At 72.1% G+C, this 111171-nt stretch carries 113 protein-coding genes, 1 tRNA gene and 3 pseudogenes (1 of these 117 only partly in view); 70 read left to right on the top strand and 47 right to left on the bottom strand.

Annotated features, from left to right (window positions below):
- A partial coding sequence (locus G567_RS26685) for an STAS domain-containing protein (RefSeq protein WP_037055843.1) occupies positions 1 to 276 on the top strand: 276 nt, incomplete at its 5' end.
- Between the two features lie 549 nt (positions 277 to 825).
- On the opposite strand, the gene G567_RS0104015 is transcribed toward G567_RS26685, so the two are convergent.
- Positions 826 to 2610: an acyl-CoA dehydrogenase family protein gene (locus G567_RS0104015; RefSeq protein WP_245585532.1), complete on the bottom strand. Its 1785-nt coding sequence runs from the start codon at positions 2608 to 2610 to the stop codon at positions 826 to 828.
- A 108-nt stretch (positions 2611 to 2718) separates the two neighbouring features.
- Between G567_RS0104015 and G567_RS0104020 the strand changes: the two genes are divergently transcribed.
- The 4 genes from G567_RS0104020 to G567_RS0104035 all read left to right on the top strand — a co-directional run bounded on the left by G567_RS0104020 (position 2719) and on the right by G567_RS0104035 (position 6109).
- Entirely contained in the window at positions 2719 to 3669 is a 951-nt protein-coding gene (locus tag G567_RS0104020; protein ID WP_028928955.1) for a Ppx/GppA phosphatase family protein, read from the top strand.
- 2 nt (positions 3670 to 3671) lie between these two features.
- A complete protein-coding gene (locus tag G567_RS0104025) occupies positions 3672 to 4403 on the top strand; it encodes a uracil-DNA glycosylase (protein ID WP_028928956.1) in 732 nt (243 codons plus the stop codon).
- Between the two features lie 208 nt (positions 4404 to 4611).
- Entirely contained in the window at positions 4612 to 5991 is a 1380-nt protein-coding gene (locus G567_RS26690; protein WP_051232259.1) for an NAD(P)/FAD-dependent oxidoreductase, read from the top strand.
- 44 nt (positions 5992 to 6035) lie between these two features.
- Positions 6036 to 6109, top strand: a tRNA-Leu gene (locus G567_RS0104035).
- A gap of 44 nt (positions 6110 to 6153) precedes the next feature.
- Here the strand turns inward: G567_RS0104035 and G567_RS36805 are convergent.
- Both G567_RS36805 and G567_RS0104045 read right to left on the bottom strand, forming a co-directional pair.
- Positions 6154 to 7017, bottom strand: coding sequence for a tyrosine-type recombinase/integrase (locus G567_RS36805; RefSeq protein WP_342662901.1), 864 nt, complete (start codon positions 7015 to 7017; stop codon positions 6154 to 6156).
- 260 nt (positions 7018 to 7277) lie between these two features.
- Positions 7278 to 7940, bottom strand: a complete 663-nt coding sequence (locus G567_RS0104045) for a TetR/AcrR family transcriptional regulator (RefSeq protein WP_028928958.1) — start codon at positions 7938 to 7940, stop codon at positions 7278 to 7280.
- A gap of 60 nt (positions 7941 to 8000) precedes the next feature.
- On the opposite strand from G567_RS0104045, the gene G567_RS26700 reads away from it, so the two are divergent.
- Positions 8001 to 8855 (top strand): alpha/beta fold hydrolase, encoded by an 855-nt coding sequence (locus tag G567_RS26700; RefSeq protein ID WP_084795852.1) that lies wholly within the window; start codon positions 8001 to 8003, stop codon positions 8853 to 8855.
- Positions 8856 to 9245: 390 nt separating this feature from the next.
- Here G567_RS26700 and G567_RS37025 read toward each other — a convergent pair.
- The 6 genes and pseudogenes from G567_RS37025 to G567_RS0104075 form a co-directional block, all read right to left on the bottom strand.
- Positions 9246 to 9434, bottom strand: a pseudogene (locus G567_RS37025) (DUF5615 family PIN-like protein); the annotation flags it as partial.
- Positions 9431 to 9661, bottom strand: coding sequence for a DUF433 domain-containing protein (locus G567_RS0104060; RefSeq protein ID WP_028928960.1), 231 nt, complete (start codon positions 9659 to 9661; stop codon positions 9431 to 9433). The gene G567_RS0104060 and the pseudogene G567_RS37025, both read right to left, overlap by 4 nt.
- Before the next feature lie 378 nt (positions 9662 to 10039).
- On the bottom strand, positions 10040 to 10267 hold the full coding sequence (locus G567_RS35940) for a hypothetical protein (protein WP_028928961.1): 228 nt from the start codon (positions 10265 to 10267) through the stop codon (positions 10040 to 10042).
- 175 nt (positions 10268 to 10442) lie between these two features.
- Positions 10443 to 10607, bottom strand: a pseudogene (locus tag G567_RS37030) (hypothetical protein); the annotation flags it as partial.
- Between the two features lie 106 nt (positions 10608 to 10713).
- A complete protein-coding gene (locus G567_RS37035; RefSeq protein ID WP_037055846.1) occupies positions 10714 to 11178 on the bottom strand; it encodes an AAA family ATPase in 465 nt (154 codons plus the stop codon).
- Between the two features lie 575 nt (positions 11179 to 11753).
- The gene (locus G567_RS0104075; protein WP_028928963.1) at positions 11754 to 12683 is read right to left on the bottom strand and encodes a helix-turn-helix transcriptional regulator; all 930 of its coding nucleotides are present in this window, start codon (positions 12681 to 12683) and stop codon (positions 11754 to 11756) included.
- A gap of 50 nt (positions 12684 to 12733) precedes the next feature.
- Between G567_RS0104075 and G567_RS0104080 the strand changes: the two genes are divergently transcribed.
- From G567_RS0104080 to G567_RS0104100, 5 genes are read left to right on the top strand one after another with little or no spacing between them, the layout of a single operon-like run.
- Positions 12734 to 13588 (top strand): ABC transporter substrate-binding protein, encoded by an 855-nt coding sequence (locus tag G567_RS0104080; protein ID WP_028928964.1) that lies wholly within the window; start codon positions 12734 to 12736, stop codon positions 13586 to 13588.
- Positions 13589 to 13598: 10 nt separating this feature from the next.
- Positions 13599 to 14300 (top strand): ABC transporter permease, encoded by a 702-nt coding sequence (locus G567_RS0104085; protein ID WP_028928965.1) that lies wholly within the window; start codon positions 13599 to 13601, stop codon positions 14298 to 14300.
- Entirely contained in the window at positions 14297 to 15478 is a 1182-nt protein-coding gene (locus G567_RS35365) for an ABC transporter ATP-binding protein (RefSeq protein WP_051232261.1), read from the top strand. The genes G567_RS0104085 and G567_RS35365 overlap by 4 nt, the downstream gene beginning before the upstream one ends.
- 30 nt (positions 15479 to 15508) lie before the next feature.
- Entirely contained in the window at positions 15509 to 16867 is a 1359-nt protein-coding gene (locus tag G567_RS0104095; protein WP_028928966.1) for a TrkH family potassium uptake protein, read from the top strand.
- Positions 16860 to 17534, top strand: coding sequence for a potassium channel family protein (locus G567_RS0104100; RefSeq protein WP_051232263.1), 675 nt, complete (start codon positions 16860 to 16862; stop codon positions 17532 to 17534). The genes G567_RS0104095 and G567_RS0104100 overlap by 8 nt, the downstream gene beginning before the upstream one ends.
- Positions 17535 to 17822: 288 nt before the next feature.
- On the opposite strand, the gene G567_RS0104105 is transcribed toward G567_RS0104100, so the two are convergent.
- Positions 17823 to 18374 (bottom strand): formylglycine-generating enzyme family protein, encoded by a 552-nt coding sequence (locus G567_RS0104105; protein WP_084795894.1) that lies wholly within the window; start codon positions 18372 to 18374, stop codon positions 17823 to 17825.
- Between the two features lie 56 nt (positions 18375 to 18430).
- A complete protein-coding gene (locus G567_RS0104110; RefSeq protein ID WP_028928969.1) occupies positions 18431 to 18721 on the bottom strand; it encodes a hypothetical protein in 291 nt (96 codons plus the stop codon).
- Positions 18722 to 19128: 407 nt separating this feature from the next.
- Here G567_RS0104110 and G567_RS0104115 point away from each other — a divergent pair, with 407 nt between their 5' ends.
- On the top strand, positions 19129 to 19452 hold the full coding sequence (locus tag G567_RS0104115) for a DMT family transporter (RefSeq protein WP_028928970.1): 324 nt from the start codon (positions 19129 to 19131) through the stop codon (positions 19450 to 19452).
- Positions 19453 to 19572: 120 nt separating this feature from the next.
- Here G567_RS0104115 and G567_RS26715 read toward each other — a convergent pair whose 3' ends face one another.
- Positions 19573 to 20046: an OsmC family protein gene (locus tag G567_RS26715; RefSeq protein ID WP_211223845.1), complete on the bottom strand. Its 474-nt coding sequence runs from the start codon at positions 20044 to 20046 to the stop codon at positions 19573 to 19575.
- A gap of 76 nt (positions 20047 to 20122) precedes the next feature.
- On the opposite strand from G567_RS26715, the gene G567_RS0104125 reads away from it, so the two are divergent.
- Both G567_RS0104125 and G567_RS0104130 read left to right on the top strand, forming a co-directional pair.
- Positions 20123 to 20542, top strand: coding sequence for a hypothetical protein (locus G567_RS0104125; RefSeq protein WP_037055850.1), 420 nt, complete (start codon positions 20123 to 20125; stop codon positions 20540 to 20542).
- Positions 20543 to 20675: 133 nt separating this feature from the next.
- Positions 20676 to 21485, top strand: coding sequence for a Bax inhibitor-1/YccA family protein (locus G567_RS0104130; protein WP_028928972.1), 810 nt, complete (start codon positions 20676 to 20678; stop codon positions 21483 to 21485).
- A gap of 96 nt (positions 21486 to 21581) precedes the next feature.
- On the opposite strand, the gene G567_RS0104135 is transcribed toward G567_RS0104130, so the two are convergent.
- Positions 21582 to 22811, bottom strand: coding sequence for an acetyl-CoA C-acetyltransferase (locus tag G567_RS0104135; protein ID WP_028928973.1), 1230 nt, complete (start codon positions 22809 to 22811; stop codon positions 21582 to 21584).
- A 106-nt stretch (positions 22812 to 22917) separates the two neighbouring features.
- On the opposite strand from G567_RS0104135, the gene G567_RS0104140 reads away from it, so the two are divergent.
- A complete protein-coding gene (locus tag G567_RS0104140) occupies positions 22918 to 23373 on the top strand; it encodes a pyridoxamine 5'-phosphate oxidase family protein (protein ID WP_028928974.1) in 456 nt (151 codons plus the stop codon).
- 28 nt (positions 23374 to 23401) lie between these two features.
- On the opposite strand, the gene shbA is transcribed toward G567_RS0104140, so the two are convergent.
- Positions 23402 to 23992 (bottom strand): RNA polymerase sigma factor ShbA, encoded by a 591-nt coding sequence (shbA, locus tag G567_RS0104145; RefSeq protein ID WP_084795854.1) that lies wholly within the window; start codon positions 23990 to 23992, stop codon positions 23402 to 23404.
- Positions 23993 to 24440: 448 nt separating this feature from the next.
- On the opposite strand from shbA, the gene G567_RS0104150 reads away from it, so the two are divergent.
- Together G567_RS0104150 and G567_RS0104155 are read left to right on the top strand one after the other, a co-directional pair.
- Positions 24441 to 25823: a cystathionine beta-synthase gene (locus tag G567_RS0104150; protein WP_028928976.1), complete on the top strand. Its 1383-nt coding sequence runs from the start codon at positions 24441 to 24443 to the stop codon at positions 25821 to 25823.
- 59 nt (positions 25824 to 25882) lie between these two features.
- Entirely contained in the window at positions 25883 to 27031 is a 1149-nt protein-coding gene (locus tag G567_RS0104155) for a cystathionine gamma-synthase (RefSeq protein ID WP_028928977.1), read from the top strand.
- A gap of 2 nt (positions 27032 to 27033) precedes the next feature.
- Here G567_RS0104155 and G567_RS35085 read toward each other — a convergent pair whose 3' ends face one another.
- The gene (locus G567_RS35085) at positions 27034 to 27267 is read right to left on the bottom strand and encodes a hypothetical protein (protein WP_028928978.1); all 234 of its coding nucleotides are present in this window, start codon (positions 27265 to 27267) and stop codon (positions 27034 to 27036) included.
- Positions 27268 to 27324: 57 nt separating this feature from the next.
- On the opposite strand from G567_RS35085, the gene ilvA reads away from it, so the two are divergent.
- Positions 27325 to 28578: a threonine ammonia-lyase gene (gene ilvA / locus G567_RS0104165; protein WP_051232265.1), complete on the top strand. Its 1254-nt coding sequence runs from the start codon at positions 27325 to 27327 to the stop codon at positions 28576 to 28578.
- 10 nt (positions 28579 to 28588) lie between these two features.
- Here ilvA and greA read toward each other — a convergent pair whose 3' ends face one another.
- Positions 28589 to 29074, bottom strand: a complete 486-nt coding sequence (greA, locus tag G567_RS0104170; protein WP_028928980.1) for a transcription elongation factor GreA — start codon at positions 29072 to 29074, stop codon at positions 28589 to 28591.
- Positions 29075 to 29530: 456 nt separating this feature from the next.
- On the opposite strand from greA, the gene mca reads away from it, so the two are divergent.
- The 4 genes from mca to G567_RS0104190 all read left to right on the top strand — a co-directional run bounded on the left by mca (position 29531) and on the right by G567_RS0104190 (position 33615).
- Entirely contained in the window at positions 29531 to 30457 is a 927-nt protein-coding gene (mca, locus tag G567_RS0104175) for a mycothiol conjugate amidase Mca (protein ID WP_051232267.1), read from the top strand.
- Positions 30458 to 30541: 84 nt separating this feature from the next.
- Positions 30542 to 30850 (top strand): hypothetical protein, encoded by a 309-nt coding sequence (locus G567_RS26720; protein ID WP_211223846.1) that lies wholly within the window; start codon positions 30542 to 30544, stop codon positions 30848 to 30850.
- A gap of 34 nt (positions 30851 to 30884) precedes the next feature.
- Positions 30885 to 32906: a thioredoxin domain-containing protein gene (locus tag G567_RS0104185; protein ID WP_028928982.1), complete on the top strand. Its 2022-nt coding sequence runs from the start codon at positions 30885 to 30887 to the stop codon at positions 32904 to 32906.
- 91 nt (positions 32907 to 32997) lie between these two features.
- Positions 32998 to 33615 (top strand): hypothetical protein, encoded by a 618-nt coding sequence (locus tag G567_RS0104190; protein WP_161631666.1) that lies wholly within the window; start codon positions 32998 to 33000, stop codon positions 33613 to 33615.
- Positions 33616 to 33647: 32 nt separating this feature from the next.
- Here G567_RS0104190 and trhA read toward each other — a convergent pair whose 3' ends face one another.
- Positions 33648 to 34313 (bottom strand): PAQR family membrane homeostasis protein TrhA, encoded by a 666-nt coding sequence (gene trhA / locus G567_RS0104195; RefSeq protein WP_028928984.1) that lies wholly within the window; start codon positions 34311 to 34313, stop codon positions 33648 to 33650.
- A gap of 117 nt (positions 34314 to 34430) precedes the next feature.
- Here trhA and G567_RS0104200 point away from each other — a divergent pair, with 117 nt between their 5' ends.
- Positions 34431 to 35192 carry an isoprenyl transferase gene (locus G567_RS0104200; protein WP_028928985.1) on the top strand — a complete coding sequence of 254 codons (762 nt, stop codon included), beginning with the start codon at positions 34431 to 34433 and terminating at the stop codon, positions 35190 to 35192.
- Between the two features lie 106 nt (positions 35193 to 35298).
- Here G567_RS0104200 and G567_RS31765 read toward each other — a convergent pair whose 3' ends face one another.
- Positions 35299 to 35676 (bottom strand): hypothetical protein, encoded by a 378-nt coding sequence (locus tag G567_RS31765; RefSeq protein WP_084795856.1) that lies wholly within the window; start codon positions 35674 to 35676, stop codon positions 35299 to 35301.
- Positions 35677 to 35990: 314 nt separating this feature from the next.
- On the opposite strand from G567_RS31765, the gene G567_RS26730 reads away from it, so the two are divergent.
- Positions 35991 to 37262 carry a DUF885 domain-containing protein gene (locus G567_RS26730; protein WP_211223847.1) on the top strand — a complete coding sequence of 424 codons (1272 nt, stop codon included), beginning with the start codon at positions 35991 to 35993 and terminating at the stop codon, positions 37260 to 37262.
- Between the two features lie 479 nt (positions 37263 to 37741).
- Positions 37742 to 39025, top strand: a complete 1284-nt coding sequence (gene phoH2, locus G567_RS0104215; RefSeq protein WP_028928986.1) for an RNA 5'-3' helicase PhoH2 — start codon at positions 37742 to 37744, stop codon at positions 39023 to 39025.
- A 41-nt stretch (positions 39026 to 39066) separates the two neighbouring features.
- Here the strand turns inward: phoH2 and G567_RS0104220 are convergent, their stop codons facing one another.
- From G567_RS0104220 to G567_RS0104230, 3 genes are read right to left on the bottom strand one after another with little or no spacing between them, the layout of a single operon-like run.
- Complete coding sequence (locus G567_RS0104220) at positions 39067 to 40509, bottom strand: GuaB1 family IMP dehydrogenase-related protein (protein WP_028928987.1); 1443 nt, start codon at positions 40507 to 40509, stop codon at positions 39067 to 39069.
- Positions 40510 to 40521: 12 nt separating this feature from the next.
- A complete protein-coding gene (locus G567_RS0104225; RefSeq protein ID WP_445009115.1) occupies positions 40522 to 42060 on the bottom strand; it encodes an ATP-dependent DNA ligase in 1539 nt (512 codons plus the stop codon).
- A 37-nt stretch (positions 42061 to 42097) separates the two neighbouring features.
- A complete protein-coding gene (locus G567_RS0104230) occupies positions 42098 to 42625 on the bottom strand; it encodes a DinB family protein (RefSeq protein ID WP_028928989.1) in 528 nt (175 codons plus the stop codon).
- A gap of 92 nt (positions 42626 to 42717) precedes the next feature.
- Between G567_RS0104230 and G567_RS0104235 the strand changes: the two genes are divergently transcribed.
- Complete coding sequence (locus G567_RS0104235) at positions 42718 to 43692, top strand: helix-turn-helix transcriptional regulator (RefSeq protein WP_028928990.1); 975 nt, start codon at positions 42718 to 42720, stop codon at positions 43690 to 43692.
- Positions 43693 to 43741: 49 nt separating this feature from the next.
- Here the strand turns inward: G567_RS0104235 and G567_RS0104240 are convergent, their stop codons facing one another.
- From G567_RS0104240 to glpX, 4 genes are all read right to left on the bottom strand, one after another.
- Positions 43742 to 44929, bottom strand: a complete 1188-nt coding sequence (locus tag G567_RS0104240; RefSeq protein WP_028928991.1) for an EAL domain-containing protein — start codon at positions 44927 to 44929, stop codon at positions 43742 to 43744.
- Between the two features lie 134 nt (positions 44930 to 45063).
- A complete protein-coding gene (locus tag G567_RS0104245; protein ID WP_028928992.1) occupies positions 45064 to 46479 on the bottom strand; it encodes a class II fumarate hydratase in 1416 nt (471 codons plus the stop codon).
- 411 nt (positions 46480 to 46890) lie between these two features.
- Positions 46891 to 47607 carry a L,D-transpeptidase gene (locus G567_RS0104250; RefSeq protein ID WP_245585533.1) on the bottom strand — a complete coding sequence of 239 codons (717 nt, stop codon included), beginning with the start codon at positions 47605 to 47607 and terminating at the stop codon, positions 46891 to 46893.
- A gap of 95 nt (positions 47608 to 47702) precedes the next feature.
- Positions 47703 to 48761 carry a class II fructose-bisphosphatase gene (gene glpX / locus G567_RS0104255; protein ID WP_028928994.1) on the bottom strand — a complete coding sequence of 353 codons (1059 nt, stop codon included), beginning with the start codon at positions 48759 to 48761 and terminating at the stop codon, positions 47703 to 47705.
- A gap of 171 nt (positions 48762 to 48932) precedes the next feature.
- Between glpX and G567_RS26735 the strand changes: the two genes are divergently transcribed.
- The gene (locus tag G567_RS26735; protein ID WP_161631667.1) at positions 48933 to 49556 is read left to right on the top strand and encodes a DUF4245 domain-containing protein; all 624 of its coding nucleotides are present in this window, start codon (positions 48933 to 48935) and stop codon (positions 49554 to 49556) included.
- A gap of 199 nt (positions 49557 to 49755) precedes the next feature.
- Here the strand turns inward: G567_RS26735 and G567_RS0104265 are convergent, their stop codons facing one another.
- Genes G567_RS0104265 through G567_RS0104275 form a run of 3 tightly spaced genes read right to left on the bottom strand, consistent with a single transcriptional unit; the run spans position 49756 to position 51907 of the window.
- Positions 49756 to 49983, bottom strand: a complete 228-nt coding sequence (locus G567_RS0104265; RefSeq protein WP_028928995.1) for an exodeoxyribonuclease VII small subunit — start codon at positions 49981 to 49983, stop codon at positions 49756 to 49758.
- Complete coding sequence (gene xseA / locus G567_RS0104270) at positions 49980 to 51242, bottom strand: exodeoxyribonuclease VII large subunit (RefSeq protein WP_028928996.1); 1263 nt, start codon at positions 51240 to 51242, stop codon at positions 49980 to 49982. The genes G567_RS0104265 and xseA overlap by 4 nt, the downstream gene beginning before the upstream one ends.
- On the bottom strand, positions 51239 to 51907 hold the full coding sequence (locus G567_RS0104275) for a lipid droplet-associated protein (RefSeq protein ID WP_028928997.1): 669 nt from the start codon (positions 51905 to 51907) through the stop codon (positions 51239 to 51241). The genes xseA and G567_RS0104275 overlap by 4 nt, the downstream gene beginning before the upstream one ends.
- A 121-nt stretch (positions 51908 to 52028) precedes the next feature.
- Here G567_RS0104275 and G567_RS0104280 point away from each other — a divergent pair, with 121 nt between their 5' ends.
- Positions 52029 to 52988, top strand: coding sequence for a 4-hydroxy-3-methylbut-2-enyl diphosphate reductase (locus tag G567_RS0104280; protein WP_028928998.1), 960 nt, complete (start codon positions 52029 to 52031; stop codon positions 52986 to 52988).
- On the opposite strand, the gene G567_RS31770 is transcribed toward G567_RS0104280, so the two are convergent.
- From G567_RS31770 to G567_RS0104305, 5 genes are all read right to left on the bottom strand, one after another.
- A complete protein-coding gene (locus G567_RS31770; RefSeq protein ID WP_147201081.1) occupies positions 52918 to 53661 on the bottom strand; it encodes a DUF6542 domain-containing protein in 744 nt (247 codons plus the stop codon). The genes G567_RS0104280 and G567_RS31770 overlap by 71 nt on opposite strands.
- On the bottom strand, positions 53658 to 55178 hold the full coding sequence (locus G567_RS0104290; RefSeq protein WP_245585534.1) for a DNA recombination protein RmuC: 1521 nt from the start codon (positions 55176 to 55178) through the stop codon (positions 53658 to 53660). Before G567_RS0104290 ends, G567_RS31770 begins: the two co-directional genes overlap by 4 nt.
- A gap of 163 nt (positions 55179 to 55341) precedes the next feature.
- Entirely contained in the window at positions 55342 to 55842 is a 501-nt protein-coding gene (locus G567_RS0104295) for a methylated-DNA--[protein]-cysteine S-methyltransferase (RefSeq protein WP_028929000.1), read from the bottom strand.
- Positions 55839 to 57389 (bottom strand): AlkA N-terminal domain-containing protein, encoded by a 1551-nt coding sequence (locus tag G567_RS26745; protein ID WP_051232280.1) that lies wholly within the window; start codon positions 57387 to 57389, stop codon positions 55839 to 55841. Before G567_RS26745 ends, G567_RS0104295 begins: the two co-directional genes overlap by 4 nt.
- A gap of 68 nt (positions 57390 to 57457) precedes the next feature.
- Positions 57458 to 57868 (bottom strand): hypothetical protein, encoded by a 411-nt coding sequence (locus G567_RS0104305; RefSeq protein ID WP_028929001.1) that lies wholly within the window; start codon positions 57866 to 57868, stop codon positions 57458 to 57460.
- A gap of 169 nt (positions 57869 to 58037) precedes the next feature.
- Here G567_RS0104305 and ychF point away from each other — a divergent pair, with 169 nt between their 5' ends.
- From ychF to G567_RS0104320, 3 genes are all read left to right on the top strand, one after another.
- Positions 58038 to 59111: a redox-regulated ATPase YchF gene (gene ychF, locus G567_RS0104310; RefSeq protein WP_028929002.1), complete on the top strand. Its 1074-nt coding sequence runs from the start codon at positions 58038 to 58040 to the stop codon at positions 59109 to 59111.
- A complete protein-coding gene (locus tag G567_RS0104315; RefSeq protein ID WP_211223848.1) occupies positions 59111 to 59995 on the top strand; it encodes a putative RNA methyltransferase in 885 nt (294 codons plus the stop codon). The genes ychF and G567_RS0104315 overlap by 1 nt, the downstream gene beginning before the upstream one ends.
- A 159-nt stretch (positions 59996 to 60154) precedes the next feature.
- A complete protein-coding gene (locus tag G567_RS0104320) occupies positions 60155 to 60514 on the top strand; it encodes a VanZ family protein (RefSeq protein ID WP_245585535.1) in 360 nt (119 codons plus the stop codon).
- Positions 60515 to 60550: 36 nt separating this feature from the next.
- Here G567_RS0104320 and G567_RS0104325 read toward each other — a convergent pair whose 3' ends face one another.
- The gene (locus tag G567_RS0104325) at positions 60551 to 61612 is read right to left on the bottom strand and encodes a 3-deoxy-7-phosphoheptulonate synthase (protein WP_028929005.1); all 1062 of its coding nucleotides are present in this window, start codon (positions 61610 to 61612) and stop codon (positions 60551 to 60553) included.
- A gap of 183 nt (positions 61613 to 61795) precedes the next feature.
- Between G567_RS0104325 and G567_RS0104330 the strand changes: the two genes are divergently transcribed.
- Positions 61796 to 62584, top strand: coding sequence for a carbon-nitrogen hydrolase family protein (locus G567_RS0104330; protein ID WP_028929006.1), 789 nt, complete (start codon positions 61796 to 61798; stop codon positions 62582 to 62584).
- 158 nt (positions 62585 to 62742) lie between these two features.
- Here G567_RS0104330 and G567_RS0104335 read toward each other — a convergent pair whose 3' ends face one another.
- The 4 genes from G567_RS0104335 to G567_RS0104350 are packed head-to-tail and all read right to left on the bottom strand — an operon-like array spanning position 62743 to position 65925.
- On the bottom strand, positions 62743 to 63039 hold the full coding sequence (locus G567_RS0104335; protein WP_028929007.1) for a 4a-hydroxytetrahydrobiopterin dehydratase: 297 nt from the start codon (positions 63037 to 63039) through the stop codon (positions 62743 to 62745).
- Between the two features lie 38 nt (positions 63040 to 63077).
- Complete coding sequence (locus tag G567_RS0104340; RefSeq protein ID WP_028929008.1) at positions 63078 to 63926, bottom strand: ABC transporter permease; 849 nt, start codon at positions 63924 to 63926, stop codon at positions 63078 to 63080.
- The gene (locus tag G567_RS0104345; RefSeq protein ID WP_028929009.1) at positions 63923 to 64894 is read right to left on the bottom strand and encodes an ABC transporter ATP-binding protein; all 972 of its coding nucleotides are present in this window, start codon (positions 64892 to 64894) and stop codon (positions 63923 to 63925) included. Before G567_RS0104345 ends, G567_RS0104340 begins: the two co-directional genes overlap by 4 nt.
- Positions 64895 to 64923: 29 nt before the next feature.
- Complete coding sequence (locus G567_RS0104350; RefSeq protein WP_051232282.1) at positions 64924 to 65925, bottom strand: LolA family protein; 1002 nt, start codon at positions 65923 to 65925, stop codon at positions 64924 to 64926.
- Between the two features lie 93 nt (positions 65926 to 66018).
- Between G567_RS0104350 and G567_RS0104355 the strand changes: the two genes are divergently transcribed.
- The 4 genes from G567_RS0104355 to G567_RS26755 all read left to right on the top strand — a co-directional run bounded on the left by G567_RS0104355 (position 66019) and on the right by G567_RS26755 (position 69981).
- Positions 66019 to 66702 (top strand): response regulator transcription factor, encoded by a 684-nt coding sequence (locus G567_RS0104355; protein ID WP_037055857.1) that lies wholly within the window; start codon positions 66019 to 66021, stop codon positions 66700 to 66702.
- A 10-nt stretch (positions 66703 to 66712) separates the two neighbouring features.
- The gene (locus G567_RS0104360; RefSeq protein ID WP_028929012.1) at positions 66713 to 68035 is read left to right on the top strand and encodes a sensor histidine kinase; all 1323 of its coding nucleotides are present in this window, start codon (positions 66713 to 66715) and stop codon (positions 68033 to 68035) included.
- Between the two features lie 82 nt (positions 68036 to 68117).
- Positions 68118 to 68960 (top strand): NUDIX domain-containing protein, encoded by an 843-nt coding sequence (locus tag G567_RS36810; RefSeq protein WP_307724142.1) that lies wholly within the window; start codon positions 68118 to 68120, stop codon positions 68958 to 68960.
- Between the two features lie 118 nt (positions 68961 to 69078).
- Complete coding sequence (locus G567_RS26755; RefSeq protein ID WP_037055858.1) at positions 69079 to 69981, top strand: DUF559 domain-containing protein; 903 nt, start codon at positions 69079 to 69081, stop codon at positions 69979 to 69981.
- 80 nt (positions 69982 to 70061) lie between these two features.
- Here G567_RS26755 and G567_RS36580 read toward each other — a convergent pair whose 3' ends face one another.
- Entirely contained in the window at positions 70062 to 70196 is a 135-nt protein-coding gene (locus G567_RS36580) for a hypothetical protein (protein WP_261763846.1), read from the bottom strand.
- Between the two features lie 128 nt (positions 70197 to 70324).
- Between G567_RS36580 and typA the strand changes: the two genes are divergently transcribed.
- The 11 genes from typA (at position 70325) to G567_RS0104430 (ending at position 83488) form a co-directional block, all read left to right on the top strand.
- A complete protein-coding gene (gene typA, locus G567_RS0104380; protein WP_051232351.1) occupies positions 70325 to 72184 on the top strand; it encodes a translational GTPase TypA in 1860 nt (619 codons plus the stop codon).
- 53 nt (positions 72185 to 72237) lie between these two features.
- Positions 72238 to 74031 (top strand): ABC transporter family substrate-binding protein, encoded by a 1794-nt coding sequence (locus G567_RS26760; protein WP_245585536.1) that lies wholly within the window; start codon positions 72238 to 72240, stop codon positions 74029 to 74031.
- A 214-nt stretch (positions 74032 to 74245) separates the two neighbouring features.
- The gene (locus G567_RS0104390; protein ID WP_028929015.1) at positions 74246 to 76003 is read left to right on the top strand and encodes an ABC transporter family substrate-binding protein; all 1758 of its coding nucleotides are present in this window, start codon (positions 74246 to 74248) and stop codon (positions 76001 to 76003) included.
- Positions 76004 to 76120: 117 nt separating this feature from the next.
- Entirely contained in the window at positions 76121 to 77101 is a 981-nt protein-coding gene (locus tag G567_RS0104395) for an ABC transporter permease (RefSeq protein WP_028929016.1), read from the top strand.
- Positions 77094 to 78023, top strand: a complete 930-nt coding sequence (locus G567_RS0104400; RefSeq protein ID WP_028929017.1) for an ABC transporter permease — start codon at positions 77094 to 77096, stop codon at positions 78021 to 78023. The genes G567_RS0104395 and G567_RS0104400 overlap by 8 nt, the downstream gene beginning before the upstream one ends.
- On the top strand, positions 78020 to 79135 hold the full coding sequence (locus G567_RS26765) for an ABC transporter ATP-binding protein (protein ID WP_051232284.1): 1116 nt from the start codon (positions 78020 to 78022) through the stop codon (positions 79133 to 79135). The genes G567_RS0104400 and G567_RS26765 overlap by 4 nt, the downstream gene beginning before the upstream one ends.
- Entirely contained in the window at positions 79132 to 80160 is a 1029-nt protein-coding gene (locus tag G567_RS0104410; RefSeq protein ID WP_028929018.1) for an ABC transporter ATP-binding protein, read from the top strand. The genes G567_RS26765 and G567_RS0104410 overlap by 4 nt, the downstream gene beginning before the upstream one ends.
- A gap of 239 nt (positions 80161 to 80399) precedes the next feature.
- Positions 80400 to 81413 carry an RNA-guided endonuclease InsQ/TnpB family protein gene (locus G567_RS0104415; RefSeq protein ID WP_028929019.1) on the top strand — a complete coding sequence of 338 codons (1014 nt, stop codon included), beginning with the start codon at positions 80400 to 80402 and terminating at the stop codon, positions 81411 to 81413.
- A complete protein-coding gene (gene mshB, locus G567_RS0104420) occupies positions 81410 to 82327 on the top strand; it encodes an N-acetyl-1-D-myo-inositol-2-amino-2-deoxy-alpha-D-glucopyranoside deacetylase (protein WP_084795860.1) in 918 nt (305 codons plus the stop codon). Before G567_RS0104415 ends, mshB begins: the two co-directional genes overlap by 4 nt.
- Positions 82324 to 82719, top strand: coding sequence for a hypothetical protein (locus G567_RS26770; RefSeq protein ID WP_037055861.1), 396 nt, complete (start codon positions 82324 to 82326; stop codon positions 82717 to 82719). Before mshB ends, G567_RS26770 begins: the two co-directional genes overlap by 4 nt.
- Positions 82712 to 83488 carry a hypothetical protein gene (locus G567_RS0104430; protein ID WP_028929021.1) on the top strand — a complete coding sequence of 259 codons (777 nt, stop codon included), beginning with the start codon at positions 82712 to 82714 and terminating at the stop codon, positions 83486 to 83488. Before G567_RS26770 ends, G567_RS0104430 begins: the two co-directional genes overlap by 8 nt.
- Here the strand turns inward: G567_RS0104430 and G567_RS0104435 are convergent.
- On the bottom strand, positions 83424 to 84464 hold the full coding sequence (locus tag G567_RS0104435) for a GNAT family N-acetyltransferase (protein WP_051232286.1): 1041 nt from the start codon (positions 84462 to 84464) through the stop codon (positions 83424 to 83426). The genes G567_RS0104430 and G567_RS0104435 overlap by 65 nt on opposite strands.
- A gap of 139 nt (positions 84465 to 84603) precedes the next feature.
- Here G567_RS0104435 and fdxA point away from each other — a divergent pair, with 139 nt between their 5' ends.
- From fdxA to G567_RS26775, 3 genes are read left to right on the top strand one after another with little or no spacing between them, the layout of a single operon-like run.
- Positions 84604 to 84930, top strand: a complete 327-nt coding sequence (fdxA, locus tag G567_RS0104440; protein ID WP_028929023.1) for a ferredoxin — start codon at positions 84604 to 84606, stop codon at positions 84928 to 84930.
- Positions 84927 to 86027: a succinyldiaminopimelate transaminase gene (gene dapC, locus G567_RS0104445; protein WP_028929024.1), complete on the top strand. Its 1101-nt coding sequence runs from the start codon at positions 84927 to 84929 to the stop codon at positions 86025 to 86027. The genes fdxA and dapC overlap by 4 nt, the downstream gene beginning before the upstream one ends.
- Positions 86024 to 87259 (top strand): MFS transporter, encoded by a 1236-nt coding sequence (locus G567_RS26775; protein WP_051232288.1) that lies wholly within the window; start codon positions 86024 to 86026, stop codon positions 87257 to 87259. Before dapC ends, G567_RS26775 begins: the two co-directional genes overlap by 4 nt.
- Here the strand turns inward: G567_RS26775 and G567_RS0104455 are convergent.
- Both G567_RS0104455 and dapD read right to left on the bottom strand, forming a co-directional pair.
- Entirely contained in the window at positions 87234 to 88184 is a 951-nt protein-coding gene (locus G567_RS0104455; RefSeq protein WP_028929025.1) for a CHAD domain-containing protein, read from the bottom strand. The genes G567_RS26775 and G567_RS0104455 overlap by 26 nt on opposite strands.
- 46 nt (positions 88185 to 88230) lie before the next feature.
- Positions 88231 to 89181 (bottom strand): 2,3,4,5-tetrahydropyridine-2,6-dicarboxylate N-succinyltransferase, encoded by a 951-nt coding sequence (dapD, locus tag G567_RS0104460; RefSeq protein ID WP_222595669.1) that lies wholly within the window; start codon positions 89179 to 89181, stop codon positions 88231 to 88233.
- A gap of 224 nt (positions 89182 to 89405) precedes the next feature.
- Between dapD and dapE the strand changes: the two genes are divergently transcribed.
- The 8 genes from dapE to G567_RS26780 all read left to right on the top strand — a co-directional run bounded on the left by dapE (position 89406) and on the right by G567_RS26780 (position 95703).
- A complete protein-coding gene (dapE, locus tag G567_RS0104465) occupies positions 89406 to 90479 on the top strand; it encodes a succinyl-diaminopimelate desuccinylase (RefSeq protein WP_028929027.1) in 1074 nt (357 codons plus the stop codon).
- Between the two features lie 25 nt (positions 90480 to 90504).
- Positions 90505 to 91272, top strand: coding sequence for an LOG family protein (locus G567_RS0104470; RefSeq protein ID WP_028929028.1), 768 nt, complete (start codon positions 90505 to 90507; stop codon positions 91270 to 91272).
- Positions 91272 to 91838 carry an LOG family protein gene (locus tag G567_RS0104475; RefSeq protein ID WP_037055863.1) on the top strand — a complete coding sequence of 189 codons (567 nt, stop codon included), beginning with the start codon at positions 91272 to 91274 and terminating at the stop codon, positions 91836 to 91838. Before G567_RS0104470 ends, G567_RS0104475 begins: the two co-directional genes overlap by 1 nt.
- 90 nt (positions 91839 to 91928) lie before the next feature.
- Positions 91929 to 93071 (top strand): RNA-guided endonuclease InsQ/TnpB family protein, encoded by a 1143-nt coding sequence (locus G567_RS0104480; RefSeq protein WP_028929030.1) that lies wholly within the window; start codon positions 91929 to 91931, stop codon positions 93069 to 93071.
- Positions 93072 to 93222: 151 nt separating this feature from the next.
- Entirely contained in the window at positions 93223 to 94038 is an 816-nt protein-coding gene (gene folP / locus G567_RS0104485; protein WP_245585553.1) for a dihydropteroate synthase, read from the top strand.
- A 9-nt stretch (positions 94039 to 94047) separates the two neighbouring features.
- Positions 94048 to 95004: a glucosyl-3-phosphoglycerate synthase gene (locus tag G567_RS0104490; protein WP_028929032.1), complete on the top strand. Its 957-nt coding sequence runs from the start codon at positions 94048 to 94050 to the stop codon at positions 95002 to 95004.
- Positions 95005 to 95014: 10 nt separating this feature from the next.
- A complete protein-coding gene (locus G567_RS0104495) occupies positions 95015 to 95365 on the top strand; it encodes a DivIVA domain-containing protein (RefSeq protein ID WP_028929033.1) in 351 nt (116 codons plus the stop codon).
- A 170-nt stretch (positions 95366 to 95535) separates the two neighbouring features.
- Positions 95536 to 95703, top strand: a complete 168-nt coding sequence (locus G567_RS26780) for a DUF3117 domain-containing protein (RefSeq protein ID WP_084795897.1) — start codon at positions 95536 to 95538, stop codon at positions 95701 to 95703.
- A gap of 66 nt (positions 95704 to 95769) precedes the next feature.
- On the opposite strand, the gene G567_RS26785 is transcribed toward G567_RS26780, so the two are convergent.
- Positions 95770 to 95979, bottom strand: coding sequence for a hypothetical protein (locus G567_RS26785; protein ID WP_037055869.1), 210 nt, complete (start codon positions 95977 to 95979; stop codon positions 95770 to 95772).
- Positions 95980 to 96088: 109 nt separating this feature from the next.
- Here G567_RS26785 and G567_RS31780 point away from each other — a divergent pair, with 109 nt between their 5' ends.
- Positions 96089 to 96655 (top strand): CGNR zinc finger domain-containing protein, encoded by a 567-nt coding sequence (locus tag G567_RS31780; protein WP_161631668.1) that lies wholly within the window; start codon positions 96089 to 96091, stop codon positions 96653 to 96655.
- Here the strand turns inward: G567_RS31780 and glgA are convergent.
- Entirely contained in the window at positions 96640 to 97830 is a 1191-nt protein-coding gene (glgA, locus tag G567_RS0104515; RefSeq protein ID WP_028929034.1) for a glycogen synthase, read from the bottom strand. The two genes, G567_RS31780 and glgA, sit on opposite strands and share 16 nt — an antisense overlap.
- Before the next feature lie 142 nt (positions 97831 to 97972).
- On the opposite strand from glgA, the gene glgC reads away from it, so the two are divergent.
- The 5 genes and pseudogenes from glgC to tatB form a co-directional block, all read left to right on the top strand.
- Complete coding sequence (glgC, locus tag G567_RS0104520) at positions 97973 to 99238, top strand: glucose-1-phosphate adenylyltransferase (protein ID WP_245585537.1); 1266 nt, start codon at positions 97973 to 97975, stop codon at positions 99236 to 99238.
- Between the two features lie 208 nt (positions 99239 to 99446).
- A complete protein-coding gene (sigE, locus tag G567_RS26795) occupies positions 99447 to 100112 on the top strand; it encodes an RNA polymerase sigma factor SigE (RefSeq protein ID WP_084795862.1) in 666 nt (221 codons plus the stop codon).
- Positions 100109 to 100774, top strand: a complete 666-nt coding sequence (locus tag G567_RS26800) for a hypothetical protein (protein WP_051232292.1) — start codon at positions 100109 to 100111, stop codon at positions 100772 to 100774. Before sigE ends, G567_RS26800 begins: the two co-directional genes overlap by 4 nt.
- Before the next feature lie 74 nt (positions 100775 to 100848).
- Complete coding sequence (locus tag G567_RS0104535) at positions 100849 to 102387, top strand: S1C family serine protease (RefSeq protein ID WP_037055876.1); 1539 nt, start codon at positions 100849 to 100851, stop codon at positions 102385 to 102387.
- A gap of 58 nt (positions 102388 to 102445) precedes the next feature.
- Positions 102446 to 102847 (top strand): annotated as a pseudogene (tatB, locus tag G567_RS32790) (Sec-independent protein translocase protein TatB); the annotation flags it as partial.
- A 132-nt stretch (positions 102848 to 102979) separates the two neighbouring features.
- Here tatB and G567_RS0104545 read toward each other — a convergent pair.
- Both G567_RS0104545 and G567_RS0104550 read right to left on the bottom strand, forming a co-directional pair.
- Positions 102980 to 104407: an amidase gene (locus G567_RS0104545; RefSeq protein ID WP_037055879.1), complete on the bottom strand. Its 1428-nt coding sequence runs from the start codon at positions 104405 to 104407 to the stop codon at positions 102980 to 102982.
- Positions 104404 to 105393 (bottom strand): D-2-hydroxyacid dehydrogenase, encoded by a 990-nt coding sequence (locus G567_RS0104550; protein WP_051232294.1) that lies wholly within the window; start codon positions 105391 to 105393, stop codon positions 104404 to 104406. The genes G567_RS0104545 and G567_RS0104550 overlap by 4 nt, the downstream gene beginning before the upstream one ends.
- Positions 105394 to 105537: 144 nt before the next feature.
- Between G567_RS0104550 and G567_RS0104555 the strand changes: the two genes are divergently transcribed.
- The 5 genes from G567_RS0104555 (at position 105538) to G567_RS0104575 (ending at position 109673) form a co-directional block, all read left to right on the top strand.
- Entirely contained in the window at positions 105538 to 106029 is a 492-nt protein-coding gene (locus tag G567_RS0104555; RefSeq protein WP_028929040.1) for a DUF3830 family protein, read from the top strand.
- Positions 106030 to 106044: 15 nt separating this feature from the next.
- Positions 106045 to 106809 (top strand): maleate cis-trans isomerase family protein, encoded by a 765-nt coding sequence (locus G567_RS0104560; protein ID WP_028929041.1) that lies wholly within the window; start codon positions 106045 to 106047, stop codon positions 106807 to 106809.
- A 21-nt stretch (positions 106810 to 106830) separates the two neighbouring features.
- Positions 106831 to 107583: a maleate cis-trans isomerase family protein gene (locus tag G567_RS0104565; RefSeq protein ID WP_037055881.1), complete on the top strand. Its 753-nt coding sequence runs from the start codon at positions 106831 to 106833 to the stop codon at positions 107581 to 107583.
- Between the two features lie 12 nt (positions 107584 to 107595).
- A complete protein-coding gene (locus tag G567_RS26805; RefSeq protein WP_084795864.1) occupies positions 107596 to 108309 on the top strand; it encodes a GntR family transcriptional regulator in 714 nt (237 codons plus the stop codon).
- Between the two features lie 107 nt (positions 108310 to 108416).
- Positions 108417 to 109673, top strand: a complete 1257-nt coding sequence (locus tag G567_RS0104575) for an aspartate aminotransferase family protein (protein ID WP_028929043.1) — start codon at positions 108417 to 108419, stop codon at positions 109671 to 109673.
- Positions 109674 to 109709: 36 nt separating this feature from the next.
- Here G567_RS0104575 and G567_RS0104580 read toward each other — a convergent pair whose 3' ends face one another.
- Positions 109710 to 110867 carry an Mrp/NBP35 family ATP-binding protein gene (locus G567_RS0104580; RefSeq protein ID WP_051232296.1) on the bottom strand — a complete coding sequence of 386 codons (1158 nt, stop codon included), beginning with the start codon at positions 110865 to 110867 and terminating at the stop codon, positions 109710 to 109712.
- Positions 110868 to 110984: 117 nt separating this feature from the next.
- On the opposite strand from G567_RS0104580, the gene G567_RS0104585 reads away from it, so the two are divergent.
- Positions 110985 to 111171, top strand: the 5' end (the start) of a protein-coding gene (locus G567_RS0104585; protein ID WP_028929045.1) for a MarR family winged helix-turn-helix transcriptional regulator. The gene runs 308 nt beyond the window's last position; 187 of the gene's 495 nt are visible here — the first part of the coding sequence; its start codon is at positions 110985 to 110987; its stop codon lies beyond the right edge, outside the window.

Below are 111171 nucleotides of genomic sequence, written 5' to 3' on the forward strand. Positions count from 1 at the left end.
ACGGGCCAGCAGTTCCACCGCGCGCCGCATGTGATCCTCGACCTGTCGGGGGTCGACCACCTGGACACGGACGCCCTGGACGTTCTGGGCGGCCTGCCCGAGCGCGCCCGCGTCGCGGCGACACGGCTGCACATTGCCGGGGTCGAGCACGAGGCGCTGGCCGCGCGCCTGCGCCGTGTCGGGTTCGGCGAGCACCTCACCCCGGCCCCGGCGGCCGCGGTCCTTGCCGGCCTCGACCGGCCGGGGCGGCGCCGGGGGCGGGAGGTGCGGGGATGAGCAGCGGCCGGTCGCGGGTCGGGCCGGCTAACCACTCGAGCGACCACCCGCGGTCGTGGCCCGCTGCCGCGCCGGGGGTGGATCCGTCTCCTCGGATCGGATCCGGGCGACGCACACCTGCGGTTCGACGAACGGCGCCAGGCCGCTCGCGGCGGCCGGCACTCTCCACCTCGCCACCGCGTTATCCCCCACACGCGGTCGGGTCGCGCCTCGTAGTCGGGGCCCACGGCGCCGGGCGAACAGTCGACCGCCCCGCCGCGATGGGCGAGGACTGTGATCACCGACATCACGTAGGTCGCCGACATCATCAGCGCACGCCAGACATAGCGGAAAGGGATAGGGATATAGCCCTCCTGCATGGCGGCCAGCCACCCTGGGATGAACGTCGCGTAGGAATTCTGGGCCTCGTGGTCATCGATCAGCCCGCCGCTCTCGGCGAGCCTCGATCCGCAGACCCCCTCCGGAATCCGCACGAAGACCCCGGACCACCCGGCTCGCTCACGGAAATACCGCCGACTCGCGCTCGGGACTACCGCGACTCGCGGGGGATCAGGTGGGAGTGATGCGCTGCAGGAGGGCTCGGGCGTGCGCCTCCGCGGGCAGCGTGCCTGCGGTCCGCCATGGCCCGTCGGGCAGGAACCGCGACGACACGAACGCCGAGGCCACCTCCTCGGGCGCACGCCGCAGCAGCAGCGAGCCCTGCAGGCACAACGCCAGCATCTCGGCCAGTCGCCGGGCGCGGCGCTCCTCGCGGGAACGCAGCTCGGTCCGCAGCTCCCGCACCCCGCGGTCGAACCATTCGTCGGTCCCGGTGGCCGCGTCGATCTCGGCGAGCACGGCGTCGACCGAGTCGGGCTCGCGGATCACGGCGCGCAGCACGTCCAGGGCGGTGACGTTGCCCGATCCCTCCCAGATCGAGTTCAGCGGGGCCTCGCGGTAGAGCCGGGGCAGCCCGGAGTCCTCGACGTACCCGTTGCCGCCCAGGCATTCCAGCGCCTCGGCGACAACCGCGGGCGTCCGCTTGCACACCAGGTACTTCGAGGCGGGCAGCGCGAGCCGCAGCAGCTCGCGCTCTCCGCGGTCGGTCGCCCCGGCCAGCCGCAGCGCCAGCGAGGTCGCCGCCTCGGACTCCAGGGCGAGGTCGGCGATCACGGTTTGCATGAGGGGTGTGTCGGCGAGCCGCAAGCCGAACGCGCTGCGATGCGCCACATGGTGCGCGGCCTCGGTCAGCGCGGCCCGCATGATCGCGGCCGAGCCCAGCACGCAGTCCAACCGGGTCATCGAGACCATCTCGATGATCGTCGCCACCCCGCGGCCCTCGTCGCCGAGCCGCCAGCCGATCGCGCCGTCGTACTCCAGCTCCGCCGAGGCGTTGGACCGGTTGCCCAGCTTGTCCTTGAGCCGTTGCAGCCGGATCGGGTTGCGGCTGCCGTCGGGCAGCACCCGGGGCAGTACGAAACAGGTCAGCCCGCCGGGCGCCTGCGCAAGTGTCAGGAACAGGTCGTTCATCGGCGCCGAGGTGAACCACTTGTGACCGATGAGCTCGTAGGTGCCGTCGGACCGCGCCGCCGCAACGGTCGTTCCCGCCCGCACGTCGGAGCCGCCCTGTTTCTCGGTCATCGACATCCCGGCGAGCAGGCCGGACTTGGTGTCGGGACGGGCGAGGCCGGGCTGGTATTCGCGGGCCATGAGGCCGGGCTCGAACCGCGCCGCCAGATCGGGGTCGTGGCGCAGCGCCGGGATCGCCGCGTAGGTCATCGAGATCGGGCAGCAGTGGCCTTGCTCGAGCTGGTTCACCAGGTAGAAGCCGGCGGCGCGGGCGACGTGCGCCCCCGACCCCGGCTCTGCCTGCCACGGGGCGCCGTGCAGCCCCCAGCCGACCGAGAGCGCCATCAGCCGGTGCCAGGACGGATGGAACTCGACCTCGTCGATACGGTGCCCGTAGCGGTCGTGGGTGCGCAGCACGGGAGAGTTCTCGTTGGCCAGCCGGGCGTCCTCACGCGCCTGCTCGGTGGTGAGGGTCCGGCCGAGCACGGCCAGGTCGTCCAGCGCGTCCGCGGCGCCCTCCTGGCGCACGGCATCGACCAGCGCGGGGTCGCAGGCCAGCGGGTCGTACCCGGCGAGCGGCGGGACCTGGTTGAGCACCTCGTGGGTGCCGAGGTCGACCCCGACCGGCGCCGCGACCGGCCATGGACGGGCCTGCGGCGCGCTCGTCGCCTTCGTGGGGGACGACGGGCGCGCCGCTGCCCCGTCCGACTCCGCTCCGTTGCTCCTCGGCACCGGGACCTGAGCAGTCACGGTCTGTTCGGCGCCTCGCATCCGTCCATCCGCCACGCGCCCGAGAGTAGCCGCGCGCAACCCGATCAGGGCACGTCGACGCGGGGCCGAGTGGGGCCGCGCGTACCGTGACGGCAGATTTCGACACCTGATGAGGGGGAGCGCATGCCGCGGGTGGCTGCCATCGACTGCGGGACCAATTCGATCCGGCTGCTCGTCGCGGACGTCACCACGAACGCGGGGACGGTCGAGTTGCGTGACGTGCACCGCGAGATGCGCATCGTGCGGCTCGGCCAGGACGTGGACGCGACCGGTGTGCTGGCGCCCGCGGCGCTGGAGCGCACCCGCGCCGCCCTCGTCGACTATGTCGGCACGCTGGGCGCCGCGGGCGCCGAACGCACCCGAATGGTCGCGACCTCGGCGACCCGCGACGCGTCCAATCGCGACGACTTCTTCGGCATGGTCCGCGACGTGCTCGGCACCGAGGCCGAGGTGATCTCCGGCGACGAGGAGGCGCGGCTGTCGTTCGTCGGCGCGGTCGGTGACCTCGATCCGGGCGACGGACCGTTCGTCGTCGTCGACGTGGGCGGCGGCTCGACCGAACTCGTCGTCGGCTCGCTGGACGACGGGAAGGCGACCGTGCACGCGGCCCGCTCGGTGGATATCGGCAGCGTCCGGCTGACCGAGCGCTGCCTGGCCGCCGACCCACCGAGCGCCGATGACATCGAGAAGGCCCGCGGGGTCGCCACCAAGATCCTCGACGAGGCGTTCGCCGCGGTCCCGGTCGAGGGCGTGCGGACCTGGGTCGGGGTCGCCGGAACCATCACCACACTGTCGGCCGTCGCACAGGATCTGCCCAGCTACGACCCCGACGCCGTGCACCTGTCCCGGCTCTCCCGCGACGAGTTGCACCGCGTCGCCCAGCGACTGCTGCGCGCGCCGCGCTCGGAGCGCGCGAAGCTGGGCGCGCTGCACCCCGGACGCGTCGACGTCATCGGCGCCGGCGCACTCATCGTGGACGTGCTGGCCGACGAGCTGCACGCCCGCGCGGGCATCCCCGGGCTCGTCATCAGCGAGCACGACATTCTCGACGGCATCGCCCGCTCGATCGCCTGACCATGCCCCGCAACACCAGCGCCGTTCCGACGAGCATCGAGGCGCTCGACGAGTCCATCGTCGACTGCCGGGCCTGCCCGCGGTTGGTGGAGTGGCGGGAGGAGGTGGCGGTGGAGAAACGTGCCGCGTTCCGCGATCAGGAGTACTGGGGACGTCCGGTACCCGGTTTCGGTCCGCCGGACGCGGCGCTGCTGATCGTCGGCCTCGCGCCCGCGGCTCACGGTGGTAACCGGACCGGCCGGATGTTCACCGGGGACCGCTCCGGCGACGTGCTGTATGCGGCGCTGCACGCCGTCGGCCTGGCCAACCAGGCCACCGCCGTCCACCTCGACGACGGACTCGCGCTGCGCGGCACCCGGGTCACCGCGCCGGTGCACTGTGCCCCGCCGGAGAACAAGCCGACCCCGGCCGAGCGCGAGACCTGCCGTTTCTGGCTCGACGCCGAGCTCACCCTGCTCGCGCCGACGCTGCGCGCGATCGTGGTGCTGGGTGGGTTCGGATGGCAGGCGCTGCTGCCGGTGCTGGCGACCTCGGGCTGGACGGTGCCGAGGCCGCGGCCCCGGTTCGGGCACGGCGCCCACGCCGAGTTCGCCCCGGCCGCGCCGGGACGGGCACCGCTGCAGCTGTTCGGCTGCTACCACGTGAGCCAGCAGAACACCTTCACCGGACGACTCACCCCCCGGATGCTGGAGGACGTGCTGGGCGCCGCGGGCTGCGCGGCGGGAGCCATCTAACGCGACCGGCACAGGACAGATCCGGCTCCTCGCCGCGGCGGCCTCGGTGTGCGAGCACCACGACCCGCTCATATACCGGGTTCTCTTATCCACTTACCGTGCGCTGGCTCACCCCAAAGGCCGGTTTGACCTTGTTGGCGGTGTGACGTAATGCCGCATTGGCCGTCGGCGTTATGGAGGGACGGCCTCGGATGCGACCATAAGACCCATGGCGCGCGATACGCGGATCGTGGTAGTGGGCGGCGGGTATGTCGGGATGTACACTGCCTTGCGACTGCAGAAGAAGCTGCGCCGCGGAGAGGCATCGGTCACGGTGATCGATCCGCAGTCCCACATGACCTACCAGCCGTTCCTGCCCGAGGCGGCGGCCGGCTCGATCGAGCCGCGGCATGTCGTGGTGCCATTGCGCAAGGTCCTGCGCAAATGCCGGCACCTCACCGGGCGCGTCACCAGAATCGACCATTCGGCTCGGCAGGTAACGGCGGAATTGGCGGCCGGGCGGGTCGCCACGATCGAGTACGACATTCTGGTTGTCGCGCCTGGTTCGGTCGCCCGAGTGCTGCCGATCCCGGGTCTCGCCGAACACGGCATCGCCTTCAAGAACGTCGGCGAGGCCATCTTCCTGCGTAACCACGTACTGTCGCGGCTCGATGAGGCGGCCGCGACGTCGGACCCGAAGTTGCGGCGCACGCTGCTGACCTTCGTGGTGGTCGGCGGTGGTTACGCCGGGATCGAGGCGCTCGCCGAGCTGGCCGACATGGCCCGCTACGCCAGCCGCTACTACGACAACATCAACCGCGAGGACATCCGCTGGGTGCTCGTCGAGGCGGCCAACCGGATCATGCCGGAGGTCGGTGCGAAGATGGGCCGCTACACCGTCGAGCGCCTGCTCGACGCGGACATCGAGGTCAACCTCGACACCCGGGTCACGAGCATGGTGGACGGTCACGTCGAGCTCGACGACGGCCAGTCCTTCGACGCGGACACGATCATCTGGACGGCCGGTGTCAGGCCGAACCCGATGCTGGAGAACACCGATCTGCCGCGCGACGCCCGCGGCCGCGTCGAATGCACGGCGGAGCTGCAGGTCGTCGGGATGCCGGAGGTGTTCAGCGCCGGTGACTGCGCGGCGGTCCCCGATCTGTCCAAGGACGACCCGGACGCGAGGACCAGTCCCTCGGCGCAGCACGCGGTGCGCCAGGCGAAGGTGTTGGCCGACAACGTGATCGCGCACATCCGGGGCCGGAGGCTCACCCAGTACAGGCACTCCCACGCCGGTTCGGTGGCGAGCCTCGGTCTGTACAAGGGCGTCGCGGAGATCTACGGGATCAAGCTGCGCGGCGTCGTCGCGTGGTTCATGCACCGCGCCTACCACGTGAGCCGGATGCCCACCTGGAACCGGCGGATCCGGATCGTCTTCGACTGGACGGGCGCGCTGGTGCTGGGCCGCGAGGCCGTTGCGCTGGGCCAGATCCACGCCCCGCGCGCGGAGTTCAGCCGCGTCGTCGGCAGTCCCGCCCCGGCGGCGTCGCCCAATGGTCGGGCGCGCCCGCCGGTGGACGTGGCCGGCGAGCGCGTCGGAGTCTGAGCGGGTCCGGGGCGCCGGGCCGCCGCCCGTAGGCTGTGGCCCGCGCCCCCGTAGCCCAATCGGCAGAGGCAGGCCCCTTAAAAGGGTCACAGTGTGGGTTCGAGTCCCACCGGGGGCACCGTCGCTCACCAGCCCGATCACGGCCCTGAGCTGCGGATTCCCTCACCCTTCGTCCCCGGTGCTGTCCGGCTGTGTCCGGCCCGTATCGGTGTTCTCCGGCTGATCACGCCCAATACGCGCCAAAGTTTCGTCCCCGAGGGCGGCCGCGATGCGGCGGCGGGCGGCGTCCTCCTGACCGGCCATGCACTTCGCGTAGATCTGGAGCAGGACGGCGACGCTGTGTCCGGCCCACTCGGCGACCTGCGTGGCGGGGATCCCGGCGTTGAGCCACGTGGACACCGCAGCGTGGCGGAGGTCGTGCGGCCACCGGGCGAGCGGGGAGGCGACCTCAGCCGGGTCGAGGGCGGCGGCGCGTGCCTTCCGCCAGACGCGGCAGTAGGTGCTCTCCGCCAACTCCCCGCCCCGCACACCGCCGAACAGCAGCCCGTCGGGCCCGGTGCCGAACGAGTCCAGATGCGCATGCAGCAAGGCCGTCAGCGCCGGCGGCGAGGGCACGACGCGCGTCTCCCCGCGGGCCCGGTGCTTCAGCTGCCGCTCCTCCCGTCGGTGATCGCTGTCGGTCCACGACGCGCCGGCTGCCGGCGTTGACGCCTCCAGCACGAGTTCCCCCAGCTTCGGCCGGTAGTGCCAGGTTCGACTTGCGCAGCGTGCTCGCCTCGGCCGGCCGCAGGGCGGCGTAGTACATCGCGCCGAAGAACGCGACCAGCCGCGCACCGCTCGGCTTCTGCTTCGCCACGGCGTCGAGCAACGCCCGAGCCTGCCCGGGTTGACGACCACCCGGCGATCTACCGTCTGCACCGTGCGCGGTGCCTTCCACGCCAGCGCGGTGATCGGGTTCCGTGCCAGTAGGCGGCGCTCGACCGCGTACTCGGCAGCGTTGACCAGGACCCCGCGCTGTCGCTGCACCGTGCCCGGCGGCCGGGCTCCGCCCGGATCCCGACGCCGCTTCGGAGATCAGGGGAGGGGCTGCGGGACGGCGGCGACCTCCTCACGGCGCGCCCGAGGGCTGCCAGACCGCCGGCCCGACCCGCAAGCCGGAACCGCTGGCTTGCCGTCGGACCACCGGCCCGGCAGGGAGAACCCGTGCCGCGAGGAGATCACCACCGAGGGCACTGGCAAAGCGGAGCGGGACCATCGGCGTCGGACGCTCCGTGTCGTTCGCCCCGTCACGGGGGGCCGAGCAACTCGGCGACAATAAGTTGGCAAAGCCACTCTCGGTGCTGCTCAGGAGTCCACCCGAGTCCGACCGTGAGCAGGTGGTGCATCTCTGGGCTCATCAGGGCGCACGCCCGCTCGCCGGCCTGTTCGACACTCAGTCCTGCCCGAAGGGACCCTGCGGCATACCGGCGCATTGATTCCGTGATGTCGGCGAGGCGCTCGCAGAGGAGGCGTTCGAGCAGTTCGACCGCGAAGGGTTCGCTGTCCGCCGCTCCGCGGATCAGCGCGTGGATCGGGCTGGTGTGGGCCAGGACCTCGCAGGCGAACTCAGCCCAGGCGCGCAGCCGCTCCTGTGCGGTGGCCAGTCGGTCGATCTTGGCCCGGCGACCCGACGGCTCGTGCTCGGCATCCAGGAGTGGGCCCCGGTACGCGACGATCGTCGTGTCGATGACGCCCTCTAGCAGTCCGCGTTTACCACCCAGCGTTCCGTAGATCGTCTCGGGTACGACTCCGGCTTCGGCGGCGACCGCGCTGACCGTCGTGCCTGCATAGCCGTTGGCAACGAAGAGCCGGGTCGCGGCTTCCAAGATCCGACGGCGGGTGTCCTGGGCTTGCTCGGCACGTAGCTGAGATCGGTATCGGCGGGTGGAGGGGTTGACGGCGCGGGCCATTTCGCTACCCTATCACTTAATCCAATTAAGTATCGGTGGCATCAATCGAGGAGGGACACGATGACCGACGGCAGCGCTGGCAGGCATCGGCTGGGTGTAGGAGAGGAGACGGTCGAGTTCACCGATCGAGGGAGTGGCGAGGCGGTCCTGCTTGTCCATGCCGGCGTGTTCGCGGCGTGGTTTCCCACCGTCGCGGATGATCCCGCGCTGAGCGGGTTCCGCCTCGTCGTGCCGGTGCGCGCCGGATACAACTCGGCGGCCCCGGCTCCGAGACGCCACCTGACGCTTGGCGACCACGCCCAACACTGCGCCGCCGTGCTCGACAGCGTGGGCATCGGGCAGGCGCATGTCCTCGCGCACTCCTCCGGCTCCCTGATCGGGCTTCAGCTCGCCGCCGACCGCCCGGATCTCGTCCGAAGCCTCGTCCTCGTCGAACCTGCGGCAGCGCCGTCCCTCCTCCCGCCCGAGGTGGCGGCGGGCTTCGGGCAGGTCCTCGAACCCGTGATGGCCGCGGCTGCTGCGGGCGATCTGGGCGCCGCCTTCGACACGTTCATGCGAATGGTCTGCGCGGAGGACTACCGGACCGTGCTTCTCACGGCCCTCGGTCCCGAGGGCCTGCAACGCGCGGAACGTGACTGCGGGTTCTTCTTCCGCGACGAGGTCCCCGCCGTCGGCGAATGGAGCCTCCCCGCATCCGAGGCGTCTCGGATCGCCCAGCCGGTGCTGCTGGTTCAAGGGGATGCGAGCTCGCCGGTCGTCCACGGGATCGTGTCGATGCTCGCGGCGATGCTGCCGAACGCAGAGACGATGAGCGTCGACGGCGCTGACCATCTCCTGCCGCTGCGCGACCCGGTGACTCTTGCCGGCATCGCCGCCGTCTTCGCTACAAAGCACCGCATCCCGGCAAACGTCTGAGCAAGTTTCCCCGCGACTATGACCGGGCTCAGACCCATCGACTGAATCCGCATCCACGCCGGGCCGGGCCGGTGCAAGTGACCGGGGGAGACGCAAGACGGCCGAGCCACGGACTATGTACGGACGCTGACACGCGTTGGCTGCGTCGCCGCTGGTCACAGGCATCGCGCCAGTCCACTGTAAATCCGGCGCCCTGCCACGACGGGAAATCATCCGATGGGGAGACGCCGGACTCGGAGGAAGTCGTCGCCAATGACGACGATGCTGCCGAGTCGGAGGTCTTCCTCGACCTGGGGAAGGTTCGCGATCAGGGAGGATGGCGAGTTCGTCGACCCGGCGTCCGATCACGCGGCGCACAAGCACGACGGATGGGTCGGGCTCGTGCGAGGCGGCGAGCAGCGCGCCGAAGTCGGTGTCGGCGCCGACGAGGATGCGGTCGTCGTCGCGGGCGGTGCGCAGGACAACGTGGTCGCTCGCGGCCTGGAGTCCGAGTGAACGGACGTGGACCACGTCCCACCCCTCCTTGGCCAGCACCTCGCCGAGCCGTGGAGACAGGTTGTTGTCGAGTAGCAGCCTCATGCAGACGGGCGAAGCGGTAGCTGGCGCTCGCGGACGCTCTCGGCGGCGTAGCGCAGTGCCTCGGCCACGTCCTCGGGCGTGAGGTCGGGGAGATCCTCGCAGATCTCGTCGACCGTCATGCCGTCGGCGACCATGGAGACGACGGTGGCGACCGGGATGCGCATACCGCGGATCGTCGGGACGCCACCCATCAGGTCGGGATCCACTGTGATCCGGTCGAAGGTCATGTGCCGATGGTACGGCGGTTCGCGGGCCCGGCCCAAAATCGAAGCGTGCGCCGAATACGTGCCGAGGTTGCGCGCCCCGAGCGTGCACGGTCCAATCGCCGCAGGTCAGGCCATGCGCAAGAACGGAACCGAGGCTCCCTCAAAAGGGTCACAGTGTGGGTTCGAGTCCCACCGGGGCACCCTTTCCCAGCAGCCTGATCATGGCTCTGAGCAGCGGAAATGGTCACTGTTCTTCTCCAGCGCAGTCCGGCTGTCCCCGGTTGAGATCTGTGATCTCCGGGTGGCCGTGCCGAATACGTGCCGAGGTTTCGGCACCCAGGGCGGCGATCCGCTGGCGGGGCGGTCTCCGGCGAGGCCGCCCGCTCGGTCCCGGCGAGGTCAGGGCGTCGGCGAGGTTGCCCGCTGGACCCGGCCGCCCTGGTCGATGAGCTGGTGCACGGCGTAGACGTGGGGGACCGGGGCGATCCCCGCCTGCTGGCTGGCCGGGCCGAGGACCTCGCCGAAGGCCGCGAACGCCTCCTCGGCCCGGTTCAGGTCGCTGACCCGAGCGCAGCGTCCGACCACTTCCAACGCCTCGCAGGCCACCTCGTGGGAGCCCGGCCGCATGCGCGAGATCGGCGGCCCGGCGCGCCAGGCGTTCCGCGCGGGACAGACGGTCGGTCGAGACGGCGGCCAGAGCGACGTGCGCCTCCAGAGCTGCCGTCCGTGCCGCCAGCCGGGGATCGTCACCGGAGCGGATGCGGTCGAGATGGGACTGCGCGTGCTCGGGATGGCCCGCTGCCAGCGCGGCACGGACCAGCAGGAGGCGGACCTCGCCGTCTCGGTCGCCGGTCTCCACGAGCATCCGCTCGCCGAGCCGGATCGCCTCGTCGGCCTGTCCGGCGCCGGCGAGCGTCTCGAGCAGCGCCCGACCGAGATCGGCGCGCAACGGACGGGACCGGCACATGTCGTGCCTCGCCGCAGCTGCGCCGCGCCGGGTGGATCGGGGACAGAAGGTGACGAGGACGGCCACCGCATGTCCCGCGATGTTGTCGGCCAAGTACTCCAAGACCTCAAGGGTCTCCGGGTCGGCCCAGGGCAGGTCCTCGAGAACCAGGAACACGCCGTCGGCTGAGAGGACGAGCAGTCGCAGCACGGCTCGGCGAGCTCCACCAGTGACGCGTCCCGACGCGCGGTTCCCCAGGCCGGAACCACCCGGGCGAGGACGTCGCCGTACGGCAGGTCCGCGGGAGTCGCCGGGTGCGCTCCAGCCCAAGCAGGGCCTCAGCGACCGCACGGAACGGAACGGAGGGCCCCGGTGTCGCGCGGCCGAGAGCAACCGCGACGCCGCGGGCGCGGGCGGCAGCCACCGCGGCGCGGGCCAGACAACTCTTGCCGATGCCCGCCTCGCCCTCCACGGCCAGCATCCCGCCGTCACCGGCCGCCATCGCGCCCAGCAGCTCGCTGATCGCCGCTCGCTCATCGTCACGCCTCACGATTCGGCGGGCGACCACCGGTCGCATCGCGGTGCTGCCCATGAGCGCACCCCCGAGTCGGCTCCCGACACAGTATCGATGACCGGCCCGGCCCCGTCACTTCTGCTCCACGGTGAGCGGGTCATGATCGGGCGAGCTGTCGCCCGATCGCGTGGCGACCCGGGGGACGTGCGAGGAGATCACCGCCGGGGTACGAGGGAAGAACGACCCGCGCGGACCATGCACGGACGCGGAGCAGGGGACACGGTTTCCTCGCAGGTCAGACGCGGTATGACAGTCCACTGTAAAGCTGTTGGCTCACACGTTTGGGGCCGGCGGCCGATCGGTTCGGCGAACGAGTCCGCCAAGATCCTCGATGTGATCGTCGATCTCTGCGATCGAGTCGAGAAGGGCCCAGCGTCAGCTCCACGGTTCCGGATGCGGGCCGTTCCGATCCCACCGGGGCACCCGCTCCAACCAGCAGAATCGCGCCAGTACGTGGAGAACCAGCGACGGCCCGGTTGACCGGCATAGATCGCGCCTACGGAGGGATCGGTTATCCCGGCCCTGAACGGGCGGGCTTGCGCCGATAACTCCCGGGTCAGAAGCGCTGATCGTCGGCCCCGAGCCGGAGCTCCTCATGGCGACGACTCGGGATCCAGGCCGGTCAACCGCCCCGCGTTGGCGGGGTCGTATCCCCCGAGGCGGGCGATCTCGGCCCGCACGTCGTCGCGGCGCAGGGTTGTGACCAGCATGGCGGCGGCGTCGAGCGCGGCCGCGCTGAGCACGATCTCGTAGTCCTCCCAGGTCAACGGCACGAAGGTCAGGTCGAGGTCGCGGGCCGCCGCACGTACCCCGAGCCCGGTGTCCACGACGCCGGCGGCGACGGCGAGTGCCACCTCCAGGTGTGACCCCACCTCCGGCCCGCGCACGGCGTCGGGGTCGGCGCCGGCGTCGCGGAGCAACCGGTCGAGCAGCAATCGGGTCCCGGTGCCGTGGGTCCGCTTGGCCACCCGCACCCGGGTGAGGTCGGTCGGCCCGGCCAGGTCACGGGGATTGCCCGGGGGGAGGAGCAGCCCCTGCTCGCGCCGCCACAGGTGCAGGAGGTGCGGGCGCAGCCCGCGCAGGAGACCGCGGGCGAACGGAGCGTTGTAGCCGCCGTCGCGGTGCAGCAGGTGCACGGCGGCGGCGTCGGCCCGACCCTGTCGGACGGCCATCAACCCGGCGGAGCTGCCGCCCGCGGCGACCGTGACCACGCGGCCGCCGAGGTGACGCAGAACCAGGTCGAGGGCGGGGTCGTCACTTCCGGCGAGCCGCAGCACCAGGTCGCCGTGCAGAAATCGGCGGGCAGCGAGAGCGCCATCGCGCGTGACGCGTGCTCGACGTCGATCGGCGAGCGCGATCATCCCGGCCTGTGCCAGCGTCCGCTCCGCCCGGCTGACCGTGGACGCGGTGGTGGCCCAGCGCACGGCCAGCTCGCGCACTCCCGGGAGCTCCGTCCCCGGGGTCAGCTCGCCAGAGCTGATTCGCTCGGCCAAGTCTGTGCAGATCTCGCGATACCGGGCCATGCCTTAACAACCTATGGTGGTCGGTCTGAACTAGTGCAGAAGGAGCCAGTGTGGGTGTGCCGTCCCGGGTCGCCGCTGTCCTCGCCGGCCTCCTCCTCCTTGTCGGGTGCGGCGCGCCGCCCGCGGCGGGGCCGTCGGCGGAACGGTCGCTCATCCTGGCCACGACCACAAGCACCCAGGACTCCGGGCTGCTCGACGTGCTGCTGCCGGCGATGACCGAGGACACCGGCTGGGCGGTTAAGCCCATCGCGGTCGGCAGCGGGGCGGCCATCGAGATGGGGCGGCGCGGCGAGGCCGACGTGCTGCTGGTCCATTCGCCCGCTGCGGAGGAGGAGCTGGTCGCGACAGGAGTGACGGGCCGGCGGCTGCTGGTCATGCACAATGATTTCGTCCTGGTCGGGCCGGCCACCGACCCGGCCGGAATCCGGGAGCTGCCGGTCGCCGAGGCGATGGCGACCATCGCCCGCTCGGGCTCGGCGTTCGTCTCCCGCGGCGACGAGTCCGGGACCCACGCTCGCGAGAAGCAGCTGTGGGAGGCCGCGGGCGTCGATCCCGACGGCGTGTGGTACCGCAGCACCGGCCAGGGCATGGGCGCCACATTGCGGGTCGCGGACGAGGCCGGGGCCTACACCCTCAGCGACCGCGCCACCTTCCTCGCACAGCGCGACGGCCTCCGGCTGCAGATCGTGAACTCCGGTGATGCTCGGCTGCTGAACATCTACCACGTCATTGAGATCACTCCCGCCGCTGGCGAGCGCGTGCAGCCCGAGGGCGCAGCCGCATTCGTCGACTGGATCGTCGGGCCGCGAGCACAGCAGATGATCGGCGAGTTCGGGACGACCGAGTTCGGCGAGCCGCTGTTCACTCCGGATGCAGGCAAGACCGCCGAACAGCTCGGCGGCTAGCGGGTTCGTGATGGATGTCCTGCTCGACGGGTTCGCCGAGGCGCTGCGCCTGCTGCTCACCGGCGACGAGGACACGTGGACGATCACTGCGCTGACTTTGCAGGTCTCGCTCACCGCGAGCCTGCTCGCGCTGCTGATCGGGATACCGTTCGGCACGGCGGCGGCGCTCGTCCGCTTCCCGGGCCGCCGGGTGCTGCTCGCCGTGGCGAACACCGGCATGGGGCTGCCCCCGGTGGTCGTCGGGTTGTTCGTCACGGTGCTGCTATGGCGCAGCGGCCCGCTCGGCGGGCTCGGCCTGCTCTACACCCCGGCCGCGATGGTGATCGCCCAGGCCGCGATCGCCACACCGATCGTCATTGCGCTGACTGCTGCCGCGCTGCAGCAGATCGACCCGGAGTTCCTGGTGCAGATGCAGGCGCTCGGCGCCACCCGAGCACGTGCGCTGCTGGCGTTGCTCGACGAGGCACGCCTCCCGCTGCTCGCGGTCGGGATGGCGGCGTTCGGCGCGGTGGTGAGCGAGGTCGGCGCGGCGCAGATGGTCGGCGGCAACCTGGCCGGGGAGACCCGCGTGCTGACCACCGCCGCGGTACTGGCCACCAGCCGCGGGCAGTTCGCCCTAGCGATCGCCTTCGGCCTGGTCCTGCTCACCCTCGCGTTTGCGGTCAACCTCTCGATCACGCTGGCCCAGCAGCAGCGCGCACCCGTCCGATGAGTCCCGAATCCAGCGGCGAACCGCCGCGGTTGGGCTGCCGCGACCTGCGCGTGCGTGTCGGCGGGCGCGAACTGCTCGCGGTCGATACCCTCGACGTCGCCGCGGGGCAGACGCTCGCTGTCCTCGGGCCGAACGGCGCCGGGAAATCGACGCTGCTGCGCGCGCTCGGCATGCTCGGCCGGTACCGCCGCAGCGGCACCGTCCTGCTCGACGGCGTTCCCGCCGAACCGGCAACCATGCGCGTGGCTGTTGCGGGTGTGCTGCAACGACCGATCCTGCGCCGCGGCAGCGTCGCCGAGAACGCCGCGGCGGGGTTGAGCCTGCGCGGGGTCGGCCGGCGTGAGGCGCTCCGGCGATCCGAGCCGTGGCTTGACGCCCTCGGCATCGCCCATCTCGCCCATCGCGACACGCGAACTCTGTCCGGTGGCGAGGCGCAACGCACCAGCATCGCTCGCGCCCTGGCCGTCGAGCCACGGGTACTGCTACTCGACGAACCGTTTGCCGGCCTCGACGCGACCACCCGCGCGGACCTGCTCGCGGACCTGCGCGTGGTGCTCGACGGCCTGCACGCCGCGACATTGCTCGTCACCCACGATCCCGGCGAGGCCCGCGCGCTGGCCGAACACACGATGTTGCTGATCGACGGGCGCATCCGTCAGCTCGGGCCGACGGCGAGCGTGCTGGACCACCCCGTCGACGCGCCGTGCGCGCGGCTGCTCGGATTCGGGCTGCTGCCGCCGGAGCTCACCGGACGGGGGTTGCTCGCTGCTCGCCCGGAACACTGCCGGGCGGCGCCCGGCGAGGTCGCAGCGCCACCCGACGGGCTCGCCGTGCCCGGAACGCTGCGGCGGCAGGTCCCGCTGGGCGGCGTTACCCGAGTCGACGTCGACCTTGGCGCGCCTGGCGGGTCGACCGGGAGCGGAGGACAGCTCATGTGCGTGTCCTCCACACCACCGAACGCGCCACCCGGCACCCGGGTGACGGTCACCGTGGCGGCCGCGCACCTGCGCCGGCTCGACACTGACCGCACGATCAATAGCAGGTTGAGCAGCCGCATACGGCGCGTTGGCCGAGCGCGGAGGACATGGGCCTCCTCAGGGGGAATGGGCGTTCCTCAGCCTGTTCGGCAAGCAGGGCGAACGCGCCCATCTCCGCGCCCGCCCCACGACCTCCGGTGACAGCCCATAGCCTGGCAAGCCGTGACCAACATGGTGTCGGGCCGGGGAACGCTGCTCGATGGTCTTCTCCGCCGGCCGGCGGCCGCGGTGGTCGTCGGCTTCGCGGTGGCGGTCGCGGCCGGGACCGTGCTGCTGATGCTGCCGGTGTCCGCGGAGTCCGGAGCGATGACCCCGTTCGTGCCGGCGATCTTCACCGCGGTGTCGGCGGTGTGCGTGACCGGGCTGATCGTGGTGGACACGCCGACGTACTGGTCGATGTTCGGCGAATTGGTGATTCTCGGGCTGATCCAGATCGGCGGTATCGGGATCATGACCCTTGCGACACTGCTCGGGTTGCTGATCGCGCGACGGATCGGGCTGCGGCTGCAGCTCACCGCGCAGGCCGAGACCAAGAGTCTCGGTCTTGGCGAAGTCCGCCAGGTCGTCGCTGGTGTCCTGGCGATCAGCCTCGCGGTCGAGCTGGTGATCGCCGTTCCCCTGGTGGTTCGCTTCGCCGCCTTCTACGAGGAGCCGATCGGGCGCGCCTCGTACCTCGGTGCGTTCCACGCGGTGTCCTCTTTCAACAACGCCGGCTTCGCCCTGTTCACCGACAACATCATCCCATTCGCCACGGACCCGTGGATCTGCATGCCGCTCGCCGTGGCCACTGTCATCGGCGGGATCGGGTTCCCCGTCCTGTTCGCCCTCGGCCGCCGGCTGCGCGGCGAGCTGGCCCGTTGGTCACTGCACGTGCGCATCACCGTCGGCACCTACGCGATCCTCGTCATCGTCGGGATCGTCGGGTTCCTGGCGTTCGAGTGGACCAACCCGGGCACGATCGGAGGCAAAGACCTCGGCGGGAAGCTCGTCATCGGCGTCTTCCACGGCATCATGCCGCGCACCGCCGGCTTCAACAGCATTGACGTCGGTCAGCTCGACCCCGCCACACTGCTGATCACCGACGTCCTGATGTTCATCGGCGGCGGCAGCGCCGGCACCGCCGGCGGCATCAAGGTGACCACCTTCGCGCTGCTGGCGTTCGTGATGCTGGCCGAGGTCCGCGGCGAACCCACCGTACACGTCCTCGGCCGCCGGCTGCCCACGCCGATCCAGCGGCAAGCCCTCACCGTCGCCCTCGCCGGCGTCGGCCTGGTCATGGTCTCCACCGTCACCCTGCTCGCCATCACCCCGATCGGGCTCGACGCGATCCTGTTCGAGGCCGTGTCGGCGTTCGCCACCGTCGGGTTGTCCACCGGCATCACCGACGACCTGTCCCCGGCCGGGCAACTCGTGCTGACCGCCCTGATGTTCCTCGGCCGGCTCGGACCGATCACACTGGCCTCCGCCCTCGCCCTGCGCGAGCGCAGCCGCCGCTTCGAACTGCCCGAGGAACGGACCATCGTTGGCTAGAGAAGACCGCACCTCGCGACCCAGCCGTGTCGTCGTCCTGGGCCTCGGCCGCTTCGGCGCCTCCCTTGCCCAGGAACTCGTGCGCCGCGGCTCCGAGGTCCTCGCTGTCGACAGCAACCCCGTCCTGGTGCAGAAGTACGCCGACGAGCTCACCCACGCCGCCGTCGCGGACACCACCGATGAGGAAGCCCTTCGCCAGCTCGACGTCCCCGACTACAAGCGCGCCGTGGTCGGCATCGGCACCGACCTCGAAGCCAGTATCCTGACCACTGCCGTGCTGGTCGATCTCGGCGTCCCCCAGATCTGGGCCAAGGCCACGAGCCGCCAACACGGCCGCATCCTCGAACGCGTCGGCGCCCACCACGTCGTGCTGCCCGAACACGAGATGGGCGAACGCGTCGCGCACCTCGTCACCGGCCGCATGATCGACTACATCAAGTTCGAAGATGACTTCGCCATGGTCAAGACCGCCGCGCCCCGCGAGATCGTCGGGCGGACACTGGCCGACAGCGGCGTGCGCAGCCGCCACGGGATCACCGTCGTCGGCATCAAGCGCCTCGGGCAACCCTTCACCTACGCCACCGAGGAGACCGTCATCCAGCCCGGTGACCTCCTTATCGTCTCCGGCCGCATCCATCAGGTCGAGGCCTTCGCCGACCGCGTCTGACGCGAGCCTGGAAGCCGCGCGTCGCTCACCGTTGACGGACGTCCGGATTGTCAGGAGACGTACGCTCCCGAACAGCAGCCCGTCCGGCCCGTTCGCGGCCGCCTGGCCGGATCTTCGAGAGGTGGGACTCAGAGGAGCAGCTCGCCGCATGGCGCGCTGTATCACCGGCCCCGGCGGGTGCGATTCCAGGCATCGTTCGTGATGAGGTTCAGAAGCACCAGATCAGCTCGTCCGGCCCGCCGTTCTGACACCAACGTCGCCGTCGCCCGCGGGTGGGGCGCAGGGCCGTCACCCGCGGGCGATGCGGAACCCCACGTCGTCGACGCGGAATGTCGGGTGGCTGCGCCGGCGCACGGAGGCGCGGCAGCTCCAGTGCTCGTCGAACCAGCCGCCGCCGCGCAGAACGCGGTAGGTGCCGTAGACCTCGGGGTCGTAGAGGTCCCAGCACCATTCCCAGACGTTGCCCAGCGTGTCGTGCAGCCCCCAGGCGTTGGGCTGCTTGGTGCCCACCTCGCGAATCCGCTCGTCGGAGTTGCCGCGGTGCCAGGCGACCTCGTCGAGCGGCCCGTAGCGCGGGCCGGTCATCCCGGCACGGCAGGCGTACTCCCATTCGGCCTCGGTGGGCAGCCGGTACCCATCGGCGGTGGTGTCCCATTCGATCTCGTCACCGCGCACGTGGTAGGCCGGGGTGCGGCCGGTGCGCTCGGACAGGACGTTGCAGTACCGGATCGCATCCCACCACGACACGCCCTCGACGGGCAGTCGCGTTCCATGCGCCGCGCCGGGCCATTCGCCGGTGATCTCGGCGTACTCGTCCTGGGTGACGGGGTGGACTGCCATGTGGTATGCGGCGAGATCGACCTGCCAGCTCCGGCGGGTTCTGCGGTCCGACAGGATCACCCGGCCGGCACGGCGATCGTCTCGGGTGCAGCGCTCGTTCCCATGGCCCGGCCGACACTACCCAGCCGTGGCCGAGCCGGCGGTTCCCTCGGTAGCAACCCGCGGCGGTCAGCGCTGGCAGAACACGGCTTTCGCGATCTGGTGGCGAGGACGAGGCGGCGGCGGTCGACCGCGTCGATGAGGGTCCCGCCGAGCAGTCCCACCGCGATCGCCGGGACCGCCATCGCGAGGCCGATCCCGCCCACCGCCAGCGACGACCCGGTGAGGGTGTAGATCTGCAGGGCCACGGCGAAAGTACGTCATCTGCCCGCCGATCGCGGACAGCCCGGTACCGGCCCACAGCCGGCGGAAGCCCGGCGAGACCCGCAGCGGGCGGATATCCATCAGGAGGCGTCTGCCGCCCACGTCATCCCCCCTGAGCCAACGCGGCGCGGAATGGAGCAACGGCGGGGTCATCGGACATCGCGGCCGTGTCGGCTATCCGTTGACGGAACGCCCGGCGCGTCAGCGCGTCGTCCAGAGCCTCCACAAGGCGGCTGAGCGGGAACGGCAGCTCAGCATCGAGCGCGGTGGCGGCCGCTGCGGATCGCGGCGACCGGTGCCGCGGAGCCGTTGGTCGACCCGGATAGGGTTTGGATACGGCGCTGATCGGGGCGCGGAGGCGTCGGTTGGTCCCCGCTGTCCAGGGAGGGACATGGTCTGGGTATTCCTGGCCGGCGCGATTGCGTCGGAGGTTTGCGCGACGATCAGCCTCAAGCTGTCCGAGGGCTTCACCAAGCTGGTTCCGTCGATCATCGTGATCGTCGGTTATGTGCTGGCGTTCCTCCTGCTGGCCCAGGTGCTGAAGCTCGGGCTTGCCGTCGGCGTGGCCTATGCGATCTGGGCGGCGGTCGGGGTGACGCTCGTCGCCCTGGTCGGCGCCCTGTTCCTCGGTGAGCGGCTGACCTGGGTGCAGGTCGGCGGGCTCGCGGCCGTCGTCATCGGCGTGGTGATGCTCGAGGCCGGCGGGGCGAGATAGCGCGTCTCGCGGATCATCCCGTCCACGACGGGGAACCCGTCCACAAACGGGATTGTGGTGATCTACAGAGCGTTTCGATCACCACAGGTTCGTTCTCGACGATCTACGGCACGAAGGTGATCACCGGCTCCACCCGGACGGGGGTCGCGAGGCTGTTGGCGATGAAGCACTCCGGTGCGCGACCTCGACGAGATGGCGCACCCGGTCCTCGGTCGGCCCTTCGGCGACGAAGATGTGCGGACGCAGAACGATCTCGGCGAGCCGGATCGGCTTCTCGCTCTCCGGCATCGACGCCTCCGCCTCGTCGCGGTAGTCGCGGACGTCCAGCCGGGCGCGGGCGGCGACCGCGAGGAACGACAGCAGCTGACACGACGAGGCCGCGAGCAGGACGAGCTGCTCGGGGTTGAGCAGCCCGGCGTCGCCGCCGAACGCGGGGTCGGCGCTCAGCCGCAGGTCGGCCTCGGCCGGTGGCGCCGCCCCGCTGTGCGCCCGGTCGTAGGTCCGATGGCCCCCGGCGGTCGACCCCGACCAGGTGGAGGTCGCGCGGTAGCGGTGCACGAGCGGGTCGATCCCAGTGACGTCGTTGTCGCTCATGGCCGCGACGCTAACGTCGAACGGGATCCCGGGGACGCCCTCGGTCGGCGTCGCCCGTCGGCGGTACCCTTCCGTTGTGACGGGCGACCGTCCGCTGTGGTTGGGTGTGCTGGTCTACGTCTCGATCACAGTGGTGCCGACGATTCTGTTCTGGGCGGCCCTGCGCGTGCCGTCCGTCGTCGCTGCGTGGCGGCTCCGGCGCGCTCCCGCCCCGGCCGGACCGCCCCTGGAATCGCTCGTCGCCGATCTGCGCAGGCTGCGGCGGGAGCTGCGTGGCTCGCGGCAGCGCACCCGGTTGCGCCGGATCGCCCTGCGGTCCGCCTACGACGATGTGCTCGCCGACGTCTGCCAGGCGGTCGGCGTCGATGCCGGCCCGCTGGCCGCGACGGCCGAGACGAGCAGCGAGCGGGCGTTCGCGCGGCTGCTGGCGGAGGCCGGGGTCGAGGCCGCCGGGATCGCGCTCGACCCACCGGGGAGCGGCCGTGCGGTCGCGTGAGACCGTGCGGCGCCGGGCCGCTCTGCCGAGCCGGACGGTGAGGGTAAAGTCTGCTTTACCCTCGCGGGAACCTTCCGCGCCATCCCCGCGTTGAACAGCATGGACGCCCACCCGCGCTCTCAGGAGGATCCAGGTGCGAACCAGTAGCAACCCGGCGTTCCGCAACCTGCCCGGCGGGCAGGGCGGATACGCCACATTCGGCCGCCAGGGCGGCATGATGGGTGGGGCCACCGCCTATGCCGATGCCCACGCCTCGCAGGTCGAATACGGGCGCGCCGGCACTGGCGAGCGTCCGCTGACCATCGACGACGTCGTCACCAAGACCGCGATCAGCGCCGGCGTCGCGATCGTGGCCGGGGCTCTGACCGCACTCGCCGGGCCCGCACTCGCATGGATCGCGCTGCCTGCGTTCATCGTCGGCTTCGTCATCTCGCTGATCGTCATCTTCAAGCAGAGCAGCAACCCCGCGCTCGTACTGACCTACTCCGCCGCGATGGGCGTCGCGCTCGGCGGGATCGCCGGGGTGCTCAACGGTTACTTCCCCGGCATCGCCTTCCAGGCCCTGATCGGCACGGCCGGGGTGTTCGTCGGCATGCTCGTCGTATACAAGACGGGCGCCGTCCGCGTCACGCCGCGGTTCACCAAGTGGCTGATGGGCGCCATGATCGGCGTCGTCGTGCTGATGGTGGCGAACCTGATCGGCAACCTGTTCGGCGCCGACCTCGGGCTCCGCAGCGGCGGTCCGTTGGCGATCATCTTCAGCCTGGTCGTCATCGGGGTGGCCGCGTTCAGCCTGCTGCTCGACTTCGACATGGCCGACAAGGCGATCCGCGCCGGTGCCCCGGCGAAGTTCGCCTGGTACATCGCCTTCGGCCTGATGACCACCCTGGTCTGGCTGTACATCGAGATCCTGCGCCTGTTGTCCTACCTGCGGCAGGATTAGCACGGGCACGGCCGGGTGATCCCCCCTCCCCGGCCGTCGGCGCCGCGGACGCCGCTCTCCCGAGCGGACGTCCGCGGCGTTCGTTGTTTTCTGGGGTCAGCTGAGCCGTTCGATGACCATGGCCATGCCCTGCCCGCCGCCGACGCACATCGTCTCCAGACCGATCTGCTTGTCGTGGGTGCGCAGGCCGTTGATCAACGTGGTGGTGATCCGGGCACCGGTCATCCCGAACGGGTGGCCCAGCGCGATCGCCCCACCGTTGACGTTGAGCGTGCCGGGGTCGAACGGGTCGATGCCCAGCTCGCGGGCCGAGGGCAGGACCTGCGCGGCGAACGCCTCGTTGATCTCGACGAGGTCGATGTCGTCAATGGTCATCCCGGCCCGGGCCAGCGCCTGCCGCGAGGCCGCCACCGGGCCGAGGCCCATGATCTCCGGGGAGAGCGCGGAGACACCGGTCGACACCACCCTGGCGAGCGGGGTGATACCCAGCTCGCGCGCCTTGGTGTCGGACATGACCACGAGGGCGGCGGCGCCGTCGTTGAGCGGGCAGCAGTTGCCCGCGGTGACCCGGCCGTCCGGGCGGAACACCGGTTTGAGCCGGCTGACCGCCTCATAGGTCACGCCGGCCCGGGGGCCGTCGTCGCGCGAGACGACCGTCCCGTCCGGGAGGGTGACCGGGGTGATCTCGCGGGCGAAGAACCCGTCGGCGATGGCCTTCTCGGCGAGGTTCTGCGAACGGACGCCGAACTGGTCCATGTCCTCCCGGGTGACGCCCTTGAGCAGCGCGAGGTTCTCCGCGGTCTGGCCCATGGCGATGTAGATATCGGGCAGCTGCCCGCCGGTGCGCGGGTCGGCCCAGTTCCCCGCCCCGCCCGCGGCGGTCTCGGCGGTGCGGGCCTCGGCGTCGGCGAAGAGCGGGTTGTGGGTGTCGGGCAGGGAGTCGGAACTGCCCTTGGTGAACCGGGACACGGTCTCCACGCCCGCGGAGACGAACACGTCACCCTCGCCGGCCTTGATCGCATGCAACGCCATCCGGGTGGTCTGCAGCGACGAGGAGCAGTAGCGGGTGATGGTGGTGCCGGGCAGGGCGTCGTAGCCGAGCAGCACGGCGACCACACGGGCCATGTTGAACCCCTGCTCGCCGCCGGGTAGCCCACAGCCGAGCATCAGGTCGTCGATGTCGCCGGCGTCGAGCTGCGGAACCTGGTCGAGCGCGGCGCGGACGATCTGCACGGCCAGGTCGTCGGGGCGGATGCTGGTCAGCGAGCCCTTGAATGCGCGGCCAATCGGGGATCGGGCCGCAGCGACGATCACGGCTTCGGGCATGAGCCTTCTCCTCCAAGCACAACAGACGTCGTCATGGTGACCCTACGTCCGGGGCGCGGCCTCCCGGGACGGCCTTCTGTCGGTGCCCTGGTCCAGGGTGAGCCGCATGGCCACCTGGAAGGACGTCCACGAGGCAGCACCCGGGTTCGCGGCCCGGGTCCGGAAGATCTTCGACGCGCACAAGCACAAGACGATCGCCACGCTGCGGGCCGACGGTTCGCCCCGGATCAGCGGGATCGAGGCGGAGTTCGCCGACGGGGAGCTCACATTCGGCTCGATGCCCGGTGCCCGCAAGGGCGCCGACCTGCGCCGCGACCCCCGGTTCGCGTTGCACAGCGCATCGGTCGACCCGCCACAGGACGATCCGGCGGGCTGGCCGGGCGACGCCAAGATCTCCGGGCGGGCGGTCGGCACCGGGGAACTGTCCGGGGAGACGCCGGGTGACGCCTTCCGCGCCGAGATCGAGGAGGTCGTCTGCACCGGCCTGAACGAGGCGGGCGACCGCCTCGTCATCGAGTTCTGGCGGCCAGGAGCCGGGCTCCGCCGAGTCGAGCGCACATAGGTCCGCGCCGCGCCCGCATGCCGCCACGTCACCGCTCGCCGATCCACTGCCTCAGCTTGGTCAGCGCGCGGTGCTGCGCCACCCGGACCGCCCCCGGGCTCATCCCCACCACCTGCGCGGTCTCCTCCGCCGACAGTTGCAGCGCCAGGCGCAGCATGAGGATCTCCCGATGCGCCTCGGGCAGCCGGTCGAGCAGATGCGAGATGTGCCGAACGCCGTCCCCGTCCAAGGCCAGCGCCTCCGGGCCGGATCGATCGTCGATGCTCTCGGGCAGCTCATCGGCCGGCGTGCTCAGATCGCGGCGCGCCGCGCGGAACGCGTCGGAGACCTTGTTCGAGGCGATCGCGTAGACGAACGCCATGAACGGCGTCGTGCCGAACCGGAACCGGGGTAGCGCCGCGCAGAGGGCCAGGCATACCTCCTGGGCGACGTCCTCCGGACCCTGCAGCCCGGCCCGGTAGCCGCCGAGGCGGGCCCGGCAGTAGCGCATCACCAGCGGATTCACGGCTGCGAGCAGCCGAGTGAGCGCGTCCTCGTCGCCCGTGACGGCGGCGCGGGCCAGCTGGTTGATCTCGGACCCGGGCTCGGCTGGCTGCGGCGCCGCCTGCCAGGGTGGCACTGCAGGTTCCGGATCCGCTGAGCTCCAACGGGCCTGGCCTGACCACCTGGGCGGACCCGATCCGGATTCGTCGCTCTCCCCGATCGGCTGCACAGGCGGTTCCCCCCTCTCTGAACCTCAGGCAGCACGCACATCCATCGGGCTGGGCCGGACGTCCCCGCCCATCGACCCCTCTGCTGTATCGGCCGGGTGTCGCGAAGTGCGGATCTGGTTGGAGAGGCGGCAGGTGAGCGGGCGGGTGCACGGCCGTCCGCCGCGACGGTGTGATCTCCCCCGCCGGTGTCCCGCCGACCGGGCGCCGCCTTGGACGGGTCGAACTCTAGCCCCTGCCCGACCCCGTCCAGCAACCCCAGGACGCGAGAACGGCCGGAAGTCGTACGGATTCACATCGGATGTCCACCTGGTGCCGCCCTGCCGGTGTCCGCCGGCCGGGTGCGACGATTGCGCCATGCGCTACGTCGAGCACATCGCCGACCTGGTCGGGAACACCCCGCTCGTCCGGCTCGGGTCGGTCGCGGCGGGGATCTCCGCGACGGTGCTGGCGAAGGTTGAGTACCTCAACCCGGGCGGCAGCGTCAAGGACCGCATCGCGGCCCGCATGATCGAGGCCGCGGAGGCGTCCGGCGAGCTGAAGCCCGGTGGCACGATCGTCGAGCCGACGTCCGGCAACACCGGCGTCGGCCTCGCCATGCTCGCGCAACGCAAGGGCTACCGCTGTGTCTTCGTGTGTCCGGACAAGGTCGGCGAGGACAAGCGCAACGTGCTCAAGGCCTACGGCGCCGAGGTCGTCGTCTGCCCGACCGCGGTCGACCCCGACCATCCCGACTCCTACTACAAGACCTCCGACCGGCTGGTCACCGAGATCGACGGGGCGTGGAAACCGAACCAGTACGCCAACCCGGAGAACCCGGCGTCGCACTACGCCGCGACCGGCCCCGAGCTGTGGGAGCAGACCGAGGGACGGATCACACATTACGTGGCTGGGATCGGAACCGGCGGGACGATCAGCGGGACCGGCCGGTATCTCAAGGACGTCTCCGGTGGCCGGGTCAAGGTGATCGGCGCCGATCCGGAGGGCTCGGTGTACAGCGGCGGCAGCGGGCGGCCCTACCTGGTGGAGGGCGTCGGCGAGGACTTCTGGCCGAGCACCTACGACAAGGAGATCTGCGACGAGATCATCGCCGTCTCCGACGCCGACTCGTTCGAGATGACCCGGCGGCTGGCCCGGGAGGAGGCGTTGCTGGTCGGCGGTTCGTGCGGGATGGCGGTGGTGGCCGCGCTGCGTGTGGCGGCGGCGGTCCCCGCCGAGCGTGCGGCGGACAGCGTCGTCGTGGTGCTGCTGCCCGACGGCGGGCGCGGCTACCTCGGCAAGGTCTTCAACGACCGCTGGATGGCCCGCTACGGCTTCCTGCCGCCCACCGAGGGCGCCACCGTGGATGATGTGCTGCGCCGCAAGGACGGCTCGATCCCCGATCTGGTGCACGTGCACCCGAACGAGACCGTCGCCGACGCGGTGCGTTACCTGCGGGAGTTCCACGTCTCGCAGATGCCGGTCGTGCGGGCCGAGCCGCCGGTGATGGCCGCGGAGGTGGCGGGCGCGGTGATCGAGCGCGATCTGCTCGACGCGTTGTTCACCGGGCGCGCCCAGCTCGCCGACCGGCTGGAGAAGCACATGTCCCCGAAGCTGCCGACGCTGGGTGCGGGGGAGTCGCTGGCCAGCGCGATGAGCGCGTTCGCTGCGGCCGACGCCGCCCTGGTGCTCGTGGACGGCAAACCGGCGGGTGTGGTCACCCGGTCGGATGTGCTGGCTTTTCTTGGCTCCGCCCCGTGAGCGTTGGGTAGCGCTGGAGCGTTACCCAACGCTCACGAGCGACGCGCTAGCGTCACAGCATGCGCGGCTTCTCGACCAGGGCCATCCACACCGGCCAGGACCCAGACCCGACCACCGGAGCGGTGATCGTCCCGATCCACGCCACCTCGACGTTCGCCCAGGACGGCGTCGGCGGGATGCGTGGCGGCTACGAGTACTCGCGCAGCGCGAACCCCACGCGCACGGCGCTGCAGGAATGCCTCGCCGCGCTGGAGGGCGGTCGGCACGCGTACGCGTTCGGCTCCGGCATGGGCGCCTCCGACACGCTGCTGCGGGTGCTGCTGCGCCCCGGTGACCACATGGTCATTCCGCACGACGCCTACGGCGGCACGTTCCGGCTCGTCGACAAGGTGCTGGCGCTGTGGGGCATCGAGTACACCCCCGTCGACCTCTCCGATATCGACGCGCTGCGCGCCGCGCTGCGGCCGGCCACGAAGGCGGTCTGGTGCGAGACGCCGACCAATCCGCTGCTGGGTATCGCCGACATCGCGGCGGTGGCCGATGTCACGCGCTCGGCAGGGGTCCGCCTCGTCGTCGACAACACCTTCGCCTCGCCCTATCTGCAGAACCCGCTCGCGCTCGGCGCCGACGTCGTGGTGCACTCCACCACCAAATACGTCGGCGGCCACTCCGACGTCGTCGGTGGGGTGGTGGTGACCAGCGACGACGCGATCGCGGAGCAGTTGCGGTTCATCCAGAACGCGGTCGGCTCGGTGCCCGGGCCGTTCGACGCATGGCTGACCCTGCGCGGGGCGAAGACGCTCGCGGTGCGTATGGAACGGCACAGCGACAACGCCGAGGTGGTCGCCGAGGCGCTGGCGGCCCATCCGGCGGTGGAGCGCGTGCTCTACCCGGGACTGCCCGAGCATCCCGGTCATGTGGTCGCCGCCAAGCAGATGCGCCGCTTCGGCGGGATGGTCTCGTTCCTGGTCGCGGGCGGTAGCGAGGCGGCGCTGCGGGTGTGCGCGGCCACCGAGATCTTCACCCTGGCCGAGTCGCTGGGCGGGATCGAGTCGCTCATCGAGTTCCCGGCACAGATGACCCACGCGTCGGTCGCCGGGTCGGCGCTGGAGGTGCCGGACTCGCTGATCCGGCTGTCGGTCGGCATCGAGGACGCCGAGGACCTGGTGGCGGATCTGCGCCAGGCGCTGGACGCCGCGACGGGCTGAGCTCAGCTGCGCGCGGGCCAGCCGCTCGGCGGAGCGATCTCCGGTGGCGGCGTCACCGGCTGTCCGGGTAGGACGAGGTCGCTCGGCGCGATGCACCCGCCGACCAGTTCGTAGCCGCCGCCCCTGAACTCGTAGTGCCCCGGATCCGCACAGCCTGCGCTACGCACCGTCAGCACCGCGAGCACCGCGAGCACCCCGGCACACAGCAGCGGGACGACGGCCCGCAGCCATGTCATGCGACCTCCCCCGTACCGTCACCGCGAGGCTACCGCCGCGGGTGAGAGGATGCCGCGATGGCGGCTGAACCGGTCCCGGCCCCTGACGTTCCCGTCGGCCCCGACGACATTCGGGCCGCACAGCGGCTACTCGCCGGCGTCATCCGCGCCACCCCGGTCACGGCGTCGCGGGCGCTGAGCGACCTCGCCGCCGGCCCGGTGTGGTTGAAATGCGAGAACCTCCAGCACACCGGGTCCTTCAAGATCCGCGGGGCCTACACCCGCATCGCCCGGCTCGACGCCGTCGAGCGGGCGCACGGCGTCGTCGCGGCCAGCGCCGGAAACCACGCGCAGGGCGTCGCGCTGGCCGCCCGGTGGCTGGGTACCGACGCCACCGTGTTCATGCCCGAACGGGCGGCGCTCCCGAAGATCGAGGCCACCCGCGGCTACGGGGCCGCCGTGCACCTGGTGGGGGATACGGTTGAGCGCAGCATCGCCGTGGCGACCCAGTTCGCCGCCTGCACCGGCGCGGTGCTGGTGCACCCGTTCGACCACCCCGACGTCATCGCCGGGCAGGGCACCGTCGGATACGAGATTCTCGAGCAGGTCCCTGACCTGCGCACCGTGCTCGTCGCGACGGGCGGTGGCGGGCTGATCGGCGGGATCGCCGCGGCGGTCAAGGCGGAGCGGCCGGACGTCCGCGTCGTCGGCGTGCAGGCGGCCGGGGCCGCTGCGTGGCCCGCCTCCCTCGCGGCCGGGCGGCCCGTCGCCCTGGAGCACGCCCACACGATCGCCGACGGCATCGCGGTCGGCTGTCCCGGCGCCGTCACCTATCCACAGGTGGCGAACCTCGTCGACGAGTTCGTGACCGTCGACGAGGACGCGTTGTCCCGGGCACTGCTGCACTGTCTGGAGCGGGCGAAACTGGTGGTCGAGCCCGCCGGCGTGGCCGGGGTGGCGGCCCTGCTCGAGGAGCCTCGCCGGTTCGCCACCCCCGTGGTGGCGGTGCTGTCCGGGGGCAACGTCGATCCGCTGGTGCTGTTGCACGTCATCCAGCACGGCATGGCCGCGGCCGCGCGCTACCTGTCGCTACGGGTGCGGGTGGACGACCGCCCCGGCGCGCTCGCCGAGCTGCTCGCGCTGATCGGGGCGCACGGGGCCAATATCGTCGACATCGAGCACACCCGGATCTCCGGCACGCTCTCGCTCGGCGACGTGGACGTCGCGGTGAGCATGGAAACGCGTGGGCCGGACCACTGCAGGGCTCTGGTCGCGGCGTTGCGGGAGGCCGGTCACCCCGTGTCCGAGGTGCCCGCCACCCCCAGGGTCTGAGCCCGGCCGGTCAGCCGCCGAAGGGCTCCACCGCGGTGAGCGTGACCTTCATCTGGCCCCCGTCGGGCAGCTGATACTCGCGGGTCTCGCCGACGCGGGCGCCCAGCAGCGCCGCGCCGAGGGGAGAGTTGGGCGAAATGACCTGCAGCTCGCCGTGGCTGCCCTCCTCGTGGGAGCCCAGCAGAACCTGTTCGGTGTCGTCATCGTCATAGCGGATCGTCAGCACCGTGCCGGGAGCGGCGACATCGGAGTCGACAGGGGCGGTTCCGACCTGGGCGGTCCGCAGCAACTCCTGGAGCTGCCGAATCCGTGCCTCCTGCTGGCCCTGCTCCTCCCGCGCGGCGTGGTAACCGCCGTTCTCCTTGAGGTCGCCCTCCTCGCGACGGGCGTTGATCTCGGCAGCGATGACTGGGCGGTTGGCGATCAGCTCGTCGAGCTCGTTCTTGAGCCGCTCGAAGGCCTCCTGGGTCAACCAGGTCACCTGGGTGTCCGTCACAGTCATCACTCCTCCAGCCGTCCAGGTTCGCGCTCCACGAACCGTGGTTACTCGCAGCGCAGTGCGCGACGGACGGCATAGCCCCGAGTAAGGAAAAACACGACCCGCCTGGGGGCCGTGTGTTCTTCACCGTAACACGGTGCCTGTCGTTCGCCGCCGTCTTTCGATGAACGGTCGTGTCGTTCGGAAGGTTCCCGATCACCTGAAATACCCAGGTGGAAACGGTTCAGGGCCCGATCGAAGGGCGGCGGTGACGACGCGCCGAAGGTCCGCGGGACGGCCGGCTCGTTCGGCCATCCGGCCGAGATGCCGGCACACCCGGGAAGAGCCGGGGACGACGCGGTGTTGGCAATCGATGGCGGGCCGACCGTCAGGATGATCTGTCACGATCACCGCACGGCCGCCACCACGGCTGAGGAGCTCACGAGACTGAACCGGAAGGACCGCGGTCGACCTATGATCCCTTTCGAGCCGACGCACCCGGACCCGGCGAGCGAGCCGCTCCGGCTGATGACCGTCCACGCCCATCCCGACGACGAGTCGAGCAAGGGGGCGGCCACCACTGCGCGTTACGTCGCAGAGGGTCACGAGGTCATGGTCGTGACATGCACCGGTGGTGAGCGCGGCAGCATCCTCAACCCGGCGATGGATCGGCCGGAGATCGTGGCGAACCTCCCCGAGGTGCGGCGTGCGGAGATGGCCCGCGCCGCGGAGATCCTCGGTGTGCAGCACCGCTGGCTGGGCTTCGTCGATTCCGGGCTTCCCGAGGGGGATCCGAAACCGCCGCTGCCCGAAGGCTGTTTCGCGCTGCTCGACCTGGAGGAGGCGACCGAGCCGCTGGTTGCGGCGATGCGTGAGTTCCGCCCGCACGTCGTGGTGACCTACGACGAGACCGGTGGCTACCCGCATCCCGACCACATCCACTGCCACGAGATCTCGGTCGCGGCCTTCGACGCGGTCGGTGATCCGGACCGGTTCCCGGGTGCCGGCGATCCGTGGCAGCCGCTCAAGCTCTACTACTCGCACGGGTTCTCCAAGGCCAGGTTGCTCGCCTTCCACGAGGCGATGACGGCCCGGGGTCTGGAGTCGCCCTATACGGACTGGCTGGCGAACTGGCCGGACGAGCGTCCCGACCCTGGCCTGCGTGTCACCACCAGGGTCCGCTGCGACGAGTGGTTCTCGGTCCGGGACGAGGCGCTCAGAGCGCACGCCACCCAGATCGACCCGACGAGCAGATGGTTCCTCGTGCCGCTGGAACTCCAGCGTGCGGTCTGGCCCACCGAGGACTACGAGCTCGTGCGGACTCTCGTCGACAGCCCCGTCCCGGAGGACGACCTGTTCGCCGGTCTGGTCGAGCGGGTCGACGCGCTGCGGGCGAGCTGAACCCCCAGGTCACCGCATCCGGCCCGGTGCGTAGGTTATCCGGTGACCCGAGCGGTCGGGGATTGTGGACGTCGGAGGTGAGCGGTGCTGGTCGATCTGGGCGTAGTTCCTGTGGGCGAAATCACGGCAGCGCTGGTCGTGCCGGCGCAGAACCCCTCCCCGCCGCCCGGCCGTGGCGAGGAGTTCGGGAAGGCGTCGCCGATCGCGCTGGTTGTGATCATCCTGTTGGCGCTGGCGACGGTCCTGTTGATCCGGTCGATGAGCAAGCGAATCCGCAAGCTGCCCGCGTCCTTCGGCAGCGAGCGTGCCGGGAGACGCACGTCGGCCGAAGAGCCCGTCCGGGACGAGACCGGGGGCGACGCCGAGTCCGGGGATGATCCGGGCCGGACCTGACGACGGCCGAGCCCGGTTCTGAGAGGCTGGGCACATGCCGAACCGCCTCGCTGCGGCGACCAGTCCCTACCTCCTTCAGCACGCCGACAACCCCATCGACTGGTGGGAGTGGTCCGGCGAGGCCTTCGCCGAGGCCCAGCGGCGGGATGTCCCCGTCCTGCTGTCGGTCGGCTACGCGGCCTGCCACTGGTGTCACGTCATGGCGCACGAGTCGTTCGAGGACCCGGCCACGGCCGAGCAGGTCAACGCGGAGTTCGTCGCGATCAAGGTCGACCGCGAGGAGCGTCCTGATATCGATGCGGTCTACATGGCTGCGACGCAGGCCATGACCGGCCAGGGCGGCTGGCCGATGACGTGCTTCCTCACCCCGGTCGGCGAGCCGTTCCACTGCGGCACCTACTACCCACCGAATCCGCGGCCGGGGATGCCGTCGTTCCGGCACCTGCTCGACGCGGTCACCAAGGCCTGGCAGGAGGACGGCGAGCGGGTTCGCACCGCGGCCGGACAGATCGCGGCCCGCCTGAGCGACAATGCCGTCGCGACCCTGCCGCCGTCCGGTGTGGACGCGACCGCGCTCGACAACGCCGCCGGTGTCCTGGCCCAGAACTTCGACTCCCGGTTCGGCGGGTTCGGCGGGGCGCCGAAGTTCCCGCCGTCGATGGCGCTCGAGTTCCTGCTCCGCCACCACGAGCGCACCGGCGCCCGCCGGGCCCTCGAGCTTGTCGAGCTGACCTGCGAGCGGATGGCTCGCGGCGGCATCCACGACCAGCTCGGTGGCGGCTTCGCCCGCTACAGCGTCGACGCGCAGTGGGTCGTCCCCCATTTCGAGAAGATGCTCTACGACAACGCGCTCCTGCTGCGGGTGTACGCCCATCTGGCGCGTCGCACCGGATCGGCGCTCGCGCGGCGGGTGGCCACGGAGACCGCCGCGTTCCTGCTGCGCGATTTGCGCACACCCGAGGGCGGGTTCGCCTCTGCCCTGGACGCCGACACCGAGGGCGTCGAGGGGCTCACCTACGCCTGGACCCGGGAACAGCTGCGCGAGGTTCTCGGCGATTCGGACGGGGTGTGGGCGGCGTCGCTGCTGACGGTCACCGATGCAGGGACGTTCGAGCACGGCACCTCGACGCTGCAGCTGTTGGCCGATCCCGACGATCCGCAGCGCTGGGAGCGAGTGCGCGCCGCGCTGCTTGCCGCGCGCAACCAGCGGCCGCAGCCCGCGCGCGACGACAAGGTCATCACGGAGTGGAACGGGATGGTGATCGTGGCCCTCGCCGAGGCGGGCGCAGCGCTCGGCCACCCGGAATGGGTGGCCGCCGCGGCCGAGGCGGCCGACCTGCTGTTGCGGCTGCACATCGTCGACGGGCGGGTGCGGCGCTCGTCGCGCAGCGGGACGGTCGGCGCGGCGTCCGGCGTGCTCTCCGACCACGCGTATCTCGCCGACGGGCTGCTCGCGCTGCATCAGGCGACCGGGGAGCCGCGCTGGCTGCCCGCCGCGACGGGGCTGCTCGACCTCGCCCTGGCGCGCTTCGCCGACCCCGAGGAGCCCGGCGCGTTCTTCGATACCGCCGACGACGCCGAGGAGTTGCTGCACCGGCCCCGTGAGCTGACCGACGACGCGACGCCTGCCGGGTCGTCCGCGCTCGCCAGTGCGCTGGTGACGGCGTCGGTACTGGTGACGGGGGAGGCGGTCGGCCGGTATCGGGACGTCGCGGAGGCCGCGGTGCGTCAGGTCGGATCGCTGGCCACGAAACACCCGCGTTTCGCCGGACACTGGCTGACCGCGGCCGAGGCGCTGGTGGGCGGACCGCTGCAGGTGGCGGTCGTCGGGCCGGACGATGCGAGCCGCGCGGATCTGCTCGCGCACGCCCGCCGCGTCGCGCCCGGCGGGTCGGTCATCGTGCCGGGCGAGCCCGATGCCGCGGGCGTCCCGCTGCTGGCGAGCCGGCCGCTGGTGGAACGGGGCGCCGCCGCCTACGTATGCCGGGGCTTCGTCTGCGACCGCCCGGTGACGACGCCGGAGGAGATCACGGTCCTGCTCGGCGTCCGTCCCTGACCCCGACTCGCGCTCGGGAATACCGCGGCTCGCGGAGTGTCGCGTTGCTGTGTAATCTCGTAATCAGCAACGCGAGGCGGAGGTGACGAACATGTCGGGACGGATGCACCGCGGATGGCACGGACCCGGGGGCCGCGGCGCGAGGGGGCCGGGCCGCGGCGGATGGCAGCAGGCGGACCTGCCGGGTGCCGAGGACGCGTCGGCCTGGCTGCACGGACGGTTGCCGGACGGCTGGTTCGTCGGTCTGCCCGACGTCACGATCGACCGTGAGGAGATCGTCGTCGTCGGTGAGCTGCCGCCGGTGGAGGGCGAGTTCGAGGACACGGAGGCGGGTCGGGCCGAAGCCGCCGCGGCGATCGCGGGGCGGATCTCCCGGTTCCGGGAGCAGACTCGTGAGGAGCGGATCGAGATCGCGCGCCAGGCCGAGCACCGCTATCAGCGCAAGGTCGCGTGGGGGGCGCGGATCGGTGAGGTCGTGGAACTGTTCACAACCGCGTCGGTGCCGGTGATGACGCGGCTGCGTCAGCCGGAGCGGATCGTGCTCGACACCCTCGTCGACTCCGGGGTCGCCCGGTCTCGCTCGGACGCGCTGGCCTGGGCGGTGCGGCTGGTCGGCCAGCACGCCGAGGAGTGGCTGGGGGAGCTGCGTACGGCGATGGCGAAGGTCGACGAGCTGCGGGCGAAGGGGCCTGGTACCTCTGGCCCGTGAGTGCGTAACAGTGTTAGAACACTGTTACGCACTCACAGGGCAAGCCAGATCGCGATCTGATGGCACCCGGCCCCGAGCACCGTCGCGGCATGGAAGAACTCGTGGTAGCCGAACGTCGTCGGCCACGGATTGGGCCACTTGGTGGCGTAGAAGACCGCACCCAGCGTGTAGAGCAGCCCACCGACCAGCAGCAGTACCAGGGCCGCGACGCCGGCGTTGCGGGCCAGATCGGGGAGTACGAACACTGCGACCCAGCCCAGCGCCAGATAGATCGGTACGCCGAGCCAGGCCGGGGCCGTCGGCCAGGCTGTCTTCAACACCATTCCCGCGATCGCGCCGGTCCAGACCACGGCCAGCACCCAGCGAGCGGTCGGCCCGTCCATCGCGAGCACCGCCACCGGGGTGTACGTACCGGCGATGAACAGGAAGATCATCGAGTGGTCGAGCCGCTTCATGATCAGGCGGCTGCGTCGGGTGGTCCAGTTGCGCCGGTGGTAGAGGGCGCTCGTGCCGAACAGTCCGAGCACGGTCACGCCGTACACGGTCGTCGCCGCGGCCGCGCCGGCCCCGCGGACCACGGCGGTTACTGTGATCAAGGTCGTGCATGCCAGCACCGAGGCGGCGAACGACCAGAGATGCAGCCAGCCGCGCATACGCGGCTTCACCAGCGGCGGAGCGGTATGGGGCGTGGCGGTCACCTCGCGAGGCTACGACACCGCGGGTGGCTACCGGGTTGTGCGCGGGTGAACGTCACGGCCGGCCGATATGCATCGCAACCCGCTCGCGCGACCGGCGTACGCTGACCGGCCGTGGGCGTGCGCGACCTGCTCTACTCGGTGTACGAGCGTGGGCTCAGGCGGCGGCTGGAGGGCGCGACACGCCCCCGTCACGTCGCGCTGATGCTCGACGGCAACCGCCGCTGGGCGCGGGACTCCGGTCTGATCGACGTCAACGACGGACACCGAGCGGGGGCGGCGAAGATCGCCGATCTGCTGGAATGGTGCCGCGCCGCCGACGTCGAGGTGGTGACGCTGTTCCTGTTGTCCACCGACAACCTCTCCCGCGCTGCTGACGAGCTCGAGCCGCTACTGGAGATCATCGCCGACGTGGTGGACGAGCTGAGCGGTCCGACGCGGCCGTGGCAGCTGCGCGTGGTCGGGGCGCTGGAGCTGTTGCCGGCCGAGATCGCCCGTCGGCTGTCGGCCTCGGCGGCACGGACGATCGGGCGCCCGGGCCCGCAGGTGAACGTGGCCGTCGGTTACGGGGGCCGGCAGGAGATCGCCGACGCGGTGCGCAAGCTGTTGCTGCAGCATGCCGAGGCCGGGACGACGATCGAGGAGCTCGCCGAGGTCCTCGACGTCGACCATATCGCCGCGCACCTTTACACCTCGGGCCAGCCGGATCCGGACCTCATCATCCGGACCTCGGGGGAGCAGCGCCTGTCGGGATTCCTGCTGTGGCAGTCGGCACACTCGGAGTTCTGGTTCTGCGAGGCGTACTGGCCGGAGTTTCGGCGGGTGGATTTTCTGCGCGCATTGCGTGACTACGCGGCTCGGCACCGACGGTTCGGCTGTTAACGAACCGTCCTCGTATTAGATACGCTCTGTTATCCAACTGTTATCTACAATACGAGAAATGGCGCCGACCGTACCGGTCGGCGCCATTTCAGGTGAGCTGACGAGCTCAGTCGTCGTTGCTCTGAACCAGCGTGTCGCCAGCGCCGGCGTCCTGCGCGCAGGCGCGGTTCTCGGAGAGGTCGCCACCGGTGGCGGTGGCCGGGCCCAGCAGGCCGAGGGCGCCAACCAGGTCGGCGGTGACGTCGGAGACCTGGACGCCCAGGACGTTGACCGGAATGTCGTTGTTGCAGACCTGGACCGGCACGTTGACGTTGTTGTCCGAGACGTTGACGAGGCCCTGGCGGACCTCCTCGTTGGAGTTCACCTGGTCGGTGCCGTGGTGGTGGTGACCCCAGTCACCCTTGTCGCCAGCGAAGGCGAGCGGGCTCACCGCGAGCAGACCTGCAGCAGCCGTGGCCACGACAATTCCAGCCTTCTTCAGCACAGTTCATCTCCTGTTGAGTCTTTGGTGCCGACCGCGATCGGCTCCGTACTTGTCAGCGTCTGACCGGGGAGCCCGCGCTGACTGAGGAAAAACTATCTGTCGTCGCCTCGTACAACAAATCGAGTAACACTATCGTGTTAGTGCAATACTTTACGTTTCGTTACGCATCCCATCGGGTGGATTTATTGCCGTCGAGTCGACGCGGGCACGGAGACGAGTGACTCAATGTCATCGAATATCACTCGTTCGGACCCGTAACTTTTCCCGGGACGTGCGGTGGCGGCCGGCGCGACGATGCGGCCCGACGAGCCGGGGTGATCGGTAGGTTCCGGGACGTGGCGCGGAACCTGCTCGTGCGTGACTATCTGTTGCTCGGGCTGCGCCTCGACCGGCTCCTGCCCGGCATCGTCGACTCCTACACCGGCGATTCCGCGCTGCGCCGGCACGCCGCCGGGCTCCTTCCGGATCCGGTGGAGCTGCTCCGCACCGCCCGCAGGCTCTCCGCCGAGCTACCCGACGCCGGGCTCGACCCCGGCCGTCAGCGGTTCCTCGCCGCGCAGCTGACCGCGGTGGAATGCGCGGCGCGCCGGCTCGCCGGGCATGACATCGGATTCGTCGAGGAGGTCCATGCCTGCTACGACGTCGTCATCGGCCCGGGCGAACCGGACGACTACCGAGCCGTTCACCGCGAGCTCGACGAGCTGCTCCCCGGTGCCGGCTCACTGGCCGAACGGCTGGGCGCGTTCCGTCGCCGTGAGGCCGTCGGTCCCGAACGGCTGGGCGCCGCCGCGGACGCGCTGTCCGAGGCGCTGCGGGAACGGACGCGGGCCTGGCTGGCACTGCCCGCGGACGAGGCCGTCACCTTCGAGCTCGTCACCGACCAGCCGTGGAGCGGGCTCAACCGGCACCTGGGTGACTTCCGCTCACATGTGACGATCAACACCGACGCCGCGCTGCGGGCGGCGCAGCTGGTTCAGCTCATCGCCCACGAGACGTATCCGGGCCATCACACGCAGCGTTGCCGCGCGCATGCCGCGTCCGGTCAGCCGCCCGAGCGGGGCATGTTCCTCGTCGGTACCCCGCAGAGCCTGCTGAGCGAGGGCGCCGCCGACCTCGGGCTGCACGTCCTCGTCGGCCCCGGCTGGGGGTCATGGTCGGCCACCGTCCTCGCCGAGGTGGGCGTACACACCGAGGGCGAGCTCGGCGAACGCGTCGAGGACGCGCTGGCGAAGCTGGCGCGGGTCCGCCAGGACGCCGCCCTCCTGCTGCACGATCGGCGGGGCTCGGCCGAGGACGCGCTGGCCCACCTGCAGCGGTGGCTGCTGACTCCCGAGGCGCGGGCCCGGCAGTTGCTGCGTTTCCTCGTCCACCCGCTCTGGCGGACGTACACCACGACCTACGTCGAGGGGGTCGCGCTGCTGCGCCCGTGGCTGCGGCGACCGGGTGCCGGTCCGCTGGTCCGATACCGCCGGCTGCTGGACGACCCTCTGGTTCCGGCCTCGATCCGCGGCGAGCTCGCCGGGCCGAGGGACGTCGCCCAGGTATCTCGTAGACCCGACGGCGACGGTCATCCGGGTGGCCTATGAATGACCTCCGTCACGACGGACGGTGCTCTTGAAGCGGCGAGCGGTAGTCCGTTCCCGTGAAACCTCACCCTCGCGGTCTGGGAGGACTCCGCGTTGCGGTTGACCGCACCCGGGTGACCGCTAGTAGCGTTCAGTGTGACGGGCCGTGCCTGATGCGGACCGTCCGGGGAGGCCCTGGTCGTGGTGTCACTTGCACCCGAGGGGGCCGGCAACCGGCCCTCGCGGGCGGGCTGGGCGGCGAGTTCCAGGCCGTCGAGTCGTACCGCTCCAGGGCCCGCCGGCCACCAGAGTGTGGGCGTGGTGCCGCGCCCACGAGGGAGCATTCGTTGACCGAGCTCGCGAGATCGCCATACGACGCTGCCCGGCCCGCCGCCGACGAGCGCCGGCGAGGAGCAATCGTGCCCGATCGCCGTACCGCCCCCACATCAGGGCCTGTCGACCCCGCACCGGAGGCGGCACACACCGCACCCCGCTGCTACGTGCTCGACACCTCCGTCCTGCTCTCGGATCCGTGGTCGCTGACCCGTTTCGACGAGCACGATGTCGTCCTGCCATTGGTGGTGATCTCCGAGCTCGAAGGCAAGCGGCACCACCCGGAACTGGGGTGGTTCGCCCGCGCGGCGCTGCGTCAGCTCGACGACCTGCGCATCCAGCACGGCAGGCTGGACGTCCCCATCCCGATCGGTACCGCGGGCGGGACCTTGCACGTGGAACTCAACCACACCGATCCGAGCGTGCTACCCGCGGGCTTCCGAACCGACAGCAACGACAGCCGGATCCTGGCCTGTGCGCTGAACCTGCGCGCCGAGGCGCACGGCACCCGCGAGATCGTGCTCGTCACCAAGGACATGCCGCTGCGAGTGAAGGCCGCCGCGGTCGGCCTGCAGGCCGACGAGTACCGCGCCCAGGACGTCATCAGCTCCGGCTGGACCGGAATGGCCGATCTCGATGTCGCGGCCACCGAGATCGATGCCCTGTTCCGCGATGGCGTCGTCGACAACGACGCCGCGCGCGACCTGCCGTGCAACACCGGGCTGCGGTTGCTCGGCGGCAGCTCCGCGGCGCTGGGCCGGGTCACCGCCGACAAGCGGGTGAAGCTGGTCCGGGGTGATCGCGAGGCGTTCGGGCTGCACGGACGGTCGGCCGAGCAGCGCGTCGCGCTGGAGCTTCTCCTCGACCCCGAGATCGGCATCGTCTCGCTCGGCGGCCGGGCCGGCACCGGCAAATCGGCGCTCGCGCTGTGCGCGGGGCTCGAGGCGGTGCTGGAACGTCAGCAGCACCGCAAGGTCGTCGTGTTCCGCCCGCTCTACGCCGTCGGCGGCCAGGAGCTCGGTTACCTGCCGGGCACCGAGAGCGAGAAGATGTCGCCTTGGGCCCAGGCCGTCTTCGACACCCTCGGTGCGCTGGTCAGCCAGGAGATCATCGACGAGGTGCTCTCCCGCGGGATGCTCGAGGTGCTGCCGCTGACCCACATCCGCGGCCGGTCGCTGCACGACAGCTTCGTGATCGTCGACGAGGCACAGTCGCTGGAGCGCAACGTGCTGCTCACCGTGCTCTCCCGGCTGGGTTCGGCCTCCCGGGTGGTGCTCACCCACGACGTCGCCCAACGCGACAACCTCCGGGTCGGACGGCACGACGGCGTCGCGGCGGTGATCGAGAAGCTGAAGGGGCACCCGCTGTTCGCCCACGTCACGCTCACCCGAAGCGAGCGCAGCCCGATCGCCGCGCTGGTGACGGAGATGCTGGAGGGGCCCGGAGCGTAGCCCTCGTGAGTGCCGGGTAACGCTCCGGGGTTACCCGGCACTCACGGGCGCGGAGCGCCCTCGGTGAAGCCCGCGGCGGTCTGGATGCCGAGAACGGCGCGGTCGTGGAACTCGTCGAGGGTGCGTGCCCCGGCGTAGGTGCACGCCGACCGCACCCCGGCGCAGATCGAGTCGAGCAGGTCCTCGACGCCCGGCCGGGCCGGGTCGAGCAGCTGGCGCGAGCTGGAGATGCCCTCCTCGAACAGCGCCTTGCGGGCGCGGTCGAACTCACCGTCGCCGCGGGTGCGGACGCTGACCGCGCGTTTGGAGGCCATCCCGAAGGACTCCTTGTACGGCTGGCCGCTCTCATCGTGCAGCAGGTCGCCGGGCGACTCGTAGGTCCCGGCCAGCCACGAACCGATCATCACTGCGGACGCGCCCGCCGCCAGCGCCAGCGCGACGTCGCGCGGATGCCGCACCCCACCGTCGGCCCACACCCGCACGCCGTGGTCGCGCCCGGCCGCCGCGCATTCGGCGACCGCGGAGAACTGCGGGCGCCCGACCCCGGTCATCATCCGGGTGGTGCACATCGCGCCAGGGCCGACGCCGACCTTGACGATGTCGGCGCCCGCGGCGGCGAGGTCGCGTACCCCCTCGGCGGTGACGACGTTCCCGGCGACGACCGGAACCGGCGCGGCGGCGTCCCGATCGTTCATCACGGATCGCACGGCGCGCAGCGCGTCGAGCATCTTGTCCTGATGCCCGTGTGCGGTGTCGATGACGAGTACGTCGACACCCGCGTCGAGCAGGGATTTCGCCTTGACCGCGACATCACCGTTGATGCCGACCGCCGCGGCCGTGCGCAACCGGCCCGCCGGATCGAGACTGGGGGTGTAGATGCCGGCGCGCAGCGCGTCCCGCGCCGTGAGCAGCCCGGCGAGCTTCCCGTCCGCGTCGACGCCGAGCGCGACCCCGCGGCCACCCAGCGCCTCGAAGACCTCGCGCGGTGGGACGTCGAGCGGCAGCACCAGCGGCGCGGGGTCCAGGATCTCGGAGAGCCGGGTGAAGCGGTCGACGCCGAGGCAGGCCGGTTCGTCGACGGTGCCGACCGGGCGCCCGGCGTCGTCCACCACCACGACGGCGCCGTGCGCGCGCTTGGGCAGCAGGTTCAGCACGTCGGCCGCGGCGTCGCCGGTGTGCAGCACGAGCGGGGTGTCCCAGACCGGGTGCCGGGACTTGATCCACGCGACGATCTCGGTGACCGCCTCCGGCGCGACGTCCTGCGGCAGGACGGTCAGGGCACCGCGGCGGGCCAGCGTCTCGGCCATCCGGCGGCCGGCGACGGCGGTCATGTTGGCGGCGATGACCGGCAGCGTGGCACCGGAGCCGTCGGCGGTGGCCAGGTCGACATCGAACCGGGAGGCCACCGACGATCGCCTGGGGACGAGGAAGACGTCGTCGTAGGTGAGGTCGTGGTGAGGCTCTTGCCCATCCAGGAAGCGCACGGTGTCGGAATTCTACCCGCGGAGCAGCGCACGCACGGCGTCGATCGTGTCGGCATCGGCCGGCGTCTTGTCCGGGCGGTAGCGCACGACCCGGGCGAAGCGCAGCGCGACGCCGCCGGGATAACGGGTGCTGCGCTGCGCGCCGTCCAGCGCGATCTCGACGACCAGCTCGGGGCGCAGCAACACCTCGTGCGGGCGCTGCTCGCGCGCGTAGCGGGGAAAGGTCGCGGTCTGCCAGGCCAGCAGCTCGTCGGTCATGCCTTTGAACGTCTTGCCGACCATGATCGGTTCGCCGCCGTCGGGATCGCGGGCGCCGAGGTGGATGTTGGACAGGCTGCCGGTGCGCCGCCCGTAGCCCCATTCCGCGCCGAGCACCACCAGATCGAGGGTGTGCACCGGCTTCACCTTCTGCCAGGACCTGCCACGCCGGCCCGCGGCATAGGGCGCGTCGAGGGCCTTGACGACGACGCCCTCGTGCCCGGCGACGAGCGCGGCGTCGAGCACCGCGGCCGCCTCCTCGGCCGACGGGCGCAGCACGCCCGGGATGCGCAGCGTGGGCTCGGCGCCGTCGACCAGACCACCGAGCGCCTCGATCCGTTTGTGCAGCGGCGCGTCGAGCAGATCGACGCCATCGAGATGCAGCACGTCGAAGAAGAACGGGCTCAGCAGGTCGCCCGCGTCGCTGCCGGTGTCACTGCCGAACCGGCTCATCGTGTCCTGGAACGGCCGGGGCCTGCCGTCGTCGTCGAGCGCGAGGGTCTCCCCGTCGAGGACGACGGTGCGACACGGCAACGCGCGCACGAGCTCGACCAGTTCGGGGACGCCGTCGGTGATCTCGTGCAGGGTGCGGGTCCAGACCCGGACCTCGGCTCCGTCGCGGTGCACCTGGATGCGCGCCCCGTCGAGCTTGAACTCGACGCTCACCTGCGGCCCGAGCCCGGCGAGCACGGCGTCGAGCGAGTCACCGGGTCCGGCCAGCATCGGGCGCACCGGCCTGCCCACCTCCAGGCGCACGGCCTCGAGCGCCGCGGCGCCGCCGGTGAGCGCGGCCGCCGCCGTCCCGGGTAGCCGGCCCGACAGCATGAACGCCCGCCGGACGGTCCCGGCCGGGACCTGCGCCGCGGCGGCGATCGCGTCGAGCATCACGCCTTCCAGCGCGCCCTGGCGCAGCTCGCCGGTGAGTAGCCGGACCAGGAACGCCTGTTCGTCCCCGGTCGCGGCACCGAACAGCTCGCCGAGCAGTTCCTTGCGCCGCCGGGCCGACCCCGCGCCGGCGGCCCCGGCCAGCTCGGTGAGCGCGGCGTCGACCCCGGCCACGGTGAGCGTCGGTTCGTCGGCAGGGTCGGTGACCAGCCCCGACAGCGTGCGCCAGCCCGCCCCGATCCGGCCCTGCCGGGGCTCGCCGGCCAGCCACGCGGTGGTGGGCTCCACCTCGTCCGGCTCGAGGAGGCGGAGCAGCGCGGCGAGCGCGGCGATCTTCTCCGTGCGGGATCGGGTGGCCCCGACCGCCGCCGATGTCTCCACCACCCTGGTGAGCAGCACGGAAGCCATCCTGGCAGCGACCACCGACACTTCCCGCCGATCCGGGTCAGCCCATCGACTTCGCGCCGTCGATCGCCTCGCGCAGGATGTCCGCGTGCCCCGCGTGCTGGGCGGTCTCGGCAACGACGTGCAGCAGGGTCCGCCGCGCCGACCACCGCGCGCCCGGCTCGAACCACGGGGCCTCGGGCAGCGGGTGCGCGGCGTCGAGGTCGACGGTCGCGACGAGCTCGTCGGTCCTCCGCGCCACCTGCGCGTAGCGGTCCAGCAGCACGGCCAGGGTCTCGCCGGGCAGCATCCGGAAGGTGAGCGCGTGCTGCTCCCAGTCGTCGCCGCTGGGCGCCATGGCGGCGGGACCGTTGAGGATGAACTCGACCCAGGCCTCCTCGGTCGCGGTCACGTGCTTGATCAGTCCGCCGATGCACAGCTCGCTGACGGTCGACCGCTGCGCCGCCTGCTCGTCGCTGAGGCCGCGGGCGGTGAAGCGGAGGAAGTGCCGGTGCTTGGTCAGCGTCTCCAGGATGTCCGCCCGCTCGCCGACCAGTGCGGTGGTGCCGGTGGTCTCGGTGCTGCTCATGGTGCCCGCCCCTCGTTCGGTTTCCTGCTGTGAGAACAACGGTAGGGGGCACTCCGGTCAGTTCCCGTCCTCAATCGCGGGAGGCTGGGGACATGGCGAACACGAGCTCGCGGACGCTGCGGTTGCTCTCCCTGCTGCAGAGTCACCGCTACTGGCCGGGCGAGGAGCTGGCGCAGCGGCTCGGGGTCTCCGTGCGGACGCTGCGCCGCGACATCGAGCGGCTGCGCGAGCTCGGCTATCCGGTGCGGGGCAACCGCGGGGTCGACGGCGGCTACCAACTCGCCGCCGGGGCGGCGCTGCCCCCACTGGTCGTCGACGACGAGGAGGCCGTGGCGCTCGCGGTGGGAATGCAGGCGGCCACCCAGGGTTCGCTGGCCGGCGTCGAGGAGTCCGCGGTCCGGGCGCTGACGAAGGTGGTGCAGGTGATGCCGCCGCGGCTGCGCCGCCGGGTCGACGCGCTACGGGCGGCCACGGTGCCCGCGACGTGGGAGGACGGCCCGGCACCGGTCGTCGACCCGGAGGTGCTGATCACGGTCGCGCAGGCCTGCCGGGACGCCGAACGCCTGGAGTTCGGCTACACCGCGCGGGACCGCGATCGCGCCGACCGGCTCGCCGAGCCGCACCGGCTGGTCCCTATGGGCCGGCGCTGGTATCTGGTCGCCTACGACCTGCACCGCCACGACTGGCGCAGCTTCCGGCTGGACCGGCTCACCGCGCCGCGGCGCACCGGCGCCCGGTTCCGGCCCCGCGAGCTCCCGACGTCCGACGCCGCGGAGTTCGTCCGGACCGGCATCCGCACCCTGACCTCCACTCACGCGGTCGAGGTGCTGGTGCACGCCCCGGCGCCGGCCGTCCGGGACAAGCTCGGCCGATGGGCCACGGTCGAGGAACTCGCCGGAGACCATCGTGCCGGGCCCCGCTGTGTGCTGCGGATGTCCGTCGAGTCGCTGGACTGGCCGATGATGGCGCTCGGCGCGCTGGGCGCGGAGTTCGAGGTGCGCTCGCCGCCCGAGCTGACCGAGCTGGTCCGCGAGTGGGGCGCCCGGTTCTCCCGCGCCGCCGGTTGATCCCCGGCATGCGCCATCCCGGTGAGTGCGTAACAGTGTTAGAACACTGTTACGCACTCACCGGGATGGCGGTGGCGAGCCGCAGCAGGTCGGCAACCCGGACGACGCCGCTGCAGCTGCCGTCGGAGCCCGCCAGCACGAGGTCGTCGTAGCTGCGGGCGGGGTCGCCCTGCATGCAGTTCTGGACGGCCGAGCGCACCGTGGTCTGCTCGTTGATCAGCAAGGGTGCATCGGCCAGCGTCCGAGCCGGGCGCGCGGCGTAGAGCGCCCGACCGTAGGGCCCGGAGATGGCCAGCATGAAGCGGTTGCGGTTGAGATAGCCCGTCGGTCGCCGCTGCGGGTCCAGCAGCACGATCCCCCCGGCGAGCGGGTGGTCGGCCAACGCCCGGCGCGCGGTCTCCGCCGTCGCGGTGCTGGGCAGGGTGACCGCGGCCTGGGCCAGTTCGCGCACGGTGGCGGGTGCCGGTCGGGGGTGCGGCGGCCGCGCGGGCATGCCGGGGGCCGAGGCCGTCTCGGCCGCCGGCGTCGCGAGTTCGACCGGCACCCGCACCCCGGCCGTCGACGGCCGTCGGCGCGGGTGGCTGAGCAGCATCCCCTGCACCCAGGAGACGGCGCGCCCGCGCAGGGCCGCCAGCTGGTCGCCGCCTGTCACCCCGGTCGCGGCGACGCAGGTACCGACCGCGGCACAGACGTCGCAGATCGCCTGGACGACGGCCGTGGCGGCGCCGCCCTCCGGGAGCGCCGCCACGAGGTGCTCGTCGAGCTTGACGAGATCGGGACGGATCGTCGGGATCAGGTCGAGTCCGAACCCGCGGCCCATCGCGTCGAGCGCGATCCGGAATCCCCAGCCGCGCAGCTCCGCCAGCCCCTCGGTCAGCGCGTCCGCCGGGGCCGCGGAGGCCGCGGGGTTCACCTCGAGCACGACCGGTGGGATGGCCCGCTCCCGTTCGGCCAGTCCGTCGAGCATCCAGCGCAGCCTGCGCCGCCCGGTGACCACGGTGTCGGCCAGGATGTTGACGTGTAGCGGGACGCTCGCGTCACAGTCGGTGGCGAAGGCCAGCGAGGCGAGTGCCACCCCGGCGTCGAGGTCGACGATCTGCCGGGTGCCCCAGACGGTGCCCGCCGCGCGCATCCCGATCTGGTCTCGAGGATAGCGCGGCGTTACCTCGAAGCCGACGATCCGGGCGGTCCGCAGGTTGAACAGCGGATCGAAGACAAAGCGTTGATAGTCGCTCATTCCGTTGGCCCAATTCTTAGGGAACCCTTACTGGGTGCGATAGCACTCTGTCACGGGTAACGGGGCGTCAGTTGACGACCACGTGAACTCTTGGTGACGCACTGGCTGCGATGTGTCCCGCCGGGTGTGAGGCGCTACCGCGGCCGGGTCATCGCCAGCACATCCAGCGCGGCGTCGAGCTCGGTGAGGGTGAGCTTGCCCTTGGCCACGTGCCCGCGGGCGAGCACGACATCCCGGATCGTCATGCGTTCGGCAAGCGCCTGCTTGGCGATCGAGGCCGCCTCCTCGTAGCCGAGGTACCTGTTCAGCGCGGTCACGATCGACGGCGAGGACTCGGCGTACTCCCGGGCGCGCGCGACGTCGGCCTGCGCGCCGTCGACGACCTTGTCGGCGAGCAGCCGGCCGACCGTGGCGAGGAGCCGCGCGGACTCCAGCAGGTTGCGCGCCATGACCGGCATCATCACGTTGAGCTCGAGATTGCCCTGGGTGCCGGCGAAGGCGACGCAGGCGTCGTTGCCGATGACCTGCGCGGCCACCATCATGGTCGCCTCGCAGAGCACCGGGTTGACCTTGCCCGGCATGATCGAGCTGCCCGGCTGCAGGTCGGGAAGGTACAGCTCGGCGAGCCCGGTGCGGGGCCCTGAGCCCAGCCAGCGCAGGTCATTGGCGATCTTGAAAAGCGACACCGCGACCGTGCGCAGCGCACCGGAGGCCTCGACCAGCCCGTCCCGGGCGCCCTGGGCCTCGATGTGGTCGGCGGCCTCGGTCAGCACGTCGAGCCCCGTCGCCGCGCGCAGTTCCGCGACGACGCCGGCGCCGAAGCCCTCGGGCGCGTTCAGCCCGGTGCCCACGGCGGTGCCGCCGATCGGGAGCTGGCCCAGCCGCGCGAGCGCGTCACGCACCCTGGCGGCGCCGTACTCGGCCTGGGTGGCCCAGCCGCCCACCTCCTGACCCAGGGTGATCGGCACTGCGTCCATCAGGTGGGTGCGGCCGGCCTTGACGACCTCGGCCCAGTCGGCGGAGCGCCGCCGCAGCGCGCCGGCGAGATGTTCCAGCGCCGGGACGACGTCGGTGGCCAGCGCCTCGGTGGCGGCAAGGTGGATCGTCGTCGGAAACACATCGTTGGACGACTGCGATGCGTTGACATGGTCGTTCGGATGCACCTGCCGACCGGAGGCCCGGGTGGCGATCGTCGCGATGACCTCGTTGGCGTTCATGTTCGACGAGGTCCCCGACCCGGTCTGGAACACGTCAACGGGGAAATGTGCATCATGGTCACCGCCGGCCACCGCGTCCGCCGCCGTGGCGATCGCGTCGGCGAGCTCGGTGTCCAGCACGCCGATCCGCCCGTTCACCCGCGCCGCCGCGCCCTTGACCAGGCCGAGGGCGCGGATCTGCGCTCGTTCCAGCCCGCGTCCGGAGATGGGGAAGTTGTGGATGGCCCGCTGCGTCTGCGCGCGCCACAGCGCGTCCACCGGTACCAGGACCTCGCCCATGGTGTCGTGTTCGGTGCGGAACTCGGGGCCGGAGCCGGGGGTGTCACTCGTCATCAGAGTTGCGCCAGGAGACCACCCGCGTCGGCGGGCGGCGGACTGGCGCTGCCTCCCTTCGCGAAACTGTCGGTGGACCGTGGGACGGTGCAGACGTGCGGTTCCGCCTGTACCCCACCCCGAGCAGGGGCAGGGTCTGCTCGCGCACTGCGGGCACGCCCGGTACGTATGGAACCTCGCGGTCGAGCAACTGGGCTACCGCACCCGCGGGCAGCGGATGCACCGCCTCCAAGCGGTGGAGGACGCCAAGGCTCCAGTGTTCTCGCTCGAGTCCCCGCATGCCCATTGCCCACCGTGGCTGGATCTCGTCGCAGACCTGCTCGTCGCGTTTCCGGAGGGAGCGGCTGGCCCATCGGCTGCGGCGCACGTCCACCGCCTTCGGCTGCATGGTCCGTACCCGAAGGCCGGGTCTCAGCGCACCACCTGGACGACGTCGCCGGGTTCGAGCGACCCGAAGAAGACCTGCGCCGCCGACCGGGAGAGGTGGATGCAGCCGTGTGACTGCTCCGCAAGGCTTCCCTCGTGGAACGCGATGCCGCCGTTGAAGAACACCGAGTACGGCATCGGGGCGTTGTCGAAAAGGCTGCTGCGATGGTGCTTGTTCTTGAACGTGACGCGGAAGGTGCCCGGTGGAGTGCGCCAGCCCGGCTGCCCGTGGGTGATCGGCACCGGACCGTGGACGACGACGCCGTCGCGGATCAGCCACGCCCGCTTCGCCGACAGCTCGACGCAGGCCCGGGCCGTGGGGTGGCACGGGGCCGCGGCGGAGCGCTCGACGGTCGGTGATGGCACCGGCCGGGAGGTCGCGGGCGGCGCGGTGGTGACCGGCCGCGGCACGGGCGGTGCGGACGATGCGGCCGGCGGGGTGCTCGCCGGCGCGGCCGCCGCGCTGCTGACGGGCGGAGCTTCGGCCGCGCCGGCGGTGGGCGGGGCACCGGCCGCGGCGGGTACCGGCCCGGTCTCCGTTCCGCTGGGGGCCGACTCCGTCGCGACGCTGCGGGACACCGCGGCGGCTGCCCCGCCGCCGAGCAACCCGACCGCTGCCACCAGCGCGAGCAGGCCCAGCATCCGCCCAGCGCGCACGTCCACCCCCCGCGACTGCTGCCCGGTCCGCAACCGGATGGGCACTCTCCGTACCGATCACCGAGGATCCGGGTGATCAGGGCGGTGATCCAGCCCCGAACGGGTGGAGAATCCTCACAATTCGGCCACGAGGCAGCCCGTCACGGCAGGGGTGGTGCGAGGTCCTCGGGCTCCTCGATCGCGCTCGGGGAACCGAAGTTGATCTCGGAGTACTCGCGCAGCTTCGTGAGCCGGTGATAGCCGTCGATCATCCGCACGGTGCCCGACTTCGACCGCATCACGATCGACTGGGTGGTGCAGCCGCCCGCCCGGTAGTGCACGCCCCGCAGCAGATCGCCGTCGGTGATGCCGGTGGCGCAGAAGAAGACGTTGTCCCCGGCGACGAGGTCGTCGGTCGTGAGGACGCGGTCCAGATCGTGCCCGGCGGCGATCGCCTTCGCCCGCTCGGCGTCATCGGTCGGCCACAGCCGCCCCTGGATGGCGCCGCCCATGCTCTTGAGCGCGGCGGCGGCGATGATGCCCTCCGGCGTCCCACCGACGCCCAGCAGCATGTCGACGCCGGTGTTCGGGCGGGCCGCGGAGATCGCCCCCGCCACGTCGCCGTCGGTGATGAAGCGGATGCGCGCTCCGGTCGACCGCACCTCCTTCACGATCGCCTCGTGCCGCGGGCGGTCGAGAATGCAGACCGTCACGTCCTCCGCCTCGATCTGCTTGGCCGCCGCGACCCGGCGGATGTTCTCCTCGACCGGAGCGGTGATGTCGATGATGTCCGCGGCCTCCGGGCCGACCGCGATCTTCTCCATGTAGAACACGGCGGACGGATCGAACATCGCACCCCGCTCGGCCACGGCGAGCACCGCGATCGCGTTGGGCATGCCCTTGCTCATCAGCGTGGTGCCGTCGATCGGGTCGACCGCGACATCGCACCACGGCCCCTCGCCGTTGCCGACCTGCTCGCCGTTGAAGAGCATCGGCGCCTCGTCCTTCTCACCCTCGCCGATGACGACGACGCCACGCATCGACACGCTCTGGATGAGGTGGCGCATTGCGTCGACGGCGGCGCCGTCACCACCGTTCTTGTCTCCTCGCCCGACCCACCGGCCTGCCGCCATCGCAGCGGCCTCGGTGACGCGGACCAGCTCCATGGCGAGGTTGCGGTCCGGGGCCTCGCGCTTCGGCTCGTGGTGCCGGTTACTCATCAGCGCCTCCATGTCGGGTCGGCCCCGCCCGGGTACCGGGCGGGGGAACGGTGCAGGCCCGCATCGGCCCGGCGGTCACCGGTCGGCGGGGAGGGGTTTGATCCTCGCAGATCACCGGCCTGCGCGGTGGGCAGAGGGACCGAGACCACGATGACTGGGACCATGGTGCTCGTGAGTTCCGACTCCGGACGCCGTGAGCCCCCGCCGCCTCGCAAACCGGCACGCTCCTCGTTGAGCATGCGCGACATGCTCGGCGCGCTCGCCGTGCTCGCGGCGATCGCGCTGGTCTTCGCCGCGACGACGCAGTCGTGCTCGTTCAGCCCGGGCGGGCCGTCTGTCTCCCCGGACAGGGGGCCGGTCATCGACGCGCCGGCCCGGCTGCGCGCGGCCGCGGTGCACACCCCGTTCTCGTTGCGCGTCCCCGCACTCCCCGACGGCTGGCGCGCGAACTCCAGTGACGAGGGGCTCGTCGACGGCGGGCGGGCCGTCCGGGTCGGGTATCTGGCCCCGGACGGCCGATACCTGCGGCTGGTGCAGAGCAATGCCGTGGAGGAGGCGTTGGTCGCGGCGGAGGCCAGCGGTCCACAGATCGGCCACGGCACCGTCGAGGCCGGCGGCGCCACCTGGGTCGTCTACGGCAACCCCGGCGAGGAACCGTTCTGGGTGACGACCCTGCCGGGTCCGCCCGAGTCCCGGTTGCTGATCACCGGCAGCGGCAGCGAGCCGGAGTTCCGCACGCTGGCCACGGCGGCCCTGCGGGGGGAGCGGCTGGCGGTCGGCACGCCGCCCGGCTGACGGCCGGCGGGGGCGCGATCGGCTGCTCCGACCTGCCTTCCATGATCAACCTTTGGGAGGGCGGAACCGCGCTGAGCGCGGCGGCGGCCTCCCTAACGCCGATCACAGGTGCGGGGCGGACTGGTGGGATGTGCCGGGCTGCTGGGATGTGCCGGGCTGCTGAGTGTGCAGGACTGCCGGATGCGCCGGTGCCGCCAGATCAGGATTCCCCGGCGTCCGCGGCGTCCAGGACCTTCTCGATGCGGGCCCGGGCGCCGGCCAGCTGCTCCTCGCAGCGCCGTGCCAAGGCCTCGCCGCGTTCCCACAGCGCGACCGAGTCGTCCAGACCGAGGCCGCCGACCTCCAGCGCGCGGACCACCTCGGCCAGCTCGTCGCGGGCCTGCTCGTAGCCCAGCCCGTCGACGGCGGGCTGCTCCCTGGTGCTCATGGGCAGCCATCCTGCTCCGGCAGCACGGCGGCCGGGACGGCGCCGTCGGCCACCCGGATCCGCAGCCGATCGCCCGGTGCGATGTCGCCGATCGAACGCAGCACAGGCCACACGACCCCCGACCCCCCGTCGGCGTCCGCGGCCGGGACCCGCTGGACGACGGCGTAGCCGCGGGCCAGCGTGGCCGCGGGACCGAGCGCGGTGAGCCGGGCGCGCAGGTGCTCCAGCTCGGTCGTCCTCCGGTCGAGCCCGCGGTCGAGACACGTCCGCGAGGCCTCGCGCAGCCGTTCGATCTCGGTGTGCCGCTCGGCCAGCGCGCGCAGCGGATCGGCCAGTACCGGACGGGCGCGCAGCGCGGTCAGCAGCCGCTGCTCCCGATCGACCCAGCCGTGCAGCGCCCGCCGGGCCCGGTCGCGCAGCCCGGCGATGTGGGCGGACTCCTCGGTGAGGTCGGGGACGAGGCTGCGGCCCGCCTCCGTGGGCGTGGAACAGCGGAGGTCGGCGACGTGGTCGACGAGCGGAGTGTCCGGTTCGTGGCCGATCGCCGAGACCACGGGAGTACGGCACGCGGCGACCGCGCGGCACAGCGTCTCGTCGGAGAACGGCAGCAGGTCCTCGACGCTGCCGCCGCCGCGGGCCAGCACGATCACCTCGACGGTCGGGTCGCGGTCCAGCACACCCAGCGCCTCGACGATCTGCGGGACCGCCAGCCCGCCCTGGGTCGCGGTGTGCTCGATCCGGAAGCGGACCGACGGCCAGCGCGCGGTCGCGTTCGACACGATGTCGTGTTCGGCCGCCGACGCCCGCCCGGTGATCAGGCCGATGCAGCCGGGCAGGAACGGAGGCCTGCGTTTGCGGGCCGGGTCGAAAAGACCCTCGGCGGCGAGCAGTCTGCGCAGCCGCTCGATCCGGGCGAGCAGTTCGCCGAGCCCCACCGCTCGGATCCGATCCACCCGCAGGCTCAGGGTGCCGCGGCCGAGGAAGAACGACGGTTTGCCGTGCACGACCACTCGATTGCCCTCGGCGACGGCCGGGCCGCCCTCCCGGACCAGCGAGACCGGGCAGGTGAGCTGCAGGGATACGTCGGCAGCCGGGTCGCGCAGCACGAGGAACGCCGTGCCGGTTCCGGGCCGGGCGGTGACCTGCGCGAGCTGGCCCTCGACCCACACCGCGCCGAGGCGATCGACCCATTCGGCGATCTTGCGGGCGACGGTGCGAACCGGCCAGGGCGACTCCTCCGAGGCGGCGGTGGCGGTCACTCCTCGGTGATCGTGGCGATGCGGTTGCTGAGCATCGTCACGAACGGCGGCCGGTTCTCGTGCCTGATCTCCCAGCCCAGCAGCAGGCGGAGGTCGTCGACGCTCAGCTGGCGCAGCCGGCCACGCAGCTGCGGAATCGTGAGCTGCGGGTAGCCGGGCATGATGTTCGGCCCCGTCGACCCGTCGTCGGTGTGTTCCCGCGTATCGGCATCGCGGCCGGCGACGTCTCCGGCCGCGGCGCTCGCGGTCGTGGCCGCGGCCGTGCTCGTCGCGATGGCGGCGCCGTCGTCGCCAGGCTCCTCACGCTCTCCCGGATCCGGCCCCTCCAGATCGAGCTCGTCCAGCTCGGTGTCGGCGAGGAGGTCACGGGTGTCCGAGCGCAGCGTGGTCACGGTGCTTGTGCCGTTCGCGGCCAGATCGGGCTCCTCGTCGTCAAAGGTGGCCCAGCTGGGTTCCTCCGGGATCGGGCGCAGGATACCCAGTACACGGTCCCCCTTGATCGCCAGCTCGGTGACCTTCTGCTGCATGCACATTGACGTCTGCAGCGCCTGGCTCACTGCGGTGACCGGGAACTCGACGACCAGCCGAGGTAGGTCCCGGACCTGTTCGACGGCGGTGGCGGCGAGGCCGGCGGCGATCCGCACCGGCAGCGGTAGCGGCTTCATGTTCAGCATCATCCCCTTTCCGCCCGCCCGCGGCACCACGGGCCGGGGTGCGAAACGCGATCGTCGGTCTGTTGGGCCACGCACCCGGCCGAGGCGCCGCACCCGGCCGTACCCTGGGCTCATGTCCCGATCGGAGAACAAGCGCGTCCTGCTGGCCAAGCCGCGGGGTTACTGCGCCGGCGTCGACCGGGCCGTCGAGGCCGTAGAGCGCGCGCTGGAGCAGCACGGCTCACCGGTATACGTGCGTAAACAGATCGTGCACAACCGGCACGTCGTCGAGACGCTGACCGAGCGGGGCGCGATCTTCGTCGATGAGGCCGACGACGTGCCCGAAGGTGCGCTGGTCGTATTCTCCGCGCACGGTGTATCGCCCGCGGTCCGGGAGCAGGCGCGTGAGCGGGAGCTACACACCATCGATGCGACCTGCCCGCTGGTCAACAAGGTGCACGGCGAGGCGAAGCGGTTCGCCCGCGAGGATTACGACATCCTGCTCGTCGGCCACCGTGGACACGAGGAGGTCGAGGGCACCGCGGGCGAGGCGCCGGCGCATATCCAGCTCGTCGAATCCGCAGAGGACGTCGCGAGGGTGACGGTCCGCGACCCGGACAAGGTCGTGTGGTTGTCGCAGACGACGCTGAGCGTCGACGAGACGATGGAGACGGTCCGTGCCCTGCGCGAACGCTTCCCCACGCTGCAGGACCCGCCCAGCGACGACATCTGCTACGCCACCCAGAACCGGCAGGTCGCGGTCAAGGCGATGGCGCCGCGCTGTGATCTGGTGCTCGTGGTGGGTTCGCCGAACTCCTCGAACTCGGTCCGGCTCGTCGAGGTCGCGCTCTCGGCAGGCGCCGGTGCGGCCCATCTCATCGACTTCGCCCGCGAAATCGACGAGTCGTGGCTCGACGGCGTCGAGACGGTCGGGCTGACCAGCGGTGCGTCCGTTCCGGAGATCCTCGTGGAGGGCGTGCTCGAATACCTCGCGGAACGGGGTTGGACCGATGTCGCGGAGATCAATACCGCCGAGGAGACCGTGACGTTCGCCCTGCCCCGCGAACTCCGGACGAGCCGCGCCGGACGGTAGTTCCGGACGGGGCATCCTCGGCGGCGTGCAGATCGTCGAGAGCGCGCGCCGCGCGACTGCGCCCGGTCGTCGTACCGCGTGTGGCGGCGCCGCTGGGGACGGCCGCGTCGGGTCCGGCTTCGCGGGCGGGGCGGGACCGCCCTCCTCTGGCCGGGCGCCGCGCATCGGCTCCGGTTGCCTGCCAGGGCCGTCCAGCACGGGAACTGTCGATGCGCTGCAACAGGACGCGTGTGACCGCGACCGCCGCGACGGTCGCGGTCGTCGTCGCCATCATCGGGAACGCGTTGATCATCGGCGCACCGACCAGCAGCAACCGCTCGGTGATCCCGGTGCCGGGGCCCGGGGTGCCGACCAGCCACACGACGACGGGGACGACGACGGCGATCAGCAGCGGTGGCTGAACGACCGGGCCGAACAGGCTCCTGCGGCGCACCCAGGCGACCGCCAGCACAGCGCCGGTGAAGTAGCAGATCGTGAAGATCAGGCCGAGGGTGCCGATGCGCAGGATGTCGATGAGGACGCCGATCGCGGTGAACACCAGGGCGGTACCGACTGCGGCCAGCGGCGGGATTCCGAGCACGGTGCCGAGGACCGACCGCTCGGTCATCGCCCACTGGCCGCCGGAGGCCAGCGGCCGCTTCTGCCCTGGTGGACTACTCCGGGGCGCGGTCACCCGTTCACGGTAGCCCGTGGCTCGTCGCCGTCCGTGACCGGTTCACGGCTGAGTTCGTGTAACGCGACAAGCGAGTCGGCCGCGGAGGCCACCAGTTCGGGTGCCGCGACGGTCCGCGGCGCGCGCTCGACCTGGCCGGGAGCGGCGAGATCGTCGTCGGCCACCTTGAGCTCGGTGAGCTTGCGGGCCGTGACCAGTACCCGGGACTCCAGCGACGCCACCGTCTGGTTGTAGCTGGCGACCGCCGTGTCGAGGCCGCGCCCCAGCTTCGCGACGTGGTTTCCCATCGTCGCGAGCCTGCTGTGCAGCTCCCTGCCGAGCTGGTGCACCTGCGCGGCGTTGCGCGCGAGCGCCTCCTGCCGCCAGCTGTAGGCGACGGTGCGCAGCAGCGCGATCAGCGTGGTCGGCGTGGTCACCACGACGTTGCGCGAGAACGCGTGCTCGAGCAGCGAAGGGTCGGCCTGTAGCGCGGCCTCCAGGAACGGGTCGCCGGGGACGAACAGCACGACGAACTCCGGCGACGGGTCGAAGGCGGCCCAGTACGACTTGGCCGACAGCGTGTCGACGTGCTGGCGCAGCTGGCGGGCGTGCGCGTTCAACCGCTCCTTGTGCTCGCCCACGTCGCGGCTCTCCACCGCCTCCAGATAGGCCGCGAACGGGACCTTCGCATCGACGACGATCTGCTTGCCGCCCGCGAGGTGGACGACCATATCGGGCCGGATCCCACCGTCCTCCCCCTTCCCGGTCACCTGGGTGGAGAAGTCGCAGTGCTCGACCATCCCGGCCAGCTGCACGATCCGCTCGAGCTGCAGCTCGCCCCAGCGGCCGCGGACCTGCGGCGCGCGCAGCGCGTTGACCAGCTGCTTCGTCTCGTTCTGCAGCTGTTCGGAGCTGCGGTGCATCGCCGTGACCTGTTCGCGCAGCCCGGCGTAGGCGGACTCGCGCTCCTTCTCCACCGTGCGCAGCTGCCCCTCGACGCGGGCCAGCGTCGCCGTCATCGGGTCGAGCAGCTTGCTGATCGCCTGCGTGTGGGCGGTGGCGTCGCCGTCGGCCTTGGCGGCGAGCGCCGCGGCCGCCTCCTTGATGCGGCCCTCGGCGAGGGCGACGAACTGCTCGTTGTTGCGGGCCAGCGCATCCGCCGAGAGCGCCTGGAAGGCCTGCTTGAGCTCCTCGTCGCGCCGGGTGAGCAGCTCCTCGCGGGCAGCGCCCGCCTCCCGCTGGCTGCGCAGCGCCGCGGCCGCGGCGGCGGCGTCGGACTCCGCCCGGCGCAGCCGCTCGGTGGCCTGCTCGACCTGCTCCGACAGGTCCTCGATGCGCTCCAGCAGCCCGGCCCGTTCGGCGCGCAGCCCGGCCGCGTCGGCCCGTGCGGAGGCCGACACGTCGGCGACCCGGCGGGCGGCCTCCGCGGTGGCGGCCCGGTGGCGGGCGCTGAGCAACAGCCATGCCAGGCCCGTCCCCACGGCCAGCCCGATCAGCAGACCGATGAGCAGCATGTTCACTCCGGCGACGAGATCCACGCCGACACTGTGCACCCGGGGTCGGACAGATCGGGCCAGGCGCGCCGTACACCCGACCGGGTGTACGGTCAGCGGCATCCCCGAGGCGCCGGGTGGTCGAACGAATGGTCGATCTGACCGTTCGTCGCGGACCGGGGCCGATCCGGCCCGGCGGTGGCTCGGGTCAGCCTGCCGCGGCCTCGTGGTTCAGCAGCCAGCGCTTGACGTCGAGGCCCCAGCGGAACCCGCCCAGCGTCCCGTCCAGGCGCAGGACCCGGTGGCACGGCACGAACAGTGCGGCGGCGTTGCGCGCGCAGGCCGCGGCGGCGGCGCGGACCGCGGCGGGCCGGCCCGCCTTGGCCGCGTACTCGGTGTAGGTCACGGGGCTGCCCGCGGGCACCGTGCGGAGCACCTCCCAGGCGTGTTCCAGAAACGCGCCCGACCGCTGCCGCACCAGGATCGCGTCCACCGCGAACAGCTCCCCCGCGTGGTAGGCAAGGACCGCGGCGCCCACCGGGCCGAGATCGTTCTTGTGCCGCAACGCCTTCGGCCGCAGCGAGGGGTGTACCTGCGGCAGCAGCTCGTTCGGGTCGGCGGTCCAGCCTGATGCGAGCACGGCGCCGTCGGTGTCGACGACGGCCGTGAACGGGCCCGTCGGGGTGTCGAATGTGGACCAGTCGCTCATGGGTCTGTCCTTCGGTTGCGGGGTGTGCCTGCGGCAGCGCGCCAGAGGTGGGTGGCGGCGTAGGACCGCCAGGGGCGCCAGCGCTGCGCGTATCGAGTCAGCTCGTCCACATCGGACGGAATGCCGAGCGCGCGGGCGCCGCGGCGGATGGCGATATCGCTCGGGAGCAGTTCGTCGGGCATGCCGAGCAGGCGCATCGCGAGGTAGCCCGCGGTCCACGGCCCGATACCGGGCAGCGCGGTGAGGGCGGCGTGCAGTTCGTCGGGGTCGCGGGCGGCGTCGAGCACGAGGGTTCCGTCCGCGAGCGCGGTGGCCAGTCCGAGCACGGCGGCGGTCCGCCTCGCCGGCCCGGTGAGGATCTCGGCGCCGTGTTCCGCGATCGCCTCGGCGGTGGGGAAGAGCAGGTCCAGCCCGTCCCCGGCGAGCCCCGACGGCAGGTGTTCGCCGAGCGCGGCGGCCAGCCGGGAGGAGGTGGTGCGGGCTGCCGCGACCGAGACCTGCTGGCCCAGCATCGCGCGCAGCGCCTGTTCGACGCCGTCCACGGTGCCCGGCAGCCGGATCCCTGGGACCGCGCGCACCGCCTGCGCCAGCGCCGGATCGGCGGCGAGCACCTCGTCGACGGCGACGGGGTCGGAGTCGAGGTCGAACAGCCTGCGCAGCCGGGCCACAGCGGGACCGAGGTCGCGGGGGTCGGCCAGCCGCAATGCCGCAACGATGTGGGTACCGCGCGGAGCGTCGGCGGAGCGCGCATCGGTACCGCGCGGAGCGTCGGCGGAGCGCCCGTTCGTGCTGATCGGCGTCAGCGCGACCGTCGCCGGACCGTGCGGCAGCCGCAGGGTGCGCCGGTAGGTGCCGTCCTCGACCGACTCGACACGGTCGAGCGCTCTGGCCGCGAAGAAGTCGAGCAGTCCCGCGGCGTCGAAGGGCGTCCGGTAGGGCAGGCGCAGGATGATCGAGCCCGCAGCGGCCTGGGTCGCGTCGCGGCGCCGGCCGGCCTCCGCGCGCAGGGTCGTCGGCGCCACCCCGTAGACCTCGCGGACGGTGTCGTTGAACTGGCGCACGCTGGCGAAACCCGCCGCGAACGCGATGTCGGCCATCTGCAGCGCGGTGGTCTCGATGAGCAGCCGGGCGGTGTGCGCGCGATGCGCACGGGCCAGGGCGAGTGGACCGGCGCCCAGTTCCGCGGTGAGCACCCGGTTGAGGTGGCGTTCGGAGTAGCCGAGCCGGACGGCGAGGCCGCCGACGCCGTCCCGCTCGACGACGCCGTCGGCGATCAGCCGCATGGCGCGCCCGGCGAGATCGGCGCGGCTGTTCCATTCCGGAGATCCGGGGACCGCGTCGGGCCGGCAGCGTCGGCAGGCCCGGTATCCGCGTAGCTGGGCCGCGCCCGTCGTCGGCAGGAACTCGACGTTGGCCCGCTTGGGGGTGGTCGCAGGGCAGGATGGCCGGCAGTAGATCCCGGTGGTGCGCACGGCCGTGATGAACAGCCCGTCGAAGCGCGCGTCGCGCGAGGCGACGGCGCGGTAGCAGCGTTCCTGGTCGAGCACGAAGCCGATGCTGCCACCCCGTCGGACGCCGATCTAGCGGAAATCGGACGCGACCGCCAGCTCCGGGATCAGTCCACCCAGCAGAGGGGGCCGTTCAGCCAGCCCCGGTCACACGCGTCGCGCAGCCGCTCCCGCGCCTCACGCCGCCCGTTGGCGCGGTCGGCGTCGGCCCGTTGCTGGGCATCGTGCCGCTCGGCCGCGGCGCGCTGCTGTTCGAGTTTCGCGACGATGGCGCCGGCCCGGTCCTGCGCGGGCGCCACCGCGAGCACGGCGATCTGTGCTCCGGTGACCGGTGCGGTCGAGGCATCCGGTTCGGTCACCGCGACCGGGCCGGACGCGTCCGGGGTGAACGCGGGCAGCGCGACGTCGCGGTCCGGCGTGGCCCCGGTCAGGTTCACGGCCGTGGTGGTGGTCGTGGACACGGCGCCCAGAACCGCGCCGGCGAGCAGGAGCTGAGGGAACGAGGGCCGCACGAGCATTCCGCCATTCGTGGTCGAGCTGATCGATCTAGAGGTCCATCGAACCGTGGCGCCCTGCGTTAGTACGTCCGGCCATGGTCCACGCGAAGGAGTGATCGAATTCAGGCCGCGGCAAGCCTCGGCGCCCAGCCCGATCGCGGCCGGTCGCACGCGACTACCCTGGTACGGCGTGTCCCTCACCCTCGGCATCGTCGGTCTGCCCAACGTCGGCAAGTCGACCCTGTTCAACGCGCTGACCCGCAACGACGTGCTGGCCGCGAACTACCCGTTCGCGACGATCGAGCCGAACGTCGGCGTGGTGCCGCTGCCCGACCCGCGCCTCGACCGGCTCGCGGAGATCTTCGGCTCGGTGCGCACGATCCCGGCGACGGTCTCGTTCGTGGACATCGCCGGTATCGTCAAGGGCGCCTCCGAGGGCGCGGGGCTGGGCAACAAGTTCCTCGCGAACATTCGCGAGTCCGACGCGATCTGCCAGGTCGTGCGAGTGTTCGATGACCCCGATGTGGTGCACGTCGAGGGCCGCGTCGACCCCGCCTCCGATATCGAGACGGTCGCGACCGAGTTGATCCTCGCCGACCTGCAGACGCTGGAGAAGGCGCTGCCCCGGCTGCAGAAGGAGGCGCGCACCCACAAGGACCGGCGCCCCGCGTTGGAGGCCGCGGAGACTGCCGCGGAGATCCTGAACTCGGGCACGGCCCTGTTCGCGGCCGGCGTCGACCGCGCCCCGCTGCGCGAGCTGTCGCTGCTCACCACCAAGCCGTTCCTCTATGTGTTCAACGCCGACGAGGGCGTGCTCGCCGACCAGGCCCGCCGCAAGGAGCTGGCCGAGCTGGTCGCACCGGCCGACGCGGTGTTCCTGGACGCCAAGGTGGAGGCGGAACTGCTGGAGCTCGACGAGGAGTCGGCGCGCGAACTGCTGGAGTCGATCGGCCAGGACGAGCCCGGCCTGCACGCGCTGGCCCGCGCCGGGTTCCACACCCTCGGCCTGCAGACCTACCTCACCGCGGGACCGAAGGAGGCCCGGGCCTGGACGATCCCGCGCGGCGCCACGGCCCCGCAGGCCGCCGGGGTGATCCACTCCGACTTCGAACGCGGCTTCATCAAGGCCGAGGTCGTCTCGTTCGACGACCTGGTCGAGGCCGGGTCGATGGCGGCGGCCAAGTCGGCGGGCAAGGTGCGGATGGAGGGCAAGGACTACGTCATGGTCGACGGAGACGTGGTGGAGTTCCGCTTCAACGTGTGATGGGGCTGGACCCGGTTCCTGCGTATCCCGAGAGCCCGGATCGCGGGCTCGAGGCGTTGCTGGGTTGTCTGTGTTGCCCGGGCTGCGCGGCACCGCTGCGCCATGAACGCACCCGCCTCGCCTGCGCGGCGGGCCACAGCTTCGACATCGCCCGCCAGGGCTATGTCAATCTCGTCGCCGGACAGACCCGGCACCGGGGCGACACCGCCGGCATGGTCGCGGCCCGCGACCGGTTTCTCTCGCGTCACCACTACCGGCCGCTGATCGACACCGTGACGGTCCTCGCCGCCCACCACGACCCCGACGTGCCCGGGACCGTGGTCGACCTGGCCGGCGGCACCGGCCGCTACCTGGCCGCGGTACTCGATCGGCTCCCGCACCGCCACGGCGTCTGCCTCGAGGCCTCCACCGCAGCGCTACGGCGCGCAGCCCGCGCGCACCCGCGTGCGGGCGCGATCGGCGCCGACGTGTGGCGCCGCTGGCCCCTGGTCGCGGAGTCGGCGAGCATCGTGCTCAACGTGTTCGCCCCCCGCAACCGCAGCGAGATCCGCCGTGTCCTCGCCCCCGGCGGGATCCTCATCACCGCGACGCCCACCGCCGATCACCTGCGCGAGCTCATCGACCCGCTGGGCATGACCACCGTCGACCCCAACAAGTCGGAGCGGCTGGCCGCCGATCTTCGCGGGTTCGCCCCTCTCGACGCGCAACTGGTCACCTACCGCATGGGTCTCGACCACGAGGACGCCCGAACGCTGGCGGGTATGGGTCCGACCGCGCATCACGTGAGCGAGGACGAACTCGACCGGCGCGTCGCGGGTCTTCCGGAACTGACCGGCGTCACCTTCGCGGTCGAGGTCGCGGTTTACCGCGCATCGAGCGGATAACACTGCCGGCCCGAGGCGCAACACCTCCAGGCCGCCGCACTTGTCGACCGGTCGTGTGGCAGGCATCAGGTCGTGCCGACCAGGTCCGCATAGGCCACGATGTTGTCCCGATAGCTGTGATCATCTCCCGATCAGCGGAAAGATGAGGAAAATTTCACGGTGAATACGGAGACGATCGGGGCGAGCGGAGCGGGCCCGGCCCGAGGCCGGAGACTGGTGTTCTTCGCCGCGGTGCTGGTCAGCCTCTTCGTGCTGTTCCTGCCTGCCTCGGGGGTGCCGTCGGGTTTTCCCGGCTCGGACAAGCTGGTGCACGTCGCAGTCTTCGGCGCCCTCGCGTTCACGGGCCGGCTCGCCGTCGTTCCGCTGCCCGGACTGGTCGCCGGGCTCGCAGGATACGCGATCGCGTCCGAGGTGCTGCAGGGGACGCTGCTGATCGGGCGCAGCGCCGAGGTGCTCGACGTGCTCGCCGACGGGATCGGCATCGCGGTCGGGTTGCTCCTGGCCCGGCGGTGGAGCTGACCGGCCGGATTGCCGAGCCCGTCGGCCCCGAGTCGGTCAGTGGCGCCGGGCGCGGACGGCGGCGGCGAGCTCGTCGAGCAGGCCGGCGGTGGTGGCCCAGTCCAGGCAGGCGTCGGTGACGCTCTGTCCCCGGGTCATGGCCCGGCCGAGGTCCTGGCGGCCCGCGACGAGGAAACTTTCCATCATGACCCCGACGATCCCGTGCTCGCCTGTCGCGATGCGGGCAGCGAGATCGCGCACCACACCGGGCTGACGGGCGTGGTCCTTGCCGCTGTTGCCGTGGCTGGCGTCGACGATGACCCGTTCCGGCAGCCGTACGGCGCGCAACCGCTCCATCGTGTCCGCGACGGTGGCCGCGTCGTAGTTCGGGCCGCTCGCGCCGCCGCGCAGGATGACGTGGCAGTCCGGGTTGCCGGTGGTGCTCACCAGCGCGGCCAGCCCATCGGCGTTGATCCCCATGAAGACGTGGGCCGCAGCCGCGGCTCGAGCCCCGTCGACCGCGACCTGGACATCGCCCTCGGTCGAGTTCTTGATCCCGACCGGCATGGACAGCGCGCTGCACAACTGCCGGTGGACCTGGCTGGCGGCGGTGCGAGCGCCGATGGACCCCCAGCTCACGACGTCGGCGATGAACTGCGGGGTGATCGGGTCGAGAAACTCGCAGCCGACGGGCAGGCCCAGCGTGCAGATGTCGAGCAACAGCCGACGGGCCAGGCGCAGGCCCTTGTTGACCTGGTAGGTGCCGTCCAGATCGGGATCGTTGATCAGGCCCTTCCACCCGACGGTCGAGCGCGGCTTCTCGAAGTAGGTGCGCATCACGATGCGCAGCTGTCCGGACGTCCGCTCGGCGTGCTCCGCGAGCCGGCGCGCGTAGTCGAGCGCGGCGTCGGGATCGTGGATCGAGCAGGGCCCGACGACGACGAGCAACCGATCGTCGCGCCCGTCGAGGACATCGACGACCTCGGCGCGGGCGCGGGTGACGGTCTCGGCGACGGCGTCGTCGACGGGCAGCTCGTGGCGCAGCAGCGCGGGAGACAGCAGCGGACTGACCCGTGTGGTGCGATGCTCGTCGAGGGCGGGGATGGCGGTGAGGGCCATGTTCGGAGAGTCCTCTCAGGACCTGGCCGCCCCGCCGTCGTCACGCCGAGCCGGCTCTTCGTCCGGCTCGGGGTGGATGGTCAGCGCAGCGGATCGCCCGCCGACCCGTCCCGGGCCGGGCGTCCAAACCAGTACAGGCGCTGCACGTGGCTCACCATAGCGGACGACACCTACGGTGGGCTCGTGCGGATCGCTCTTGCCCAGATTTCCTCGTCGGCCGACCCGAAGGCCAACCTCGACCTCGTCGCCGACTCCGTCCGATCGGCCGCCGCGGCCGGCGCCCGCCTGGTGGTGTTCCCGGAGGCCACGATGTGCCGGTTCGGGGTCCCGCTCGGCCCGATCGCCGAACCGCTCGACGGGCCGTGGGCCACCGCCGTGCGCGGCGAGGCGGGTTCGGCCGGGATCACCGTCGTGGCCGGCATGTTCACCCCGGCGAGTGACGGGCGGGTGTACAACACGCTGCTGGTCACCGGCCGGGGCGTCGAGACGTCCTACGACAAGATCCACCTCTACGACGCCTTCGGGTTCGTCGAGTCCGACACCGTCGCGCCAGGTGCCGAACCGGTCGTCATCGACGTCGACGGGCGCATGATCGGCCTCACCACCTGCTACGACGTGCGTTTCCCCGCGCTGTTCCAGGAACTGGCCGTGCGTGGGGCGGAGCTGGCGGTGCTGCCGGCGGCGTGGGGCGACGGGCCAGGAAAGCGCGCGCAGTGGGACGTGCTGGTGCGGGCCAGGGCGCTGGACGGCGGGATGTTCGTGGCCGCCTGCGATCAGGCCGACCCGACAACCGTCGGCCGCGATCCGGGGAAGACGCCCTCCGGGATCGGCGCGAGCATGGTCGCCGATCCGTACGGTGCGGTCGTCGACCAGCTCGGCGCGGCCCCCGCGCTGCTGGTCGCGGATCTCGACCTCGACCGTGCAACGACGGCCCGGGAACGAACCGGGGTGCTCGCCAACCGCAGGCTGTAGTGCGCCCCTTGCGGCGGGTGCGCCCCTTGCGCGCATTATGGCTCCATAACGCGCTGCGGGCCAGGCCGTCACAACGTTACGGCTCCATAATGTCGACGGCTGTGGGCGCTCGGACGCGTTATGGCTCCATAATGCGGCCTGCGACGGGGGGCTGCGGTCTACCCGCCCGCCTCGGCGAGCTGCTCGGAGATGCGCGCGGCGAGCGCGAGGTCCTTCTCGGTGAGCCCACCCGCCGAATGCGTGGACAGCCGGAAGGTCAGCGTGCGCCAGCGGATATCGATGTCCGGATGGTGGTCGGCCTGCTCCGCGATCTCGGCAACCCGGTCCACCACGGTGATCGCCGTAGGGAAGCTGGGCAGCTTCGCGGTGCGGACCAGGGTGTTGCCGTCGCGCTCCCAGCCCGGCAGCCCATCGAGCGCGGCGGCGACGGTGGCGTCGTCGAGAAGCTCTGCCATGCGGACATCCTGTCGGTTCCCGGCGCGGGACGCAGCCCTCAGGCGTCGCGGCGCAGCATCAGCGCCACGGTCAGCCCGCCGCCGACGACGGCGTAACCCAACGCCCGCAGCGTGCTTTCCCCCATCCCGCCGAGCGGCAGCGGATCGCGCAACGCGTCGGCGCCCGCGGTCCAACCCGAGGTGAGCAGGTAGGGCTGCAGGAAATCCAGTGCCGGGATCGCGCCCAGCACCCCGAAGACGATCAGCCCACCCAGCACCGAGGCCAGCACGATGAGCGGATGCTCGGTGAGCGCCGAGATCGCCAGCGCGACCGCGCCGACCGCGGCGAGCTGCCCGACCGTCCACGCGGCGACCAGCGCCACCCGGCCCAGCGCGTCACCGAGCCCGATCGTCGTCCCGGACAGCGTGACCAGCTGACCGTCCGCGCCGCCGACCACCACGAGCCCGGCGAGCACCCCGACCACGGCGATCAACCCCGTGGCCAGCACCGCCACGACGAACACCCCGGACGCCTTCATCCCGACCAGCCGCAGTCGTCCCACCGGAGCCAGCAGTAGCCCGCGCAGCGTGCCGTGCGCGGTCTCGCCCGCGATCGCGTCGGCCGCGGCCATGGCCACCGCCAGGGGTAACAGCAGGGTCAGGGCCAGCGTCATCGCGGCGACCGGCAGCACCAGGCCGTTGCCGGCCGTCGCGCCGATCAGCCCCCTGCCACCGGAACCGTCGGCCACCACGACCCCGATCGCGATGACCACCGGGATCAGCGCGAACAGGCCGAGCATCACCAGCGTGCGCGGTCGCAGCAGCACCCAGCGCACCTCGGCCGCCAGCAGCCGCCCCAGGGGGGCCGTCGAGGCGGTCCGCGGGGGCGGTTGGGGGGCGGGTGTCATGGGGTGTCCTCGGTCAGGCGGGCGAACAATTCCTCCAGGCGAGGACGGCGCCGGCGGGCCTCGTACATCGCCACCCCGGCGCGCACCAGCAGCGCGATGATCTCCGGCGCGGGCGGTCCGCCGTCGGCGACGACGACCGCGCCGTCGCCGTCGAGGAACGCCGTCGCACCGGCGCCGCGCAGGGTGCGCAGGGCGGCGTCGACGTCCGGGGTCGTGATCACGAGCCCGGACGTGTCGGCCTCCAGGAGCCGGGACAGCTCGCCCGCGGCGACCAGCGAGCCGGACTGCAACACGGCGACGTGCGTGCAGGTGGCCTCGACCTCGGCCAGCAGATGCGACGACACGAGCACAGTCGCCCCGCCCGTGTGCAGCTCCGCGATGATCCGCCGGACGTCGCGGGTACCTGCCGGGTCGAGGCCGTTGGTCGGTTCGTCGAGGACCACGAGCCGCCGCGGCACCAGCAGCGCGGCGGCCAGCCCCAGCCGTTGCTTCATCCCCAGCGAGTAGCCGCGGTAGCGGCGGCCCGCGGCGTCTGTCAGCCCGACCCGTTCCAGCGCCGTCTCCACCGCGGCCGGAATCTCCCGGCCGGTCAGCAGGGGCTCGGCGGTGGCGGCGCGGCGCAGGTTCTCCCGGCCGGACAGGAACGGGTGGAACCCCGGCCCCTCCACGAGCGCCCCGACGAACGGCAGCGCGGCCGCCGCGGCGTCGGGCACCGGGTGGCCGAGCAGCTCCGCGGTCCCGGCGGTCGGGCGGGTGAGCCCGAGCAGCATCCGGATCAGCGTGGTCTTGCCCGAACCGTTGGGGCCCAACATGCCCAGCACGGACCCCGCCGGCACGTCGAGGTCGATCAGGTCGACGGCGACGGTGCGTCCGAAGACCTTCCGGGCCCCGCGCACCCGCGCCGCCGGCGACCCGGCCGGATCCGTCGGCGGCGCGAGCGCGGGCTGCGCACCATCGGATCCAGCCACGGCCACCGCGGTGTCGTCGGGGTGAGGATTCACTTGGTCAGGGCCTCGGTGAGCACCTGCTCGGGCACGGCGCCCACCGCGATCCGGCCGTCGTCCGTCACGATCGCGGTCCCGACCGCGGTGGTGAACTCCCGGCCGTTGCCCCACGGACCGCTCACCGGCTTGCCCAGGGCCGCGAGCTCGGGTGCGCGCTCACCGGTGGGCGCCTTGGCGATCACCACGGTGTCCCAGCCGTCGCCGACAACCGTGGGCTTGGCGGCGCCGGGCTTGGCGTCCTCGGCATGCGCGGGCCGTTCCTGCACCGTCGCGCCGGGCGGCGGGGTGAAGGTGAACAGGGACGGGTCCTGGGCGCCGAAGGTCAGGTCGGTGAAGCCGAGCCGCAACGCCGGATCCGACGAACCGGTGGCCAGCACGGTCAGCTGCAGCGGCACCCGCTTCTCGGCGTCGACGGCCACGCGCACCTCACGCAGCAGCGTGCGCTCGGTCGGAGCCGGGGCGAGGACGAGCTCGTAGGCCGACCGACCGGCGACCTCGGCGGTCCCGTCGACGTCGACCGTGCTCGTCGCGCGCAGATGCTTGACGACCTCGGTCGCCGCCGCGGTCGGGTCGGCCGCGGGCCGGCGGTGCGGCCCTTCGGATTCCGGCGACTTCGTCACCGTGCGGTCTGCTGAGTTCCACGACCACACCGTGGTGCCGTCGGCGACCAGCGTCCGTTCGGTCTGCCCGGTGGGCAGCGAGACCCGGCCCTTGCGGTCGCCGTCGGACCACACCGTGGCGGTGCTCGTACCGTTCGCGGCCTGCGGAAGCTGCGGCAGCGCGGGCAGGCCGAGCTGGTTGTCCAGCTTTACCGTTCCGTTGAACGGGCCCGGATCGGCCGTCATCACCGAACTGATGAGTTCCTCCGCGGTGACCGGGGGCAGTTCCGGAGCCGCCCCCGCTCCCGCGGGCACCGCGAGCAGACCCAGCCCGACGGCGCCGGCCAGCGCCGCGCCCATCCCGATCCTGGTCCATCCCCTGCGTCCCAAGCTCATGAGCACAGCCTGACGCATCGCGGCTGAGAGTCCTCTGAGCCGCGCGCCGCCGGCGTTCCGGGATCGGCGTGCCGACCAGTAGCGTCGTCGACGATGGAGCGCGTGCTGGTGGTCGACGACGAACCCGGGGTGCGGACCGCACTGCGCCGCGGGCTCACCGCCGAGGGGATGGAGGTCGTCGCGCTCGGCGACGGACCTTCGGCGCTGCGTGCGGCGATGACCGGCGGCTTCGATGCCGTCGTCCTCGACATCATCCTGCCCGGGCTGTCCGGCTACCGTGTGCTCGAACAGCTGCGCGCGGCGGGCATCGACACCCCGGTGCTGCTGATCTCGGCCAAGGACGGTGAGATCGACCAGGCCGACGGCCTCGACCTCGGTGCCGATGGCTACCTCGTCAAACCGTTCTCCTTCGTCGTGCTGGTGGCGCAGCTGCGCGCCGTGCTGCGCCGCCGCGACGCCGCGCTCGGCCGGATCCGGCAGCGGGTGAAGCTCGGCCCGCTCGTCATCGACCCGGCCGCGCGGGCGGTGTCGTGGGAGGGCAAGCCCGTCGAGCTCTCGCCGCGGGAGTTCGCCCTGCTGCACGCGCTGGCCGTCCGCCCGGACACCGCGGTGGCCAAGGACGACCTGCTGCGCCTGGTCTGGGGGGACGAGCAGGCCGCCAGCCGCAACGTCGTCGAGGTCTATGTGGGCTACCTGCGGCGAAAGCTCGAGGCCGTCGGTGCGGGCCATGTGCTGCGGACGGTGCGCGGTCACGGATATCTGGTCGGCTCGGCGTGAACGCGCTTCCATGATCGACAGGCGCCGGTTGCGCCGCTGGTGGGCACGACGGACGCTGCGGTCCCGGATCACGGTCGTCGTCGGCGTGGTGGCGCTGGTCGCCGTGCTCGCGCTCAGCAGGCTGGCGGTAGGGCTGCTCGGGTCGGCGCTGTCGGGGGCGGCCGACGTGGAGCTGCGCGAGCAGGCTCGGACGGCCGCCGACCAGATCGAGGCGGGTACCCCCGCCGACGCGGTGGCACCCTCGATCCGGGTGCTCGACACCGCGGGTACCCCGGTCGACGGACGCGGGCCGGTCCCGCTGCGCGCCGACGATCTCCGCGCGCTCGCGGCCGGAAAGCCGGTCACCGACTTCCGCCACGGTGCGCCGCTGCGCTGGCTCGCGGTCCCGGCGATCCTGCCGGACGGCTCCACACGGCTCGTCGCGGCCTCCGGGGACCTGGTCGGCGGAGCCACCCTGCTGGGCAGGGCCGCTGCCGGGTTCCTGTTCGGCGCGCTGGTGGTGGCGGCGATCATCGCGCTCGCGGCCTGGGCGGCGACCCGGGCGGCGCTGCGCCCGGTCGACCGGATGCGGGTCGCGGCCGCCGCCCTGCCGCCGGGGGAGCGGCTGCCGATGCCGGCCGCCCGCGACGAGCTGTACGCGCTGGCCAGCGAGATCAACTCGCTGCTGGCCCGGCGCGACGAGGCGGTGGCCCGCCTCGAACGGTTCACCGGCGATGCCGCGCACGAGCTGCGCTCGCCGGTGGCGGCGATCCGGGCGCAGGCCGAGGTGGCCGTCGCGCATCCGGACCCGGAGCTGGCCGACGAGACGCTCCGCTCGATCGCGGTGGAGGCGCAGCGGCTCTCGGCGCTGCTGTCGGACCTGCTGGCGCTGGCCCGCGCGGACGCCGGGCAGCGGCCCCCGCCGGTGCCGGTGGATCTGGTGGCCGCGACGCGCGCCGCGATGGAGCGGGTGGCCGACGGCGAAGGACCCGCGCTGCAGCTGGTCGCGTCGGCACCGGCTCAGGTCGTCGCCAGTCCCGGCGAGGTCGGGCTGGTCCTGGACAACCTGCTCGGCAACGCCCGCCGCTACGCCCGTTCGGTGGTCCGGATCGGGGTGCTGCCCGCGGGGCGCTGGGTGCGGCTGGTGGTGGACGACGACGGCCCCGGCATCCCGGAGCCCGACCGGGAACGCGTCTTCGACCGCTTCACCCGTTTGACCCCGGAGGCCGGCGGCGGCGCCGGGCTCGGCCTCGCGCTGGTGGCCGCACTGGTCCGGGGCCGGGGCGGGAGCGTGCGGGCCGGCGCCGCGCCCGATGGCGGGGCCCGGCTCGAGGTCCGCTGGCCCGCCGCCTGACCCTTCCCCGCGAGTCGCGGTATTTCCGAGCGCGAGTCGGGGTGATCCGCCGACCACACCGGCCCCTGCGACGATCTCTCCCGTGCCCGCGCTGCAGTCGTCGACCCTCATCCCCGCCGCCCCCCGTGCGGTGGCGGGCCACCTGCGCGACTCCGAGGTCTCCGCGGCGGCCCTGGCCTGGAACGGGCATGCGCTGACCACCCCCACGCGGCTGCTTTCTCCCGGCGACGAGGTCCGGCTCGACGCCAGGCTCGGCCCCGGCCTGCGGGTGTCCGTCACCACCCGGATCGTCTCGATCTCGCCGGACGGGATGACCTCGGTGCTGGTGCGCGGACCGGTCCGCGATCTCGTGCACACCGCGTCGCTGAGCCCGGACCCCGGCGGCACCCTGCTGCGCGACGAGATCCGGTGGACATCGCCGCTCGGCGCGCTGGGGCGGATCGTCGACGCCGTTCTGCTGCGACGGCTCGTGCACCGGCTGCTCGCCGCGCGCGCCGCGGCGCTGACCCAGCGGGCGACTGCGCTTGTGGCGGCCCCCGTCGTCGTGGCCACCGCGCTCGTGCGGGACGGCCGGGTGCTGGCCGCACAGCGCTCGCGGCCGGCGGCGCTGGCCGGGCGCTGGGAACTGCCGGGTGGACGCGTCGAGCCCGGCGAGTCGGAGGCCGACGCCGTCGTGCGCGAATGCCGCGAGGAGCTCGGGACGATCGTCCGACCGGACGGCAGGCTGGGCACGGATCTGCCGATCGAGGCCGGTGTGCTGCGGGTGCACCGGGCGACTCCCGTGCCGGGCGCCCCCGAGCCACGGCCGCTGGAGCACCGGGACGTGCGCTGGGTCGAGCCGCACGAGCTCGCCGACCTGGACTGGGTGGACGCCGACCGCGCGGTGCTGGGCGACCTCGCGGCGGAGCTCCTCTCCCAGCGGTGATCGCTGTTTGGGCAGGTGCAGCCGCGTTCGGCGCGGTTCTCGGCTCCGAATCGTTGCTCAAGGCGGGGCCGTGGATTCTGGATGGAACCGGAGCGGGTGCGGATCCGTCGAAGGCGGCATGTCGCTCAACTCATATCTGCTGCGCCAGGCCGGGGTCATCTCGCGGGCGCAGGCCGTGGCCGCCGGACTGTCCCGCGACGCTGTGGACCGCCGCCTCGCCACCCGGCGCTGGCGGCCACTGCACCCCAGGGTCTACCTCGCCGAGGGACATCGGCTGACCGACGAGGGACGTGCCCGGGCGGCGGTGCTCTGGGCGGGACCTGATGCCGTGCTGTCCGGTGTGGCCGCGGCATGGTGGCACGGCTTCGCCGAACGCGCCCCGCTCGTCGTCGGGGTGACGGTGCCGCGGCGGCGCTCCCCGGCGTCGAGGCCGGGGGTTTCGGTGCGTCGACGGACGCTCGAGCCGGTGGACCTGGTTGAGCACCGGGGGGTCGCGCTGACCGCCCGGCCACTGACCGTTCTCGAGGCCGCCGTCGAGATGGGGACGGCGGGCGGGGGCGCGTTCCTCGACCATGCGTTGCAGAGGTTTATCCGGTTTCCGGCCGTCTACGACGCCTACTGCCGCAACCTCGGTGCGCACGGTTCGGCGACGGCTCGCCTGCTCCTGGTCGCGGCGGCCGACCGGTCGGCCTCGGTCGCCGAACGGCTGCTGGTCCGCAGGCTCAGGGAGGCCAGGATCGACGGTTGGCGCGCCGGTTTCGAGGCCGGCGGCTTCGTCATCGACATCGCCTTCCCCCTGGCCCGGGTCGCGATCGAGGTCGACGGCTGGGCGTGGCATATGGACGCCGCCAGGGCCGGGTGGGACAAGCGGCGGCAGAACGCACTGGTCCGCCACGGTTGGACGGTGCTGCGCTACACGTGGCACGACCTCGTCGAGCGGCCGCGGACGGTGATCGCCGAGATCCGGCACGAGGTGGAGGTCGCCCGTGGGGCCTCGGGGCTGGCCGGCCATCGACCGTGATCTCCCTCACCGCCCCACCGTGATCGTCGTTTCGGCGCCGGCAGCCGCGATCCCCGCGGCGGCAGGCTCCGAAACACTGATCACGGCCGGCCGCGGACCGGGCGTCGAGCCACGCCGAACGAGGTCAGCCCGGCCGCGGCGCCCGACCAGATGATCGTCGTTTCGGCGGCGCCGGCAGCGCCCACCGCGGCCCCGGACGCCCGTTCGTTGATCATGAGAGGCGCACGCCCGCGCAAGGACCACGAGCGGTGCCGCGATAACCTGCACTGTGAGCACCACCGGATCCACGCTCGAGGCCGCCCCGGACACCGCTGATCGCGGTCTCCCGGACGCGCGCGGCGAGCTGCGCAACGTCGCCATCGTGGCGCACGTCGACCACGGCAAGACGACGCTGGTGGATGCCATGTTGCGCGCCGCGGGAGCGTTCGGGGAGCGCGCCGAGCCGGTCGACCGGGTCCTCGACTCCGGCGATCTGGAGCGCGAGAAGGGCATCACGATCCTCGCCAAGCACACCGTGGTCGGCTGGCGCGGGATGACGGTCAACGTCGTCGACACCCCCGGCCACGCCGACTTCGGCGGCGAGGTCGAGCGCGGACTGTCCATGGTGGACGGCGTGGTGCTGCTGGTCGACGCGAGCGAGGGCCCACTGCCGCAGACCCGGTTCGTCCTGCGCAAGACCCTCGCCGCGGGCCTTCCGGTCGTGCTGGTGGTCAACAAGACCGACCGCGCCGACGCCCGGTGCGCCGACGTCGTCGACGAGAGCCTGGAGCTGCTGCTCGAGCTCGCCGACGAGCTGAGCCTCGATGAGGCCACCACCAGCCAGCTGCTCGACCTGCCGGTCGTCTATGCCAGCGGCCGCGCCGGGCGTGCCTCGCGCACCCGCCCGGCCGACGGCGAGCTGCCCGACGCGCCGGACCTCGACGCCCTGTTCGAGACCTTGATCGCGACGATTCCGCCGCCCGCCGACGACCCGCACGCGCCGCTGCAGGCGCACGTTACCAACCTCGACGCGAGCAGCTTCCTCGGCCGGATCGCCCTGTGCCGGGTGCGCGGGGGCCGGATCCGCCGCGGCCAGCAGGTGGCCTGGTGCCGGGCCGACGGCACCGTCACCAAGATCAAAATCACCGAGCTGCTGCGCACCGAGGCGTTGACCCGGGTCCCGGCCGAGTCTGCGGGCGCCGGTGACCTGGTCGCCGTCGCCGGTATCCCGGACGTGACGATCGGCGACACCCTGGCCGACCCCGAGCACCCGAACCCGTTGCCGCGCATCGCCGTCGACGAGCCCGCGATTTCGGTGACCATCGGGACCAACACCTCGCCGCTGGCCGGCCGGGATCCACACCCCGGCAGCAAGCTCACCGCACGGCTGGTGCGCAACCGGCTCGACGCCGAGCTCGTCGGCAACGTGAGCATCCGGGTACTGCCCACCGAGCGCCCCGATGCGTGGGAGGTGCAGGGCCGCGGCGAGCTCGCGCTGGCCGTCCTGGTCGAGACGATGCGCCGGGAGGGTTTCGAGCTCACCGTCGGCAAGCCCGAGGTCGTCACCCGCACCATCGACGGCAGGTTGCACGAGCCGTTCGAGCGGCTGAGCGTCGACGTGCCCACGGAGCACCTCGGCGCGGTGACCCAGCTGCTGGCCGCGCGCAAGGGCGAGATGAGCCAGATGGTGCACGGCGAGAACCGGGTCCGGATGGACTTCCGGGTGTCCGCCCGCGGGCTCATCGGTTTCCGCACGGAGTTCCTGACGATCACCCGCGGCGCCGGTATCGCCAGCCACGTGTTCGACGGCTACGGCCCATGGGTGGGCGAGCTGCGCACCCGGCTGCGCGGCTCGCTGGTCGCCGACCGGGACGGGCCCGTCACCGGCTACGCCGTGGACCAGCTCGCCGACCGGGGCGTGCTGTTCGTCGGCCCGGGGACCACCGTCTACAACGGCATGGTCATCGGCGAGCACACTCGGCTCGAGGACCTCGAGGTCAACATCACCAGGGAGAAGAAGCTCACCAACATGCGCTCGTCCACGGGCGACGAGCTGGTGCGGCTGACCCCGCCGACGATCCTGTCCCTCGAGCAGGCGCTGGAGTTCTGCGCGCCCGACGAATGCGTCGAGGTCACCCCGGAGTCCATCCGGATCCGGAAGGCCGAGCTCGACTCGCACACCCGCGCGCGCAGCCGGGCACGGGCCAGGGCGGCCGACCGCTGAGACCGACGCCCGCGGTGCGACGATTGCCGCGGGCGAACCGGGGGAGGGTGACGGTGACACGGATCGGCGCGATCGCCCGTGCCGTCGTCGTGCTCCTGATGGCCGCGCTGCTCGCCGCCTGCGTCGACCGGCCCGCACCGCGGCAACCTCCGCCGCCGCCGCCCACGACGGTCGCCCCCGCGGAGCCGACCGAGCTCGTCATCGGGATCGACGATCTCGGCGCCGGGTTCAACCCCCATCTGCTCGCCCACCAGTCCGTGGTGACGACGGCGCTGGCCACCCTGGTGCTCCCGTCGGTGTTCCGGCCCGACGAGACCGGAACGCTGCACCTGGACCCGACGATCGCGACGAGCGCAACGGTCGTGGCCACCGAGCCGTTCACGGTGAGCTACGAGCTGAACGTCAAGGCCTCCTGGTCGACGAACGCACCGATCGCCGCCGAGGATTTCGTCTACCTCTGGGAGCAGATGCGCAGCCAGTCCGGCACGGTGGACGCCGCGGGCTACAAGCTGATCACCGACGTCCGGTCCCGGGCCGGCGGCAAGGCGGTCGACGTCGTGTTCTCCCGGCCCTATCCGCAGTGGCAGCAGCTGTTCTCCGCCCTGCTGCCCGCGCATATTCTCAAGGACGCGCCCGGGTCCTGGACCGGGGGGCTCGCCGGTGGTCTGCCCGCGTCGGGCGGTCCGTTCCGGATCGCCTCGGTCGACCGCGCCCGCGGCGAGCTCCTGCTCGCCCGTAACGATCTGTACTGGGCAACCCCGACGGCCCTCGATCAGATCGTGCTGCGCCGGGTCGATCCGACGACGATGGCCGACGGGCTGCGCGCCGGGGGCGTGGATGTGGGGCTGCCCGCGGCGAGTCCCGCGGTCCGTGAGGCGCTCGCGGCGCTCGGCCCCGGGGTGCGCATCCAGGACGCCCCCCGGCCGGTCGTCACCGGCCTCGGCATGCGTTCGGATGCGGGGCCGGTCAGCGACCCCCGGGTGCGCCAGGGCATCGCCTGGACGCTCGACCGGGAGGCGTTGCGGGCGACGATCGCTCCCGACGCGCTGCCCGCCGACGCCTTCGGGCTGGCCCCGTCCGAGCCCGGCTACGCGCCCACCGCGCCCGACGGCGCGCCGGTGCGCCCCGATCCGGGGGCGGCCGAGCGGGCGTTCGCTGCGGCCGGCTACGCCCGCGACGGCGACGGCCGGTGGAGCCGGGACGGGCAGCCGCTGCGCCTGGTCGTCGGCGCCGCCGCCGAACGCCCCCAGGACGTCCGGCTGGCGGAGGCGGTTGCGGCCCAGCTCGACGCGGCCGGAATCGGCGCGGTTGTCGTCGCGCCACCGGCCGTCGACCTGTTCGGTGGGCAGGCCGTGCCGGCGACCCCGCCGCCGACGACCGCGGCGCCGACACCGACGGCCACCCCGAACCTCTCGCCCAGCCCGACACCGTCCACCGTCCCGACCATGACTCCCACCCCCGCGCCCGCCCCGGGCGGGGGCGTGCGGGTCGATCTGATGGTGCTGCCCCGCGTGGTGGGCGGCGATCTCGGATCGCGGCTGGCCTCGGACTACGGCTGCCCGCGCGCCACGACCGGGGTGGCCGACCCGCCCGCGACGCCGACCGGGTTCTGTTTCCCTGCGCTGCAACCGATCCTGTCGCGGCTGCTGACCGGGCCCGCGGACCCGGAGACGGTCGCGGCGGTGGAGCGGGTGCTGTGGGCGCAGCTGCCCGCGCTGCCGCTGTTCCAGCCCGTCACGCTCGTGGTGAGCACGCCGACCGCGGACGCCGCGACGGGGATCGGCCCGGGTCCCCTGGGGACCGGCCCGGTGACCGGTGCGCAGCGGTGGGTCCAGCCCGGCGGGTGAGGGCCGCTCGGTCGCACCAAGTTACTGTTGGGTAGCTCCATCGTGTCGCTGCGTTCATCTCTGGTCTCCCTTTGGTCACGATCGCTGCACCCTGGGTGACGTCCCACATCGGTCTTCCTACGGTGCAGGCCAGGAGCCTGGTCGCGTCTGTCGCTCCGGCCCGTGTCCCGGGATGCCGAACGAGGCGTCCCCATGCAGAGAGGCCATTGAAGTCATGAGAAGGTCGAGACTGGGATCGCTGATCGCGGTGACCGCCGCAGCGACCATGGTGTTGGCGGCCTGCGGCGGTGGCGGCGGTGCCGGTGGCGGTCAGGGGGACGGCGCCGCCGGGGTGTTCGCCGACTGCAAGGAGAATCCCAACACCTGCAACTCCGTGCCCGCTGACCAGCTCCAGAAGGGCGGCCAGATCAGCTTCGCGCTGGAGAAGGACATCCAGAACTGGAACATCACCTCGGCCGAGGGCAACGTCTTCGAGACCGCGATGGCGCTCAAGGGCGTCCTGCCGTTCACGTTCGTGACCCAACCCGACCTGACCCTGGCGATGAACGAGGACCTGCTGGCCTCCGCCGAGCAGACGAGCACGTCCCCGCAGACGATCGTCTACGAGATCAAGCCCGAGGCGGTGTGGGCGGACGGCACGCCGATCACCGCCGACGACTTCGTCTACAACTGGAAGGTGCAGAACGGGCGCGACTGTCCCACGTGCGCCGCGGCCACCAACTCGGGCTATGACCAGGTCCAGTCGGTCACCGGGTCGAACAACGGCAAGACGGTGACCGTCGTGTACAGCAAGCCCTACACCGACTGGAAGAACCTCTGGTCGTCCGGCGCGCCGCTGTACCCCGCGCACATCGCCGCCCAGCAGGGTGACCTCAACACGCCGGAGGGCCTCGCCGCCGCCTTCTCCTACTTCGAGAAGACCGTGCCGACCTACACGGGTGGCGCCTACCGGATCGAGAACTGGCAGCCGAACGTCGCGCTGACGACCGTGCCGAACCCGCAGTGGTACGGCTCGACCAAGCCGGCACTCGACCGGGTGATCTTCCGCATCATCACCGACGCCACACAGGAGCCGGTCGCGCTGCAGAACAACGAGGTGCAGGTCATCTACCCGCAGCCGCAGGTGGATCTCGTGCAACAGGTGGCCAACATCCCGAACGTGTCCCAGTACCAGGGCCTCGGGCTGACCTGGGAGCACTTCGACCTCAACCTGGCCAACCCGTTCCTCGCCGACGAGGCGCTGCGCGACGCGATGTTCACCGCGACCAACCGCCAGGACATCATCGCCAAGACCGTCGGCCAGTTCAACAACGAGGTCGGACCGATGAACAGCCACATGTTCGTCCCCGGCCAGCCCGGCTACGAGGATGTGGTGAGCGAGACCGGGCACGGCAACGGGGACGTCGAGGCGGCCCGGAAGATCCTCACCGACGCCGGCTACACCGGCGCGCAGGAGGGCCAGCGGCTGACCAGACCGGACGGCCAGGTCGTGCCCCCGCTGCGGATCCGCTACACCACCGGCAACGCGATCCGGCAGAACGAGTGCGAGCTGTTCGCCTCCTACATGCGTCCGCTCGGCCTCGACGTGCAGGTGGTCCCCACCGACGACCTCGGCGGCACGCTGAACAGCGGCGACTACGACATCATGGTGTTCGCCTGGGTCAGCTCGCCGTTCCCGTTCGCCAACGCGCAGCAGACGTGGCTGTCCACCTCGAGCAGCAACTTCGGCAAGTACAACAACCCGGAGGTCGATCGGCTGCTCACCGAGGCGGCGTCGTCCACCGACGAGGCGGCGGCGCGCGACCTGCTGATCCAGGCCGACCGGATCCTCTCCGAGGACGCGTACGTGCTGCCGCTCTACCAGAAGCCGACGTTCATCGCGGTGCAGAACTCGGTCGCGAATGTTCGGAACAACTCCTCGCTCGACGGGCCGCCCTACAACATCCAGGAGTGGGGGCTGCGCGCCGGCTGATCGACGATGGGTCCGAGGGGGACCGCGCCACCCGGCGATCCCCTCGGAACCCGATATCGTCCCCTCGCCGCCGGCCCGCCACGAGCGTAGGCCGGCCCGACCAGCCGAAAGACCCTCATGCTCGCTTTCGCCATTCGCCGGATCGCGGCGTCGATCCCGATCCTGCTGATCTCGTCCTTCGTGGTGTTCCTGCTCGCCTCGCTGTCCGGCAACCCGCTCGACGAGCTGCTGTTCCGCAACCCCCCGCCGCCGCCCGAGGTCATCGCGCTGGAGACCGAGCGGCTGCGGCTCGACGAGCCGCTGCTGGAGCGTTATTGGCTCTGGCTCACCGGCCTGTTCACCGGCGACTTCGGGCCATCGGTGCATTCGACCCTCGACATCGGCGCAGAGCTTACGCGACGGTTCATCGTGACGATGCGCCTGATCGCGCTGGCGATGCTGGTGGCGGTGGTGCTGGCCGTCGTTGTGGGCGTGGTCAGCGCGGTCAAGCAGTACTCCAAGACTGACTACACCGCCACGTTCCTGGGGTTCCTCTTCCTGGCCATGCCGTCGTTCTGGCTCGCCATCCTGCTCAAGCAGGCCGGCATCGACTTCAACGACGCCGTGGGCCAGCAGGTCATCTACACCATCGGGGCCAGCTCGGTCATCGAACCGGACGGTTTCTGGGCCAAGGTGGCAGACACCGCGGGTCATATGGTGCTGCCCACCATCTCGCTCGCGCTCATCTCCTACGCCGCCTGGAGCCGCTACCAGCGCGCCTCGATGCTCGAGGTGATGGACAGCGACTACGTCCGGTTGGCGCGGGCCAAGGGTCTGTCCAACCGGCGGGTGATGGTCCGCCACGCGCTGCGCAACGCGTTGATCCCGCTCACCACGGTCACGGCGCTGGACCTCGCGGCCATCATCAGCGGCGCGGTGGTCACCGAGACCGTGTTCCAGTGGCGGGGGATGGGCGACCTCTTGCTCACCGCGATCCGCGACAACGACACCTACGTCGTGATGGCGTGGCTGCTGGTGACCGCGACGGTGGTCATCCTGTTCAACCTGATCGCCGACCTGCTCTACGCCGTCCTCGACCCCAGGATCCGCTATGCCTGAGTCCCCGGCCCGCCCCTCGGCCCCGGCGGCCGGTCCGACGGCCCCCGCGCCGGAGCGCGAGTTCACCGTCGCCGAGCGCAGCCAGTTCCACCTGGTGCGTCACCGGTTCCTCCAGCACCGGCTGGCGGTGGTCAGTCTCGGGGTGCTCGTCGCGCTCGTGCTGCTCGCCTACGTCGGCGGCGCGCTGTGGAAGTACGAGCCGGGGCAGTTCACCCCGGACAACTCCCAGCCCCCGTCCTGGGACCACCCGTTCGGCACCGACGCCGTGGGCAAGGACCAGTTCGCCCAGGTGCTGCGCGGCACTCAGATCTCGCTGCAGATCGCGGTGCTGGTGGCGCTGTTCTCCACGCTCGTCGGCACGATCTGGGGGGCCGTCGCCGGGTACTTCGGCCGCGGCGTGGATACCGTGATGATGCGGGTCTCCGACCTGATCCTGACGCTGCCGCTGCTCGCCGTCGCCGCGATGCTCGCGCACCACTTCGGCGGCTCCTGGTGGCTGATCTCGCTGGTGATCGCCGGCCTGTACTGGGCCTACGTGTCGCGGGTCTCGCGCGGCGTCGTGCTGTCGCTGCGGGAGAAGGAGTTCATCGAGGCGGCGAAGGCGCTCGGGGCCAGCAATACGCGGATCATCCTGCGCCACCTGGTGCCCAACGCGCTCGGCTCGATCATCGTGAACGCGACGATCCTCGTCGCCATCGCCATCCTGCTCGAGACCGCGCTGTCCTACCTGGGCTTCGGTGTGCGCCCGCCGGACACCTCGCTGGGCCTGCTGGTCAGCGAGGCCCAGACGGCGCTCACGACCCGGCCGTGGCTGTTCTACTTCCCGGGGCTGTTCATCATCCTGATCGCCCTCACGATCAACTTCATCGGCGACGGGCTGCGCGACGCGCTCGACCCGCGGCAGACGAAGGTGCGCGCATGAATCCCGGTGGCGAGGACCCGCTCGGCGCAGTGTCGCCCGACGGCGGCGCCGGCGAGCTCGTGCTCGAGGTCGCCGACCTCACCGTGGGGTTCCCGACCGACGACGGGCTCGTGCAGGCCGTCCGCGGCGTGAGCTACCGGCTGCGTCGCGGCGAGGTGCTGGGCATCGTCGGCGAGTCGGGCTCGGGTAAGTCGGTCACCTCGCTCGCCGTGATGGGGCTCCTTCCGAAGAACGCGAGGGTCACGGGCTCGGTTCGCTTCCGCGACCAGGAGCTGATCGGCGCGAGGGACGAGGCACTGACGAAGATCCGCGGCCGGCACGTCTCGATGATCTTCCAGGACCCGATGACCTCGCTGAACCCCGTGTACTCGGTCGGCTTCCAGATCGCCGAGGCCGTGCGGGCGCACCACGACGTCAGCAAGGAGGCGGCGCTCGACCGGGCCGTCGAGCTCCTCGAGATCGTGCGGATCCCCAACCCCCGCGAGCGGCTGCCGAACTACCCGCACGAGCTCTCCGGCGGCATGCGCCAGCGCGTCGTCATCGCGATCGCCATCGCCAACGACCCCGACGTCATCATCGCCGACGAGCCCACGACCGCCCTCGACGTCACCGTTCAGGCGCAGATCATGGTGGCGCTCGACTCGGCCAAGGAGGAGACCGGCGCCGCGATGGTGCTGATCACCCACGACCTCGGCGTGATCGCCGGGCAGGCCGACCGGGTGATGGTGATGTACGCGGGCAAGCTGGTCGAGAGCGGCACGGCCGAGGATGTCTTCTACACCCCGCGCATGCCCTACACCCTGGGCCTGCTGGGCAGCCTGCCGCGGCTCGACCGCACCGCCGAACGCCTCACGCCCATCCCGGGCGCGCCGCCCTCGTTGGTGAACATGCCGCCGGGCTGTCCGTTCACCCCGCGGTGCCCGCTGGCCCAGCCGGTCTGCGACGAGACCGAACCGCCGCTGGAGCCCACCACCGGCCCCGGGCACACCGCGGCGTGCCACTTCTCGGACCGGCTCGTCGACACCCGGCCCGACGAGCTGTACGCCTGGAGCGTCACCGACACCACGGCGCTGGCCGAGTTCGTCGCCGAGACCGAGGAGCCTAGCTCGTGAACGCGCCCGCCGTCGCGCCTCCGGTACTGAGCGTGCGCAACCTCGTCAAGCACTTCCCGGTGCGGTCCAAGGGCCTGATCCGCCGCGATGTCGGCGCGGTGCACGCCGTCTGCGGGGTGTCGCTGGAGCTCGCCGAGGGCGAGACGCTGGGGCTGGTCGGCGAGTCCGGGTGCGGCAAGTCGACGACGGCGCGTGTGGTGCTGCAGCTGCTGCCCGCCACCTCGGGCAGCGTCTACTACCGGGGCCGGGACCTCACCACGCTGGGCACCAGGCAGATGCGGGCGCTGCGCCGCGAGCTGCAGATCGTGTTCCAGGACCCGTACGCCTCGCTCGATCCGCGGCTGCCGGTCAACGAGATCATCGCCGAGCCGCTGCGCATCCACGGGCGCTACAACGGCGGCGGTCGTGAGCAGGTGCGCGACCTGATGCGGACCGTCGGCCTCAAACCCGAGCACGGCAACCGGTTCCCGCACGAGTTCTCCGGCGGGCAGCGCCAGCGCATCGGGGTGGCCCGCGCGCTGGCCCTGCGCCCCAAGGTGTTGGTGCTCGACGAGCCGGTCTCGGCGCTCGACGTGTCGATCCAGGCCGGGGTGCTCAACCTGCTCGGCGAGCTGCAGGCGGAGCTGGGGCTGTCGTACCTGTTCGTCTCGCACGACCTGTCGGTGGTGCGGCATATCGCCGATCGGATCGCCGTGATGTACCTCGGCAAGATCGTCGAGACCGGTCCGGTCGACCAGCTGTTCTCCGGGCCCGCGCATCCCTACACCCAGGCGCTGATCTCGGCGATCCCGCTGCCCGATCCGCGCAAGGAGCGGGCCAGGGAGCGGATCACCGTCGTCGGGGACGTGCCCAGCCCCGTCTCGCCGCCCAGTGGCTGCCGGTTCCGCACCCGCTGTCCCACCTTCGCCGGCGAGCTGAGCGAGGCGGAGCGCGACCGGTGCATCAACGCCGAGCCGGAACTCGTCGACCGCGGCCAGGGCCACCCGGTGGCTTGCCACTACGCCCGGCAGCGGAGCCTGCTCTGATTCCCTATGGCGGCTGTGGTGTCAAGGGGGTCGGCGGCGACCACGGGTGGTCGCGGTGCGTGCGCAGCCGCTACCGCGGCCGCGAGTAGGAGACCTCGTTGATGCTGTTCGCCGGCTGGGACCACTGCAGGGTGGGCGGGTGCTCGACGAGCGGGAGCGCGAGGAGTGCGACTACCCATGGCATCCCACGGCGGCGGGCGTCGGGCGGGGTTGTCGGGGGCCGCTGCGATGATGCGTCCGTGCCGATCGTCCGCTACCGCTACCGCGTCTACCCCACTCCCGACCAGGAGCAGGCGTTGGCGCGGACATTCGGGTGCGCCCGGGTCGTGTACAACGACTGCCTCCGGATCCGACAGGAGGCCTACACGGCCGGGGAGAAGCTGCCCGACAGCGAAGTGCAGCGCCGTGTCATCACCCTCGCCACGCACACCCCCGAGCGGGCATGGCTGGGCGAGGTCGCCTCGGTCGCGCTGGTACAGGCCTGTCAGGACGCCCGCCGCGCCTACCGCAACTGGCTCGACTCGCTGTCCGGGAAGCGGAAGGGTCGCCGGATCGGGCGACCACGGTTCCGGTCGCGCAAGGACCACCGGCAGTCGATCCGGCTCACCCGCAATGGCTTCACCCTGCGTGCCAACGGGCGGGTGCATGTGGCCAAGGTCGGCGAGCTGCGGGTCGAGTGGTCTCGCCCGCTGCCGAGCGTGCCGTCGTCGTGCGCGGTGATCCGCGAGGCGGACGGCCGGTACTACGTGTCGTTCGTCGTCGAACGCGACCCCGCCCCACTGCCACCCACCGACCGCGAGGTCGGGGTGGCCCTCGGGTTGGGTCGGCTGGCGGTCACCTCCGACGGCCAGGTCATCGCCAACCCGCGGCATCTGCGGGCGGCACAGCGCAGGCTGGCCCGGTCGATCCACGACGCGGGCTGGTCGACCCTGGTCCGGTTGATCGAGGAGAAGGCCACCCACCACGGCCGGACCGTGGTCAAGATCGACCGCTGGTATCCGTCGTCAAGGTTGTGCTCGACGTGCGGGCACCGCGACGGACCCAAGCCGCTCGCGGTCAGGTCATGGACCTGCCCCGCGTGCGGCAGCGAGCACGACCGGGACCTGAACGCGGCCCGCAACGTGCTCGCCGAAGGACGAAGGATCGCCGCCGGGCTTGCGGAGATCGAAAACGCCTGTGGAGGCGACGTCAGACCCGGCCCCGGCCGGGCGGCTGCCGGCGAAGCAGGAACCCGCCTCGGGGCACTCGCATGAGCCGCCCTGGAGGAATCCCGGCCGTTCACGGCCGGGAGGAGGTCAAGCTTCCTTCGCGTCGGCTCGTGCTGGTGCACGCGCACCCGGACGACGAGACGCTGACCACCGGCGGCACGATCGCCCACTACGCCGCCGAACCCGACACCGCCGTCACGCTCGTGACGTGCACGCTCGGCGAGGAGGGCGAGATCATCCCGCCCGAGCTCGCCGAGCTGGCCTCCGGCCGCGCCGACCAGCTCGGCGGCTACCGCATCGCGGAACTGGCCCGGGCCACCGCCGCGCTGGGCCTGCGCGATCACCGCTTCCTGGGTGGGGCCGGACGCTGGCGCGACTCCGGGATGGTGCTGGTCGGGCACGGCGTCCGGGCGGCCACCCCGGCCGAGCTGCATCCACGCGCCTTCGCCGACCCGGCGACGTTCGACGAGCAGGTCGCGCAGCTGCGCGCCCTGCTCGCGCAGCTGCGCCCGCAGGTGGTGGTCAGCTACGCCGATGACGGCGGCTACGGCCATCCCGATCATGTCCGTGCCCACCAGATCACCGTCGCCGCCGCCGAGCGCACGCCGGACGTGCAGAAGATCTATTCCACCGCGGTGGGCCGCTCCGGTCTTGCGGCCGGGCTCGCCGCGCTGGCCGGGCGCGACGGGATGCCGTTCCGGCTCCCGGCCGTCGACGAGCTGCCCAGCGTCGCCGACGAACAGATCACCACCCGGATCGACGTCGCCGCGCAGCGTTCCGCCCGGATCGCCGCGCTGCGCGCGCACGAGACTCAGATCAGCGTCTGGGAGCGCGGGGACACCGTCGCGTACGCGATGAGCAACCGGGTCGCCCAGCCGCTGCTGGACGTGGAGGAGTTCGTGCTGGCCGGCGGGTCGGCGCGGGCCGAGACCGACCTGTTCGACGGCGTCGTGCGGTGAGAATCGCGGTGCTGGCGCTGCTGCTCGTCGACTCGGCGGCGCTGGCCGCCGCCGAGCTGATGTTCCAGCCGCTGTACATCGGCGCCGTGTCGGCACCGGTCGGGGCCCTCGTCGCGGCGGTGACGCTGCCGTGGCTGGTTCGGCGGGCCGCCGAGGTGGACACCGCGCCGGCGGTGGCCGGATCGCCGGTGCTCGTCTGGCTGCTCGTCATCGGCGTCCTGGGGCTCGCCGGACCCGGCGGCGACCTGCTGTTGCCCGGGACGTGGCAGTCGCTGCTGCTGGTGATCGTCGGGCTCGCGGCCGGGCTGCTGGCCTGGCGGCGCACCCTCGAGCTGCACTACGCCCGCGGGCCGAAGCGGCTGTCCGCGCCGCCAGGGAGCAGGCGTGGCTGAGGCGATCAGCGACGCGGCCGTCGTCGCCGTGCTGCGGCCGTTCGCGCGGGCCGCGCGGCCGGTCCTTGGCGGGCTGCGCGACGCCGACCCGTTCGGCCTGCGGGCCCGGATGCGGGGGGTCTCGCCCGGGTCGGCGGACGAACGGGGCCTGCGCGAGAAGGTGCTCGACCTGCTGGCGTCGGTCAAGGTGCCGGGAACGGCCGCCTGGGCCGCGATGGACGTCGAGGCGCGGTGCCGGTGGTGGATCTACCGGGTCGGCCGGTTCACGACCGTCATCGCGGCGGTCCCCGGGCTGGGCGGGGCGGTGGCCAACAAGCTCCCGGTGTCGGACACCATGGCCGCGGCCGGCCAGGGGTTGCTGCTGTGTGCGATCGCCGGCGAACATGGCATCACCGACGAGGAGACGCTGGTCGCGTTGCTGGCTGCGGTGCTGTTCCGGCGCGACCTCACCCCGCGAGCGCTGAGCCCGGCCGACGACGCCGCCGTCGCCGCGCAGGCCGCCGAGCTCACCGGCGATCTCGCCGACACCCGGTCCACCGTGACCCCGCGCCGGGTCGCGGCTGCGGTCTGGCGGTTGGGTCGCGCGCTGTTCGCCTGCTCCGACGAGCTGGACAAGCGGCCGCACGGCCGCTTCTACCACGGGGCGGTCCAACTGTTGCCCGTCGTCGGTGTGGCGGGGCGGTACTTCGGGGAGTGGTCGGGGCTCAAGCGGGCGTCGAAGGAGGCGCACCGCTGGCTGGCCGCGCGCTGGGCCACTCACCTGGGATGAGGAAGTGGTAGCGGTGGTGCTCGGTGGCTCCCGATGCCTCGTAGCAGGCCAGTGCGCCGGTATTGCGCAGCTCCACCTGCAGCACCGCCCACCGCGCGCCGCGCCGCAGCCCCCACCGCGCCGCGGCCGCGGTGAGCGCCGTGGCGACTCCGGTGCGGCGGAGCTCGTGCCGGACGATCATCCGGGCGAGATAGAGGTGGTCGGCCACGACGGCGGCACGGACCACGCCCGCCGATTTCCCGTCCGGGCCGCGGGCGGTGCCGAAACCGGTGGGCAGGTGGGTCTCGGGGGCCATCACATGCCGCTGGGCCGGGGTCGGTGGCCCACCCAGTGCGAGGGCCCACCATCCGTCGTCGGGCCGCACGGCGAAATCGATCTCCAGCCCGGGCCGGTCCGGCGCCGCGGCCAGCCGATCCAGGTCGGCCACCAGTACCGCGATCCGCGGGCCCGGATCGTGGTCGCTGTCGAGCACCCAGCCCTCGGCTTCGACGGCACGGGACCAGGGGGACCCGACCGGCACCTGCACGCGGGGCGGGATCGCGTGCTCGGCCGCGAACGCCTCGACCGCCGCGAGCGCGGCGGGTATCGGGATGCCGGGGTCGCCGATCGCCAGCGCCGCGTTCGCGCGTCCGGTGAAGTTCTGCGCCGCCCGCAGCCGCCATGCCCCCAGCGGGCGGTCGACCAGGGCGGGCCAGGCATCCGCACAGAGCGACTCCAGCCGGACCACCGTCTGCCAGGACGGCCGTTTCGGCCGGGACGGCGGCACCGCGCGCACCGCGACAACGGCGGACCGGGCCACCGCGACCGGCCCTCGCCGAGTCGCGACGACGACCGTCGGCACGCCCTCGCGCACGCCCCCGTCGGCGAGTTCACCGACGGCGTCGGTGAACAGCGGGCGCCCGTCGCGCTCCCCGACCCGGTGCCGCAGCGCCACCCGGGAGCCCACCAGCGCGTTCAACAGCTCGGCCGTGCCCATGGTGAGGCCATCCTCTCGCAGAAGGATCGATGGGGCCGGGTTAATCTGCTGTTCGACTCACACCGTCCCCGCTCCCGAAGCAATCAGGCCGGAAGGCGATACTGGGAGCGTTCTGTTGTCCGAGTGGAGGACCACCGAAGTGACCTATGTGATCGCCGAGCCCTGTGTCGATCTGCTCGACAAGTCGTGCATCGAAGAGTGCCCGGTGGACTGCATCTACGAGGGCGGACGGATGATGTACATCCACCCCGACGAGTGCGTCGACTGCGGCGCCTGCGAGCCGGTGTGCCCCGTTGAGGCGATCTACTACGAGGACGACGTTCCCGAGCAGTGGTCGGTCTACACCAAGGCGAACGCCGACTTCTTCGAGGAGCTGGGTTCGCCGGGCGGGGCGTCGAAGGTCGGCAAGATCGCCAGGGACATGGAGCCCGCCGCGAGCCTGCCCCCGCAGACGCACGACGAGTGAGACCGGCCGCGCTCCCTGATTTTCCCTGGGACTCGCTGGCCGCCGACAAGGCACTCGCCGCCGTCCATCCGGGTGGCATCGTCGATCTCTCCGTCGGCACGCCGGTCGACCCGGTTCCGGAGGTCGTCCGGGCGGCGTTGACCGGTCCTGCCGCCGCTGAGCCCGGATACCCGACGACGCACGGACCGGCCGCGCTGCGGGAGGCGATCGCGGCCTCGCTGGCCCGGCGGTTCGGTGTGACCGGCGTCGACCCGGCCGCGGTACTGCCCACGATCGGTTCCAAGGAACTCGTCGCGTGGCTGCCCGCGCTGCTCGGGCTCGGGGCCGGCGACGTCGTCGTCATCCCGGAACTGGCGTATCCCACCTACGAGGTCGGCGCGCGGCTGGCCGGCGCCGAGTGGCTGCGGTGCGATGGGCCCGCCGCGGCCGGGCCGCGCCGGGTCCGGCTGGTCTGGCTGAACTCGCCGTCGAACCCGACGGGGCGGGTGCTGCCGGCCGAGCACCTGCGCACGGTGGTGGCGTGGGCCCGGGAGCGCGGCGCGGTTGTCGCCTCTGACGAGTGCTATCTCGCGCTGCCCGGGCACGCCGATCCGGCGCCGGTTTCGGTGCTGCACCCCGAGGTCTGCGACGGCGACCACACCGGCCTGCTCGCTGTGCACTCGATGTCGAAATCGTCGAACCTCGCGGGCTACCGGGCTGCGTTCGTAGCGGGCGACCCGGTGTTGGTGGCGAGGCTGCTCGAGGTGCGCAAGCACGCCGGGATGATGATGCCAAGGCCGGTGCAGGCCGCAATGGCCGCGGCCGTGGCCGACGACGAACACGTCGCCGCGCAGGCGGCGGTGTACGACGCGCGGCGGGCCCGGCTGCGCGGCGCGTTGGAGAAGGCCGGTCTGCGGGTCGACCACTCGGAGGCCGGGCTGTATCTGTGGGCCACCGCCGGCAAGCCCTCCCGGTTGACCGTGCGCGACCTTGCCACGCAAGGTGTGCTCGTGGCACCGGGAGAGTTCTACGGACCGGAGGGGGCGGAGCACGTGCGGGTGGCCGTCACCGCGAACGACGAGCGGATCGACGCGGCGGTGCGCCGGTTGGCTCCGTGACCCGATCCGCGGCCGCTCGCCCGGTTCGTCCGATCGTGGTGCTGCTGGGCTTGCTCGCCGTGGCGGCCAACCTGCGAGCCGCGCTCGCCGGCTATCCACCGCTGATCGAGACCGCTCGCGACGAGTTGCACATCTCCGCGGGCGCCGCCGGGCTCGTGCAGGCGTCGGCGGTGCTGATGATGGCGGTGGGCTCGTTCGCGGGCTCGGCGTTCGGCGCCCGGTTCGGGCGTGAGCGGGCTCTCGGCCTGTCGGTCGGGCTCGTTGCGCTCGGCAGCCTGGTGCGCGGCTATCCGACCTCGGCGTCGCTCGTCGGTGGCAGCGTGCTCATCGGCCTGGGTATCGGGCTGGCCGGTGTGCTGCTGACCGGCGTGGTCAAGGAACACCTCGCCGACCGGGCGGGCGCCGCGACCGGCGGTTATGTCGTTTCGATGATGATCGGTGCGACGGTGGCCAGCGCCGCTGCCGTGCCGCTGGCCGTGGCGCTGGGCGGCTGGTCGTTCTCGCTCGCGGTGTGGGCGGTGCCCGCGGCGCTCGCGGTGGCCGTGTGGACGCCGGTGGCCCTGCGGATGGGCGGCCCGGACCGAGCGGCGCCGCGGCTGTCGCTGCCGGTGCGCAACGCGTTCGCCCGCCGCGCCGCGTGCTACATGGCGGGCACGTCGATGATGTTCTACGGCTGGCTGACCTGGCTGGCGCCGTACTACCAGGCTCAGGGCTGGAGCGCGCAGCGGGCGGGCATGCTGCTGGGGGTCTGGAGCATCACCCAGATCCCCGTCGCCCTGCTGGTGCCGATGCTGGCCGAGCGACGCCGGCGCTGGCGGTTCTGGTCCGGGACAACCCTGGTCTGCGGGATCGCCGGGACGCTCGGCGCGCTGCTGGTGCCCGAGCTCGGGATCGTCGGGCCGTGGCTCTGGGTGGTGCTGGTGGGGATCGGCCTCGGCGCCGGGTTCCCGCTGGGCCTCGCGGTGATCGCCTGGCGGACGCCCGACGGGGCCTCCAGCGCCGCGACCAGCGGTCTCGCGCTCGGCGTCGGCTACGCCGCGGCCGGGCTGGGCCCGCTGCTCATGGGTGTGCTGATCGATCTCACCGGCGGGTTCCCGGCGGCGATCGGGGTGTTGCTGGCCGCGGGGCTGCTGCAGGCCGCGGCGATCTGGCGGATCGGGGACCACCCCCGTTCCGGGGACGCCCCGATCGAACCCGAACCGGCCGCTACACGTCCGCCACCCGCCGCTTGACCGTCAGGTACGCGTCCCGCCATTCGCCGCGCTTGGCCTCGGCGCGGGTGCGCTCCCGCTCGACGAGGCGACCCGCGACGAACACGACGTGCGCGTCCGGATACTCACCGAGATCGTCGAGCAGGCTGCGGATGCGCTCCTCGGCCACGCAGGCATCCTGGTGGTCACCGAGCACCTCCTGCAGGTGCGCGGTGGCCTTGAGCAGCCGGGTGACCGGCTTGCCGAGGGCCGGCTCGGTCAGCTCGGCGGTGTAGCGAAGGCGTTTGCCGAGAATGCGCAGGGCGTGCAGGGTCTCGTCCGGCGGGTTCTCGACCGCCTTGTCGACGGCCTTGTCCAGCTTGCGGGCTTCGGTCCGGACGAGATCGACCAGCTCGGGCTGGGCCCCATCGCCCCGGCGCGCCGGCAGCGGCGCCCGGATCGCCTCGGCGAGGCTCTCGAGCAGCGCGGTGTAGCGCGGAGCCTCGAGCGCGGCCATCATCTCCGCCCGCGCCGCCACCCGCTCGCGAACCAGCGCGCCGACGAGGACCTCGCCCGCCTCCCGCTCGATCTCCGGCAGCGTGGCGAGCTCACCGCGCAATCGCAGCAGCATGACGTCGAGGTCGCGCACCGGGCCCAGGGAGCCGCCCAGCCAGCCGAGCTCGGCGCGCAGGGCGTCGGCCCATTCGGCGTCGAGGAGCGGGCGGGCCGCCTTGAGCGTTGCCCGCATGCGGCGCACCGAGACCCGCATCTGGTGCAGGTCCTCGATGTCGGCGCCGCTGCGGGTGCCCGGGTCGTGGGTGAGCATCGCCCGCAGCCGCAGATCCAGCGCCGCCCGGACGTGGTGCAGCGGTGAGTCACCTGACCGCGCTGTCACCGGCGTCGGCAACTCGACCAGGTACGAGCCGGTCAAGGCGCGTCGGGCGCGGCGCGGCGCGGCGGAAGACATACCGACATCGTAGGCGGACCAGGAAATACCGTTTTGTTCTGTATGTTCAGTTCGCGTGCAGGGCCGCGTTGAGCGCGATGCCCTGGCCGGTGCGGGGCAGCGCCTCGACCGCGCCGCTCACCGAGTTGCGGCGCAGCAGCAGCCCGTCCTGCCCGGAGAGCATCCGGGCCGCCACGGTGCTGCCGTCGGGCAGCGCGACCTTGGTGCCGGCCGTGACGTACAGCCCGGCCTCGACCACACAGTCATCGCCCAGCGAGATCCCGATCCCGGCGTTGGCGCCGACCAGGCAGCGCTTGCCCACCGAGATGACGTCCTTGCCGCCGCCCGACAACGTCCCCATGATCGAGGCGCCGCCGCCGACGTCCGAGCCGTCGTCGACGACGACACCGGCCGAGATGCGACCCTCCACCATCGAGGCGCCGAGGGTGCCCGCATTGAAGTTGACGAATCCCTCGTGCATGACCGTGGTCCCCTCGGCCAGATGCGCGCCCAGCCGGACCCGGTCGGCGTCGGCGATGCGCACCCCGGCGGGCAGCACGTAGTCGACCATCCGCGGGAACTTGTCCACGCCGTAGACCGCGACCGGTCCACGGGCCCGGAGCCGGGCCCGGACGAGCTCGAACCCGGATACCGCACACGGGCCGTGGTTGGTCCACACGACGTTCGCGAGCAGTCCGAACACCCCGTCGAGATTGATCTCGCGCGGGCGGACCAGCCGCGCCGAGAGCAGATGCAGCCGCAGGTAGACGTCGTGTGTGTCGACGGGCGGGTCGGCCAGCGAAGCGATCTCGGTGCGGACGATCCTCGTCCGCACCCCGCGGGCCACGTCGGCACCGGCCAGCGGTTCCAGCTCGGCGGTGATGTCGGCGTCGGCGGCGGCCGGACCCAGCGCCGGTGCCGGGTACCAGGTGTCGAGAACGGTCCCTTCGGCGGTCACGGTGGCCAGTCCGGTACCGGATGCGCCCTCGGCGTGCAGTGCGGTGCTCACAGGTGGCAACGGTAACCGGCGGATGCGCTCAGCCGTCCTCCGGATGCCATCGTCGCCAGTCCTCGATCCCGGGCGGCGGCGGCAGACGGCGATGCTGGGCCACCCGACCCCCGGTGCGTCCCGGTGCGCATTGCAAAGGTTCGGCGAGGGGTATCTGCGGCGGCGCGGCCGGGCGGATTCGCGGTCGGACGGGCTCGCCCACCGGATCGGCGACGGGGCGATAGCGTCACGGCGTGCCCCTCACCGCCCCGACCCTCGACCTGACCGCCGATCCCATCGAGCTCACCGCCGCGCTCGTCGACATCCCGAGCGTGTCCGGCGACGAGGCGGCGCTGGCCGGGGCGCTGGAGCAGGCACTGCGCACCCAGGCCCCGCACCTGGAGGTCGTGCGCTGCGGCGATGCGGTACTCGCCCGCACCCATCTCGGCCGGGAACGGCGGGTGCTGCTGGCCGGGCATATCGACACCGTGCCGGTCGCCGGGAATCTGCCCAGCCGACGCGACGGCGACCTCCTCCACGGCTGCGGCACCTCGGACATGAAGGCCGGCGACGCCGTCATCGCGCACCTGGCCGCCACCCTGACCCGGCCGCGGTACGACCTGACAGTGGTCCTCTACGACTGCGAGGAGGTCGAGGCCGCCCGCAACGGCCTTGGCCGCATCGAGCGCGAGCTGCCCGAGTGGCTGCGCGCCGATCTCGCGATCCTCGGCGAGCCCACCGGCGGCGCGGTCGAGGCGGGCTGCCAGGGTACGTTGCGGGCCGAGATCCGCACGCGGGGACGCCGGGCGCACTCGGCCCGGTCCTGGCTGGGCGACAACGCCGTGCACGGCGCGGGCGCCGTCTTGGCGCGGCTCACCGCCTACACCCCGCGGGAGGTCGATATCGACGGCTGCGGCTACCGCGAGGGCCTGCAGGCCGTGCGCATCACGGGCGGGGTGGCGGGCAACGTCGTCCCGGACGAATGCGTCGTCACCGTCAACTTCCGGTTCGCTCCCGACCGGGATGCCGACGCCGCCGTCGCGCACGTCCGCGAGGTGTTCGACGGTTTCGACCTCGCGATCACCGACCTTTCACCCGGTGCGCTGCCAGGGCTTTCGACGTCGGCGGCGCAGGAGTTCCTCGCCGCGACCGGAACCACCGCACGAGCCAAATACGGCTGGACCGACGTCGCCCGGTTCGCCGGCCTCGGGATCCCGGCCCTCAACTACGGTCCCGGCGACCCGAACCTGGCGCATACGAGGGAGGAGCACGTGGACACCTCGGTGATCAGCAGATGCGCGAGCGTCCTCACGCGTTTCCTGACCTGACACCAAACGTCACTAGTCTTGACGGATGACCCCAGACGGTGACTATCCGCGCCCCGAGGAGAAGCTGCGAGGGCCCGTTGTCCTGCGCCGGGAGCATCGCATCGAGCCGACCACCACCGACCAGCGGCTGCTCGACTCGCGCGGCCCCTCGGACTGGGTGCACACCGACCCCTGGCGGGTGCTGCGCATCCAGGCCGAGTTCGTCGAGGGCTTCGGTGCGCTCGCCGAGCTGCCGCGTGCCGTCACCGTGTTCGGTTCGGCCCGCACCCCGCGCGAGCACGCCGAGTACGCCCAGGGGCGGGCACTGGGCGCCGCGCTGGCCGAGGCCGGCTTCGCAGTGATCACCGGCGGTGGACCGGGGACGATGGAGGCCGCCAACCGCGGCTGTTCCGAGGCCGGCGGGCTGAGCGTGGGGCTCGGCATCGAGCTGCCGTTCGAGCAGGGCCTCAACGACTGGGTCGACGTCGGGATCAACTTCCGGTACTTCTTCGCCCGCAAGACGATGTTCGTGAAGTACTCCCAGGCGTTCGTCTGCCTTCCCGGCGGGTTCGGCACTCTCGACGAGCTGTTCGAGGCGCTCACCCTGGTGCAGACGAAGAAGGTCACCAAGTTCCCGGTGGTGCTGCTCGGCAGCGAGTACTGGGGTGGGCTCTACGACTGGGTCGTCCGCACCGTCGCCGCGAGCGGCAAGATCGACGAGAAGGACCTCGGGCTGATCCACCTCACCGATGAGATCGACGACGCAGTGAAGGTGGTGCACGAGGCCTACCGGGCGTGGGAGGAGACGCACTGATGCGCTACACGGTCTGCGTCTACTGCGCCTCGTCGGACGCGGTGCCCGCCCGTTACCTGGATCTGGCCACCGCGGTCGGTTCCGGCATCGCCGCGCGAGGCTGGAACCTGGTCTCCGGTGGTGGCCGGGTCTCGATGATGGGCGCGGTCGCCACGGCGGCGCGGGCCTGCGGTGCCCGGACCATCGGAGTGATCCCCCGCTCGCTGGTCGACCTGGAGGTGGCCGACGTCTTCGCCGACGAGCTGCTGGTCACCGACACGATGCGGGAGCGCAAGGCGGTCATGGAGGCCCATACCGACGCCTTTCTCGCGCTGCCCGGTGGCATCGGCACCTGCGAGGAGCTCTTCGAGGTCTGGACGGCAGGAACGCTGGGCATGCACGCGAAGCCGGTGGTGCTGCTCGACCCCGACGGACACTGGGCCGGGCTGCTGGCCTGGCTGCGCGAGCTCGTCGAGCGCGGCTTCGCGAGCCCGCAGGCGCTGGCCCGGCTCATCGTCGCCACGGATGTGACGGTGGCGCTGGACGCCTGTGCGCCGGCCGACGACATGCCAGCATCGGTGTCATGACCAGGGTTCGTAGCGCGCAAGCCCCGTCCGTCAGGGCGGGGACAGCGGATCAACCACTGCGTGACAGAACCGCATGCTATTCTGTCAACCATGGGCGAGCGGGTGGCCAAGCGGGCGTACCGCTACCGCTTCTACCCGACTCCCGCCCAGGCCGGGCAGCTCGCTCGGACGTTCGGCTGCGTCCGGTACGTGCACAACCGGGCGCTGGCCGAGCGGTCCCGGGCCTGGACACAGGAACAGCGGCGGGTCACCCACGCCGAAACCGACAAGATGCTCACCGCCTGGAAGCAGGACCCCGACACCGCATGGCTGGCCGAACCGTCGAAAGGCCCGCTGCAGGCGACGCTGCGGCACCTGCAGACCGCGTTCGTGAACTTCTGGGCCAAGCGCGCCGGGTACCCGACGTTCAAGCGCAAGGGCAAGACCACCGACTCGGCCACCTACTTCCGGGGCTGCTTCACCTACCGGGATGGGCAGATCACCCTGGCCAAGCAGGCCGAGCCGCTGCGGATCGTGTGGTCCCGACCGCTGCCCGAGGGTGCGGTGCCCTCGCAGGTCACGGTGAGCCGGAACGCGCGCGGCCAGTACCACCTCTCGATCCTGGTCGAGACCCCCGTGGCGGAGCTGCCGAAGACCGACTCGGCGGTGGGGATCGATGCGGGCATCACCTCCCTGGTCACGCTGTCCACGGGCGAGAAGGTCGCCAACCCCCGCCACGAACGACGCGACCGGGAACGCCTGGCGCGGGCGCAGAAGGCGCTCAGCCGCAAGCAGAACGGATCGGCGAACCGGGCCAAGGCCCGCGCCCGGGTGGCCAAGGTGCACGGGCGCATCCGCGATCGGCGCCGGGACCTGCTGCACAAGCTGTCCACGAGGATCCTCCGCGAGAACCAAACGGTGGTCCTCGAGGACCTGGCGGTGCGCACCCTGGTGCGCAACCACTCCCAGGCCCGCGCGATCTCCGACGCGAGCTGGTCGGAGTTGCGCCGCCAGTTGGAGTACAAGGCCGCCTGGTACGGCCGTCAGGTGATCGCGATCGACCGGTTCTACCCGTCGAGCAAGACCTGCTCGGCGTGCGGCGCGATCGTCGAATCACTGCCGCTGGACGTGCGGGAGTGGACGTGCCGGTGCGGCACGCGTCACGACCGCGACGTCAATGCGGCCAGGAACGTTCTCGCCGCCGGGCTGGCGGTCGGTGCGTGTGGAGATGGTGTGAGACCGCCCCGCGCGTAGCGCGGGGAGGCGACCGTCGATGAAGCACGAAGACCCGGCCGCGAGGTCGGGAATCCCCGCCGTTCACGGCGGGGAGGAGGTCAAGATTGGTGCCCTCGCCCCGGGGCTGCGGTTCGGCACCCGGGTCCCTGCCGCCGGCCGCGCGCTGGTGATGGCGATCATCAATCGCACCCCGGACTCGTTCTACGACCGCGGTGCCACGTTCACCGACCATGCGGCGATGGCGGCGGTGGACCGCGCGATCGCCGAGGGCGCCGATGTCATCGACATCGGCGGGGTCAAGGCGGGCCCGGGCCCTGAGGTCGACCCCGCGGAGGAGATCCGCCGGGTGGTGCCGTTCGTGGCCGCCGTCCGCGACCGCTACCCGGACATCGTGATCAGCGTCGACACCTGGCGGGGCGAGGTCGGCAGGCTCGTCGTCGCCGAGGGCGCCGACCTGCTCAACGACACCTGGGCCGGAGCCGATCCGACGCTCGGCGAGGTCGCCGCCGAGACCGGTGCCGGCATCGTCTGCTCGCACACCGGAGGCACCACCCCGCGCCGCCGCCCGCACCGGGTGCGGTACCCCGACATCGTCGCCGACGTGATCGACGAGCTGACCGGGCAGGCCGAGAAGCTGGTCGCGCTCGGCGTGCCACGGTCCGGAATCCTCATCGACCCCACGCACGACTTCGGCAAGAACACCTGGCACGGACTGGCCCTGCTCCGCCGGGTCGACGAGCTGGTCGCGACCGGATGGCCGGTGCTCATGGCGTTGTCGAACAAGGACTTCGTGGGGGAGACCCTCGGTGTCACGGAGGTGACCGAGCGGCTGGAGGGCACCCTCGCGGCGACGGCGCTGGCCGCGGCGGCCGGGGCCAGGGCATTCCGGGTGCACGAGGTGGCCGCAACCCGCCGCACCGTCGACATGGTCGCCTCGATCGTGGGTACCCGACCGCCTGCGCGCACGGTGCGCGCGCTGGCCTGAGGAGCACCCGTGGACTCGAGCACCGAGCAGTGGTTCCAGCGCCGGACCTGGCAGGCGCCCGGCTGGACCGTCGACGAGCTGGTCGCGGCCAAGCGGGGCAGACGGGTGTCGGTCGTGCTGCCCGCGCTGAACGAGCAGGAGACGGTCGGCGCGGTCGTGGCCGCGATCGTTCCGCTCACCCGGGGACCGGACCCGCTGGTCGACGAGCTGGTCGTCGTCGACTCCGGGTCGAGCGACGGCACCGTCGAGCGGGCCGCCGCGGCCGGCGCGCGGGTGGTGCACCGCGAGGACGTGCTGCCCGATCTGGAGCCGGTGCCGGGCAAGGGCGAGGTGCTGTGGCGTTCGCTGGCGGCCACCGACGGCGACCTGGTGGTGTACCTCGACTCCGATCTCGTCGACTTCGACGCGGGCTTCGTCCCGGCGCTGCTGGGTCCGCTGCTCACCGTGCCGGACGTGGCCATGGTCAAGGGGTTCTACCGGCGCCCGCTGCGGCTGGAGACCGTGGAGAACGACACCGGTGGCGGCCGGGTCACGGAACTGCTGGCCAGGCCCCTGCTGGCGGCGCTGCGCCCGCAGCTTTCCGCGGTGGTGCAGCCGCTGGGTGGGGAGTATGCGGCGACCCGGGAGCTGCTGGAGTCAGTGCCGTTCGCGGCGGGCTACGGGGTGGAGATCGGGCTGCTCATCGACGCGCTCGACCGGCTGGGCCTCGACGGTCTCGCCCAGGTCAACCTGGGGGTCCGCAAGCACCGCAACCGGTCGTTGCTCCAGCTCGGGGTGATGGCCCGGCAGATCCTGGCCGCGGTGCTGCGCCGCTGCGGGGTGCCCGACTGCGGCGACGCTCTCACCCAGTTCCTCCAGCTCGACGGGGAGTGGCTGCCTTCGCTGCGGCGCGTCGAGGTGCTGGAGCGTCCGCCGATGCGAGAGGTGGCGAGCCGGGTGGTCGCGCCGGCTTCGCCCCCGTGGTGAGATTCGGTTCATGGGGACCGCGCTGATCTACCTGCTGGTCGTGCTGGTGGTCGCGGCCGTGGTCTTCGGGCTGACCGCAGCGGTTTTCGGCCGCGGGGAGGAGCTTGCCCCGCTCGCCCCCGGGGCGACGCCCACCCGGTTGCCCATCGGCAAGATCAGCGGCCATGACGTCCGTGAGCTGCAGTTCCAGCAGGCCGTTCGCGGCTACCGGATGGCGGAGGTGGACTGGGTGCTCGACCGTCTTGCCGAGGAGCTCGACCGGGCGAGCGCCGAACGCGACGAGCTGCGCACCCAGGTCGCGCGGCTGGAGGCGGACCACGCCGCCGCGGGCGGCGCGCATCGGGCCGAGGAGGGGCGGTAGCGCCATCGGCGGAGAGCGACACGGCGGATGCGGTGGGTAAATCCCCGGCGCGTTGATCGCGCCGGTTGTACGCACCGCGGAGCGATGGGGGAGAATGGCACCGCATCCCCGCCGTGCGCGCTCCCCAGCGCACCGGCGCCCTGGACGAGAAGATACGGAGGGAGCACGAGATGGCGGCGATGAAGCCCCGGACCGGCGACGGTCCCCTGGAAGTGACCAAGGAGGGTCGGGGCATCGTGATGCGCGTCCCGCTCGAGGGCGGCGGCCGCCTCGTCGTGGAGATGACCCCGGAAGAGGCCAGCGATCTCGGCGACGCACTCAAAGCCGCAACGGGCTGACCGTTCATCCGATGGCCTGGTCGCCGAGCGGGCGACCAGGCCATCGGCGTCCGTGCTGATCGACGGTCAGGCCGACAGCCCCGCCGCACGGGATCGTGTACGAGCCGGGAGCACGTCCCGCGGCGGTCGGCCCGGCGTGACCAGCTCGACCGTCACCTCGCCGCAGACGCAGCGCCGGTAGCGCACCCACCCCTCGGACGTGTGGTGCGTCGAGAGCACGTGGGTCTCCTCGCTGGGCAAGCCGCACTGCGCGCAGTGCCTGTCCCGCAACGTCACGGCGTCCTCCGGTAATGTGTGTTGTCCTTTAGGCTCTTACATTCAGGCTAGCAGGTGAAATAGGCCAATGGACTTCATCGGTTACAGAAGTGATGCACTCGGCGCCGCTGTGGCGCTGGTGAATGCGATGGCGGGCAGGCCGGTCGGCCCCGCGGAGCCGCAGCCCGGGCTGCGTGATGTGCTCGTCGAACACGGCTATCTGGCCGGACGCGCCCCCGCCTCGGTCGAGCCCGCGTTGCGGAGATGGGCGCTGCGGCTGCGCACCGTGTTCGAGGCCGTGGACCTCGACGCCGCCGCGGCCGCCGTCAACGCGCTGCTCGCCGACGTCGTGATCGGGCCGCATCTGTCCGGACACGACGGGCAGCGCTGGCATCTGCACTACACCCCGCCGGAGGCCTCGCTCGTCGACCGAGTCCGCTCCACCACAGCGTTCGCGCTCGCGATGCTCGTCTCGGAGTACGGGACGGACCGGCACGGCGTGTGCGCGGCCGAGGGATGCAGCCGGGTCTACGCCGACACCTCGCGCAACGCCGCCCGCCGTTACTGCTCACCGGCCTGCGCCAACCGGTCCGCCGTCGCGGCTCACCGGGCCCGCGCGCGGATGCGCGGGACGACCGGGACGACTGGACGACTCAGCCCCGGACCCGCGGCTGACGGGGATCAGAGCGACCGGTAGATCTCCACCGTCCGTCGCGCGGCCTGCGTCCAGGAGAACGCGCTTTGGGCGCGCGCCCGGCCCGCCGCACCCATCGCCGCCGCCCGTGCCGGATCGCGCAGCAGCGCGTTCACCGCGCCGGCGAGCCCGGCGTGGAACTCCTCGACGGTGTGCTCGTCGAAGTGCACGAGCGTCCCGGTCTCCCCGTCGGCGACGACTTCGGGGATCCCACCGACGTCGGAGGCGACCACAGCGGTGCCGCACGCCATCGCCTCGAGGTTGACGATGCCCAGCGGCTCGTAGACCGACGGGCAGACGAACACGGTGGCGGCCGAGAGCAGTTCGCGGATCTCCGCGGTCTCCAGCGTGCGGCGCATCCAGACCACCCCCGGCCGCGCCGCCGACAGCTCGGCGACGGCCTTCTCGGTCTCCTCCGCGATGTCCGGGGTGTCCGGCGCGCCCGCGCACAACACGATCTGAGCGTCGCGGTCGATCGCGTGCGCCGCCTCGATCAGGTGTCCGAGACCCTTCTGGCGGGTGATCCGCCCGAGGAACACGACCATTGGCCGGTCCGGGTCGACGCCGGCGGCGGCCACGGCGGCCCGGCCCGGAACCGGGCGGTAGCGGTCGGTGTCGATGCCGTTGTGCACGACGTGCACCCGGGCCGGGTCGAGCGCCGGGTAGCAGTCGAGGACGTCGGCCCGCATGCCCTCGCTCACCGCGATCACCGCGTCGGCGTGTTCGTAGGCGGTCCGCTCGGCCCACGAGGACAGCCGGTACCCGCCGCCGAGCTGTTCGGCCTTCCACGGCCGCCGCGGCTCGAGCGAATGGGCGGTGATCACGTGCGGGACGTCGTGCAGCACCTTGGCCAGATGCCCGGCCATGTTGGCGTACCAGGTATGTGAGTGGACCACGTCGACGGTGCTGCCGCCGCTGCCGTCCATCCCGTCGAGGGAGGCGACGATCGAGAGGTCCACCCCGAGGGTCTGCAGCGCGGGGTTGGCCTCGGCCAGCGAACCGGGCGGCCGGTGCGCACGGGTGCCCTCCTCACCGGCCCGCGGCTCGCCGAAACAGTGCACCTCGACCCGGATCTGTGAACCCAGCGCGCGCAGCGCCGGCACCAGGTGCTCGACGTGCACCCCGGCGCCGCCGTAGACCTCCGGTGGGTATTCGCGGGTGAGTAGGCCGATGCGCACGCGCAGACGCTATTCCTCCCGCGACTCCCCGCGCGACCTGGCTCTCCCGGTGTGGCCCAGATGCAGGCGGGAACACTAGGGTCGTGTCCGTGACCGCGCGAGGCCTGCTGGACCACCGGTCCGGGGGAGCGACGATGTTCGGATGGCGCCGATGACCGCAGGCCGGGTCCTCTCGGCGCCGGGCAGACCGCAGGCGAGTGTGCTGGGCATCGTCCTGGCCGGCGGCGAGGGCAAGCGGTTGTGGCCGCTGACCGCCGACCGGGCCAAGCCCGCGGTCCCCTTCGGTGGTAATTACCGTCTCATCGACTTCGTGCTGTCGAACCTGGTCAACGGCGGGTTGCATCGGATCTGCGTGCTCACCCAGTACAAATCGCACTCGCTGGACCGGCACATCTCCACGACGTGGCGGCTGTCCAGCGTGCTCGGGCAGTACATCACCACGGTGCCCGCCCAGCAGCGGCTCGGTCGCCGCTGGTACACCGGCAGCGCCGACGCGATCTTCCAGAGCCTCAACCTCGTCTACGACGAGCAGCCCGACTACATCGCGGTGTTCGGCGCCGACCACGTCTACCGGATGGACCCGGCGCAGATGATCGCCCAGCACATCACGAGCGGGGCCGGGGTCACCGTCGCGGGCATCCGGGTGCCGCGGGTCGAGGCGAAGGCGTTCGGCTGCATCAACTCCGACGCCGACGGGCGCATCGTCGACTTCCTCGAGAAACCGTCCGACCCACCCGCGGTTCCCGACGACCCGGACGTGACGTTCGCCTCCATGGGCAACTACGTCTTCACCACCGAGGTGCTGCTCGACGGCCTGCGCGCCGACGCCGAGGACGGCGACTCCGACCACGATATGGGCGGCGACATCATCCCGCGGCTGGTGCGGCAGGGCGAGGCCGCGGTCTACGACTTCGCCGACAACGTCGTCCCGGGAGCCACCGAACGCGACGCGGGCTACTGGCGCGACGTCGGAACCGTCGATGCCTACTACGACGCGCACACCGATCTCGTCTCGATCCACCCGATCTTCAACCTCTACAACGACCGCTGGCCCATCCGCACGTCGACGCCGCCGCTGCCGCCCGCGAAGTTCGTCGAGGGCGGTATCGCGCAGGACTCGATCGTCGGCGCGGGCACGATCATCTCCGGGGCGATCGTGCGCCGGTCGGTGATCGGTCCGAACGTCCGGATCGACGCCGGCGCCGAGGTGTCGGATTCGGTGGTCCTGCCCGGAACTCGGGTCGGCCACGGCGCCGTGGTACGGGGCGCGATCCTGGACAAGAACGTGGTCGTCCCCCCGGGGGCGCTGGTGGGGGTCGACCTGGCGCTCGATCGCGCGCGCTACACGGTCAGCCCGGGCGGCATCGTGGTGCTGGGCAAGGGCGCGATTGCGCTGTCGCGCCCGTGAGCGGCACGTGACGCCCGGGCGTCACGTGCCGCTCACGGGTTCACAGGTATTTCTCAGACGTTTTTCACGTATCGTTCACAGCCCTGAGGGAACGTTGTACGGGCACGGTCGGGGTCGTCGACCGTAGCCGCCGGGGGGCGCGGGAACAAAGTGCTCGCACCGGGCGTTTCCGACCGGTACGACCCGCCCCAGGAGGTGCGCACCCCATATGACCCCTCGCCCAGCCACCGCACAGTTCGGTGCCGGGTTGGCGACCGCCGGGTCGCCGGGAGCCGCGGCGACCGCCGTGGCTCCGGGGGACGCGGCGGACTGGACGCCGCCGAGCTGGGACGAGATCGTCCGCGAGCACGGTGACCGCGTCTACCGCCTCGCCTACCGGTTGACCGGTAACCCGCACGACGCCGAGGACCTCACCCAGGAGACCTTCATCAGGGTCTTCCGCTCGCTGTCCTCCTACCAGCCCGGCACGTTCGAGGGCTGGCTGCACCGCATCACCACGAACCTGTTCCTGGACATGGTGCGGCGCCGGTCCCGGGTCCGGATGGAGGCCCTCCCGGACGACTCGGACCGCATCCCCGGGCAGGGGCCGGAGCCGGAGGTCGTGTTCTCCGAGACCCATCTCGACCCGGCGCTGCAGGCCGCGCTCGACGAGTTGGCCCCGGATTTTCGCGCGGCCGTCGTGCTGTGTGACGTCGAGGGCCTCTCCTACGAGGAGATCGGCGCGACCCTCGGGGTAAAGCTCGGTACTGTGCGAAGCAGGATCCACCGCGGCCGGGCCGCGCTGCGAGGTGCGCTCGAGCGGCTCCGTGCCGAGGTGGCAACCCCCGACATCCGTCGTGGTGACATGGCTCTGGCTGGGGAGGTCGCAGGATGACGCATGCGCGCCGGCGCTTCTCGGTGGGTACGCCCGACTGGGGGGAAGGGCATCTCACCCTCGATGCGATCGTCGCGTTCGTCGACGACGAGCTCGCCGCCGGTGCGCACTCTCGCGCGACCCAGCACCTCGACCACTGCGCCGAATGCGCCGAGGAGGTCGTGGCCCAGATCCAGGCCCGCTCCGCGCTGCGTTCGGCCGCGGCGCCGAGCATGCCATCGTCCCTGCTGTCGAGCCTGCGGTCGATCCCGCAGGACACGGACCTGCCCGAGCCGCCCGCCGGCCTGGCGATGACCACCGACGGCCAGTTCGTCACCATGCTCCGCCCGCATCCGTCCGACTGTTTCCCGTCCCCGGCGGCGCCTGCGCCCGCGCACGGCAGGCGTCGGATCCGACTGGGTGCCGGGGCCGCCGTCACCGGCCTCGCCCTGGGCGCGCTGGTCCTCATCACCCCCTCGGCATCGGTCGACTCGCCGCCCGCCGACCGCGGCGTGCTGGGCGGACCGGTGCTGGGCGGCACCGTCCCGGCGGCACTGGATACGCGGTTCGAGGCGAATGCGAGCCGGGCGTCGCCGGCCGCAGGCACCGCACCCGAACTCGCGGACCTGGCCCGGCGGCTCGACATGATGGCCCCCGTCTTCTCCGCCGCGCACCTGCGCTGACGCCGGCAGCTACGCGGACTTCACCCCCGGTGCGGCAAGCTGGTCATCCGGTCCCCGACCCGCAGCCAGGAGCGATGAACGACCAGCAGGACGGCACGACGAGCGGCCCGCCCGCGCCGGACCGGCCCGCGCCACCGCGGCTGGGTCCGCGCCCGCTGGCGCGGCCACCCGTCGACGCTGGTGAGGTCTCGGCCTTCGGCCGGCCCGCGGGCGTCGACGGCGGCTTCGCGCAGCGGCCGCCCCGCAACGGCGCGGCCGCGCCCGGCTCATCCCCGGCTGGGCCGCCACCCGCCGCGCTGGCCAGCGCGTTCGGCCGCCCCGACGGGGACGTCGCGGCACTGCAGCGGCCGCCACGCCCCGGCCAGGACGGCCCCGACCGGCCCCCCGCGTTCTGGGACGATCCGGCCGCTCCCGCCGAGGAGGACCCGTGGCGTGATCCGGGCAGCGGGGCCGAGCTCGGCCCGCCGCCCGTGGCCGGGCCCGTGCCCGCGCCGCCCCCGTCCGGTCCGGGTGCGCGGCTGAGCGTCCGGGAGGTTCTCTTCGGTCGCCGGGTACATCCGCGCGCGCTGGCGCTGCTGGCGTTCGTTGCGCTGCTCATCGGTGCCGCCGGCGGTCTGGTCGGCAGGCTGACCGCCGAGGGGGCGTCGGGGCTCACCACGCCCGACGCCACGATCGCGCAGGCCACCAACGCCAAGGAACGCCCGCCCGGCTCGGTCGCCGCCATCGCCGCGAGGGTGGTCCCGGCCGTGGTCTCGCTCGAGATCCGGGTCGGGGACCAGGGCGGCACCGGCTCCGGCGTCGTCATCGATCCGGCAGGCTACGTGCTCACCAACAATCACGTCGTCGCGCCGGCCGCGCAGGTCCCGGGGGCCACTGTCGAGGCCGTCTTCAGCGACGGCAGCCGGGCCCCCGCCCAGATCGTCGGGCGCGATCCGAAGACGGACCTGGCCGTGGTCAAGGTCGCCGTCGCGAACCCGACGGTCGCGCAGATCGGCTCTTCGGGCGCGCTCGCCGTCGGGGACGCGGTCCTTGCCGTCGGCTCCCCGCTCGGTCTGGCCGGCACGGTGACCGACGGCATCGTCAGCGCGGTCGACCGCCCGGTCCGGCTCGACGGCGGGGGCAACACCGGCGACGCCGTCATCGACGCCATCCAGACCGACGCCGCGATCAACCCGGGCAACTCGGGTGGCCCGCTGGTGGACTCGACCGGCGCCGTCGTCGGGATCAACACCGCGATCCGCAGCCTCGGCCAGGGCGAGGGCGGCTCGATCGGGCTGGGCTTCGCGATCCCCATCGACGACGCCCGGCGGATCGCGGAGCAGCTCATCCGCGCCGGCGTGGTCAGACACGCCGAGTTGGGGGTGAACGCCAAGTCCGTCACCGACGGAGCCACCGACGGCGCGCAGGTGCAGAACGTCGTGCAGGGCGGCGCCGCGGCGGCCGCGGGGATCGTCGAGGGAGACGTGATCGTCAGGGTGGGGGAGCGCGCGATCGCGGGGGCGGACGAGCTGGTGGTCGCGGTCCGGGAGCTCGAGCCCGGGCAGAACGTGTCGATCCAGCTCATCCGGGACGGGCGGCCACTCGCGGTCACGGCCGTGCTCACCGCCGACTGAGGCCCGGATGCGTGGCGCGGACATCGGCGCTGAGCAGGGGCGCAGGTAGGCTGGCGGCGTGTTCGACAGCATCGGCTGGGCGGAGATCCTGGTCCTCCTCGTGGTCGGGTTGTTCGTTCTGGGCCCCGAACGGCTCCCGGGGGCGGCCGCCTGGCTGGGCAGGGCGATCCGCCAGGTGCGCGAGTACGCCACCGGCGCCCGCGATCAGCTGCGCAACGAGCTCGGCCCGGAGTTCGACGAGCTGCGCAGGCCCCTCGAGGACCTGCGCGGGCTGCGCGACTTCAACCCGCGTACCGCCGTGCGTCGCACCCTGTTCGAGGACGGTCCCGCGCCGGGGCAGAACGGTTCCACCACCGGTGGGGCGGCCGGCAACGGCGCGGGTATCGGCTCGCAGGCGACGGGACCGGCCGCCCCTCGCCTCGCCCCGGGCGAGCGCCCGCCGATCGACCCCGACGCCACCCAACGACGTTATGGCTCCATAACGCGCAGAACGCTCCGCTCCCAACGACGTTATGGCTCCACAACGCGCAGAACGCTCCGCTCCCAACGACGTTATGGCTCCATAACGCGCTGGGAGAGAGGGCGCCGGCGCTCAGGCGAGCAGCGGTGGGCGCCGGGTGTGGTGGTCGGTGGCCTGCTCGTAGGCGTGCGCGGCCGCCAGCACTCGCGCGTCGGTGTGCCGGGGCCCGACGATCTGCAGCCCCACCGGCAGCCCCGCCGCGGTGAACCCGCACGGAACGCTGACGGCGGGCTGCTGGGTCATGTTGAACGGGTAGGTGAACGGCGTCCAGGACGTCCACCGCGGCGCCGGCCAGCCATCCGGAACCTCACGGCCCGCCGGGAACGCCGCGATCGGCAGGGTCGGGGTGAGCAGCAGGTCGTAGGTGAGGTGGAACTCGCCCACCAGCGTGCCGAGATCATTGCGCACCGCCATCGCGGACAGGTAGTCCAGCGCGCTGATTCCCGCGCCCCGCTCGGCGATCTGCACGAGCGCGGGGTCCATCTCGGCCCTCGCGGCGGCGTCGAGACTCTCGATGCTCTTCGCGGCGCCCGCGTACCACAGCACCTCGAACGGCTCGACCGGGTCGGCGAAGCCGGGATCGGCATACTCCACGGTGGCGCCGAGGGTGGCGAAAACGTCGGCGGCGGCCGCGAACGCCGCGGCCACCTCCGGGTCGACCCGCGCGTACCCGAGCGTCGGGCTGACCGCGACCCGAAGCCCGGCGACCCCGTCACCGAGCGCGTCGGTGCAGGTCCGGGCGGGAGCGAGCAGCGCAGGCAGGGCCCACGGGTCGCGCACGTCGGAGTGGGAGATGACGTCGAGCAGCAGCGCGGCGTCGGCAACGGTCCGGGTCATCGGCCCGACGTGGGCCAGCGTGCCGAACGGGCTCCCCGGATGGTGCGCGACCCGGCCGTAGGTCGGCTTGTGCGCGACGGTGCCGGTGAACGCGGCCGGGATCCGTACCGAGCCGCCGCCGTCGGTGCCCAGCGACAGCGCCCCCATACCCAGCCCGACCGCGGCGGCGCTGCCGCCGCTGGAACCCCCGGCGGTGAGCGCCGGGTTCCACGGGTTGCCGGTGACGCCGGTGAGCGGGGAGTCCGTGACCCCCTTCCAGGCCAGCTCGGGGGTCGTGGTCTTGCCCAGCAGCACCGCACCGTGTTCGCGGACCCTGGCGACGGGCGGCCCGTCGACCTGGTGCGGGCCCTCGGCGCTGGTCGTCCGGGACCCGCGGCGGGTCGGCCAGTCGATGGTCAGCAGGATGTCCTTGATCGAGGTGGGCACCCCGTCGAGCGCCCCGCACGGCTCCTCGCGCCGCCAGCGTTCCTGCGATTCGTGCGCCATCGCCATGGCCCGCTCGGCATCGACGAGGCAGTAGGCGTTGACGGCGTGGTCCAGCTTCTCGATGCGCTCGAGCGCATCGCGGGTGGCCTCCACCGGGGAGAGCTCGCCGGTCCGGTAAGCCGCCAGCAGTGCGGTGGCCGGCAGGTCGGCGGTGTTGCTCGTGCGCGGCGCGCTCATGGGTTCGCTCCCGATGTCGTCACGTACCCGCGGGTCTTGTCCACGACGTTGCGCAGCGGCCGTCCGGACCGGTAGCGGGCGAGGTTGTCGGCGAACAGCGCGACCAGGTTGTGCTGCCACCCCACGGTGTCGCCGGACATATGCGGGGACACGATCACCCTCGGCATCGTCCACAGTGGTGAGTCGGAGGGCAGCGGTTCGGTCTCGAAGACATCGAGCGCGGCGCCGGCGATCCGGCCCTCGGCCAGCGCGTCGACGAGATCCGGCTCGACGACCAGCGCGCCGCGGCCGACATTGATCACGCGCGCGTTCCGGGGCAGCAGCCGCAGCGCGGCGGCGTCGAGCAGGCCGCGGGTCTGCTCGGTGAGCGGGGCGGCGAGGACAAGGTAGTCGGCGTCGGGCAGCAGGCCGGCCAGCTTGTCGATCCCGTGCACGGGCGGATCGGCGCGCCTGCTGACGAGTTCGACGCGCAACCCGATCGCGGTCAGCATCGACGCGATGGCTCGCCCGATCGGTCCGCCCCCGACGACGACGGCCCGCGCTCCGGCCAGCTGCTCGGTCTCCCGGTGCCGCCACTCGCGGCGGGCCTGCTGTGCGAGGGTGCGTGGGAGGTCCTTGGCCAGCGCCAGTACGAGCCCCGCGACGTACTCGGCCATGGGGGTGTCGAACACCCCGCGGGAGTTGGTGAGCACGACGTCGGAGTCGACGAGTCCCGGGAAGACCAGCCGGTCGACCCCGGCGCTGGCGGTGTGCACCCAGCGCAGGGTGTCCGCGGCGGCCCAGGCGGTGCGCACGGCGTCGGAGGTGAAGTCCCAGACGAACAGGGCCTCGGCTCCGGGCAGGGCGCCGGCGAGGGTGTCGGCGGTGGCGAACCGAAGCTCCGTGCCATCGGTGTGGTCGGCGAGCGCGGGCGGGCGGTCCGCCGCGTGCAGCACCGCGATGATGGGGCCGCCGGCACGGCGGTTCTGACCTGCGGAAATGGGCAAACTGTGTCCTTCCCGGCGGTGTGGCGGAACCATTGACACGCTAGGAAGCGCTCGTATGATTGTCAACAATCCGCGGAACTGGTGCGGGGACGGAGCGATCGCCTATCAGCACTGCTCGCGGGGTGGTTCGGTTTGTCGAAGCTCATGAAGATCACGTTGGCTCGTCGCGGTGTCTCCTGCGTGGCCGAACTGCTGGAGAAGGACGCCCCTCGCACCTGTGCCGCGGTCTGGGCCGCGCTCCCGCTCGGTGGCGACGCCCAGCACGCCAAGTACGCGCGCAACGAGGTGTACACGATGGTCCCGCGCTTCGGCGACAAGATCGGTCACGAGAACCCGACGGTCACCCCGATCCCGGGCGACGTCGTGTACTTCGCGTTCTCCGGCGGCATGCTCGACCAGTCGTTCAAGGCCGACCAGAACATCGATCACCTGCCCGGTGTCATCGACCTTGCCATCTTCTACGGGCGTAACAACCTCCTTCTCAACGGCGATGTCGGATGGGTTCCCGGGAACGTCTACGCGACGATCGTCGAGGGCCTTGACGTCATGGCCGAGGCGTGCCACGACGTGTGGCGGTCCGGCAGCGTCGGGGAGCGCCTCGTCTACGAGCGGCTCACAACGCGCTCCGAGACCTAGCGGAAGGGGTGCGAGATGCCGAGCGAGCTCTCCGTGGGTCTTGTCGACCTGGAGTCGGACAACCCGCCTGGCCTCGGGGTCATCGCACCCTTCGATTTCGCCCTCGACCGCGAGCTCTGGCGCTGGGCGCCCGACGACGTGTCGCTCTACCTCACCCGGCTGCCGTTCTTCACCACGCCGGTGACCGTCGAGATGGCGGTCGCGGTCGGCGATCGCAGGGCGCTGCGCCGGGCCACCCGCGATGTGCTGACGCCGGGGCCGGGGGCGGTGACGTTCGCGTGCACGTCGGGCAGCTTCGTCGGCGGCACCCAGGGCGAGTTCGTGCTGCGGCGCACGATGCTGGAGGCGGGTGCGCCCGAGGCGACGACGACATCGGGCGCGCTCGTCGATGCGCTGCGCATGCTGGGGGTGCATCGGCTGGCGATCGCCACCCCCTATATCGAGGCGGTGACCGCGCGGCTGGTCAGCTACCTCGAGGAGCACGAGGTGCAGACCGTGTCGAAGCAGGGGCTCGGGCTGCTCGGCAACATCTGGCGGGTCACCTACGCCGAGGTCGTGGAGATCGTGACGGCGGTCGACCGACCGGACGCGGAGGCGCTGTTCATCAGCTGTACGAACCTGCCGACCTACGACATCATCGAGCCGCTCGAGAGGGCCCTCGACAAGCCGGTGCTGACGGCCAACCAGGTGACCATGTGGGCCGCGCTGCGGGCGATCGGCCGTACGGCGGTGGGGGGCGGCCGGCTGCTCGCCGCCGCGCCGCGACGGTCGGCGGCGTAACCCGTAGGATTGTCGACAATCATGGCTGATATCTCTGATCCGGTACCGACCATCGGCATCCTCTATCCGGGCTACTCCGCGGAGGACGACTATCCGCGCGCCGAGACCGTGCTCGGCGACGGCAGCCGGCTGCCCCTCGTGCACACCGAGATGGGTGAGGACGCCCATCGCGTCGATGCGCTGCGCGACATCGGATCCGACGAGGTGCTCGCGACGGGCGCCGCCAAGCTGACCGCGACCGCGGCGCCGCTGGACGCGATCGTCTGGGCCTGCACGTCGGGCAGCTTCGTCTTCGGCTGGGACGGCGCATCGGCGCAGGCCGAGGCGCTGGCGGCGGCGGCCGGAGCGCCGGCGTCGAGCACCTCGTTCGCGTTCGTCGAGGCCTGTCGACGACTCGGCGTCACCCGGGTCGCGGTCGGCGCCACCTATCCCGACGACATCGCCGAGCGGTTCGCCGAGTTCCTCGGCAGAGCCGGGATCAGGGTGCTGTCGCTGTCGGCGCGGGGGATCATCACCGCCGCGGAGGTGGGCACGCTGCCCGCCGGCGACGTGCTCGGCTTCGCCGCGGCCGCCGACCACGCCGACGCGCAGGCCGTGCTGCTGCCCGATACCGCGCTGCACACCATCGGGTTGCTGGACGACCTCGACGCCCGCGTCGGCAAGCCGGTGCTCACCGCGAACCAGGTGACCGTGTGGCAGGGGCTGCGGCTGGCCGGCGCCGACCGTGCCCGCCCGGGACTGGGCCGGCTGTTCGCGAGCGGCCGAACCGAGTGAGGAGAGGTACCGATGGGGCTGGACCTCGAAGATCTGGAGCCGGTGAGCCGTCGGTCCACGGCGGCGATCGTCGCGGACCGGCTCCGGCAGGCCATCATGCGCGGCAGCTTCCCGCCCGGGACCCAGCTGGGTGAGGTCGAGCTGGCGACCCGGCTGGGGGTGAGCCGGGGACCGCTGCGGGAGGCGATGCAGCGGCTCGTCGCGGAGGGTCTGCTGCGCAGCGAGCGGCACCGCGGGTTGTTCGTCCGCGATCTCGCCGCGGACGACGTCCGCGACGTCTACATCGCCCGAACCGCCGTCGAACGTGCGGCGGCGTTGCTCATACTGGCGGGGGACCGGGAGAGCGCCACGCTGCGGCTGACGGCCGCGCTCGCCACGATGGAGGCCGCCGCCGCGGCGGGCGACGCGGTCGCGCTGGCCGATGCGGACCACCGGTTCCACCACGAGTTCGTCGCCGCCGCCGGCAGTCCGCGGCTGCGCCGGATGGCCGATGCCTTGCTGGTGGAGACTCGAATGTGCCTCGCCGCGCTGCAGCGGACCGCCCCGCCCGCGGCCGACCTGGTCGCCGAGCACCGGATCCTGCGCGACGCGGTGCGCGACGGGGACACCGACCGGCTGGTCGCGACCCTGGAGGCGCATATGGCCGACGCGGTCGCGCGCATCCTCGACGGCGCCGACCTCAGCGAGGGCGCACCGGACGGCAACCTGCCCGCCCTGCCCGCCTGAGCCGGCCCCCCTTGCCCGCCGCCGGGACGCATGGTTCGATCGGGGCGATCGAGAGATTGTCGACAAGTCGACAACTCGACAGACTCCGATTGTCGGGAGCCCGCGTCATGGCACAGCTGTCCCCGGTCCTCACCCAGGCCACACCCGTCCAGGTGGCCAGCGGCAAGGGCGTCTACCTCTACGACACCGACGGCCGTCGCCACCTCGACTTCACCGCAGGTATCGGCGTCACCAGCACCGGGCACTGCCACCCGAAGGTCGTCGCCGCCGCGCAGGAGCAGGTCGGCACGCTCATCCACGGCCAGTACACGACCGTCATGCACCAGCCGTTGCTGCGCCTGTCCGAACGCCTCGGCGACGTACTGCCCGCCGGCCTGGACAGCGTCTTCTTCCTCAACTCCGGCAGCGAGGCCGTCGAGGCCTCGGTGCGGCTGGCCCGGCACGCCACCGGCCGCCAGCTCATCGTCGCGTTCGACGGCGGCTTCCACGGGCGCACGATGGGTGCGGCCGCGCTCACCACGTCCGGCGCCAAGATCCGCGCCGGGATCGGTCCGCTCATGGGCGGGGTCGCGTTCGCGCCGTTCCCGTACGCGTTCCGCTACGGCTGGAGCGAGCAGCAGGCCACCGACTTCGCCCTGCGCGAGCTCGACCGGATCCTGGTCACCAGCGCCCCAGCGGCCGACGTCGCCGCGTTCGTCATCGAGCCGGTGCTGGGGGAGGGCGGCTACGTGCCGACCCCGCCGAAGTTCCTCACCGGGCTGCGGGAACGCGCGGACCGGCACGGCATCCTGCTCATCGCCGACGAGGTGCAGACCGGTTTCGGGCGGACCGGGAAGTTCTGGGGCCACCAGCACACGGCCGGCGTCGTCCCGGATATCTTGATCACCGCCAAGGGTCTGGCCAGCGGCTTCCCGCTCTCGGCCATCGCTGCGCCGATCGCCCTGATGGAGCGGGCCAGGCCGGGCTCGCAGGGTGGTACCTACGGTGGGAATGCCGTGGCCTGCGCGGCCGCGCTGGCCACCCTGGAGGTGATCGAGTCCGAGGGACTGGTCGCCAACGCCGCCGAGCAGGGCGCCCGGCTGCTGGCCGGGATGCGCGAGGTGGCCGCCGAACATCCGCGGATCGGTGACGTCCGCGGGCTCGGCTTGATGGTGGGCAACGAGTTCGTGACGCCCGAGGGCGCCCCCGATCCCGAGCGCGCGACCCGCGCCCACGCCGCCGCGGCCGCCCACGGCCTGCTGCTGCTGACCTGCGGACCCTTCGGCAACGTGGTGCGGATGATTCCGCCCCTGATCGTCACCGCCGACCAGATCGACGAGGGCGTCGGGCTGTGGGCAAAGGCGGTCTCGGACGTGCTCGGCTGACCCGCGGGATCAGGCGCGGCACGTGGCGCCGGGGTGCTACTTGCCGCGCACGGGCGCGATGTTCAGCGATCTGCCGGCCAGCCCGCGCGAGCGGGTGCTGAGGGTCTCGGCCACCGCACGCAGCGCCGCGCCCGCCGCCGACTCCGGCTCGGCCAGCACGATCGGGGTTCCGGTGTCGCCGCATTCACGCAGCCGCGGCTCCAGCGGAATCTGCCCCAGCAGCGGCACCGGGGCGCCCAGCGCGCGGCTCAGCGAGTCGGCCACGGTCTGGCCGCCGCCCGCGCCGAAGACCTCCATCCGGGTGCCGTCGGGCAGTTCCATCCACGACATGTTCTCCACGACGCCGGCCAGCCGCTGCCGGGTCTGCAGCGCGATCGCGCCCGCGCGCTCGGCGACCTCGGCCGCGGCCTGCTGCGGGGTGGTGACCACGAGCAACTCGGCGTTCGGGATCAGCTGCGCGGTGGAGATCGCGATATCGCCGGTGCCCGGGGGCAGATCCAGCAGCAGCACGTCCAGGTCGCCCCAGTAGACGTCCGCGAGGAACTGCTGCAGCGCGCGGTGCAGCATCGGGCCCCGCCACACCACCGGCGTGTTGCCCTCGACGAACATCCCGATCGAGATGACCTTCACGTCATGCGCCTGCGGCGGCATGATCATGTTCTCGACCTTGGTCGGGCGCGCCGCGGTGCCCAGCATCCGCGGCACCGAATGGCCGTAGATATCGGCGTCGACGACGCCGACGTGCAGCCCGCGGGCGGCCATCGCGGCGGCCAGGTTGACCGTGACCGACGACTTGCCGACCCCGCCCTTGCCGGACGCCACGCAGTACACCCGGGTCAGCGAGCCCGGCTGGGCGAACGGGATGACCGGCTCCTCGACATCGCCGCGCAGACTGCGGCGCAGCGCGGTGCGCTGCTCGTCGCTCATCACGTCGAGATCGACTTCCACGGCCCGGACGCCGGGGACGGCGGACACCGCGGTGGTGACCCGGGAAGTGATCGTCTCCCGCATGGGGCAGCCCGCGACGGTGAGATAGACCCCGACATGCGCGACGCCGTCCGGGGAGACCGTGACATCCTTCACCATGCCGAGCTCGGTGATCGGCTTGTGGATCTCGGGGTCATCGACCTTCGCCAGGGCGGCCCGGACGGCCTGCACGACAGAGCTGGAATGGGTGTTTCCGATGACGGACATCAGGGTTCTCCGCTGGACCTTCCTGTGACGTCGATATGGGCGGCCGCTGGGCCGCCACCTGTTCGTCCATGCTACGTGCGTGTCCGCACCCACCTGGTCGCCGTAGCATCTGACCTCGTGACGAACATCGCCGAGGCCGCCACGGGGCAATCCCGGGCGGCTGTGCCGGGGGGTCGGCGTCGGGTACCCGACAAGGAACAGCTCGCCTCGTGGCGGGCCTTTCTGCGGGCCCATGCCACGATCACCCGCACCCTGGAGACCGAGTTGGTCGCGGAGCAGCGGTTGTCGCTGGCTTCCTACGACG

It is taken from the genome of Pseudonocardia asaccharolytica DSM 44247 = NBRC 16224 (assembly GCF_000423625.1).
Classification (GTDB): domain Bacteria; phylum Actinomycetota; class Actinomycetes; order Mycobacteriales; family Pseudonocardiaceae; genus Pseudonocardia; species Pseudonocardia asaccharolytica.

What these genes read in the sequence shown, in the direction of transcription:
- G567_RS0104025 (WP_028928956.1), top strand. Translation starts at nt 3,672, where the DNA reads ATGCCCCGCAACACCAGCGCCGTTCCGACGAGCATCGAGGCGCTCGAC.
- G567_RS26765 (WP_051232284.1), top strand. Translation starts at nt 78,020, where the DNA reads ATGAATCCCGGTGGCGAGGACCCGCTCGGCGCAGTGTCGCCCGACGGC.
- G567_RS0104305 (WP_028929001.1), bottom strand. Translation starts at nt 57,868, where the DNA reads ATGCTCGTGCGGCCCTCGTTCCCTCAGCTCCTGCTCGCCGGCGCGGTT.
- G567_RS0104575 (WP_028929043.1), top strand. Translation starts at nt 108,417, where the DNA reads ATGGCACAGCTGTCCCCGGTCCTCACCCAGGCCACACCCGTCCAGGTG.
- G567_RS0104435 (WP_051232286.1), bottom strand. Translation starts at nt 84,464, where the DNA reads ATGGGCACGGCCGAGCTGTTGAACGCGCTGGTGGGCTCCCGGGTGGCG.
- G567_RS0104095 (WP_028928966.1), top strand. Translation starts at nt 15,509, where the DNA reads ATGGTGTCGGGCCGGGGAACGCTGCTCGATGGTCTTCTCCGCCGGCCG.
- G567_RS0104480 (WP_028929030.1), top strand. Translation starts at nt 91,929, where the DNA reads ATGGGCGAGCGGGTGGCCAAGCGGGCGTACCGCTACCGCTTCTACCCG.
- G567_RS26780 (WP_084795897.1), top strand. Translation starts at nt 95,536, where the DNA reads ATGGCGGCGATGAAGCCCCGGACCGGCGACGGTCCCCTGGAAGTGACC.
- G567_RS0104360 (WP_028929012.1), top strand. Translation starts at nt 66,713, where the DNA reads ATGATCGACAGGCGCCGGTTGCGCCGCTGGTGGGCACGACGGACGCTG.
- G567_RS0104265 (WP_028928995.1), bottom strand. Translation starts at nt 49,983, where the DNA reads ATGAGCACCAGGGAGCAGCCCGCCGTCGACGGGCTGGGCTACGAGCAG.
- G567_RS0104545 (WP_037055879.1), bottom strand. Translation starts at nt 104,407, where the DNA reads ATGAGCGCGCCGCGCACGAGCAACACCGCCGACCTGCCGGCCACCGCA.
- G567_RS0104045 (WP_028928958.1), bottom strand. Translation starts at nt 7,940, where the DNA reads ATGGCCCGCGCCGTCAACCCCTCCACCCGCCGATACCGATCTCAGCTA.
- G567_RS26805 (WP_084795864.1), top strand. Translation starts at nt 107,596, where the DNA reads ATGGGGCTGGACCTCGAAGATCTGGAGCCGGTGAGCCGTCGGTCCACG.
- G567_RS35365 (WP_051232261.1), top strand. Translation starts at nt 14,297, where the DNA reads ATGAGTCCCGAATCCAGCGGCGAACCGCCGCGGTTGGGCTGCCGCGAC.
- G567_RS0104155 (WP_028928977.1), top strand. Translation starts at nt 25,883, where the DNA reads ATGCGCGGCTTCTCGACCAGGGCCATCCACACCGGCCAGGACCCAGAC.
- G567_RS0104335 (WP_028929007.1), bottom strand. Translation starts at nt 63,039, where the DNA reads ATGGCAGAGCTTCTCGACGACGCCACCGTCGCCGCCGCGCTCGATGGG.
- G567_RS0104495 (WP_028929033.1), top strand. Translation starts at nt 95,015, where the DNA reads ATGGGGACCGCGCTGATCTACCTGCTGGTCGTGCTGGTGGTCGCGGCC.
- G567_RS26690 (WP_051232259.1), top strand. Translation starts at nt 4,612, where the DNA reads ATGGCGCGCGATACGCGGATCGTGGTAGTGGGCGGCGGGTATGTCGGG.
- G567_RS35940 (WP_028928961.1), bottom strand. Translation starts at nt 10,267, where the DNA reads ATGCGGCCGGGCTCCCACGAGGTGGCCTGCGAGGCGTTGGAAGTGGTC.
- G567_RS0104315 (WP_211223848.1), top strand. Translation starts at nt 59,111, where the DNA reads ATGGGGCTGGACCCGGTTCCTGCGTATCCCGAGAGCCCGGATCGCGGG.
- G567_RS0104225 (WP_445009115.1), bottom strand. Translation starts at nt 42,060, where the DNA reads ATGGCTTCCGTGCTGCTCACCAGGGTGGTGGAGACATCGGCGGCGGTC.
- G567_RS0104350 (WP_051232282.1), bottom strand. Translation starts at nt 65,925, where the DNA reads ATGAGCTTGGGACGCAGGGGATGGACCAGGATCGGGATGGGCGCGGCG.
- glpX (WP_028928994.1), bottom strand. Translation starts at nt 48,761, where the DNA reads ATGAGTAACCGGCACCACGAGCCGAAGCGCGAGGCCCCGGACCGCAAC.
- G567_RS0104295 (WP_028929000.1), bottom strand. Translation starts at nt 55,842, where the DNA reads ATGAGCGACTGGTCCACATTCGACACCCCGACGGGCCCGTTCACGGCC.
- G567_RS0104190 (WP_161631666.1), top strand. Translation starts at nt 32,998, where the DNA reads ATGTCGGGACGGATGCACCGCGGATGGCACGGACCCGGGGGCCGCGGC.
- G567_RS0104560 (WP_028929041.1), top strand. Translation starts at nt 106,045, where the DNA reads ATGCCGAGCGAGCTCTCCGTGGGTCTTGTCGACCTGGAGTCGGACAAC.
- G567_RS0104455 (WP_028929025.1), bottom strand. Translation starts at nt 88,184, where the DNA reads ATGTCTTCCGCCGCGCCGCGCCGCGCCCGACGCGCCTTGACCGGCTCG.
- G567_RS0104475 (WP_037055863.1), top strand. Translation starts at nt 91,272, where the DNA reads ATGCGCTACACGGTCTGCGTCTACTGCGCCTCGTCGGACGCGGTGCCC.
- G567_RS0104355 (WP_037055857.1), top strand. Translation starts at nt 66,019, where the DNA reads ATGGAGCGCGTGCTGGTGGTCGACGACGAACCCGGGGTGCGGACCGCA.
- G567_RS0104580 (WP_051232296.1), bottom strand. Translation starts at nt 110,867, where the DNA reads ATGTCCGTCATCGGAAACACCCATTCCAGCTCTGTCGTGCAGGCCGTC.
- G567_RS0104565 (WP_037055881.1), top strand. Translation starts at nt 106,831, where the DNA reads ATGGCTGATATCTCTGATCCGGTACCGACCATCGGCATCCTCTATCCG.
- G567_RS37035 (WP_037055846.1), bottom strand. Translation starts at nt 11,178, where the DNA reads ATGGGCAGCACCGCGATGCGACCGGTGGTCGCCCGCCGAATCGTGAGG.
- G567_RS0104280 (WP_028928998.1), top strand. Translation starts at nt 52,029, where the DNA reads ATGTCCCGATCGGAGAACAAGCGCGTCCTGCTGGCCAAGCCGCGGGGT.
- G567_RS0104230 (WP_028928989.1), bottom strand. Translation starts at nt 42,625, where the DNA reads ATGAGCAGCACCGAGACCACCGGCACCACCGCACTGGTCGGCGAGCGG.
- G567_RS0104150 (WP_028928976.1), top strand. Translation starts at nt 24,441, where the DNA reads ATGCGCTACGTCGAGCACATCGCCGACCTGGTCGGGAACACCCCGCTC.
- G567_RS0104400 (WP_028929017.1), top strand. Translation starts at nt 77,094, where the DNA reads ATGCCTGAGTCCCCGGCCCGCCCCTCGGCCCCGGCGGCCGGTCCGACG.
- G567_RS0104235 (WP_028928990.1), top strand. Translation starts at nt 42,718, where the DNA reads ATGGCGAACACGAGCTCGCGGACGCTGCGGTTGCTCTCCCTGCTGCAG.
- glgC (WP_245585537.1), top strand. Translation starts at nt 97,973, where the DNA reads ATGGCGCCGATGACCGCAGGCCGGGTCCTCTCGGCGCCGGGCAGACCG.
- G567_RS26715 (WP_211223845.1), bottom strand. Translation starts at nt 20,046, where the DNA reads ATGAGCGACAACGACGTCACTGGGATCGACCCGCTCGTGCACCGCTAC.
- G567_RS0104245 (WP_028928992.1), bottom strand. Translation starts at nt 46,479, where the DNA reads ATGACGAGTGACACCCCCGGCTCCGGCCCCGAGTTCCGCACCGAACAC.
- G567_RS0104535 (WP_037055876.1), top strand. Translation starts at nt 100,849, where the DNA reads ATGAACGACCAGCAGGACGGCACGACGAGCGGCCCGCCCGCGCCGGAC.
- G567_RS0104325 (WP_028929005.1), bottom strand. Translation starts at nt 61,612, where the DNA reads ATGGCCCTCACCGCCATCCCCGCCCTCGACGAGCATCGCACCACACGG.
- G567_RS0104085 (WP_028928965.1), top strand. Translation starts at nt 13,599, where the DNA reads ATGGATGTCCTGCTCGACGGGTTCGCCGAGGCGCTGCGCCTGCTGCTC.
- G567_RS26700 (WP_084795852.1), top strand. Translation starts at nt 8,001, where the DNA reads ATGACCGACGGCAGCGCTGGCAGGCATCGGCTGGGTGTAGGAGAGGAG.
- G567_RS0104135 (WP_028928973.1), bottom strand. Translation starts at nt 22,811, where the DNA reads ATGCCCGAAGCCGTGATCGTCGCTGCGGCCCGATCCCCGATTGGCCGC.
- G567_RS0104140 (WP_028928974.1), top strand. Translation starts at nt 22,918, where the DNA reads ATGGCCACCTGGAAGGACGTCCACGAGGCAGCACCCGGGTTCGCGGCC.
- G567_RS0104275 (WP_028928997.1), bottom strand. Translation starts at nt 51,907, where the DNA reads ATGAAGCCGCTACCGCTGCCGGTGCGGATCGCCGCCGGCCTCGCCGCC.
- G567_RS0104395 (WP_028929016.1), top strand. Translation starts at nt 76,121, where the DNA reads ATGCTCGCTTTCGCCATTCGCCGGATCGCGGCGTCGATCCCGATCCTG.
- mca (WP_051232267.1), top strand. Translation starts at nt 29,531, where the DNA reads ATGATCCCTTTCGAGCCGACGCACCCGGACCCGGCGAGCGAGCCGCTC.
- sigE (WP_084795862.1), top strand. Translation starts at nt 99,447, where the DNA reads ATGACCCCTCGCCCAGCCACCGCACAGTTCGGTGCCGGGTTGGCGACC.
- mshB (WP_084795860.1), top strand. Translation starts at nt 81,410, where the DNA reads ATGAGCCGCCCTGGAGGAATCCCGGCCGTTCACGGCCGGGAGGAGGTC.
- G567_RS0104340 (WP_028929008.1), bottom strand. Translation starts at nt 63,926, where the DNA reads ATGACACCCGCCCCCCAACCGCCCCCGCGGACCGCCTCGACGGCCCCC.
- G567_RS0104555 (WP_028929040.1), top strand. Translation starts at nt 105,538, where the DNA reads ATGAAGATCACGTTGGCTCGTCGCGGTGTCTCCTGCGTGGCCGAACTG.
- G567_RS26800 (WP_051232292.1), top strand. Translation starts at nt 100,109, where the DNA reads ATGACGCATGCGCGCCGGCGCTTCTCGGTGGGTACGCCCGACTGGGGG.
- G567_RS0104020 (WP_028928955.1), top strand. Translation starts at nt 2,719, where the DNA reads ATGCCGCGGGTGGCTGCCATCGACTGCGGGACCAATTCGATCCGGCTG.
- G567_RS0104075 (WP_028928963.1), bottom strand. Translation starts at nt 12,683, where the DNA reads ATGGCCCGGTATCGCGAGATCTGCACAGACTTGGCCGAGCGAATCAGC.
- G567_RS0104115 (WP_028928970.1), top strand. Translation starts at nt 19,129, where the DNA reads ATGGTCTGGGTATTCCTGGCCGGCGCGATTGCGTCGGAGGTTTGCGCG.
- G567_RS0104390 (WP_028929015.1), top strand. Translation starts at nt 74,246, where the DNA reads ATGAGAAGGTCGAGACTGGGATCGCTGATCGCGGTGACCGCCGCAGCG.
- G567_RS26755 (WP_037055858.1), top strand. Translation starts at nt 69,079, where the DNA reads ATGTCGCTCAACTCATATCTGCTGCGCCAGGCCGGGGTCATCTCGCGG.
- G567_RS0104470 (WP_028929028.1), top strand. Translation starts at nt 90,505, where the DNA reads ATGACCCCAGACGGTGACTATCCGCGCCCCGAGGAGAAGCTGCGAGGG.
- G567_RS35085 (WP_028928978.1), bottom strand. Translation starts at nt 27,267, where the DNA reads ATGACATGGCTGCGGGCCGTCGTCCCGCTGCTGTGTGCCGGGGTGCTC.
- G567_RS0104105 (WP_084795894.1), bottom strand. Translation starts at nt 18,374, where the DNA reads ATGGCAGTCCACCCCGTCACCCAGGACGAGTACGCCGAGATCACCGGC.
- G567_RS36580 (WP_261763846.1), bottom strand. Translation starts at nt 70,196, where the DNA reads ATGATCAACGAACGGGCGTCCGGGGCCGCGGTGGGCGCTGCCGGCGCC.
- G567_RS0104185 (WP_028928982.1), top strand. Translation starts at nt 30,885, where the DNA reads ATGCCGAACCGCCTCGCTGCGGCGACCAGTCCCTACCTCCTTCAGCAC.
- G567_RS0104060 (WP_028928960.1), bottom strand. Translation starts at nt 9,661, where the DNA reads ATGACCTTCGACCGGATCACAGTGGATCCCGACCTGATGGGTGGCGTC.
- G567_RS0104240 (WP_028928991.1), bottom strand. Translation starts at nt 44,929, where the DNA reads ATGAGCGACTATCAACGCTTTGTCTTCGATCCGCTGTTCAACCTGCGG.
- folP (WP_245585553.1), top strand. Translation starts at nt 93,223, where the DNA reads ATGGCGATCATCAATCGCACCCCGGACTCGTTCTACGACCGCGGTGCC.
- ilvA (WP_051232265.1), top strand. Translation starts at nt 27,325, where the DNA reads ATGGCGGCTGAACCGGTCCCGGCCCCTGACGTTCCCGTCGGCCCCGAC.